Origin of the sequence: Streptomyces sp. NPDC058662, assembly GCF_042716255.1 — a bacterium.
Taxonomy (GTDB): Bacteria; Actinomycetota; Actinomycetes; order Streptomycetales; family Streptomycetaceae; genus Streptomyces.
Map to the genome: position 1 here is coordinate 1 of NZ_JBHXRU010000009.1, position 104625 is coordinate 104625.

Annotated in this window: 85 protein-coding genes, 1 tRNA gene and 1 riboswitch; of the genes, 42 read left to right on the forward strand and 44 right to left on the reverse strand. The window is 74.3% G+C overall.

The genetic code is table 11. From position 1 onward, the window contains the following. Window positions 1-257, reverse strand: a 257-nt coding sequence (locus tag ACFWUQ_RS05880; protein ID WP_384533364.1) for a DUF6158 family protein, incomplete at its 3' end; no start/stop codon positions are given. Between the two features lie 133 nt (window positions 258-390). Further along, on the reverse strand, window positions 391-822 hold the full coding sequence (locus ACFWUQ_RS05885) for a nuclear transport factor 2 family protein (RefSeq protein ID WP_384533367.1): 432 nt from the start codon (window positions 820-822) through the stop codon (window positions 391-393). 86 nt (window positions 823-908) lie between these two features. Here ACFWUQ_RS05885 and ACFWUQ_RS05890 point away from each other — a divergent pair, with 86 nt between their 5' ends. Both ACFWUQ_RS05890 and ACFWUQ_RS05895 read left to right on the forward strand, forming a co-directional pair. Beyond that, window positions 909-1478 (forward strand): PadR family transcriptional regulator, encoded by a 570-nt coding sequence (locus tag ACFWUQ_RS05890; protein WP_384533370.1) that lies wholly within the window; start codon window positions 909-911, stop codon window positions 1476-1478. Next, window positions 1465-2283: an SGNH/GDSL hydrolase family protein gene (locus ACFWUQ_RS05895; RefSeq protein WP_384533373.1), complete on the forward strand. Its 819-nt coding sequence runs from the start codon at window positions 1465-1467 to the stop codon at window positions 2281-2283. The genes ACFWUQ_RS05890 and ACFWUQ_RS05895 overlap by 14 nt, the downstream gene beginning before the upstream one ends. A 104-nt stretch (window positions 2284-2387) precedes the next feature. On the opposite strand, the gene ACFWUQ_RS05900 is transcribed toward ACFWUQ_RS05895, so the two are convergent. Beyond that, a complete protein-coding gene (locus ACFWUQ_RS05900; protein WP_384533375.1) occupies window positions 2388-5342 on the reverse strand; it encodes a TIM-barrel domain-containing protein in 2955 nt (984 codons plus the stop codon). Between the two features lie 234 nt (window positions 5343-5576). Between ACFWUQ_RS05900 and ligA the strand changes: the two genes are divergently transcribed. Then, window positions 5577-7691, forward strand: a complete 2115-nt coding sequence (gene ligA, locus ACFWUQ_RS05905) for an NAD-dependent DNA ligase LigA (protein WP_384533378.1) — start codon at window positions 5577-5579, stop codon at window positions 7689-7691. Here the strand turns inward: ligA and ACFWUQ_RS05910 are convergent. After that, window positions 7681-7914 carry a hypothetical protein gene (locus ACFWUQ_RS05910; RefSeq protein WP_384533381.1) on the reverse strand — a complete coding sequence of 78 codons (234 nt, stop codon included), beginning with the start codon at window positions 7912-7914 and terminating at the stop codon, window positions 7681-7683. The genes ligA and ACFWUQ_RS05910 overlap by 11 nt on opposite strands. 301 nt (window positions 7915-8215) lie before the next feature. On the opposite strand from ACFWUQ_RS05910, the gene ACFWUQ_RS05915 reads away from it, so the two are divergent. After that, on the forward strand, window positions 8216-8965 hold the full coding sequence (locus ACFWUQ_RS05915) for a dienelactone hydrolase family protein (RefSeq protein WP_384533384.1): 750 nt from the start codon (window positions 8216-8218) through the stop codon (window positions 8963-8965). 136 nt (window positions 8966-9101) lie between these two features. Here ACFWUQ_RS05915 and ACFWUQ_RS05920 read toward each other — a convergent pair whose 3' ends face one another. The 3 genes from ACFWUQ_RS05920 to ACFWUQ_RS05930 form a co-directional block, all read right to left on the reverse strand. Next, window positions 9102-10895, reverse strand: coding sequence for an ABC transporter permease/substrate binding protein (locus tag ACFWUQ_RS05920; RefSeq protein ID WP_384533387.1), 1794 nt, complete (start codon window positions 10893-10895; stop codon window positions 9102-9104). After that, window positions 10895-11956: a glycine betaine/L-proline ABC transporter ATP-binding protein gene (locus ACFWUQ_RS05925; RefSeq protein ID WP_384533575.1), complete on the reverse strand. Its 1062-nt coding sequence runs from the start codon at window positions 11954-11956 to the stop codon at window positions 10895-10897. The genes ACFWUQ_RS05920 and ACFWUQ_RS05925 overlap by 1 nt, the downstream gene beginning before the upstream one ends. 369 nt (window positions 11957-12325) lie before the next feature. After that, window positions 12326-13306 (reverse strand): SigB/SigF/SigG family RNA polymerase sigma factor, encoded by a 981-nt coding sequence (locus ACFWUQ_RS05930; protein WP_384533390.1) that lies wholly within the window; start codon window positions 13304-13306, stop codon window positions 12326-12328. 180 nt (window positions 13307-13486) lie between these two features. On the opposite strand from ACFWUQ_RS05930, the gene ACFWUQ_RS05935 reads away from it, so the two are divergent. Beyond that, window positions 13487-13915 carry a MarR family transcriptional regulator gene (locus tag ACFWUQ_RS05935; protein ID WP_384533393.1) on the forward strand — a complete coding sequence of 143 codons (429 nt, stop codon included), beginning with the start codon at window positions 13487-13489 and terminating at the stop codon, window positions 13913-13915. Between the two features lie 133 nt (window positions 13916-14048). Here the strand turns inward: ACFWUQ_RS05935 and ACFWUQ_RS05940 are convergent, their stop codons facing one another. Continuing rightward, window positions 14049-15527 (reverse strand): cellulose binding domain-containing protein, encoded by a 1479-nt coding sequence (locus ACFWUQ_RS05940; RefSeq protein WP_384533395.1) that lies wholly within the window; start codon window positions 15525-15527, stop codon window positions 14049-14051. Window positions 15528-15553: 26 nt separating this feature from the next. Beyond that, the gene (locus ACFWUQ_RS05945) at window positions 15554-17119 is read right to left on the reverse strand and encodes a beta-N-acetylhexosaminidase (RefSeq protein WP_384533397.1); all 1566 of its coding nucleotides are present in this window, start codon (window positions 17117-17119) and stop codon (window positions 15554-15556) included. A gap of 328 nt (window positions 17120-17447) precedes the next feature. Here ACFWUQ_RS05945 and ACFWUQ_RS05950 point away from each other — a divergent pair, with 328 nt between their 5' ends. Next, window positions 17448-18287, forward strand: coding sequence for a GntR family transcriptional regulator (locus ACFWUQ_RS05950; protein ID WP_384533400.1), 840 nt, complete (start codon window positions 17448-17450; stop codon window positions 18285-18287). A gap of 64 nt (window positions 18288-18351) precedes the next feature. Here ACFWUQ_RS05950 and ACFWUQ_RS05955 read toward each other — a convergent pair whose 3' ends face one another. Next, on the reverse strand, window positions 18352-19146 hold the full coding sequence (locus ACFWUQ_RS05955; RefSeq protein WP_384533402.1) for a GntR family transcriptional regulator: 795 nt from the start codon (window positions 19144-19146) through the stop codon (window positions 18352-18354). Window positions 19147-19318: 172 nt separating this feature from the next. Continuing rightward, entirely contained in the window at window positions 19319-20866 is a 1548-nt protein-coding gene (locus ACFWUQ_RS05960; RefSeq protein ID WP_384533405.1) for an IucA/IucC family protein, read from the reverse strand. A 143-nt stretch (window positions 20867-21009) separates the two neighbouring features. Here ACFWUQ_RS05960 and ACFWUQ_RS05965 point away from each other — a divergent pair, with 143 nt between their 5' ends. Continuing rightward, a complete protein-coding gene (locus ACFWUQ_RS05965) occupies window positions 21010-22572 on the forward strand; it encodes an IucA/IucC family protein (RefSeq protein WP_384533578.1) in 1563 nt (520 codons plus the stop codon). 90 nt (window positions 22573-22662) lie between these two features. After that, window positions 22663-23307 (forward strand): class I SAM-dependent DNA methyltransferase, encoded by a 645-nt coding sequence (locus ACFWUQ_RS05970; RefSeq protein WP_384533408.1) that lies wholly within the window; start codon window positions 22663-22665, stop codon window positions 23305-23307. Window positions 23308-23436: 129 nt separating this feature from the next. Here ACFWUQ_RS05970 and ACFWUQ_RS05975 read toward each other — a convergent pair whose 3' ends face one another. Further along, on the reverse strand, window positions 23437-24624 hold the full coding sequence (locus ACFWUQ_RS05975; protein ID WP_384533410.1) for a cytochrome P450: 1188 nt from the start codon (window positions 24622-24624) through the stop codon (window positions 23437-23439). 305 nt (window positions 24625-24929) lie between these two features. Here ACFWUQ_RS05975 and ACFWUQ_RS05980 point away from each other — a divergent pair, with 305 nt between their 5' ends. Both ACFWUQ_RS05980 and ACFWUQ_RS05985 read left to right on the forward strand, forming a co-directional pair. After that, on the forward strand, window positions 24930-26444 hold the full coding sequence (locus ACFWUQ_RS05980; protein WP_384533413.1) for an FAD-binding oxidoreductase: 1515 nt from the start codon (window positions 24930-24932) through the stop codon (window positions 26442-26444). A gap of 33 nt (window positions 26445-26477) precedes the next feature. After that, the gene (locus ACFWUQ_RS05985; protein ID WP_384533416.1) at window positions 26478-27578 is read left to right on the forward strand and encodes a trypsin-like peptidase domain-containing protein; all 1101 of its coding nucleotides are present in this window, start codon (window positions 26478-26480) and stop codon (window positions 27576-27578) included. Here ACFWUQ_RS05985 and ACFWUQ_RS05990 read toward each other — a convergent pair. Beyond that, window positions 27532-27942, reverse strand: a complete 411-nt coding sequence (locus ACFWUQ_RS05990) for a hypothetical protein (protein ID WP_384533418.1) — start codon at window positions 27940-27942, stop codon at window positions 27532-27534. The genes ACFWUQ_RS05985 and ACFWUQ_RS05990 overlap by 47 nt on opposite strands. A 124-nt stretch (window positions 27943-28066) precedes the next feature. On the opposite strand from ACFWUQ_RS05990, the gene ACFWUQ_RS05995 reads away from it, so the two are divergent. The 4 genes from ACFWUQ_RS05995 to ACFWUQ_RS06010 all read left to right on the forward strand — a co-directional run bounded on the left by ACFWUQ_RS05995 (window position 28067) and on the right by ACFWUQ_RS06010 (window position 32485). Continuing rightward, the gene (locus tag ACFWUQ_RS05995; protein ID WP_384533421.1) at window positions 28067-29419 is read left to right on the forward strand and encodes a sensor histidine kinase; all 1353 of its coding nucleotides are present in this window, start codon (window positions 28067-28069) and stop codon (window positions 29417-29419) included. Continuing rightward, complete coding sequence (locus tag ACFWUQ_RS06000) at window positions 29416-30096, forward strand: response regulator (RefSeq protein ID WP_384533424.1); 681 nt, start codon at window positions 29416-29418, stop codon at window positions 30094-30096. Before ACFWUQ_RS05995 ends, ACFWUQ_RS06000 begins: the two co-directional genes overlap by 4 nt. 137 nt (window positions 30097-30233) lie before the next feature. Further along, window positions 30234-31277, forward strand: coding sequence for an alpha/beta hydrolase (locus ACFWUQ_RS06005; RefSeq protein WP_384533427.1), 1044 nt, complete (start codon window positions 30234-30236; stop codon window positions 31275-31277). After that, on the forward strand, window positions 31274-32485 hold the full coding sequence (locus tag ACFWUQ_RS06010; RefSeq protein ID WP_384533430.1) for an acyltransferase: 1212 nt from the start codon (window positions 31274-31276) through the stop codon (window positions 32483-32485). The genes ACFWUQ_RS06005 and ACFWUQ_RS06010 overlap by 4 nt, the downstream gene beginning before the upstream one ends. A gap of 154 nt (window positions 32486-32639) precedes the next feature. On the opposite strand, the gene ACFWUQ_RS06015 is transcribed toward ACFWUQ_RS06010, so the two are convergent. Then, a complete protein-coding gene (locus ACFWUQ_RS06015) occupies window positions 32640-33062 on the reverse strand; it encodes a DUF350 domain-containing protein (RefSeq protein WP_384533433.1) in 423 nt (140 codons plus the stop codon). A gap of 187 nt (window positions 33063-33249) precedes the next feature. Between ACFWUQ_RS06015 and ACFWUQ_RS06020 the strand changes: the two genes are divergently transcribed. The 4 genes from ACFWUQ_RS06020 to ACFWUQ_RS06035 all read left to right on the forward strand — a co-directional run bounded on the left by ACFWUQ_RS06020 (window position 33250) and on the right by ACFWUQ_RS06035 (window position 36944). Then, window positions 33250-35202, forward strand: a complete 1953-nt coding sequence (locus ACFWUQ_RS06020; RefSeq protein WP_384533435.1) for an ABC transporter ATP-binding protein — start codon at window positions 33250-33252, stop codon at window positions 35200-35202. A gap of 59 nt (window positions 35203-35261) precedes the next feature. Further along, complete coding sequence (locus ACFWUQ_RS06025) at window positions 35262-35657, forward strand: VOC family protein (protein ID WP_384533438.1); 396 nt, start codon at window positions 35262-35264, stop codon at window positions 35655-35657. Window positions 35658-35792: 135 nt separating this feature from the next. Next, window positions 35793-35942, forward strand: a complete 150-nt coding sequence (locus ACFWUQ_RS06030; protein WP_384533440.1) for a hypothetical protein — start codon at window positions 35793-35795, stop codon at window positions 35940-35942. 234 nt (window positions 35943-36176) lie between these two features. Beyond that, window positions 36177-36944 (forward strand): sortase domain-bontaining protein, encoded by a 768-nt coding sequence (locus ACFWUQ_RS06035; RefSeq protein WP_384533443.1) that lies wholly within the window; start codon window positions 36177-36179, stop codon window positions 36942-36944. A 112-nt stretch (window positions 36945-37056) separates the two neighbouring features. Here ACFWUQ_RS06035 and ACFWUQ_RS06040 read toward each other — a convergent pair whose 3' ends face one another. Both ACFWUQ_RS06040 and ACFWUQ_RS06045 read right to left on the reverse strand, forming a co-directional pair. After that, window positions 37057-39876 (reverse strand): glycosyl hydrolase, encoded by a 2820-nt coding sequence (locus tag ACFWUQ_RS06040; RefSeq protein ID WP_384533445.1) that lies wholly within the window; start codon window positions 39874-39876, stop codon window positions 37057-37059. Window positions 39877-40248: 372 nt separating this feature from the next. Then, complete coding sequence (locus tag ACFWUQ_RS06045; RefSeq protein ID WP_384533447.1) at window positions 40249-40599, reverse strand: hypothetical protein; 351 nt, start codon at window positions 40597-40599, stop codon at window positions 40249-40251. Window positions 40600-40847: 248 nt separating this feature from the next. Between ACFWUQ_RS06045 and ACFWUQ_RS06050 the strand changes: the two genes are divergently transcribed. Beyond that, window positions 40848-42119, forward strand: coding sequence for a hypothetical protein (locus ACFWUQ_RS06050; protein ID WP_384533450.1), 1272 nt, complete (start codon window positions 40848-40850; stop codon window positions 42117-42119). Window positions 42120-42301: 182 nt separating this feature from the next. Here the strand turns inward: ACFWUQ_RS06050 and ACFWUQ_RS06055 are convergent, their stop codons facing one another. Next, window positions 42302-43012: a FadR/GntR family transcriptional regulator gene (locus ACFWUQ_RS06055; RefSeq protein WP_384533453.1), complete on the reverse strand. Its 711-nt coding sequence runs from the start codon at window positions 43010-43012 to the stop codon at window positions 42302-42304. A 183-nt stretch (window positions 43013-43195) separates the two neighbouring features. Here ACFWUQ_RS06055 and ACFWUQ_RS06060 point away from each other — a divergent pair, with 183 nt between their 5' ends. Further along, window positions 43196-43699 (forward strand): gluconokinase, encoded by a 504-nt coding sequence (locus tag ACFWUQ_RS06060; RefSeq protein WP_384533580.1) that lies wholly within the window; start codon window positions 43196-43198, stop codon window positions 43697-43699. A 14-nt stretch (window positions 43700-43713) separates the two neighbouring features. After that, on the forward strand, window positions 43714-45111 hold the full coding sequence (locus ACFWUQ_RS06065) for a gluconate:H+ symporter (protein WP_384533455.1): 1398 nt from the start codon (window positions 43714-43716) through the stop codon (window positions 45109-45111). A gap of 66 nt (window positions 45112-45177) precedes the next feature. Here ACFWUQ_RS06065 and ACFWUQ_RS06070 read toward each other — a convergent pair whose 3' ends face one another. The 3 genes from ACFWUQ_RS06070 to ACFWUQ_RS06080 form a co-directional block, all read right to left on the reverse strand. Next, on the reverse strand, window positions 45178-46143 hold the full coding sequence (locus tag ACFWUQ_RS06070; protein ID WP_384533458.1) for a hypothetical protein: 966 nt from the start codon (window positions 46141-46143) through the stop codon (window positions 45178-45180). A 156-nt stretch (window positions 46144-46299) separates the two neighbouring features. Then, window positions 46300-47037, reverse strand: a complete 738-nt coding sequence (locus ACFWUQ_RS06075) for a hypothetical protein (protein ID WP_384533461.1) — start codon at window positions 47035-47037, stop codon at window positions 46300-46302. Between the two features lie 138 nt (window positions 47038-47175). After that, window positions 47176-50736 (reverse strand): S8 family serine peptidase, encoded by a 3561-nt coding sequence (locus tag ACFWUQ_RS06080; protein ID WP_384533464.1) that lies wholly within the window; start codon window positions 50734-50736, stop codon window positions 47176-47178. 191 nt (window positions 50737-50927) lie between these two features. Here ACFWUQ_RS06080 and ACFWUQ_RS06085 point away from each other — a divergent pair, with 191 nt between their 5' ends. Both ACFWUQ_RS06085 and ACFWUQ_RS06090 read left to right on the forward strand, forming a co-directional pair. Beyond that, entirely contained in the window at window positions 50928-52535 is a 1608-nt protein-coding gene (locus tag ACFWUQ_RS06085; RefSeq protein WP_384533467.1) for an MFS transporter, read from the forward strand. 259 nt (window positions 52536-52794) lie between these two features. Then, a complete protein-coding gene (locus ACFWUQ_RS06090) occupies window positions 52795-54441 on the forward strand; it encodes a GMC oxidoreductase (protein WP_384533470.1) in 1647 nt (548 codons plus the stop codon). Between the two features lie 82 nt (window positions 54442-54523). Here ACFWUQ_RS06090 and ACFWUQ_RS06095 read toward each other — a convergent pair whose 3' ends face one another. The 5 genes from ACFWUQ_RS06095 to ACFWUQ_RS06115 all read right to left on the reverse strand — a co-directional run bounded on the left by ACFWUQ_RS06095 (window position 54524) and on the right by ACFWUQ_RS06115 (window position 58779). Then, window positions 54524-55003, reverse strand: coding sequence for a carboxymuconolactone decarboxylase family protein (locus ACFWUQ_RS06095; RefSeq protein ID WP_384533472.1), 480 nt, complete (start codon window positions 55001-55003; stop codon window positions 54524-54526). Next, window positions 55000-56082: a dihydrodipicolinate reductase gene (locus ACFWUQ_RS06100; RefSeq protein WP_384533474.1), complete on the reverse strand. Its 1083-nt coding sequence runs from the start codon at window positions 56080-56082 to the stop codon at window positions 55000-55002. The genes ACFWUQ_RS06095 and ACFWUQ_RS06100 overlap by 4 nt, the downstream gene beginning before the upstream one ends. A gap of 100 nt (window positions 56083-56182) precedes the next feature. After that, window positions 56183-56458, reverse strand: a complete 276-nt coding sequence (locus tag ACFWUQ_RS06105) for a DUF6126 family protein (protein WP_384533477.1) — start codon at window positions 56456-56458, stop codon at window positions 56183-56185. A 16-nt stretch (window positions 56459-56474) separates the two neighbouring features. Beyond that, complete coding sequence (locus ACFWUQ_RS06110; RefSeq protein WP_384533480.1) at window positions 56475-57161, reverse strand: helix-turn-helix domain-containing protein; 687 nt, start codon at window positions 57159-57161, stop codon at window positions 56475-56477. A gap of 58 nt (window positions 57162-57219) precedes the next feature. Then, a complete protein-coding gene (locus ACFWUQ_RS06115) occupies window positions 57220-58779 on the reverse strand; it encodes an ATP-dependent DNA ligase (RefSeq protein WP_384533482.1) in 1560 nt (519 codons plus the stop codon). Window positions 58780-58967: 188 nt separating this feature from the next. Between ACFWUQ_RS06115 and ACFWUQ_RS06120 the strand changes: the two genes are divergently transcribed. Beyond that, complete coding sequence (locus tag ACFWUQ_RS06120; RefSeq protein ID WP_384533484.1) at window positions 58968-61754, forward strand: alpha/beta fold hydrolase; 2787 nt, start codon at window positions 58968-58970, stop codon at window positions 61752-61754. Next, the gene (locus ACFWUQ_RS06125; protein ID WP_384533487.1) at window positions 61751-62617 is read left to right on the forward strand and encodes an ABC transporter permease; all 867 of its coding nucleotides are present in this window, start codon (window positions 61751-61753) and stop codon (window positions 62615-62617) included. The genes ACFWUQ_RS06120 and ACFWUQ_RS06125 overlap by 4 nt, the downstream gene beginning before the upstream one ends. A 58-nt stretch (window positions 62618-62675) precedes the next feature. Here the strand turns inward: ACFWUQ_RS06125 and ACFWUQ_RS06130 are convergent, their stop codons facing one another. Beyond that, entirely contained in the window at window positions 62676-63296 is a 621-nt protein-coding gene (locus ACFWUQ_RS06130) for a TetR/AcrR family transcriptional regulator (RefSeq protein ID WP_384533490.1), read from the reverse strand. 95 nt (window positions 63297-63391) lie between these two features. Between ACFWUQ_RS06130 and ACFWUQ_RS06135 the strand changes: the two genes are divergently transcribed. Further along, complete coding sequence (locus tag ACFWUQ_RS06135; protein WP_384533493.1) at window positions 63392-64441, forward strand: aldo/keto reductase; 1050 nt, start codon at window positions 63392-63394, stop codon at window positions 64439-64441. Window positions 64442-64509: 68 nt separating this feature from the next. Here ACFWUQ_RS06135 and galK read toward each other — a convergent pair whose 3' ends face one another. From galK to ACFWUQ_RS06150, 3 genes are read right to left on the reverse strand one after another with little or no spacing between them, the layout of a single operon-like run. Next, window positions 64510-65667: a galactokinase gene (gene galK / locus ACFWUQ_RS06140; protein ID WP_384533495.1), complete on the reverse strand. Its 1158-nt coding sequence runs from the start codon at window positions 65665-65667 to the stop codon at window positions 64510-64512. Beyond that, the gene (gene galT, locus ACFWUQ_RS06145) at window positions 65664-66701 is read right to left on the reverse strand and encodes a galactose-1-phosphate uridylyltransferase (protein WP_384533498.1); all 1038 of its coding nucleotides are present in this window, start codon (window positions 66699-66701) and stop codon (window positions 65664-65666) included. Before galT ends, galK begins: the two co-directional genes overlap by 4 nt. A 13-nt stretch (window positions 66702-66714) precedes the next feature. Beyond that, window positions 66715-68511 carry a beta-galactosidase family protein gene (locus ACFWUQ_RS06150; RefSeq protein ID WP_384533501.1) on the reverse strand — a complete coding sequence of 599 codons (1797 nt, stop codon included), beginning with the start codon at window positions 68509-68511 and terminating at the stop codon, window positions 66715-66717. A gap of 289 nt (window positions 68512-68800) precedes the next feature. Here ACFWUQ_RS06150 and ACFWUQ_RS06155 point away from each other — a divergent pair, with 289 nt between their 5' ends. After that, window positions 68801-69973 carry a substrate-binding domain-containing protein gene (locus ACFWUQ_RS06155; RefSeq protein WP_384533504.1) on the forward strand — a complete coding sequence of 391 codons (1173 nt, stop codon included), beginning with the start codon at window positions 68801-68803 and terminating at the stop codon, window positions 69971-69973. Window positions 69974-70395: 422 nt separating this feature from the next. On the opposite strand, the gene ACFWUQ_RS06160 is transcribed toward ACFWUQ_RS06155, so the two are convergent. Both ACFWUQ_RS06160 and ACFWUQ_RS06165 read right to left on the reverse strand, forming a co-directional pair. Further along, window positions 70396-71241, reverse strand: a complete 846-nt coding sequence (locus ACFWUQ_RS06160) for a sugar phosphate isomerase/epimerase family protein (protein ID WP_384533507.1) — start codon at window positions 71239-71241, stop codon at window positions 70396-70398. Continuing rightward, a complete protein-coding gene (locus tag ACFWUQ_RS06165; RefSeq protein ID WP_384533510.1) occupies window positions 71238-72314 on the reverse strand; it encodes a LacI family DNA-binding transcriptional regulator in 1077 nt (358 codons plus the stop codon). The genes ACFWUQ_RS06160 and ACFWUQ_RS06165 overlap by 4 nt, the downstream gene beginning before the upstream one ends. Window positions 72315-72535: 221 nt before the next feature. Between ACFWUQ_RS06165 and ACFWUQ_RS06170 the strand changes: the two genes are divergently transcribed. From ACFWUQ_RS06170 to ACFWUQ_RS06180, 3 genes are read left to right on the forward strand one after another with little or no spacing between them, the layout of a single operon-like run. Then, on the forward strand, window positions 72536-73660 hold the full coding sequence (locus ACFWUQ_RS06170) for a Gfo/Idh/MocA family protein (RefSeq protein ID WP_384533583.1): 1125 nt from the start codon (window positions 72536-72538) through the stop codon (window positions 73658-73660). Beyond that, a complete protein-coding gene (locus tag ACFWUQ_RS06175; protein ID WP_384533513.1) occupies window positions 73657-74814 on the forward strand; it encodes a dihydrodipicolinate synthase family protein in 1158 nt (385 codons plus the stop codon). Before ACFWUQ_RS06170 ends, ACFWUQ_RS06175 begins: the two co-directional genes overlap by 4 nt. Next, window positions 74811-75650: a sugar phosphate isomerase/epimerase family protein gene (locus ACFWUQ_RS06180; RefSeq protein WP_384533515.1), complete on the forward strand. Its 840-nt coding sequence runs from the start codon at window positions 74811-74813 to the stop codon at window positions 75648-75650. Before ACFWUQ_RS06175 ends, ACFWUQ_RS06180 begins: the two co-directional genes overlap by 4 nt. Before the next feature lie 493 nt (window positions 75651-76143). Here ACFWUQ_RS06180 and ACFWUQ_RS06185 read toward each other — a convergent pair whose 3' ends face one another. From ACFWUQ_RS06185 to ACFWUQ_RS06200, 4 genes are all read right to left on the reverse strand, one after another. Continuing rightward, window positions 76144-76941, reverse strand: a complete 798-nt coding sequence (locus ACFWUQ_RS06185) for an ABC transporter ATP-binding protein (RefSeq protein ID WP_384533518.1) — start codon at window positions 76939-76941, stop codon at window positions 76144-76146. A gap of 119 nt (window positions 76942-77060) precedes the next feature. Further along, window positions 77061-78176 carry a FecCD family ABC transporter permease gene (locus ACFWUQ_RS06190; RefSeq protein ID WP_384533521.1) on the reverse strand — a complete coding sequence of 372 codons (1116 nt, stop codon included), beginning with the start codon at window positions 78174-78176 and terminating at the stop codon, window positions 77061-77063. After that, window positions 78173-79162, reverse strand: a complete 990-nt coding sequence (locus ACFWUQ_RS06195; RefSeq protein WP_384533524.1) for an ABC transporter substrate-binding protein — start codon at window positions 79160-79162, stop codon at window positions 78173-78175. Before ACFWUQ_RS06195 ends, ACFWUQ_RS06190 begins: the two co-directional genes overlap by 4 nt. 44 nt (window positions 79163-79206) lie before the next feature. Next, window positions 79207-79346, reverse strand: a riboswitch (cobalamin riboswitch). A gap of 91 nt (window positions 79347-79437) precedes the next feature. Next, window positions 79438-79514, reverse strand: a tRNA-Trp gene (locus tag ACFWUQ_RS06200). A 258-nt stretch (window positions 79515-79772) separates the two neighbouring features. Here ACFWUQ_RS06200 and ACFWUQ_RS06205 point away from each other — a divergent pair. Beyond that, complete coding sequence (locus ACFWUQ_RS06205) at window positions 79773-81107, forward strand: glycoside hydrolase family 18 protein (RefSeq protein ID WP_384533527.1); 1335 nt, start codon at window positions 79773-79775, stop codon at window positions 81105-81107. Window positions 81108-81327: 220 nt separating this feature from the next. Continuing rightward, window positions 81328-82251 carry an aldo/keto reductase gene (locus tag ACFWUQ_RS06210; RefSeq protein ID WP_384533530.1) on the forward strand — a complete coding sequence of 308 codons (924 nt, stop codon included), beginning with the start codon at window positions 81328-81330 and terminating at the stop codon, window positions 82249-82251. Between the two features lie 9 nt (window positions 82252-82260). On the opposite strand, the gene ACFWUQ_RS06215 is transcribed toward ACFWUQ_RS06210, so the two are convergent. Both ACFWUQ_RS06215 and ACFWUQ_RS06220 read right to left on the reverse strand, forming a co-directional pair. Next, complete coding sequence (locus tag ACFWUQ_RS06215) at window positions 82261-83250, reverse strand: PfkB family carbohydrate kinase (protein WP_384533533.1); 990 nt, start codon at window positions 83248-83250, stop codon at window positions 82261-82263. Between the two features lie 35 nt (window positions 83251-83285). Then, on the reverse strand, window positions 83286-83987 hold the full coding sequence (locus tag ACFWUQ_RS06220; protein WP_384533535.1) for a bifunctional 4-hydroxy-2-oxoglutarate aldolase/2-dehydro-3-deoxy-phosphogluconate aldolase: 702 nt from the start codon (window positions 83985-83987) through the stop codon (window positions 83286-83288). Window positions 83988-84074: 87 nt separating this feature from the next. Here ACFWUQ_RS06220 and ACFWUQ_RS06225 point away from each other — a divergent pair, with 87 nt between their 5' ends. After that, complete coding sequence (locus ACFWUQ_RS06225; RefSeq protein ID WP_384533538.1) at window positions 84075-84887, forward strand: IclR family transcriptional regulator; 813 nt, start codon at window positions 84075-84077, stop codon at window positions 84885-84887. 92 nt (window positions 84888-84979) lie between these two features. Here the strand turns inward: ACFWUQ_RS06225 and ACFWUQ_RS06230 are convergent, their stop codons facing one another. Continuing rightward, window positions 84980-87181, reverse strand: coding sequence for a tetratricopeptide repeat protein (locus tag ACFWUQ_RS06230; protein ID WP_384533541.1), 2202 nt, complete (start codon window positions 87179-87181; stop codon window positions 84980-84982). Between the two features lie 435 nt (window positions 87182-87616). Between ACFWUQ_RS06230 and ACFWUQ_RS06235 the strand changes: the two genes are divergently transcribed. Further along, entirely contained in the window at window positions 87617-89368 is a 1752-nt protein-coding gene (locus ACFWUQ_RS06235) for a sigma-70 family RNA polymerase sigma factor (protein WP_384533543.1), read from the forward strand. A gap of 81 nt (window positions 89369-89449) precedes the next feature. Here ACFWUQ_RS06235 and ACFWUQ_RS06240 read toward each other — a convergent pair whose 3' ends face one another. After that, complete coding sequence (locus ACFWUQ_RS06240; RefSeq protein WP_384533546.1) at window positions 89450-90841, reverse strand: glutamate decarboxylase; 1392 nt, start codon at window positions 90839-90841, stop codon at window positions 89450-89452. Window positions 90842-91146: 305 nt separating this feature from the next. On the opposite strand from ACFWUQ_RS06240, the gene ACFWUQ_RS06245 reads away from it, so the two are divergent. Both ACFWUQ_RS06245 and ACFWUQ_RS06250 read left to right on the forward strand, forming a co-directional pair. Next, window positions 91147-91527 carry a tyrosinase cofactor gene (locus ACFWUQ_RS06245; protein ID WP_384533549.1) on the forward strand — a complete coding sequence of 127 codons (381 nt, stop codon included), beginning with the start codon at window positions 91147-91149 and terminating at the stop codon, window positions 91525-91527. Next, window positions 91524-92378 (forward strand): tyrosinase family protein, encoded by an 855-nt coding sequence (locus ACFWUQ_RS06250; RefSeq protein WP_384533551.1) that lies wholly within the window; start codon window positions 91524-91526, stop codon window positions 92376-92378. The genes ACFWUQ_RS06245 and ACFWUQ_RS06250 overlap by 4 nt, the downstream gene beginning before the upstream one ends. Here ACFWUQ_RS06250 and ACFWUQ_RS06255 read toward each other — a convergent pair. After that, entirely contained in the window at window positions 92327-93022 is a 696-nt protein-coding gene (locus tag ACFWUQ_RS06255) for a response regulator (RefSeq protein ID WP_384533585.1), read from the reverse strand. The genes ACFWUQ_RS06250 and ACFWUQ_RS06255 overlap by 52 nt on opposite strands. A 74-nt stretch (window positions 93023-93096) precedes the next feature. Then, window positions 93097-94686, reverse strand: coding sequence for an ATP-binding protein (locus tag ACFWUQ_RS06260; RefSeq protein WP_384533588.1), 1590 nt, complete (start codon window positions 94684-94686; stop codon window positions 93097-93099). A 156-nt stretch (window positions 94687-94842) separates the two neighbouring features. Here ACFWUQ_RS06260 and ACFWUQ_RS06265 point away from each other — a divergent pair, with 156 nt between their 5' ends. Together ACFWUQ_RS06265 and ACFWUQ_RS06270 are read left to right on the forward strand one after the other, a co-directional pair. Further along, window positions 94843-96219: a cation:dicarboxylate symporter family transporter gene (locus tag ACFWUQ_RS06265; protein ID WP_384533554.1), complete on the forward strand. Its 1377-nt coding sequence runs from the start codon at window positions 94843-94845 to the stop codon at window positions 96217-96219. A 296-nt stretch (window positions 96220-96515) separates the two neighbouring features. Next, the gene (locus ACFWUQ_RS06270) at window positions 96516-98273 is read left to right on the forward strand and encodes a S8 family serine peptidase (RefSeq protein ID WP_384533556.1); all 1758 of its coding nucleotides are present in this window, start codon (window positions 96516-96518) and stop codon (window positions 98271-98273) included. 134 nt (window positions 98274-98407) lie between these two features. Here the strand turns inward: ACFWUQ_RS06270 and ACFWUQ_RS06275 are convergent, their stop codons facing one another. Together ACFWUQ_RS06275 and ACFWUQ_RS06280 are read right to left on the reverse strand one after the other, a co-directional pair. Next, a complete protein-coding gene (locus ACFWUQ_RS06275) occupies window positions 98408-99124 on the reverse strand; it encodes a (2Fe-2S)-binding protein (RefSeq protein WP_384533558.1) in 717 nt (238 codons plus the stop codon). Between the two features lie 125 nt (window positions 99125-99249). Continuing rightward, entirely contained in the window at window positions 99250-100050 is an 801-nt protein-coding gene (locus tag ACFWUQ_RS06280) for an alpha/beta fold hydrolase (RefSeq protein WP_384533561.1), read from the reverse strand. Window positions 100051-100190: 140 nt separating this feature from the next. Here ACFWUQ_RS06280 and ACFWUQ_RS06285 point away from each other — a divergent pair, with 140 nt between their 5' ends. Together ACFWUQ_RS06285 and ACFWUQ_RS06290 are read left to right on the forward strand one after the other, a co-directional pair. Then, window positions 100191-100877: a GNAT family N-acetyltransferase gene (locus tag ACFWUQ_RS06285; RefSeq protein ID WP_384533563.1), complete on the forward strand. Its 687-nt coding sequence runs from the start codon at window positions 100191-100193 to the stop codon at window positions 100875-100877. A gap of 211 nt (window positions 100878-101088) precedes the next feature. Then, on the forward strand, window positions 101089-102225 hold the full coding sequence (locus tag ACFWUQ_RS06290; protein WP_384533565.1) for an alpha/beta hydrolase: 1137 nt from the start codon (window positions 101089-101091) through the stop codon (window positions 102223-102225). On the opposite strand, the gene ACFWUQ_RS06295 is transcribed toward ACFWUQ_RS06290, so the two are convergent. After that, window positions 102203-103750, reverse strand: coding sequence for a carboxylesterase/lipase family protein (locus ACFWUQ_RS06295; RefSeq protein WP_384533568.1), 1548 nt, complete (start codon window positions 103748-103750; stop codon window positions 102203-102205). The genes ACFWUQ_RS06290 and ACFWUQ_RS06295 overlap by 23 nt on opposite strands. A gap of 103 nt (window positions 103751-103853) precedes the next feature. On the opposite strand from ACFWUQ_RS06295, the gene ACFWUQ_RS06300 reads away from it, so the two are divergent. Both ACFWUQ_RS06300 and ACFWUQ_RS06305 read left to right on the forward strand, forming a co-directional pair. Next, complete coding sequence (locus tag ACFWUQ_RS06300; protein WP_384533570.1) at window positions 103854-104204, forward strand: hypothetical protein; 351 nt, start codon at window positions 103854-103856, stop codon at window positions 104202-104204. 97 nt (window positions 104205-104301) lie between these two features. Next, entirely contained in the window at window positions 104302-104583 is a 282-nt protein-coding gene (locus tag ACFWUQ_RS06305; protein WP_384533573.1) for a chaplin, read from the forward strand. The last annotated feature ends 42 nt before the right edge of the window (window positions 104584-104625 follow it).

A 104625-nucleotide genomic window follows, 5' to 3' on the forward strand; every position in this document is an offset into this window, starting at 1 on the left:
CACCCGGTCGCCTCGTCGTCGCCGCTCCGGGCGCGGGCGCCCGAGCGGGTGCGGCCCGCCGTCTGGGCGCGCTGCGGGTGACGGGTCACGTACTCGTGCTCCAGCTCGTTCATCCGCTTCGTGTGGGTGATGAGGGCGTCGTCGGACCCGTGCAGCAGGGTCTCGTGCCGGGTGCGGTGGATGGCCTCCAGCTCCTTGAGCAGCCGGCCCTCCTCCAGTTTGCGGGCCGCCGGGCCGCCTTCGTCGTGCTCCGTCATGGCGGCGCACCTCCTCCGCGTTCTCACCCCCGTCCTCGTCCCCGTCCTCATCATCCTCCGCTCCGCCCGCTTCGGCCCGGGCGGAGCGGGCGGAGCGTCCGCCCGGGCCGTGCGCGCGCGGGCGGAGGGCCGCTCAGGCGGTCGGCGGCGCCGGGACGAGGCCGTCGGCGACCAGGCCCGCCAGCACCGCCTGCCCCAGGGCCTGGACGGCGGACTGCGGGCGGACCATCACGGTGAACTCCCGGACCCGCCCCGCCTCGTCGAACTGGAGCAGGTCGATGCCGTGCACCTGTTTGCCGTCGACGGTGGCCCGGAAGGGCAGGATCGCCCCCGGCAACGGTTCCCCGTCGGTGCTGGTCTCGGCGGCACCCTCGAAGTACCCGATGTAGCGCAGGTCCCCGAAGACGCGCAGCAGGACGCCGAAGAGGCCCAGTACGGCCTGCTTGCCCTCGAAGGGGGTGAACTTGACCGGGCTGTAGAGGCGGATGTCCTCGGTGAACAGGTCGTCCAGCGCCGCGAGGTCGCGCTTCTCCACGGCGGCGCGGAAGCGTTCGGCAGTCTCCATGACCCCTCCTGATACTCATCAACATGACTAGTCGCTTTCTTGAGTATCATGCGTCTACGGACGACCGAAGGGAAGGGGCTGCCGCGATGGCTCTGCGTCACGCCGTACTGACCGCTCTGCTGGACGACGAGTACAGCGGTTACCAGCTGGCCAAGGCGTTCCACATCAGCGTCGCCAACTTCTGGCCCGCCCAGCCGCAGCAGCTGTACGCGGAGCTGGCCAAGCTGGAGAAGGAGGGGCTGGTCGCGGGCCGCGAGGTGGTCCAGGAGGGGCGGCCCAACAAACGGCTGTTCCGGGTCACCGACGCCGGTCGCGCCGAGCTGGAGGCCTTCGCGGCCGCCGCGGCGAAGCCCTCCGTCATCCGCGACGACCTGCTCGTCAAGGTGCAGGCCGGCGACCGGGTCGGTACCGCGTCCGTGATCGTGCAGCTGGAGGAGCGGGCGCGGGCCGCCGAGGCCAAGCTCGAACTCCTCCGCAAGCTCCTGCTCGGCATGCGCGGTGACGCGGACGAGGAGGAGTTCCTGCGCCGGGGCGAGCGGATCGGCGGCTATCTGACGTGCCTGCGCGGCGTGGCCTTCGAGGAGGGCCACCGGGACTGGTGCCTGCGGGCCGCCGCCGTACTCAAGGAGAGAAGTGCACCCCGTGACGAACACTGAGTACCTGCGCTACGTCGCCCTCGGCGACAGCCAGACCGAGGGCCTGGGCGACGGGGACGACACCGTCGGCCTGCGCGGTTTCGCCGACCGCCTCGCGGAACACCTCGCGGCCTCGAACCCCGGGCTCCTGTACGCCAATCTGGCCGTACGGGGGCGGGTCGCCGGGCAGGTACGGGCCGAGCAGCTGCAGCCGGCCCTGGCGCTGCGGCCGGACCTGGCGACGGTCGTCGCCGGGGTCAACGACCTGCTGCGGCCCCGGTTCGACGCGGCGGCGGTGGCCGCGGAGCTGGAGGAGATGTTCGCCGCGCTCACGGCGGCCGGGGCGCACGTCGTGACGGTTACCTTCCCCGACATCGCGAGGATCGCGCCCGTGGCCCGGCCCGTCAGCTCCCGCGTGTCCGACCTCAACGACCGGGTCAGGGCCGCGGCCGCCCGCCACGGCGTCACGGTCGCGGACGTGGGCGGCCACGAGATATCCGCCGATCCGCGCCTGTGGAGCACGGACCGGCTGCACGCGAGCCCGCTGGGCCACGAGCGGATCGCGGCGGCGCTGGCCCACACCCTGGGGCTGCCCGGGTGCGACGACGCGTGGGGCCTGCCCCTCGCGCCGCTGCCGAGGACCGGCGGTTGGCAGGCGGCCGGGGCCGAACTGCGCTGGGCTGCCGGGTTCCTGGGTCCCTGGATCGGCCGCCGCCTGCGCGGCCGATCCTCGGGGGACGGCCGCAGCGCGAAGCGTCCCGGGCTCCTGCCGCTGACCGCGGCGGACGGCCCCCGCACGGCCCCGGCGGTCGCCGACACCGTGTAGACGGCCCGGCTCCCGGCGACCGGACCGGCGGCGGCGCGCGTCACCGCCGCCCCACCCCGGTCCGGACGCGGGCGGGGCAGGGACGGGCGGCGACCCGACCCGCCTCAGGGGGCGGGGTGCGGGGGTGCCGGGAGGCCGGTGAGGGTGATCTCGGCGGCGCTGGTCCAGGGGCCCCGGCCCCCCGCCTCGGTCAGGGCTCTGAGGCGCAGATACCGGCCGGCTTTCGCGGACAGCGCCGCGGTCTTGGGCTCCGCGGTGTCGACGAAGGTGCCGCTGCCGACCGGGGCGCCCCAGTCGGCGGTGCTGTCGGAGACGTACACCTCGTAGCCGCCGATGCGGCCGTTGACCCCGCCGTCCTGCCGGGGCAGGTAGCCCATTCGGTCGACGGTGTGGCGGGCTCCGAGATCAATCCGGATCTCGTGCGGCAGCGGGGCCGGGGTCCCGGAGGACCAGGAGGTGTGCCAGAGGGTCGACGGGTTGCCGTCGAAGGCGTTGCGGGCGGCGCCGTTCTCGGCGGCGGTCTCCTGGCTGTCGGCGGAGAGCAGGGTCCACGCCGACTGCCCGATGGGCGCGGAGGACGGGAGGGCTTCGGCTGGCGGGACGGAGGTGCCGGTGGCCGTCACGCCGAACGCGCCCGCCTTCGTACCCGTTTTCACCCACAGGATGCCGGAGCGGTCGGCCGGGTCGAAGAACCAGCCGGTCGCGGCGCCGTCGTAGGCCGCCTTGGAGGTCAGGCGCGGCAGCGCCCTGCCGTCGGCGGTGAGGCCGCTCGGCGCGGAGGCCACGTGCAGGGTGAGCTCGTAGGCCCGGGAGGCGGGCTTGCCCGTGTAGGCGCCGGTGGGGGCCCCGACGGAGACGGTGACCGTACCGGGGCCCGCCGTGGGCGCGCTGACCTCGACCCGCTGGCGGGCGTAGGCGCCCGAGAGGTGGGCGCGGGTGCGTCCGTCGTCCTCGTAGAGGTCGAAGGAGGTGGTGCCGCGCGGGTGGATGTCGTAGGTGAGGGTGGAGACGGGCTTCTCGCCGGTGTGATTCATCGCGGGCCACATGGGGAGGATGCCGCCGCCCTTGGCGAAGAGCGGCAGGGTGTCGAGCGGGGCCCGGTAGCCGTTCAGCCAGCCCGGGCCCGCGTACGTCCGTCCGGTCCAGTAGTCGGTCCAGGTCCCGGCCGGGAGGTAGATGCCGTCGCGGACGGCGGTGTCGGAGACGACCGGGGCGACGAGCAGCGAGTCGCCCGCCATGAACTGTCCGCGCGTGAGGTTCCCCCGGGCCACCGGGTCGTCGGGGTACTCCAGCACCATCGCACGGGTGCTGGGGACGCCGGTCTCGCTCGCGACACGGCTCATCGTGTACAGGTACGGCATGAGGCGCATCTTGAGCTGGAGGTACTTGCGGTTGATGGAGAGGTAGGGCTCGGCGAAGCGCCACGGCTGCTTGTCCTGGTAGCCGGCCGAGGGCCCGGTCGCGCCCCAGCCGGACATGGTCATGAAGGCCGGGGTGAAGGCCTTCCACTGCAGGTCGCGGGTGTACGTCTGGGGACTGCCGCCGAAGATCCCGTCGACGTCCCCGGCCGCGTAGTTGAGGGCGGACAGTCCGGCGCCCGTGATGGCGGGCACGTGCCAGCGCATGTCGTCCCAGGTGCCGTGGGTGTCGCCGGTCCAGACGACGGCGTTGCGCTGGGTGCCGGCCCAGCCGTCGACGGTCCATACGTAGCGGCGGGCGTCGGAGTTCTTCTCGATGCCCTCGACCGCCTGGCGCACGCCGTCGAAGGCGTACTTGTACCCGCTGCCGATCCACGCCACGTCCGTCTTCACGCCCCGGCTGCCGGCCGTGGCGACCTCCTCGGCGATGGAGTCGAGTCCGGTCGAGGTCCACAGCCCGGTCTGGAAGCCCTTGGCCCGGAGGGCGTCCACCGTCGACTTCAGGGGCGCGGTGTAACCGCAGCCGTAGCCGTCGTTGGGAAGGAACCAGCCCGAGGGCATGTCGGCGGCGCGGGCGTCGGAGGCGTAGCCGACGACGTCCGGTGTGGTCTGGTGGCGGGGCCGGCCGTGGTCGCCCTGGTAGTCGGGGTTGGAGGCGTTGAAGCAGTCCGCGTTGCCCAGTTCGAAGCCCCAGTGCGGTGCGAGGAAGGGCTTGCCCGAGACGTCGGTGTAGGCGTCGAGCACACCCTTGAGGGAGTCCCCGGTGAAGTACCAGGCGTCGAAGCGGGTCTCGTCGTGGGTGAGGGCCGTGGGCGCGCGGAAGGCGTACGAGCCAGGGGCCCAGGTATTGCGCATGACGCCGTAGTTGTTGGTGGACATGTAGAAGGGGGCGGGGCTCGCGTTGTCGTTCTCCCGCCACCTGTTGTCGACGGCGACGGGGACGGTCTTGTCGCGCAGGGCCCACTCGCCGAGGCGCAGGCCGGTGCCGTAGAACTGCTCGTCCGCGCCGCGTGCCAGGTACTGGGTGGTGCGGCCGCCGCTCCAGCTGGTGGGGTGGGTCTCCCGCCAGATCGGGGTGGTGTCGTCGGCCCGGTAGACGGAGAACTGCAGCGGGGCCTTGTTGACCCGGATGGAGAGGGCGCCGGTGGTGATGCGGTAGTGCGTGCCGCGGTCGGTCCAGTCCGTGGCGACGGAGCCGAAGTCGGTGGTGGGGGCGAGGTCGGAACCGGCCGGGTCGTCGGTGAAGGCGCCGTCGGGTGAGAGCCACAGGCGGAAGATGTCGGCGCGGGCGACGACCACGCGCGCCTTGGCGCCGCTGGAGGTGCTGACGGTGAAGGTCTTACCGGTCCGGGCGAAGCCGGTCACGTTGCCCGCCGTGGCCGTCGCGTCGGCGGGGGCGGCGGCGGCCGGCGCGGCGACCGGCCCGACGGCGGCCAGGCCGACGAGGGCGAGGGCGCCGGCGAGCAGGGCGGTGAGCGGTGTCCGGTGCGGGCGCGGGGGGCGGACGCGGGCCGGGCCGGCGCCCGGGTGACGCGAATGGCTCCGCTCGCCCGCGCGGCGGCTCCCGCCGGCGGCGCGGTCCGGACCGGGAGCCGGACCCGGCTCGCGGTGCCGGCTCCTGCGGATGCTGGGCAGTCTCATGGGCAGCTCCTCGTGCGGGTCCGGATCACGGACACAGCTCTTTGGCATGCTCTCGGCAAGATAGCGCCGCATGGGCCCGTATTGAAGGAAGATGCTCGAAGTCGGCTCATAGCAAGCAGCTTTGAGCACAATTCAGTGCCCTCCGCCCCCGCCGTTTCCCGCCATCTCCCGCCCGTCCCCCTCCTCCCGCACCGCCCCCGCCCCGTTGTCAGACCCCTGCGCCATGATCACGGCATGACGACGACGACCCCCTCCGCCCTGGCCACCCGTGACGAGTACGCCGACGCCATCGGCGCCGCGCTACGGGCCTCCGCGGCCTACTACGGCTCCGGCGAATCGGCCCTGGACGACGCCTCCTTCGACCTGCTGCTCGGTCTCATACAGGCCTACGAGCAGCGGTACCCGGACCACACCGATCCCGCGTCGCCGACCGGAAAGGTGGCCGGGGGCGCCGTGCCGGCGGGGGACGTCGCGCACACCGCGTCGATGCTCTCGCTGGCCAACGTCTTCGCCCCGCGGGAACTGCTCGACTGGGAGGCCTCCCTCATGCGCCGCCTCGGCGGCCCGGTCGCCGGCGGGTACGTGGTCGAGCCGAAGCTGGACGGGGCCTCGCTGGCCGCACGGTACCGGGACGGACGCCTGGTCCAGCTGGTCACCCGGGGCAACGGAGTGACGGGCGAGGACGTCTCGCACGCGATCGGGACGATCGTCGGGCTCCCCCTGGAGCTCACCGCGGACGCCTCTTTCGAGGTGCGCGGCGAAGTGCTCCTCACCGCGGAGCAGTTCGCACGGGCCAACGCCACGCGCGCCGAGCACGGGGCGGGCCCCTTCTCCAACCCCCGCAACGGCGCAGCCGGGACGCTGCGGGCCAAGGGGCGCCCGTACACGGTGGAGATGAGCTTCTGGGCCTTCGGCGCCGTCGAGCTCGACACCGCGCCCGGTGGTGGCGGGGACGCGGACCGCGAGACGGGCGGGGCCGGCCGCGCGCGGCTGCCCCGTACCACGCACGCGGACGTCATGGCCTATGTGGCGGGGACGGGCGTCCGGACGGCCGCGTCGACCGCCGCCGGGCTCACGGTGGTGGGGACCGCCGCCGAGGCGCAGGAGCACATCGACCGCATCGCGGGCCTCCGCGCCGGCCTGCCCTTCGGGATCGACGGAGTGGTCGTCAAGCTGAACGCCCTGGCCGAGCAGGACGCGGCCGGGACCGGCTCGCGGCACCCGCACTGGGCGACGGCGTACAAGCTGGCCGCCGTGGAACGGCGGACCCGGCTGCTGGACGTGACCTGGTCGGTGGGCCGTACCGGGGTGCTCGCGCCCACCGCCGTACTGGAGCCGGTGGAGATCGACGGCTCCGTCGTACGGCACGCCACGCTGCACAATCCGGCCGACATCGAACGGCGGGGCCTGCGCATCGGTGACACCGTCACCGTCTACAAGGCGGGCGATGTCATCCCCCGGGTCGAGGCCCCCGTGGTCGAGCTGCGCACCGGTGAGGAGCGCCCGGTCGAACCGCCGGCCGTGTGCCCGGGCTGCCAGGGCGAGATCGACCGCTCGCAGGAGCGGTGGCGCTGCGCGCGGCCCGTCGACTGCGGGCGGATCGCCGCGATCCTGTACGCCGCCGGACGCGACCAGCTCGACATCGACGGCTTGGGCGAGCGGTACGTCAGGGAGCTGGTCGAGGCCGGGCGGGTCCGGGACGTGGCGGACCTGTTCACGCTGGACCGGGCGGCGCTCGCCGCGGCCGCGGGCAGCGAGAAGCGGGCGGCGAAACTGGTGGAGCAGATAGCGGCGGCGCGGGACAAGCCCTTGTCCCGGGTGTTCTGCGCGCTCGGGGTGGTCGGCACCGGGCGGGGCATGTCCCGGCGGATCGCCCGGCACTTCGGGACGATGGAGGCCGTCCGTGCCGCGGACGTCGCCGCGATGACGGAAGTGGAGCTGATCGGCGACACCAAGGCGGCGGGGATCGTCGCCCAGGTCGCCGAGCTCGGGCCGGTCATCGACCGACTGGCGGCCGCCGGGGTCAACCTGGTCGAGCCGGGGGTGGTCGCGGGAGCGGGCGGGACGGCGGGATCGGATCCGGCGCCGGCCGGTCCGCTGGCCGGTCAGACCGTGGTGGTCACGGGCCGGATGGCGGGCGCGCTCGCCGCGTACGACACCCGGGACAAGGTGCGCGAGCTCATCGAGCGGGCGGGCGGGAAGTCCGCGAGCGGGATATCCGGGCGGACGACACTCCTGGTGGCCGGCGAGAAGGCGGGCGGCAAGGTCGCCAAGGCGGAGGAGGCGGGCATCGAGATCCTCGGGGAAGCGGCGTTCGCCGAGCGGATCAGCCTCTTCCTCACCGCCTGAGGCCTCCGGGCCCGGCCGCCGGGGTGACCGCCAGGACCGGCGCCGCCGGGGAGGACCACCGGTGCCCGCAGGGGGCGAAGACCAGGAGTACGGGTTTCCCCGGGCGCTGGCGCCAGGAGATCCGCTCCGGCACGTCGTCGCACACCGGGCAGCAGGGCAGCGGGCCGGGTTCCGACGCGCACTCGGGGGCGGCCGCGAGGGATGTGCGGTGCGGGTCGCGCATGGAGACTCCCTGGTCGTGCGGTTGGGCTGAAGGCACTGTGCCATGCCGGGGGCCTGGTCCGCACGGGCGGATCGTCCAGTGTTCGCGCTGGTCAGGAGTGTGCCCCGCCGGAGTATTCCGGTCCTCTTGCGGGCACTTGGTGACCAATGGGCGACCCCGGCGGCCTCGGGAGCCCGGACCGGCGGTCGGGCGGGACGGCGGGCAGGCGCGCAGGCCGTCGAGCTGCTGGAGGGGGTACGTTCGTTCGCGCCGAAGACGTCGGCGCAGCCGACGGGCGCATGAACCCCAAGGACGGACGATCTTGCCTACCAAGTCTTTACGCATACCCACCGCGGACGGCGTGGCCGACGCCTTCGCCGCATTCCCCGACGGCGGCGGGCGCCACCCCGGGGTGCTGCTGTACCCGGACGCCTTCGGCGTCCGCCCCGAGCTGGAGGACAAGGCCCGCGAGCTGGCCGGGCACGGGTACTACGTGCTCGTCCCGAACCTCTACTACCGGCACGGCCCCGCGCCGGTGGTCGAACTTCCCGCGCACATCGGCGCGGAGGACCGGCCCGGGCTCTTCGCCCGACTGATGCCCCTGGTCGAGGCGCACACCGCCGACCGCGTCCTGAGCGACGCCGACGCCTACCTCGGCTTCCTCACGTCCCAGCCCGAGGTCGGCGCGGGACCGCTCGCCACGGTCGGCTACTGCCTGGGCGCCGCACTGGCGATGCGCACCGCGGCGGCCCACCCCGGCCGGGTGGCCGCCGTCGCCGGGTTCCACCCCGGACTCCTTGTCACCGACGCGCCCGACAGCCCCCACCGCCGGCTCTCCGAGCTCACGGCCGAGGTCCATCTCGGTCTGGCCGAAGGGGACCTGGCACCCGAGGCCCGGGAGGAGCTCGACAAGGCGTTCGACGCCGCGGGGGTCCGCCGCACCGTGGAGGTCTACCCCGGCGCCGTCCACGGTTTCACCATGTCCGACACCGACGCCTTCGACCCCTCCGCGCTGCGGCGCCACTGGGACCGGCTGCTCCCCCTGCTCGACCGCACGCTGACCCGCGGCTGACGCCCGGCGGCCGGCGCGGCCGTGCCCCGGAGGGCGGCCGCGCACCCCCGAACGCGACCGCGCCCCCGCTCAGGACCGCAGTCCTGGGCGGGGGCACGCGCCGGGGGCCGGGACGCCGCCGGCCTCGGCGGCGGGGTCAGGCCAGGCGGTCGACCTCGGGGTGCTCGGCCAGCCAGGCACGTACCGCCTGCTGCTCCTTGCCCTTGCCGGTGGCCTGGATCCTCGCCTCCAGACCGGTCAGCTGCTCCTCGGTGAGCTTGAAGGAGCGCAGCCAGCGCGCCACTTCGGGTTCGTCGGCGGCGAAGCCCTCGCGGGCCAGGGTGTGGATGCCGTCGCCCTTGCCCCAGGCGCCCTTCGGGTCCTCCAGCTTGGTCAGGTCGTACGTGGAGTACGCCCAGTGCGGCGACCACAGCACGGCCGCCACGGGCTCCTTCTTCTCGTACGCGCGCTTGAGCTCGGCGAGCATGCCCGGGGTCGAGCCGTCGACCACCTGGTACTCGCCCTCCAGGCCGTACTCCTTGAGGACCTTGTCCTTCAGGATCGACATGGCACCGGCGCTCGGCTCGATGCCGATGATCCGGCCCTTGAACTCCGCGGACCTGCCCTTGAGGTCGGCGAGGGAGCGTACGCCGTCCAGGTACGAGGGGACCGACAGCTCCAGGGAGGTCGGGCCGTACCAGGAGCCGAGGTCCTCCAGCTCGCTGCCGTACTTCTCCCAGTACTGGGCGTGGGTGACGGGCAGCCAGGCGTCGGTCTGGAAGTCGAGCTGGCCGCCGGCCAGGCCGGTGTAGAGGGCGCCCGCCTCCAGCTGGCGGGCGTCGACCTTGAAGCCGCGCCGCTCCAGGAGCTCCTTCCACAGGAAGGTCGAGGCGATGCCCTCGTCCCAGGGGATGTAGCCGACGGAGACCGTACGGCCCTTGCCGATGTCCGCCGCGCCCGTCGGGCCGTCCTCGGTGGCGGAGCCGCCGAGGACGCCCAGGCCGCCCGCCACGAGGGCGAGTACCACGACGCCGGTGAGGGCGTGGGCGGGCTGCGGGCGGTGGTTCCACACCCGTGCGGCTCCCGTCGCGGCGGCGCGCGCCTTGGCGAGGGCGCGTCGGCCCAGCGGGGAGACCTGGCGGCCGAGGGCACCGGTCATGCGGTCGAGGTACATGGCGAGGATGACGATGGAGGTGCCCGCCTCGAAACCGAGGCCGATGTCGACGTTGCCGATCGCGCGGTAGACGGCGCCGCCGAGCCCGCCGCCGCCGACCATGCCGGCGATGACGACCATGGAGAGGCCGAGCATGATGACCTGGTTGACGCCCGCCATCACGGTGGGCAGGGCCAGGGGCAGCTGGACGCGTACCAGGGTGTCGCGGGGGGTCGCGCCGAAGGCGTCGGCGGCCTCGACCAGCTCGGCGTCGACCTGCCGGATGCCGAGCTCGGTCATCCGTACGCCCGGCGGGAGCGAGAAGATGATGGTGGCGATGATGCCGGGCACCACGCCCACCCCGAAGAAGATGATGCCGGGGATGAGGTAGACCATGGCCGGCATGGTCTGCATGAAGTCCAGCACGGGCCGCAGTACGGCGCTGACCCGGTCGGAGCGGGAGGCCCAGACCCCGATCGGGATCGCGAAGAGAAGCGTCACGAGGGTCGCGACCAGGACCAGGGACAGCGTGGACATGGCCTCGGACCACAGGCCCAGGGAGTCCACGAGCGCGAAACCGGCGAAGGCGAGGACGCCGGCCAGGAGGCCGCGCAGCCACCAGGCGGCGACAGCCAGGATGCCGGCGAAGAGCAGCGGTGCCGGGGCCGAGAGCAGGGCGTCGATGCCGTCGTAGAGGCCGGTGACGAGCGCGCTGACGGCGTCGAACAGCCAGGACAGGTGGCGCTGGAGGAAGTCGACGCCGCTGTCGACCCAGTCGCCCAGGTGCAGTCGGGGCATCAGGCCGCCACCTCCGCGCAGGCCATCGGGGGCCGCTGCTCGTCGCCGATGAAGGCGATGAGGCGGTCCTGCGGCACGGAGCCCACGACGGCGCCGTCCGGGTCCGTGACGGCGACGGGGTGCGGCACCCGGGCGCTGACGGCGCACAGGTCGGCGAGCGGGGTGTCGGCGCTGACCGTGGGGCAGGCGCAGGCGTCGGCGCCGGTCGGCGCCTCGTCCATGACCGCGTCGGCCGTCAGGACCCGGGAGCGGTCCACGTCCTGGACGAAGGAGGCCACGTACGGGTCGGCGGGGCGGGTGAGGATGTCCTCGGCGGTGCCCTGCTGGACGATCCGGCCGTCGCGCATGACGGCGATGCCGTCGCCCAGGCGCATGGCCTCGTTCAGGTCGTGCGTGATGAAGACGATGGTCTTCTTCAGCCGCTTCTGGAGCTCCAGCAGCTGGTCCTGCATGTCACGGCGGATCAGCGGGTCGAGGGCGCTGAAGGACTCGTCCATGAGCAGCAGGTCGGCGTCGGTGGCCAGGGCGCGGGCGAGGCCGACGCGCTGCTGCATGCCGCCGGAGAGCTCGTCCGGCCAGGACCGCTCCCATCCCTCCAGTCCGCACAGCGCCAGCGCCTCGGCGGCCCGGCGCTCGCGTTCGGCGCGGGGGACGCCCTGGACCTCCAGCCCGTAGGCGGCGTTCTGCAGGACGTCGCGGTGCGGGAAGAGCGCGAAGTGCTGGAAGACCATGGAGATCTTGGTGGAGCGGACGTGGCGCAACTCGCGGGCGCTGAGCGCGGTGAGGTCCTCGCCGTCGAACAGGATGCGACCGGAGGTGGGCTCCAGGAGTCCGTTCAGCATGCGCAGGAGCGTGGACTTGCCGGATCCCGAGAGGCCCATGACGACGAAGATCTGGCCGGGCTCGACGCGGAAGGAGGCGTCGATGACGGCCGCCGTCGTGCCGCCGGCGCGCAGTTCCTCCCGGTCCGCACCGCCCTGCAGCGCGCGGACCGCGGCGCCGGCCTCGTCGGGGCGCCTTCCGAACACCTTGTACACGTGCTCGGCCTGGAGCGTGGACACATACACCTCGCGGGTCGTACCGGGTACGGCGCGCCGGGGGTGAGCCGGTCGGCCGTGGAGCGGGACGGGATCCGCCCGCGCGCCCCGTACTCCCCCGGCTGGCCGGAGGGCGGGGTTCCGCTCCATGGGCCCCGCTGCCCGGGTCCAATCCCCGCAAACGGGAAGGTGATCCACCTCACACGGGAGGCGCGTCGGTGTCAGCCTCCGGGCGGTGGAGCCGGTGGTGTCGGTTCCGGCACGTGGCGGTGGTGGTGTCGGTTCCGGCCGGTGGCAGTGGTGGTGTCGGTTCCGGCCGGTGGCAGTGGTGGTGTCGGTTCCGGCCGGTGGCGGTGGTGGTGTCGGTTCCGGCCGGTGGCGGTGGTGGTGGTGTCAGCTCCGGGCGGCGGCGGTCGCCGGGGCCGCGGCGCGGACCCCGTCCGGGCCCGGGTCGGCCAGCATGGAGGCGCGCAGGTGGCCGAGGAGCCGGGTCAGCAGCCGGGAGACCTGCATCTGCGAGATGCCGAGCGCGGCGCCGATCTGCGCCTGGGTCAGCTCCTCGCCGAACCGCATCTGCAGCATCCGGCGCTCGCGGTCGGTGAGCCGCTCCAGCAGCGGGGCGAGGCTCTGGATGTCCTCGACCAGCTCCATGGCCGGCTCCTCCTCGCCCATGACGTCGGCGAGGGTGTGGCCCTCGGCCGGGCCGTCGCCGTGCTCGGCGTGCGGCGCGTCGAGGGATCCGCTGGTGTGGCCGTTGGCGGCGACGAGGCCCTCGACGACCTCCTCCTCCGAGAGGCAGAGGTGGGCGGCGAGGTCGGCGACGGTGGGCGACCGGTCCAGGGTGGTGGTCAGCTCCTCCTTCGCCTTGGCAATGTCGATGCGCAGCTCCTGGAGGCGGCGCGGGACGCGGACGGCCCAGGAGGTGTCGCGGAAGTGGCGCTTGATCTCGCCCGTGATGTACGGCATGGCCAGGGTCGAGAACTCGTTCTCGCGGGCCGGGTCGAACCGGTCGATGGCCTTGATCAGACCGATGGTGCCGACCTGGACGATGTCTTCCATGTCACCCCCGTCGCCGCGGCTGCGGAAGCGGCGTACGGCGTACTGGACGAGGGAGGCGTTCATCTCGATGAGCGTGTTGCGGACGTACTGGTACTCCGGGGTGCCCTCGGTCAGCTCGCGCAGTCGCCGGAAGAAGGCCTTCGACAGCTCCCTCGCGTCCGCGGGGGCCACCTCGCGCGGCTCGTCGATCCGGGGCAGGCCCGCGATGCGGGCCGCGTCGGCGCCTCGGCGCGGCTGGGGGACGGCGGCCGAGGGGGTGCCCGGGGGGACGGCGGGGACGGTGGCGGCGAGGGAGGACGGGGCAGGGACCGGCATGGGTTCGCTCCTTGGGCTGGTCGGCTTGCGGCGCGGGACCTTGACTGCCGTAGATGGTGGCCTTCTTCTGCTCGCACGTCAAGAATTGCCGGAAATCCATTTCACGTCTTGCATCACATGAATCGCGTAACGCATCATGAACGCATGGGCAGCCCGTCTCAGCGACAAAACTGGACATTCTTGACTAATCACGCTCGCGTTCTGGTGGCCATCGCCCGGGACCCGGCTGTGCGGCTCAGGGATGTCGCCACGGTGTGCGGTCTGACCGAACGCACGGTGCAGACGATCGTCACCGACCTGGAGTCGGACGGCTACCTCCGCCGCGTCCGCGACGGCCGGCGCAACCGGTACGAGATCTCGGCGGGCGCCGTGTTCCGCCACCCCGCCGAGGCCGGAGTCCAGGTGGCCGGCCTGCTGACCCTGCTGACCGGCGCCGCCGCGGCCCCGGACGCGCCGCCCCCCACCCCAGACCTGACCCCGTCCGAGGCGAACGGCCCCATCGGCATGGCCCCTGTCCCGGACGCCGCCGGACCGGCGGGCCCCGGGACGGACGCGAAGGGGGGGTCCCCCGGTCCGGGGGCCTCCCGTTCGCGGGGACCGGCCTGGTAGCGGCACCCGTCCGGGCCGTCGCCCGGCCCCGGCGCCCACCCGGCGCCGTCCGGGCCCCTCGGACCCGTCCCGCCCTCCTGGCTCCCCGCCCCCGCGTCGCCGCGGGGGCGGGGAGCCGGCGTACGCCCCCGGGTCAGCCCGCCGGGACGGTGTCCTCGAAGGTGGTGCCGGCGGAGCGGTAGGCGTTGACCTTCGCGGCCACCTGGGCCGGCGTCAGGACCCGGTCCTTGACGTGCAGGACGTAGTCCACCTTCTGGTCGTAGGCGCGGGGCGTCGTCGCGGGCTGCCCGTTCAGGTCGATCAGCCACTGGTTGAAGTTGATCGACATGGGGCGCTCCGGCAGGTACCGGGCGTCGTGGGTGCCGAAGAGCCGGCCGTCGACGTAGTAGGTGATGGTGCTGTCGTCGATGGTGAGGACCAGGTCGTGCCAGCCCGCGTAGCTGGTGCGGACCTCGGAGTGCTGGTTGACGGCCTCCCACGGGTCGGGGCGGTAGGTCTCCCAGGACGTGGTGTAGAGGATGTTGCCCGGCTCGCCCCAGCCGCCGTTGGGGAGGTACTCGAAGTCGTACTCGGCGTAGTCGTCGGCCATCGGGGCCTTGAGGTCGTTGATGGTGAAGAAGGTCTGGACGAGGCGGTCGCCGTCGGGGCCGTACTTGGGGGCGTCCGAGAACCGCACGCGGGCCGCGTAGGTGCCGTTCTTGAACTTCGTCGCCCGGGTCAGCACCTCGGTGTGCTTCGTGCTCTCGCCGGTGCCCGCCGTGGAGGTCTCCAGGTTCATGAGGGAGTTCCCGCCCTCGACCGCGAAGGTGACGTTCTCAGGGGCCCAGGTAGCGCCGCCGACGCCCGGCCCGCCGGCGTTGGAGCGGATGCTCCAGCCGTGCGCGTTGACAGCCGGGTCGGTGTGGGACCCGTAGTTGAAGTCGTCGAACAGGGTGGCTCCGCCGGGTCCCGGATCGGTGGGCGTCGGCGTCGGGGTCGGGTCCGGGTCGGGCGAGTTGCCGCCGGGCGCGGTGCCCCACACGGTGGCGGAGCCGAGCTGGGCCGTGACCCTGTCCCAGTCCCCGTACGCGGTGCGCGAGCCGCTGAAGGAGTAGTCGTCGGCCTGGTTGAGGGTCTGCCAGTCCGCGCGGTGGAAGCGCAGCTGCATGTCGCCGGTGTCGGCGCCGGGTGCGAGCGATCCGGCGGCCGCCGTGAAGGAGATCTCCAGATAGCGGTCGGCGGTGGCGGTCGGGTTCGCCGGGGTGCCGAAGGTGCCGGTGATGTTCGAGCAGCCCTTGACCGCCCAGGAGCAGGCGAAGCGGTACTGGGCGCTCGGGCCGTCCGCCTTGAAGTAGTAGCGGAGCTTGACCTGGTCGAGCGCGACGGCGGCGGTGCCGTTGTTGACCACCTTGAACCAGGGCTCGACCTGGTCGGCGGTGGCTCCGCTCGCGCTGGTGCGGTACTGGACCTTCACGGCGGCGGCCGCGGCGCCGGCGGGCGCCTGGATCAGCGCGGCCGAGCCGAGTCCGGCGACGAGGGCCACGGCGAGGGCCAGGGCTGTACGGCGCTTGCCGGAACGGGCGGCGGATCGATGTACCGCGGAGCCTTCGGGTCGGGGTGTCTCAGTGCGCATCGTGCGTTCCTCTCGGGTGGGGGGGGTCACGAGGTGGACGTGGTGTGCGGTATCGCGCGCCCGGCCCGGCCGCCGACGCCCAGCGCGGCGAGCCGTTCGCGGTGGGGGCCGAGCCGGCGCAGGAAGTCCGGCCAGTCCCGGTGCGCGGACCAGGCGGTGTCGGCCAGGGCGCAGAGGCGCGGGAAGGCCAGGTATTCCAGCTGCGCGGGGGTCCGCGCGTACTCGGTCCACAGCTGGGCCTGGGTGCCGAGGACGCGGCGGGCGGCCTCCGGTTCCCAGTGGGCGGGCGCGGGGTCGTTGTCGTAGACGCCCCGCAGGTCGACCACGCCGTCCTGGCCGCGGGGCTCGGCCGGGTCGGCGGACTGGGGGTAGTCCAGGTAGGTGGAGCGGAACGGCGCCATGACCACGTCGTGGCCGCGGCGCGCGGCGGTGCGGCCGTGCTCCGGGTCGAGCCAGGCCATGGCGGTGAAGGAGCCGGGGAGGTCCGCCCCGGACTCGGTCCAGCCGAGGGGGCTGCGGCCGAGTGAGGCGAGGTGGTCGGCCGCGGTGCGCAGGAACCAGCCGTGGAGGGCATCCGGCCCCGCCAGGCCCTCCGCCGCGGCCCGGGCCCGGGCGGCCGGCGAGTCCCGCCACTCGGTGCCGGGGCATTCGTCGCCGCCGAGGTGCACGTACGGGGCGGGGAACACGTCCGTCACCTCGTCCAGGACCGTGCGGCAGAAGTCGAGCACCTCCTCGTGGACGCCGAGCACCGTGTCGCAGACGCCCCAGCGGGTCCACGGCTCCAGGCGCGTGCCCGGCCGGTTGCCGAGCTCCGGGTAGGCGGCGAGGGCGGCCCGCGCGTGGCCCGGCATCTCGACCTCGGGGACGACCACGACCCCGCGCCGGGCGGCGTACGCGACGAGGCCCGTCAGCTCACTCCTGCTGTACGCGCCCTCGTGGGGGACGCCGTCGCCCTCGGTCTCGGCACGCCTGCCGCCGATCTCGGTGAGGCGGGGGTAGGCGGCCACGGGCATCCGCCAGCCCTGGTCGTCGGTCAGATGCAGGTGCAGCACGTTGAGCTTGTGCAGGGCGAGCAGGTCCACGAAGCGGCGTACGTAGGAGACCGGCTGGAAGTGGCGGGCCACGTCGAGCATGGCTCCGCGCCAGGCGAACCGCGGCCGGTCGGTGATCCGTACGCAGGGCAGGAACCACCGCTCGCGTCGCTGGGCGTGCTCGCCGAGGGCCTCGGGGGGCAGCAGCTGGCGCAGGGTCTGGACCCCGCGCAGTAGGCCTTCGGGGCGCGCGGCACACAACAGGACGGCCTCGGTGGTGACGGTCAGCACATAGCCCTCGTCGCCGAGGGCGGCGCCGTGGCCGCCCGCGACGCCGGAGCCGGCGCCGGGGTCGAGGCGCAGGGACACGCGCCCGTCGGGGCCCGGCGGCAGGGCCAGTCCGGTGGGGGGAGCGAGCAGTTCGCGGAGCAGTGCGGCGGCCTCGCCGGCGCCGGGGCCGGCGTGCAGAGCGGTGTCCCGGTCGAGGGTGAACCGGCCGGGCCCGGCGACGACGGACTCGGGGCGCGGGACGAGCGCGATGTCGGCGTGGTGGGCGGGCATGCCTCGGGTTCCTCCCCGATACGGCGGCGGCGGGCGGGCGGGACGGCTGGGGCGGCGGGCGACGGGCGGGCGGTGCGGCTGGGCCGGCAGGCGACGGGCGGTCTTCCGGTGCACTGGCGGACGGAGGCCGGCGCCCGCGGACGTCCCTGCGGCGGTGCTTACCAGTTCACCAATTGGTGAGGTGACGGCTTGAAGGTGGCATGCTCCGCGCAACGCGTCAACCCCCGCTGTGGCAAGGGATGTTCACCGATCCCTGACCGATGGCCCGGGCCGAGTGCTTAGATGTGCATGACCAGTTGGACATGACCAGCGGCGAAAGGAGACGGGTATGCACACCGAGCAGGGTCCCTCCGGCTCGATGCTCAAACGGGAACGGGTCCGCGAGCACCTGCTGGGGCTGATCGACGTCCGGCGGCCCGGGGACGCGATCCCCTCCGAGCGCACGCTGTGCGCCGCCCTTGAGGTCTCCCGGCCCACCCTGCGCGCGGCCGTGGACGAGCTCGTGGCCACCGGAGCGCTGGTCCGGGAGCACGGGCGCGGCATGTTCGTCGCACCCGCCAAGATCACCCAGGAACTGGCGGCGGACGAGGCGCCCTTCGCCGTCCGCCAGGCCTCGGGGCACTGGTCGAGCCGGGTCCTGGAGCACTCCACCGTGCAGGCGGGTGCCCGCATCGGACGGCGGCTGCGGATCTCGCCGGGGGCGCAACTGCGCTACATCGCCCGCCTGCGGCTGGTGGACGGGGCTCCGATGGCCATCGAGCACCTGCACATCCCGGCCGACCTGGTGCCGGCGCTGACACCGGCGGAGCTGGAGGCGGGCGACCTCTACGAGCACCTGCGCGACCACCACGGCGTGTACGTGCACGAGGCCCGGCAGTCCATCGAGCCGACCGTGGTCAACGAGGCCGAGGCGGACCTGCTCGATGTCCCCCTGCTCTCCCCCGCCCTGCTGATCGAACGGCTCACCACCGACACCACCGGTCGGCCGGTCGAGTACGTGCACTCGGTCTACCGCGGCGACCGCTACCGGATCGTGTCCACCCTGGCCCTCGGGGTGACCCCCGGCGCGGGGATGCCCGGCCACCACCCGGGCATCCCCCCGGGCGACCTCGGCCGCCGCGGCATCATCACCTCCACCACCAGCGGAGACATCCACACGAGCGCATGACCCCCGGCCCGGCCGGCCCGGCCGGCCCGGCCGGTCCCCGCCCCCGGCCGCCCCGCGCCCGTCGCTACGTGACGCGGAAGCCGCCCGTCACGGAGTCGCGGAGGTCTCGGTGGAAGGTGAGCCGGTCCCAGGTGGGGAACGCCAGGTCGGTGACGGCCAGCAGGCGCCCGGCGGAGTCGTGGAGAGTGCGCCGGACGCTCAGGCCGCACACCGGGGCGGCGGTCGGGGCGTGGGTGGTACGGGTCATGGTGATGGTCTCGGCGATCCGGCCCTCGCGTTCCGCCCGGTCCAGCCAGCGGTGCAGGGGGGCCAGCTCCACGTCCCGGACGGCCCCCGGCCGGTCGCGGTAGGCGGCCAGGTCCGGGTGCTCCGCGACGACGGCGGAGCTGAGGTAGGTGACGGCGTCGCGGACGGTCTCGCCCGACCTGCCGCGTTCGCGCCGGTGGTGGACCAGGGTGCGCTCCCCGCCGGCCATGCCGAGCAGCGCCGCGAGCGAGGGCGCCACGGTGACATGGGTGAGCCAGCTCCGGGTGGGCGCGGGAACCGGAAAGGACGGACGGGCCCCCTCCGGCCCCGCCGGTTCGGCGGGCGTCGCGCCCGAGGCGGCGGGGGTCCCGGTCGCCGCCACCGACCGGGACCCCCGCCGCCCGGTCACCACGAGGCCGTCCTCGCGCAGGTGCTGGAGTGCGGCCCGGATGGTCTGCCGGTTGACCTGGTAGCGGGCGGCCAGGCTGCGCTCGGAGGGCAGTCGGCCGCCGGGGGTGCTCGCGGCGCGGTCGAGTTCGTCCCGCAAGGCTGCGGCGATCCGCTGGTACTTGGGCATGGCGGCCGGGCCGCCGCCCCGCGAAGTGGAGGACATGGCTTCTCCTCTGACGGGTGGTCAAGGACTGCGCGGTCTGCCCGAACAACCTAGCATTGGTCTATACCTGTGGTGGAGCGGAGGCCCGGCCGAGGGGCGCCTTTCGGCCGGTTCCCCACCCCCGCCCCGGACGCCCGCCCCCGGCTCGGACTCGCACCCGCTTCCGGCCCGGCTACCTGCCCCCCGGCGGCCCCGGCTGCACCCGCAGCGGGTTCGGCAGGGGCAGATAGCGGGCGTCCGCTCCGTCCGCCCCGGTCCAGCGCAGGAGCAGGTTGGTCTTGCCCGGCAGGCTCGGCGCGGTGAGCAGCTCCGCGATCTCGGGGAGACCGCGCGCGGCGTCGTAGCGCAGGAACTCCTCCCGCGCGGCCGGCCAGAGCAGCGGGGAGATGTCCGGATACCGCTCGGTGAGGGCGGCCGCGATCCCCATGAGGTGGTTGACCACCAGGCAGTAGACCAGCCGCTGCCACGCGGCCCCGCGCTCCGGGTCGGGCAGCAGCTTGACCCCCTCCGCGTCGCGGAACAGCGCCTGGACCGGGGTGCCCGCCGCGTCGACGGCCACCACGGTGTTCTGCAGGTGCGCCTCCAGGACGACACCGTGGCGGGCGAAGAGCTCCAGCACGGGCGGCACGACCTGGCGCAGGTACGCCCGCCACCACCCGGCCGGGTCGGCGGTGCGCTCCAGCGGGCTGCCGTCCCAGCCCTCCGCGAGAGCGGCGGCGAGCAGGGGTTCGGCCCCGGGCAGTACGTGCGCGCGCAGTCCGTCGCGGACCAGCACGGCGAGCTCTTCGAAGGCGAACCCGGCGGTACGGTAGCCCCGGTCGGCCAGCCAGGCCGCGGGGGAGCCCGTCCGGCGCAGGGCGGCGAACCCGGCCTCGACGGCCGAGTCGGTGCGCCGCAGCTTCACCAGGTCGTGCCGCCACAGCCGGCGGACGTCGTTGGTGATCCGCACGTCGAGGCTGAACTTCACGAACAGGTCGCGGTCTTCTCCCGCCACGTGCACGGTACGGATGGACGCCGTGGGCCAGGCCGGCCGCCGCCCCTCCCCCAGCAGTACCAACCGCCCGTCGGCGAAGGCCTCGCGCACGGCCGGCCGGGCGCCCACCAGGTCCAGCTGCCAGGGGTGCGCGGGCAGCAGCCGGTAGCCGGCGGGAGCGCGCGGGCCGTCGAGGAGGTCGGCGAGGGAGTCGACCGCGTCCGCGGCGGCCGCCCCGCCCTCCTCCACCGCCTGGTCCTCCCGCAGCCCCAGCATGACCAGCGGGAACCGGGCGTGCGCCTCGGGCGCGTAGGGCAGCCAGCTGCCCGCCGGCGCCCCGCCGCGCGCCTTGGGGGCGGGGTGGTACGGGTGCCCCATGAGCAGAGCCTGCTCGGAGCGGAGGTACGGGTCCGCGGGGGGCTCGGCCGACTCCCGGGCGGCCAGCAGCGCGGCGACGGCGTCGCGGCTGTCGGCGATCTCCACCGGCAGCTCGTCGTTCGCCAGGCCCGTGTACCGTCCGAGCTCGTCCGAGGTGAGCTTCACCAGCTCGCTGTGGCTGAGTCCGTGCCAGCCGCCCGCCGTACGCAGTTCGGGGCGGGCCGGCCTGCGCCCGCCGCGCACCCGCAGCAACCGCCCGCTGCCGCGCAGCCGGTGGACTCCCGCCCCCTGCGGGTCGGCCGCCTCCCGCAGGAGGCAGTTCAGGAGCGGCGCGGCGGCGTACGCGTCCGCGGCGGCGTTGAGGTCCACTGGTTCCCTTCGCTGGGGCGGGCGTGCCCGGGGTCGCACGGCGAGCGCCCGTCATGATCTTCAGTATCCGCGATGATGTCGTGATCATCCTGTGGAGCGACCTTCCGGCCGGACCCGACCCCTGTGACGTGCGGAGCAGCAGTATGCGATTTCCCGCGAGCGCGGCCGAAGAAGCCGTGGCCGCCGAGCTGGCCGACGTACGGCCGGCGCTCGGACCGGCGTACGCCGGCGCGCTGGACGGCGCGCGGGCCGCCGTACTGACCCGGCTGTGGCGGGCCCTGGCCCACGAACCGCTGCCGTGGGTGGTGGGCCGCGAGCGGGGGGCCGGCACGCTGACGGTGACGCTGGCCGGCGGCGCCCGGCTGGAGGGCCCGGCAGCCGATCCGTACGCGACGGCGCCCTACGTGGACGAGGTGCTGCTCGACGGTGTGGCATACCGGCAGGCGGCCCGGCTGATGGCGGCGCTGGAGGTGCCGCACGGGAAGGAGTTCGCCGCCGAGCTGGACGACAGTACGGCCTCCCTCGCGCTCTCGCGGGCCGGCCGGCCGCCGGCCGGGGAGGACGACACCGGGGCACGGACCACCTGGGAGTGGGAGCAGCGGATCGTCGACGGCCATCCCTACCACCCGAACTGCCGCTCCCGGCCCGGCTTCTCGGTGGCCGAGCAGCTGGCGTACGCCCCCGAGCACCGCCCGGTGGTCGAGCTCGGGCTGATCCCCGTACCGGCCGGGGAGTGCCTGGTGACCGGTGACTGGCCGGCGGAGCTGCGCGACGGGGGACGGATCCTGGTCCCGGTGCATCCCTGGCAGGCGGTGCACACGCTGGGCCATCAGCGGGTGCGGGCCGGCTTCCCGGCGCACCCGCTGATGGCCCTGCGGACGCTGGCCCCGATGCCCGGCGGGGTCGGGGACCGGGGCGCGGTCGCCGGAGCGCATGTGAAGACCGCGCTGAGCACCCGGCTGACCTCCTCCGTCCGGGACATCTCCGTCTACTCCGTCGACACCGCCGCGGCGGTGTCCGCCTTCGCCCAGACGCTGGCCGCGCGGCTCGACGGCCGGCTGCACATCACGCGCACCCTGGGCGCCGCCACGGCGCACAGCCCGGACCTGGCGGCGGTGCTGCGTGAGCCGCCGGAGGTGTACGCGGACACCGGCGCGGGCGAACGGGTCCTCCCGGTGGCGGCGCTGGCCTGCTTCCCGCCCGCGCGCTCGCCGGCCTGGCAGGCGGAGTTCGCCCGGCTCGCCCTCTCGGTGTGCCTGCGTGTCCTGGAGCTCGGTGTGGCACTGGAGGCCCACGGGCAGAACCTCCTCGTCGTCCTGTCGGCCTCCGGCGACCCCCTCCGGCTGGTCTACCGGGACCTCGCCGACATCCGGATCAGCCCGGCCCGCCTGGCGCGGCACGGGCTGGCGGTCCCGCCCCTGTCCGGCCGGCTGATCACCGATGACGACACCGTCCTGCGGCGCAAGCTGTTCGGCTCGCTCGTGACGGGAACGCTCGGTGCGACGGCCGGCTCGTCCGAGGCCCTCGCCGAGGCCCTCGGCCCGGCCCTCGCCCGTACCGGCGGACTGCCCGCCACCGCCGACCGGGCGGCCCTGCTGCGCGATCGGCTGCCCACCAAGGCCCTCACCCTGATGCGGCTCAGCCCGGACGTCCCGGGCGACCAGTGGGCGGACCTTCCCCCGCTCCCGGCGACCGGCCGGAGCTGACCGGGCCGCCGGGGTGAGGCGGGGCGCCGAGGGGTGAGGTGGGCCGCCGGGGGGTGAGCCGGGGCGCCGAGCGGGCTACTGTTCAGGGGCATGACAGACCTGCACGCCGTACGGGCGTCCTACGACGCCGTCGCCGCCGACTACGCCCGGCTGGTCGGCCCGGAGCTGGCCCGCAGACCGCTGGACCGCGCCGTGCTGGCCGCGTTCGCGGAGTACGTGCGCGCGGCGGAGGGCGGCGGCGGCCGGGCCGTGGCCGACCTGGGCTGCGGTCCGGGGCGGCTGACGGCGCACCTCGACGGACTCGGCGTACGGGCCTTCGGTGTCGACCTGTCCCCCGCGATGGTGGCGGTGGCCCGCCGGAGCTACCCGGGCCTGCGGTTCGAGGTCGGCTCGATGACATCGCTGGACGTCGCGGACGGGGTGCTCGGCGGGGTCCTGGCCTGGCACTCCCTGGTGCACACGCCGCCCGCGGAACTGGCGCCGCTGTGCGCCGAGTTCGCCCGGGTCCTGGCACCGGGCGGGCATGCTCTGATTGCTTTCGGGGCGGGCGAGGGGCGGATCCGGCTGGACCGGGCGTACGGGCATCCGGTCGACCTCGACGTGTACCGGAACCCGCCCGACCGGATCGCCGCCCTGCTGGCGGAGGCGGGACTGACGGAGGTGGCCCGCCTGGTCCGCGCCCCGGACGCCCTTGAGGAGTCCCCGCAGGGCTTCCTGCTGGTGCGCAAGACCTGACCGGCACGCCTGACCCGCACCGCCTGACCCGCGCGGCCTGAGCCGCGCCGCCCGACCCGCGCGGCCTGACCCGTACGGCTGACCGCACAGCTGATCCGCGGTATGAGACGGCCCGAGCGGCCGTCCGCGTCACCAGCGCAGGGGCAGCCGGGTCACTCCGCGCATCAGGGTGCCCGGGAGCCAGGTGCGCGGTCCCGCGTCCGGGTCCTCGGCCAGCTCGGGGAACCGCTCCAGCAGGGCGCGGACCGCGATGCTCCCCTCCATCCGGGCGAGCGGCGCGCCGAGGCAGAAGTGGATGCCGTGGCCGAAGGCGAGGTGGCCGCGGCCCGTCCGGCGGATGTCGAAGACGTCGGGCTCCGGGAACCGGGCGGGGTCGCGGTCCGCGCCGGCCAGGCACACGAGCACGGAGGTGCCGGCCCCGATGAGGGTGCCGCCGATCTCCAGGTCCTCGCGGGCGAAGCGGTACGTGGCGTGCTGCACGGGGCCGTCGTAGCGGAGCATCTCCTCCACCGCGCCGCCGATCAGGGCGTCGGGGTCGGCGCGCAGCGCGGCCAGCTGGCCGGGGTGCGCGAGCAGGGCCCGCACCCCGTTGCCGATCAGGTTCACGGTGGTCTCGTGCCCGGCGACGAGCAGCAGGAAGGCCATGCCGATCAGTTCGTCCGGGGAGAGCTGGTCGCCGTCCTCGTCGCGGGTCCGGATGAGGGCGCTCAGCAGGTCGTCGCCCGGGCGGGCGGCCTTGGCCGCGACGAGTTCGTGGAGGTAGGCGGTCATCTCCCCCAGCACCTGCGGGGACGCGCCGGCCGGGTCCGCGGGCGCGACGATCTCCCCGGACCAGGCGCGAAAGCGCCGCTGGTCCAGGTCCGGGACGCCGAGGAGTTCGCAGATGACGGTCATCGGCAGGGGCGCCGCGAAGTCCCGGACGAGGTCGGCCCTGCGGTCCGGCCGGGCCTCCATGGCGTCCAGCAGCTCCTCGGTGACCTGCTGGACGCGGGGGCGCAGGGCCTCGACGCGGCGCGCGGTGAACTCGCGGGCCACCAGGCGCCGGAGCCGTGTGTGGTGGGGCGGGTCCGTCTCCAGCATGTTGCTGGACACGGCGGTGTCCGGGGCGGCGGCGAACAGGTCGGACCCGAGCCAGTCCTTGGACAGGGCCGGGTGGGTCAGAGCCTGTCGGGCCTCCTCGTGACCCACGATCAGCCAGGAGCGGGCGGCGCCCACGACCAGCTGGTGGACGGGACCGGTGGCGCGCAGTTCCGCGTAGAAGGGGTAGGGGTCGGCGTCGAACTCCTCGGCGCACGCGGTGATGTCCAGGACCGTCATGCAGCCAGCCTACGGCGGTCGTTGGCCCGGCGCGGGACGGATATCCGGCCGAAAGCGCCCCCTGGAGCACCCTGCCGGAGCCGGACCGGGGGATCCGGGCCCGGCGGATCCCCCGGTGCGACCGCCGCGCTCCCGGGCCCTGCCCCAGGCCCTTCACCCGGCCCGGCGCCCCCGGGCACGGCCTCGTCGCCGGACTGCACATATGAACAACCGGATCGTTTCCCCTGTGCGCCGTTCGAGGGGCAGCGCGGTGTGTGTGGGCCCGCCTTCGCGCCGAACGGCCCGCGCGGTGGGAGGAAGGAGGCATGAGCCTCCACCGGCGCCGGGTACTGGCGAGCACGGCCGCCGCCGTTCTCGCCGGCGTCGGGGCTGCGGCCCCGGGCCCGGACTACGCCGCGCTCGCCCGCGGCATCGACGGGCGCCTGGTCCTCCCGGGCGACGGGGACTACGCCGAGGCCCGGCAGCTCTTCCAGCCCCGGTACGACACGGTCGCCCCGGCCGCCGTGGCCTATCCCGCGCACGCCGGCGACGTCGCCGTCTGCGTGGACTTCGCCCGCCGCTCGGCGGTGCCGGTGGTCCCGCGCGGCGGCGGGCACGGCTACGCGGGCTTCGCCACCCGCGCCGGCGGGCTGGTCGTCGACGCCGGAGCCATGGCCGCGGTGGTGGTCGAGGGGGACGGTGTCCGGGTCGGCGCGGGGGCCCGGCTGGGGGACCTGAACGCCGCCCTGGCCGGCCGCGGGCTCGGTGTCCCCACCGGGCTGTGCCCCTCCGTGGGCATCGCCGGGCTCACCCTGGGCGGCGGCCTGGGCCTGTCCTCGCGGGCTCACGGCGCCACCTGCGACCGGCTCACGGGCGCCCGGGTGGTCACCCCCGACGGGGCCGTCCGCGAAGTCGCCGCCGACCGGCATCCGGATCTGTACTGGGCCCTGCGGGGCGGCGGGGGCGGCAATTTCGGCGTGGTCACCGAGTTCCGGTTCCGCGCCCACCCGGTCGGCGACTGCGCCTTCGCCGAACTGCACTGGCCCGCCGACGCGTCGGCCGCCGTCCTGCGCGGGTGGCAGCGCTGGCTGGACGGGCTCGCGGACCCGTTCTGGAGCCAGGTCGAGTTCACCGTCCCGTCCGGCCCCGAGCCCGCGGGCCCCCCGGCGGTACGGGTGGTGTGCCTCGACGGGCGCCGCGAGCTGGAACGGCAGCTGACCCGCCTGTCCGACCTCGTCGGCGCCCCGGCGCGGGACGACTGGATCGTCGTACGGGGCTACGGGGACACCGTCCGGGCCATGTCCGGCTGCTCGGAGCAGAGCCCTGCCGAGTGCCGCCTGCCCGGTGTGCTGCCCGGCCGGGGACCCGAGGGGCGGCTGGGCCGCTCCTCCTACGCCGCCCGCTCCGACTTCTGGGCGGGCGGCGGACTGCCGGCTCCGGCGATCGGCGCGGTGCTGGACGCCGTACGCCGCTACCCGCGCGAGGCACCACCCGGCGGGCACGCGGTGGTGCAGTTCGACGGCGTCTGCGGCGGAGCCCTCAACCGGGTGCCGGCCGGCGACACCGCCTTCGCGCACCGCGACGCCGCCTTCCTCGCCCAGTACCTCGTCGGCTGGCCGGATTCCGCCCCGGCCGCCGAGGTGGACCGGCACCAGCGCTGGCTCGACGGGCTGTGGGCGGACCTGCGCCCGTGGGCGAGCGGCCGCGCCTACCAGAACTACACCGACCCGAAGCTCACCGGCTGGCGCGAGGCCTACTACGGGCCCAACCTCGCGCGGCTGGAGCGGGTCCGGCAGGCCTACGATCCCGACCGGCTCTTCCGCTTCCCCCAGGCCGTCTAGGTTTTCGCGGCCGTACAGGTACAGGAGCACCGCATGCGACGAACACTGACCACGGCCGCGGTGGCGGCCGCGCTGCTCGTGCCGGCCGGGCCGCTGCCCGGCGCCGAGGCCGGCGCCGCCGCCCCCGCGGCGGCCGGGCGGTGGTCCGCCCGCGAGGCCCAGTCCTTCTGGACCCCTGAGCGGATGGCCGCGGCCGTCCCGCTGCCCTCGGCGACCCCGGCACCGTCCGCACCCTCGGACCTGCCGGCGTCCGCGCCCTCGGACCTCCCCTCCCCCGCACCCTCGGACCTGCCGGCCCCCGCGCCCTCGGACCTCCCCTCCCCCGCACCCTCGGTCCTGCCGGCGTCCGCGCCACCTCCCGCGCCGGCGTCCGCGTCCCCCTCCCCCGTCCGCCTCGCCGCCGCCCCGGCCCCCGGCATCGGCCAGGACTTCGCCGGTATTCCCGTCGTCGGCCGGATGTTCGTCGTGAAGGGCGGCTCGGGCTACTTCTGCACCGCCAGCGTGGTCTCCTCCCCCGGCCGCGACCTGGTCCTCAGCGCCGCCCACTGCCTGCTCGGCACCGACGCCCGGCAGGTGGCCTTCGTACCGCTGTACACGCGCGCCCGGCCGCAGCCGTACGGCATGTTCCCGGTCCTGCGGGACAAGGCCGGGCGCTCCCGGGTGTGGATCGACCCCCGCTACCGCTCCCGGGGCCCCAACCGGGCCGCGACCCTCGACGTGGCCTTCGCACGCGTCGGGCCGGACGCGCGGGGCCGCCGGGTGGAGGACGTGGTCGGCGGCAACCGGCTGGTCACCGGCTCCGGTTACGCGCACGCCCGGGTCTCCCTGATCGGCTACCCGTCGTCCGCGGCCCGGCCCCGGCTCTGCGTCAACCGGACGACGAAATTCACCAGCGGGGACGCCCGCATCCCGGGGTCCTTCCTGCGCATCGACTGCACCGGCTACCCGGGCGGGACGAGCGGCGGCCCGTTCCTGACCCGCTACGACGCGCGCACCCGCACCGGCGACGTGGTCGGGATCATCGGCGGTTGGAAGTTGGGCGGGGACCGTCCCGACACCTCGTACAGCTCCTACTTCGGCGCGGACGTCAGGACGTTGTACGCGAAGGCGGCCGCCTCGGCGAAGGCGGGGTGAGCACCCGCACCCACCGCGTCCGGCGCGGATTGCCGACCGTGCGGGGCGTCGCCGGGAGACCGTCGGCGGTCAGGGCGTCGGCGGGTGCCAGACCCAGTCGGCGGCGCAGTTCGGCCAGTGCGGTGTGGACGGGCGCCAGCACCACCTCGGCGTCCGGCTCGATGCCCGCGAGGGCGTGCGCGAGGGTCTCGATGGCCTCCGCCGCGTCCTCCGCCGAGCCCCGGCTCCAACCGCCGGGCCCGCCGCCGCGGCCCGCCGCGGCCGTACCCCGGGGGGCGACGGCGTCGTAGAGGTGGCAGGCGGCGTCAGCCGCGGCGTCGGCCCGTTCCCCGACGCCCGGCGCCGCGATCGTCGGCAGTTCCATGCCCGGTCAACGAGCGGGAACCGCCGGGGGAACGAGCGCGGTGGTGCGTCATCGACCGGTGAGGCCCGCCCGCACCGGTTCCCCGAGCCGGAGCCGGGGTTGGGGCCGCATAGGCTTGCCCGTCATGAGCGACACACCCCGCACGCGGCGGTTCGGCCGGACCCGCGCCGCCTCACGCACCCCCGGCGCCGCCCGGGTGCCGGGTGCGCTGGCGCAGCTCGCCGTCCTGCTGCGGACACCGGCGCGGGAGGCGGAGCCGTTGTTCGCGCAGGCGCCCAGGGCCTGGCAGCGGGCGCTGCCGTACGTCGTGGTCGGTATCGTCGTGGTGTCGCTGCTGCCCGTGACCATCGCGGTGCTGACCAACGACTACGAGGCGGGCGGGGGCTGGTCGGGCGCGCTCGGAGTGGCACAGACCGTGCCGCTGCTCCTGGCGGTGACGCGGCCGCTGCCCGCCTGGGTGCTGGTCCTCGTCGCCGACGCGCTGGGCGCGTTCCTGCTGCTCAGCTCCGACGTGATGGCCGGGCGGGCGTGGCCGTGGACGCCGATGGCCATCGTCGGCTACTTGGTGCTGATGGCCTGCCTCGGGCTGCGCGAGTCGCCCCGGACCCTGACCGGGGTGTGGCTGGCCACCGGCGCCGTCGGGGCGGGGCTGGGCTTCTTCCAGCCCGCGGGCGCCACGAACACCGCGGCACTGCTCTTCGTACTGGCCGGGGTCGTGCTGGTGCTGTCCTGGGCGCTGCGGGGTCTGGGCGACGCGCGGCAGCGGATCGCCGAGCAGGAGAGCATCAGCGACGCGGAGCGGTCCCGGCGGACGCTGCTGGAGGAACGGGCACGGATCGCACGGGAGTTGCACGATGTGGTGGCCCACCACATGTCGGTGATCACCGTGCAGGCCGATTCGGCTCCGTACCGGCTGCCCGGCATGCCGGAGCCGGTCCGGGAGGAGTTCGAGGCGATCGCGGCCAGTGCGCGGGAGTCGCTGGGCGAGATGCGCAGGCTGCTGACCGTTCTGCGCGGCGACGGGGCGAACGGCGGCCCGGGGGCCGACGGCGAGCGGGCGCCGCAGCCCGGGATCGGCCGGCTGCAGCAGCTCGTCGAGGCGACCGTACGGGCCGGGCAGCCGGTGGAGTTGTCCCTGGCGGCGGACGCGGCGGGGGCGGCGCCGCCCGCCGTGGACCTCTCGGCGTACCGGATCGTGCAGGAGGCCCTCGCCAACGTGGTGCGGCACGCCCCGGGGGCGCGGACGCGGGTGTCGGTGACCGTCGACGCCGACGAGGTCCTCGTCCTGGTGGTCAACGGACCGGCCCGGGACGCCCGGCCGGTGCTGGAGAGCACGGGTACGGGGCACGGGCTGGTGGGGATGCGCGAGCGCGTACGGTTGACGGGCGGGACACTGGACACCGGTCCACTGCCCGACGGCGGCTTCCGCGTCGCGGCCCGCCTTCCCCTGAACGCCCCTATTGAGGACGCCAGTTGACCATCCGTGTGATCATCGTCGACGACCAGGCCATGGTGCGGGCCGGGTTCGCCGCGCTGCTGTCGGCGCAGGCCGACATCGATGTGGTGGGTGAGGCGCCCGACGGCCGCCAGGGGGTGCAGGTCTCCCGCTCCACGCACCCCGACGTGGTGCTGATGGACGTGCGGATGCCGGAGATGGACGGGCTGACGGCGGCCCGGGAGATCCTCGACCCGCCGCTCGGGGTGGTGCACCGGCCGAAGGTGCTGATGCTCACGACCTTCGACATCGACGACTACGTGTACGAGGCCCTGCGGGCCGGCGCCTCCGGGTTCCTGCTCAAGGACGCGCCGCCGGCGGACCTGATCTCGGCGGTGCGGGTGGTCGCGTCGGGCGAGGCCCTGCTGGCGCCCTCGGTGACCCGGCGGCTGATCGCCGACTTCGTGCAGCGGCGGCCGGCGCCGCGCAAGGATCCGGCGCTGCGGCTGAACGGCCTGACCCCGCGTGAGACCGAGGTACTGGAGCTGATCGCGCGGGGGCTGTCGAACCAGGAGATCGCGGGTCACCTGGTGGTGGCGGAGCAGACGGTCAAGACGCACATCGGGCGGGTCCTGGCCAAACTCGACCTGCGGGACCGGGCGCAGGCGGTGATCTTCGCGTACGAGGCGGGACTGGTCCGCCCGGGCGACAGCACCTGAGACCGGCGGTCGTCTCTCCTCCACCCCCTACCGGGGTATGACAACCGGGTTGGCTCCCTGGTGCGACGTGCCGTGCGCCACCCCGTTCTTACCTTCCTCCTCGTCAGAGGGCTCGCGACGAGGAGGGGGGAAGTGGCATGCGCCGCTTCGCAAGGACACTGGGCACGGCCGTGGCGGCGGTGGCCGTCGTCGTGGGCACCGCGGGGTGGGCTTCGGGCGACAGCCAGCGGGCGGTCACCGGGCCGCCGCCGGGCACCGCCGACTGGCGGGCCGAGACCCTGGCCGGCCGCCCCCTGCCCGATCCGGCGAGCGCCGCGCCGCTGGAGGTGGCCCGCTTCTTCGCGGAGTTGGACGACCCGGCGCGGCGCGAACTGCTGCGCCGCCACCCGCTGGTGGTGGGCAACCTGGACGGCGCGCCGCTGCCCCTGCGGTACGAGGCCAACCGGATCGCGGCCGCGGCGACGGGTGAGGCGCGGTACGCCCCGCTCGCCGCCGCGGACCGGCAGATCCTCGCCTTCGACCCGCGCGGCCGGGGCCAGGTCGCCGAGGTGTTCGGGGATGTGGAGCGCGCGGAACACGTCTCGGTGATCGTGCCGGGGTCGGACAACGACGCCACCGGCCACGACCGGCGGCGCGCGCCGAGCACGGGCCCGGCCGGTATGGCCACCGCACTGCGCGCGGCGGCCGGCGGATCGGCGGCCGTGATCGCCTGGACCGGCTACACCACGCCCGTCGGCGTCGGCCTGGACGCGGCCGGCGGGAACCTGGCGCAGGCCGGCGCGGTCCGGCTCGTACGGTTCACGCGGGGACTCGACGCGGTCGGCGCCCCCGACCCGGTGCTGTTCTGCCACAGCTACGGCTCGGTGGTCTGCGGGCTCGCGGCCCGGCACACGGACGCCGCCGACGTCGTCGTACTGGGCTCCCCCGGCATGCGCGCCGGGACCGCGGACGCTCTGGGGACCCGGGCCCGCGTCTGGGCCGCCCGGGGGCCCTCGGACTGGATCGCCGACGTGCCGAACGTGGAGCTCGCCGGGATCGGGCACGGCGCCGACCCCGCGTCCGCGGCCTTCGGCGCCCGCCGGGTGCCCGCCGGCGACGTGCGGGGCCACGCCGGCTACTTCGCCCCCGGCACCGCGTCGCTGGCGGCGTTCGCCGCCATCGCGAGGGGAGAGGCCCGATGAGCACGCTCGCCAAGGTCCGGTCGACCGCCGTGCGGATCGACCGGCGGACCCCCGCCCATCGCGACCGGGCCGTCGACGGGTTGCGGGCGCTGGCCCTGCTCGCGGTACCGACGGGCCACTGGCTGCTCGGCGGCTTCACCCTCGACCCCGAGGGCGGGCTGCACAACGCGAGCCCGCTCTCGCACTTCGGCGCTCTCGCCCCGGCCGGGTGGGTGCTCCAGATGCTCGGCATCTTCTTCCTGGTCGGCGGCTACGCCTCGGCGCTGTCCTACCGGCGCCGCGCCGGTTCGGCGGGGGCGTGGCTGAGGGGCAGGATCGTCCGGCTGGGCCGCCCCGTGGTGGGGGTCGCGGCGGTGTGGGCGCTGGCGGCGCCGGCGCTGTACGCGGCCGGTGTGCCGCAGACGACGCTGCGGACCGCGGCGACGCTGGTGGTGCAACCCCTGTGGTTCGTGGGCGTGTACGTGGTGGTCACCGCCCTGACCCCGTACTGCGTCCGGGCGGCGGGCCGGCTCGGCGGATGGGCGGCGGCGCCGCTGCTCGCCACCGTCGCGGTCGTGGACTTCCTGCGGTACGGGCCGCTCGCGGACTCCGTGCCCTCGTGGTTGTCCCTGGTGAACATCCTGCCGGGCTGGCTGTTCGCGTACCAGCTCGGGGTGTCCTGGGGCGAGCGGCGGATCGGGCCGCGCGCGGCCTGGCTGCTGCTGGCCGGCGGGGCGGTGCTGTTCGCGGCGCTGCTGGTGGTGTTCCACTACCCGGCGTCGATGGTGGGGGTTCCGGGCGCGGCGCGGACGAACTCGCATCCGCCGTCGCTCCTGGTGCCGGCGTTGGCGTCCGTGCAGTCGGGTGCGGCGATCCTGCTGCGCGACCGGCTCGCGAGGCTGCTGGAGCGGCCGGCGCTGTGGGCTCCGGTGGTGGTGGTCAACCTGTGCGCGATGACGATCCTGTGCTGGCACCAGACGGCGATGCTGGCCGCGGCTGTGCCCGGTTCCTTCCTGGGCGGGGTGGCGGGGCTGACGACGGCGCCGGACAGCGTGGGGTGGATCGTGGCGCGGTTGGCGTGGATGCCGCTCTTCGCGTTGCTCCTGGTGGGTATCGCCCGGTACGCCCGCCGGTTCGAGGAGCCGTGGCGGGGGGCGTCGGCGGTGCGGCGGACCGCGGCGGGCGTGCTGGCGGCGGGATTCGCGGTGTTCGCGCTGGGGATGGCGTAACGCGGGTACGGGATACGCCGAGAGCGCCGCTCCCCCAGGGGAGCGGCGCTCTCGCGGCGTGTGCCGTGCGGCGTGTGCCATGCGGCGTGTGGCGCGCGGCATGTGGCGTGTGCGCCTGCCGCCTGGCCCGTTCCGTTGTCCGGTGGGCGCGGCGTCAGGCGATCGAGGCCGCCACGACGGCGGCCACGGCGAGGTTGCAGGAGGCCGTGACCCAGACCGCCGGGTGGGGCTCCGGGTCGACCACGATGGCGCCGAGCTTGCCGGGGGTCACCAGGTCGAGCACCAGGAAGGCCACCGCCATCAGGACCAGACCGAGGACGCCGAAGGCGGCCGTCGACAGCAGGCCCTTGCCGAAGTCGTCGTAGGTGGTCCAGATCGAGGTGAAGACGATGCCGCCGATACCGAGCAGCGCCGAGCTCAGCAGGAGGGCGGCGTTGCGGTTGCGCTCCTCCCAGATCTGCTTCGGGAGCTTCCCGGGCGTCAGCACGTCGACGAGGACGATACCGAGGATCAGCAGCACCAGGCCGAGGGCACCGTAGGCGCTGGTTCGGCCAAGTCCGTTGATGATGTCGCTCATTGAGAAGCCTGTCTCCGCGTGGTTGGAAAAGGATGTGCCGTGGGGGCTGGCCGAATCTATCGCACGCCCTTTCACCGGACCATGGGGAGGCCCGGGATGGGCGGAGGCCAGGGCCGCGGGCGGGCTCAGCCCTGGTCCCGCCCGACGCGTTGACCTCGACCTAGGTCGAGGTCGTAGCGTTCCGGGCATGGACATGGAAGTCACCGCCTGGCACTCGCTGCACAGCGCGATCAACGCCCAGCAGGACCGGCGCCCGTTCTCCCGGGCGAGCCTGCGGCGCGTCGCCGCCTTCGCCCGCCCCCACCGTCGCGGGCTCACCCTCTTCCTTCTGCTCAGCGTGGTGACCGCCCTGCTCGCGGTGGCCACCCCGGTGCTCGCCAGCAAGGTCGTCGACGCGATCGTGAACGGCCGGGAGAGCGGCACCGTCACCCGGCTCGCCCTCCTCATCGCGCTGATCGCGGTCGTCGAGGCGGCCCTGGGGTTGCTGACCCGCCGGCTGTCCTCCACCCTCGGCGAGGGGCTGATCCTCGACCTGCGGACGGCCGTCTTCGACCACGTGCAGCGGATGCCGGTCGCCTTCTTCACCCGGACCCGGACCGGCGCTCTGGTCAGCCGCCTCAACAACGACGTGATCGGCGCCCAACGGGCCTTCAGCAACACCCTGTCCGGGGTGGTCGCCAACACGGTGACACTGCTGCTGACCCTCGCCGTGATGCTGAGCATCTCCTGGCAGATCACGCTGCTGGCGCTGGTGCTGCTGCCGGTCTTCGTGCTGCCGGCCCGCCGGATGGGCGTGCGGATGGCCGCGATGCAGCGCGAGGCCTCCGAGCTGAACGCCTCGATGGGCACCCGGATGACCGAGCGGTTCTCCGCCCCGGGCGCGACCCTGGTCAAGCTCTTCGGCCGGCCGGCGGACGAGTCGGCGGAGTTCGCGGCCCGCGCCGCGCGGGTACGGGACATCGGCATCCGCACGGCCATGGCCCAGTCCGCCTTCATCACCGCCCTCACCCTGGTCTCGGCGCTGGCCCTCGCCCTCGTCTACGGGCTCGGCGGGTACTACGCCCTGCGCGGGACCCTCGACGCGGGGTCGGTCGTCGCGCTGGCCCTGCTCCTGACCCGGCTGTACGCGCCGCTGACCGCGCTCGCCGGCGCCCGCGTCGAGGTGATGAGCGCGCTGGTGAGCTTCGAGCGGGTCTTCGAGATCCTCGATCTGGAGCCGCTGATCGCCCAGCGGCCCGGGGCCCGCGAGGTGCCGGACGGGCCGGTGGCCGTGGAGTTCGAGGGGGTCTCGTTCGGCTACCCCTCCGCCGACAAGGTCTCCCTCGCCTCCCTGGAGGAGGTCGCGGCTCTCGACCCGCGGGGCGGTGCGCGGGTCCTGCACGAGGTGTCCTTCCGGGCGGCTCCCGGCCGGATGATCGCCCTGGTCGGGTCCTCCGGCGCCGGCAAGTCCACCATCGCCCAGCTCCTGCCCCGGCTGTACGACGCGGACGCGGGCACGGTCCGGCTGGGCGGCATCGACGTACGGGACCTCACGCAGGACTCGATCCGCGACACGGTCGGCATGGTCACCCAGGACGGGCACCTCTTCCACGAGTCGGTACGCGCCAACCTGCTGCTGGCTCGGCCCGGGGCCTCGGAGTCCGAGATCTGGGAGGCCCTGCGGCGGTCCCGGCTCGACGGGCTCGTCGCCTCGCTGCCGGACGGTCTGGACACGGTCGTCGGGGAACGCGGCTACCGGCTCTCCGGCGGGGAGCGGCAGCGGCTGACCATCGCGCGGCTACTGCTGGCCCGGCAGCGGGTGGTGATCCTCGACGAGGCCACCGCCCACCTGGACTCCACGTCGGAGGCGGCGGTGCAGGAGGCGCTGGGCGAGGCCCTGGCCGGGCGGACGGCGGTGGTGATCGCGCACCGGCTGTCCACCGTGCAGGCGGCGGACCTGATCCTGGTGGTCGAGGACGGGCGCATCGTGGAGCGCGGCACGCACACCGAACTGCTGGCACGCGGCGGGCGGTACGAGGAGCTGTACCTCACGCAGTTCGCCGGCGCCGACGGCACGCCGGCCCCGGACGCGGCGGACGCCGGGCCCGACGACGCGGCGAATGCGGTGTCGGGCAGCGCGGGGCAGGCCCCGGGAGCATGATGGCCGACAGGCCCCACCCCGGGCCGCCACCGACTCGTACCCCGACTCTGGAGACCCCGATGGACATCAAACTGGAGCTGGTCGCCGTCCCCGTCACCGACGTCGACCGGGCCAAGGCCTTCTACGAGCGGATCGGGTTCCACACCGACCACGACATCACCGTCAGCGAGGACATCCGCTTCGTCCAGCTGACCCCGCCGGGATCCGCCTGCTCGATCGCCTTGGGCGAGGGCCTGACCCGGATGCCCCCGGGCTCGCTGGACAACATGCAGGTGGTGGTCGCCGACATCGAGGAGGCCTACACCGACCTCCGGGGCCGGGGCATCGAGGTGACCGAGATCCAGGACATGCCCTGGGGGTCCTTCGTCTACTTCTCCGACCCGGACGGCAACGGCTGGGCGGTCCAGCAGACCACTCCCCGTACGGCGGCGGAGCCGGAGGCCGCCGCCGGGTGACGGCTCTTCCGGGCCCTGTGCCGGACCGCGTCCGGGGCAACGGGCCCGTGGGACGGGTGCGGTGGCGTCGGTTCAAGGCGCGGCGACGGGGTATCCGACCGGGGACGCAGCGCACGATGACGCTCTGGAGGAGCCATGCCCGGACTGTTCGCGAAGATCAAGGCGTTCAGCCGCACCCCGCAGGGTCAGCGGACCATCGCCTCGGCCCGGCGGGCCGCGGCCGACCCCGGGAAGCGGGCGGCGGCCCGTCGGATGCTCACCCGGCTGCGCGGCGGCCGGCGCTGACCGGCGGGCCGGCGCAGCTCACGGACGGGTCAGCCTGCGGGCCGGCCACCCTCACGGGTGGTCGGCCCGTCGGCGTAACGGACGCGGCGGGACGGCTCGCGGGCGGGCCACCGGGGCGGGGCAGCTCACAGGCCCGGGCCCTTATGTCGCCCTTGCTCCGTATGCCACTCTGTCGGGGCGATCCGGGTCCTTCTCCTCCGCCGCGCGACCCGGCCGACCCCCACGGGATCCGCCATGCCCCAGCCGTACCCGCCCCTCGCCGCCGCCGCACTGGCCGGCGCCGCGGCCGTCCTGCTCACGGCGTGCGCTCCCGAGGCCACCGCGGGAACGCCCGCTCCCCCGCCGCGTACGACGGCCGCCCCGACCGCTCCGGCTGCGGAACGCGTGCCGACGCGGTCGGCTCCGCCCGTAACCGCGCCCGCCTCCGCACCCGCCTCCCCGGCCCCCACCACGCCCCTGCCCCGCCCCGGCGGCGTCGGCCACACCCGGGTCTCCACGCTGTCGATCGCCTCGGCGGGCGTCAGCGGACTGCGCATAGTGCCGTACGAGGGGACCACCGACGACGTCCCGGGCACCCGTATCCAGGACCGGGGCGAGGCCGCGAGCCCGTACGGCGAGGGGGGCGGGGTCGGGCCCGGCCAAATCGGCAACTTCCTGGTCACCGCGCACCGCCTGTCGGCGGGCGGCCCGCTGCGGAACCTGCCCGCGGTGGACGAGGGCGACACCGTGCTGGTCACGGTGGACGGGACGACGTACACCTACGAGATCGTCGCGACCCGCTCCACGTCCTTCCGCTCGGAGCGCTCGCTGGACGAGCAGCGTGCCGCGGTGCCCGGCGCGCCGGGCACCGCCCCCACCCGGGCCATGATCACGATCTCGACCTGTGCCACGCCCGAGGACCACGCCGCGGGCAATTTCTGGAGTGACGCCCAGGGCAACCCCGAGCACCGCATCGACAAGATAGGCGTCCTGCGCGGCCCGGCGGCCGCGACCGCCGGGTAGCGGGCGGCCGGCGGGTAGCGGGCGGCCGGCGGGCCGGACCCGGGGCTCGGCCCCGGATCCGGTGCGGGGGTCCCGGGGTGTCAGGCCCCGCGGTCCCCCGCCGTGCGCGCGGTCACCCGTACGGGATCACGAGGACGGAGCGGTCCGTCCCGGTCTGGAGCCGGGCCGTGCCGTTTCCGATGGCGTGCCACACCTCCAGCCGCACGGTGCCGTTCCGCAGGTCGCCGGGGGCGCCCGTCGCGGACCGCAGCCCGCGGGCCTGGCTGTACTCCTCCCAGCCCGCCACCGGGTCGGTGGCGAAGTAGTGGTAGGTCTCGGTCCGGTCGAAGGTGCCGTCACCGGTGAGGTCGTAGCTGATCCTGGCCTGCTGGCCCAGGCCGACCGCGGTGCCCGCGTCGAGCTGCAGCCGGAAGGCGCCGGCGGTGCCCGGCTTCAGCGTCCCGTTGACCCCCTTCGCCTCGTAGACGAGCGGCTGGTGCGGGGATCCGTCGTGGTTGGCGCCGCCCGCCGAGGCGATGGTGTCGCTGCCCGCCGTGCCGCCGGTGGCGGTGGTGAGAGTGCCCCCTGACCGCAGTTGGAAGGTGTTGCCCGTGGAGGGGCCCGGGTCCGTGGGATCGGTCGGGCCCGTCCCGGTGCCGGTCGCGGTCGAGCGGGCCGGGACCGTGAGCTTCGCGCCGTCGGAGAACGTGACGGTGCGGGAGGTGGGGCCGTGGTTGTGGGCCGCGTACGTGCGGACGGTGCCCTTGGCGAAGACGGCCGAGGTCGGCAGGTCGCCCGTCACGCTCGCGTCGGGCGCGCCGAGCGTGTCCAGGGTGGTGATCCAGTGGTAGGTGTGGGCCCGCGACTCGCCCTGCTCGGGGGTGTAGGAGGCGTTGCCCGCGTCCCACTGCGCCCTGGCGGCCGCCGGGTCGGCCAGCGACTGGAACTCCCAGAGGATGTCCCGCCATTCGACCGCGGGACCACCGTTCTCGCGCTCCAGCTCCGCGATGTTGCGCCGGATGGCCTCCTTGCGTCCGCCGAGGTGCAGTGAGCCTCCGGTCACGGGGAGGACGTTGATGCCGTGGATCTCCTCCGGGTTGGCCGTCCACCAGGTCGCGTAGGCGACGCCGCTGCCCCAGACCATGCCGGCGGTGTCGTGGCCGAAGGACGAGGGGAAGACCTGCTGGTCGGCGTCGAACCAGTACTGGGCTATGGCCTCGGACTCCGTGGTCAGCAGGAAGGTGCCGAGGTCGCGCAGCGAGGCGTCACCGGTGGCCGAGCCCCACAGCACCAGGCCGGCGCTGAGGTTGGTGGACTCGGAGGAGGACTCCTGGTTGTTGCCGGCGGCGAAGCCCTGGTGGCCGGAGGCCCAGCTGTGCCCCGCGTAGACGTCGAAGCCCCGCAGGAAGGGGAAGGCGGAGTCGGTGCGGCTCGGGTTGGCGGAGTCCCGCACGAGGGTCTTCACCATGCCGCCCCAGGCGGAGTCCGCGGCCCAGGCCGGGTCGTACTGGGCGATGATCGCGGCCGCGTAGACGTAGTACGAGTAGTGGAAGTGGTGGTCGTTCAGTTCGGTGTCGCTGCCGTAGGAGGCGGGGTAGCCGGTCAGGGTGCGCCAGTCGGCGTCGTAGGAGAACTCGCTCGGGCCGCCCGCCGTGAACCACTCCTGGAGCCGGCCCTTCATCAGGCCGAGCAGCTTGTCGCGGGTCGCGGTCTCGCCTGCCTGCTCGGCGATCGGGACCAGTTGGGCGAGGCGGCCGAGCGCCTTGCCGGTCCAGTAGGTGTCCGTGGCGCCCGAGAACGGGTCGGCGGCGTTCGCCGCCTCGTTCAGGTAACCGCGGAGCCGCGCGGTGTCGGTTCCCGGGGCCTTCGGCAGCGCGGGCAGGACCGCGGACGCCTTCTGGCTCGTGGTGAAGGAGGCGGATTCGCGGACCTTCATGGTGCCGCGCGGCGAGACGTACGTGTGCGAGGTCAGCGGATCGCTCGTGTGCAGCCACTGGTGCCGGTAGAGGGCCTGGAGGGTGCCCGTCTCCGTGCCCTCCTGCGGCTGCGTGGTGAGGCTGTACGTGGCCCGCACCGTGCCGGATACGGAGCTCCAGGAGGCGCGGGAGCCGGTGACGAAGCTGTACGCGTACTTCTGGTAGGTGGCGAGCGCGCTCGTGGAGGGCAGGACCGCCAGCGAGAAGTAGTCCTTGGAGCCGAGGTTCGCCGTGAGGGTGGAGCCGGAGACCGTCCAGTCACTGCCGGTGGGGGCGAACAGCGCGTAGTGGTGTCCGGCGACGGTGATGCCGACGACGTTGCCCTGGTCGGCGAAGACCTGGGGGGCTGTGGCGGTGGTGATGCGCGCGCTGCCGCCGGTGCCCTTGGCGTAGACGAAGGGCATGCCGTGGCCGATGGTGGTGCGCAGGGTGCGCGTGCCGTCGGACCAGTAGGGCGTGACGGTCCAGTCCGACCAGGCGTCGGCCCTGGTGTCCGGGGAGTTGAGTCCGGTGAGGCCGAGGGTCAGGTCGCGCTTGTGGGCGAACTCGTACTGGCGGCCGTCGCCGACGATCGCGGGGGTCGTGGGGTAGCCGATGTCGAGGCCCGCCGCGGTGGCCTGGTAGGTCAGCGGGTGGCCGTACATGGGGGTGGAGTACGGGTTGTCGCCGTAGCGCTGGAAGGCCAGGGAGGACCACCAGTCGTTGGTCGGGACCGGCTTGCCCTGGGCCGCGGGGGTCACCTTCGGGGTGACCGGGGCGCCGGTGTTGGTCGTGGGACCGGAGGTTCCGGCGGGCCGGGTGTCCGAGTAGCTGCCGGCGCCGACGGGGACGGCGGCCGCGGCGGTCGCCGCCGCCGCGGAGGCGGCGGAGCCGGTCAGGCCGACGGCTGTGAGCAGGGTGGCCAGGGCGGCGGTCCCGGACATCGCGGCGAGGGATCGCAATCGGGAGGGCGGGCGGTCCGTGCGGGGGGCTGACATGGGCGCACCTCGTGGGGATGGCGGCGGAGAGAACGCGCGAATGAGAGCGCTCTCAAGTGCCTGGAACGTAAAACTCTTGAAACGTTCCTGTCAATACACCCGGCGGGTACGGGAGTTGGGAGCCGCGTCGCGCCCCTGTGCGTTCGAGTTCTGACGGCAACAGTCCGACCCGGCCGGGCGACACCCCGGCCCGACGCGCGAACGCGCCGCGGGGCGGGCCCGGTCGGCCTCGCCCCGCGGCGCGTTCGAAGGGAGGCGTCGGTACGCGGCGTCCGTACGCGGCGTCCGCGCGCGGTCCGGCGAGGGGCGGCCGCTACGGCCGGCGCATCCGCCGGGGCCGGTCCGCCTTCCGGCGGGTACCGGTGCGGGACATCAGGACGACGCGCCGGCCGTGGCGGCGCCGTCGAGCTCCCACGCGTGGCGCTTGAACTCCCGCCGGAAGTCGGCGTGGTCCTCCCACTGGCGGGCGATGCCGCGCAGCACGTCCCAGTTGTGCTCCACGGACTGGTCGATGACGCGGCGCGTCGCCGGCTCGGCCGACTCCCGCTTCTCGATGAGGCCCTTGACGGCCGAGGCCTCCAGGACGGAGTTGCGCAGCGCGCGCAGGGCGCGGGAGGTGTCGTCCATCCCGAAGCCGTTCTCGCTGCCCGTCCCGGCGTCGAACAGCGGGGTGAGCCGCGCTTCGATGAACGCGGTGATCCGCTCGAAGTGCTGCACGTCCATCGGGTGCTCCATTCTCTCGCCGGCCACCGGGTGGTTCCGGCGCCCTGGCCCTTCGACCGACTCGACCGAGTCGGTTCCTCCATCTGCCGGTGCGCCGTCATTATCCCGCAGCCGGGCCGCCTCGGGTCGTGTCGCGGGCCCGGGCGACTCAACTCCCGTCCCAGCCGCCCGGGACGGGAAACGGCCGTAGCGATTCCGTACCGTTGCCGCCCTTCTGGGCGTCTGCGTCCCGCTCGCATACTGGCGCCGTGACCGACTATGTCAAGCACGTGCCCGCCGCCGCGGTACCGGCCGGCGGAGTCGCAGTCTGGAAGGTCGTCGACGCGGAGCGCTGGCTCCGGGCCCGCACCCCGGGGGTCTTCGCCCCGGTGGCCGGGAGCCGGTTGCTCGCCGCGCCCGTCCTCTGCTCCCTGGTGCTCCTGGCCCTGAGCGCAGGGGGCGAAGCCGGGCGCGGCACCCTCTGGTGGGCCTTCGTCCCGTTCGCGCTCCTGGCCGCGCTGCCGCTGTGGTTCCGCTTCCTGCCGCTGGCGACCCTGGTGGCGACGCCCGCGGTCGCGGTGGCGGCCGCGGCCCTGTTCCCGTCGCTCGACCCCGGTGACACCCCGGGCCGGACCGGCTGCCTGCTGGCCGTCGCGCTGGGCCTGTGGGCGTTCGCGGGAGCGTCCCTGCGCCTGCGCTCCCGCGCCCGCCGGCGCGCGCTCGCCCTGGAGGCGGCCGGGGGCGCCCGCTTCCCCGTTCCCGACGGACTCGCCCGCGCCCACCACCGCCGGGGGCTGCGGCCGATGGCGCTCGGCGCCGGTCTCTGCCTCGTCGGCGCCGCCTTCCTGGTGGGCGGCCTGGCCCTGGACCTGCGCGGCAGGGACGCCGCGGTCCCGTACGACGCCGTGGGACAGCAGGGGGCGGCCGTGCTGCTCCTGGTCCCCGGGACCACGCTCCTCGGCCGGGGCGTCGCCGCGCGCCGGGCTGTCCGGCTCCTGCACGCCGGCCCCCAGCCCGCGCTCGTCGTCGGCGTCCGCAACGCCCGGATCACCGCCCGCCATTGGCTGTACCCCGGCGCCGACTCCCCGCACGCCCCGCCGCTGATCGCCTACGCCACCTCGTACCGCGACGTCGTCGTGGGGCAGCGGCTCCTCGTGGCCGGCTCGCAGGAGACCCTGCGCGGGCGCCACCACGACATCGACTCCTCCTCGGAGCCCTACGAGGCGGTCCTGTACGGAGTCCCGGTCGAGGGCTCCGAGGTGGTGCTGGAGTGCGCGGTCTACGGAGGCGACACCCGCATCGTCTCCCACGTCACGGCTGTCCCACTGCTCCCGCACCGGCGCCACGGGCTCACGCGGTGGCGGGCGGCCGGCGCCTCCCACCGCGAGGAGGCGCGGAGGGCGGAGGCCCGGCGCAAGGAGGAACGGGAGCGGCGTGAGCAGGAGCGCCGCGCGGCGCGGAGCGACCGCTCGGAGTCGGGCGCGGCCGGCGGGTGCGGGGGCGGGTGCGGCAGCGGGTGCGGGGGCTGCGGGTGCGGCTGACCCGCCCGGAGGGCGGCGCGGGCTGACGGCGCGGGAGGACCGGGGACGGGCTGGGGGAGGACTCGGGGCGGACTCGCGGCGGGCCCCGAAAGGCTCACGGAGGGCCCCGGGAGGACTCGGGCGGGCTCCGGAGGACTTGGGGGCAGGCTCCGGGAGGACTCGGGCGGGCTCCGGAGGAGGGTCTACGGCGCGAGCACGTCCAGTTCCTCCAGGGCGCCGACCGCGATCTGCCGGGTCAGCGCTTCGGCGCGGGCCGCGTCCCCTTCCCGTACGGCCTCCGCCACCTGGACGTGCAGGGTGACGGCGGCCGGGTCGGGGTCGTGGAACATCACGGCGTGCTCGGTACGGCCGGTCAGCACCTCGGCGACGACATCGCCCAGCCGGGCGAACATCTCGTTGCCGGAGGCGTTGAGCACCACGCGGTGGAAGGCGATGTCGTGGCGCAGGTAGCCGTCGAGCTGGTGGCCGCGCGAGGTGCGGACCATGCCGAGGGCCGCCTCGGTGAGCTCGGCGCACTGCTCGGGGGTGGCCAGGGTCGCAGCGAGTCCGGCCGCGACCGGCTCGACGGCGGACCGGAGCACGGTCAGCGAGCGCAGCTGACGGGGGCGGTCGGCCCCGGCCAGGCGCCACCGGATGACGCGCGGGTCGTACACGTTCCACTGGTCGGTGGGGCGGACGGTGACTCCGACCCGGCGCCGGGACTCGACCAGGTGCATCGACTCCAGGACGCGGACGACCTCCCGGACGACCGTGCGGGAGGCGTCGAAGCGCTCGGCGATCCGGTCCGTCCGCAGGACGCTGCCCGGGGGGTACTCCCCCGCCGTGATCGCGAGGCCGAGGGTGTCCAGCACGTGGGAGTGGAGCCCCGGTCCGGGACTGCCGTCGGTCGTCATGGCGTAAGCGTACGGTGGCGCCCGCGCGGACCATAGATGTGATTTTTACGGCAGGGGTCTTGAATACGTACTACTTAATGCGCTTCAGTGTGGCTGTCGACACCGATGTCGACGGGCCGGCGAGGACAGCGAGGTACGGCGTTGAGTAAGCAGCAGTGGACCACCCACCGCGTGATCGTGGTGATGGGCGTGGCCGGCACGGGCAAGACGACCGTGGGCCGGCTGCTCGCCGACGCACTCTCACTGCCCTACGCGGAGGGCGACGCCTTCCACCCGCCGGCCAACGTCGCCAAGATGTCGGCCGGCACCCCCCTGGACGACGAGGACCGCCGGCCGTGGCTCGACGCCATCGGCGAATGGATCCGCAACAGCGCCGGCCGCAGCGGCGGCGTGGTCGCCGCTTCGTCCCTCAAGCGCGCCTACCGCGACCGCCTGCGCGCCGCGGCGCCCCGGACGGTCTTCGTCCACCTCACGGGCGAACGTGCGCTGATCGAGGAGCGGATGGCGGCACGCAAGGGCCACTACATGCCCACCACCCTGCTCGATTCGCAGTTCGCCACGCTGGAGCAACTCCAGCCCGACGAGCCCGGAGTCGTCGTCGACGTGTCCGGATCGCCGCAGGACATCACGCAGCGGGCGCTGGCCGCCCTGCGCCGTCTCCCCGTCCCCGACCACCACGAGAACTGAAGGACATCGTCACCGTGACCAGTCTCAGCGTCGAGACTCTGGCGGCGGCCGGCTCCGGGCCGATCACCTCGGCCGGGAACACCCAGCTGGGCATCGCCGTGCTGGCGGGCATAGCCGTCATCGTCCTGCTCATCACGCGCCTCAGAATGCACGCCTTCCTGGCCCTGACGCTCGGCACGCTCGCCCTCGGCACCTTCGCGGGCGCGCCCGCGGCCAAGACCATCGCCAGCTTCACCGCCGGGCTGGGCTCCACGGTCGCGGGAGTGGGCGTACTGATCGCCCTCGGCGCGATCCTCGGCAAACTCCTGGCGGACTCGGGCGGCGCGGACGAGATCGTGGACACGATCCTCGCCCGCGCCGAGGGCCGGGCGATGCCCTGGGCCATGGTGCTGATCGCATCGGTGATCGGACTGCCGCTCTTCTTCGAGGTCGGCATCGTGCTGCTGATCCCGGTGGTGCTGCTGGTGGCCAAGCGGGGGAACTACTCCCTGATGCGGATCGGCATCCCGGCGCTGGCCGGGCTGTCCGTGATGCACGGGCTCGTTCCGCCGCACCCCGGCCCCCTCGTCGCGATCGACGCGCTCCACGCGAACCTCGGGGTCACCCTCGCGCTCGGTGTGCTCGTCGCCGTCCCGACCGTGGTTATCGCCGGGCCGCTGTTCTCCCGGTACGCGGCCCGGTGGGTGGACATCCCGGCCCCGGAGCACATGATCGCGCCGCGCCCCGCGGTGGAGCCGGAGCACCGGCCGAGGTTCGGGGCGACGGTCTTCACGATCCTCCTGCCCGTGGTGCTGATGCTGGTCAAGGCCTTGGTCGACATCGTGGTCAACGACCCCGCGAACGCGGTGCAACGGGTCACCGACGTCGCCGGGTCCCCGATGATCGCACTGCTCGCGGCGGTCCTGGTGGGCATGTTCACGCTGGGACGGGCGGCCGGGTTCACCCGGGCGCGGCTGTCGGTCACCGTGGAGAAGTCCCTCGGTCCGATCGCGGGCATCCTGCTGATCGTGGGCGCGGGCGGCGGCTTCAAGCAGACCCTGATCGACGCGGGTGTCGGCCGGATGATCCTGGACCTGTCGCAGAGCTGGGCGATCCCGACCCTGCTGCTGGCCTGGCTGATCGCCGTGGCGATCCGGCTCGCCACCGGTTCGGCCACGGTCGCCACGATCTCGGCGGCCGGGCTGGTGGCCCCGCTCGCGGCGGGCATGTCCACCAGCGGGACCGCTCTGCTCGTCCTTGCCATCGGCGCTGGCTCGCTGTTCTTCAGCCATGTCAACGACGCCGGGTTCTGGCTGGTCAAGGAGTACTTCGGGATGACCGTCGGACAGACCGTCAAGACCTGGTCGCTGATGGAGACCATCATCTCGGTGGTCGGCCTGGGCTTCGTCCTGCTGCTGTCCCTGGTCCTGTGACCGCGGCGGTGCGCCGACCGCGGTCCGGGCCGCGCGGGGCGCGGGACTCCGCCGACGCGTCCGCGCTCAGCGCGGACGCACGGACTCCCCGTCGAGTTGTACGGCGGCCAGCGCGAAGCCGTTCGCGGCCGTAGCGCAGCGCTCGGCGAGGACGGTGACCTCGGAGTGGAGGGCGGCGCCCCGCGGGCTCCGGCCGGCCATCCCCGGCGTGGACCCGGCCACGGCCCGGCGCAGCCGCCGGGCATGGGAGCGCAGCGCGGCGGCGTGCGCGCGCAGGTCGCCCACGGGCGGGCGGTGCGGCGGGAGCGGGCGCGGCTGCGGAAGGGCCCGCAGGGTCCGCGGGGACGGGCGGGGTCCCGGCCCGGGCGGAGCGGAGGCCGGGGCGGCGGCGGGTCCGCGGTCGCAGAAGGCCAGCACGGCGGCGCCCAGCCCGAGGAGCGGATCGGCGGTGGCGGGGCGACCGGTGGCGACCTGCCATCCCGCGTGGTCGTTGAACGGGTTCGTGTCGGTCAGCGCGTGCCAGGCCAGGACGTCGGCGAACGCCGGGGCCAGGAGGGGGAACGCGTGCTGGGCCCCGCGGTCCCGCACGATGCGCCGGAACAGCCGGACGGCATCGGCCTGCCGGTCCTCGCCCACCGCTCGGAGTACGGCGGCCGCGCCCGGGTCGTCGAGGAGTTCGGGGTGGTGCGCCGCCGCGGCGCCGATCCTGGCCCGGAGACCGCAGACGGCCATGCTGACGGCGAGGCTCTCGCGGCCGGTCAGGATCCCGGCGAGCCGGCCGGCCCGGGCCACGCCCCGGCCGCGCGGGGCCCAGCCGAGGCCCGCCGGGTCGGTGAGGGTCCGCAGCAAGGTGCGCCAGCCGAGTCTGCGCCGGCCTCCCCGGGCGAGGGCGGCCGCCGGCAGGCGGGCACCGAGGGCCAGGCCCGAGGCGTGGCGGGCGGCTTCGCCGACCGCGTCGGCGGCCTCGGCCAGTTCGCGGCACAGCGCGTCGAGGCGGTCGCCGTCGGGGGCGGCCTCAGGGAGCGTGCGCATCGGTGTACCTCCGCGGCCGGAAATCGACGATCGGTGAGTTCGGCATCACCGTACGTCGCCCGCCGGGGGCGCGCGCTCCGAGCACCGGGCCGCCGTCGCGGATCGTGCCGGGGAGGCCGCGCTGTCCCGTGCCGTGCCTGGGACGAGGACTCCTCGTCAGCGGGCGGGCAGCGGTGTGAAGGCGGCTTCGCGGAAGGCTGCCGGGAGCGGGTCCCGGCCGCGGTCCGGCACCAGGACCGCCCAGCGGCCGAGCCGCGGTGCGAGCCACAGGCCCGGGCCGCCCGCCCGGCCCTGGCAACCCCACACCCCGTGCGGGGCGGGGTGCCAGAGGAGGCCGCGGGCGGGGGTGAGCTCGCCGGTACGGATGCGCAGGGACTCGGCGGTCCAGGAACGGGTGATGCCCGGCGGATCCGCGTCCGCGGGGGCGAGGAGGCGGCACGGGAAGCGCGTGAGGTCGGCGAGGCGCGTACGCAGGGTGCCGTCGTCGAACCGGGTGCGGGTCATGCCGAGCGGGTGCCAGACGCGGGTGGCGGCGAGCTCCGCGAGGGGTCGGCCGCCGAGGTGCTCGGCGAGGCGGGTGAGGGCGGTGACGGCGGGGTCCTGCGCGTGCGTCAGGAGGTGGTGGGCGGTGGTGGGGGCGGGGAGCCCGTCGGCGGCCTCGGGCCCGTAGGCGGCGAGTGGGGTGTGGAGGCGCAGCGCGCCCTCGTCGACGAGTGAGCCGATGACGGGCCACACCGCGAGGACGGCGGTGAGCCCGCCGACGTCGAGGTCGCGGTCCGCCGCGCCGGACCCTCCGTCGGCCCCCTCCGGTCCGCCGACGGCCCAGACCGCCCCGGGGTCGGCTGCTTCCAGGAGGGTGCGGATGTCATCGGCCCGGCCGCTCAGGAGCGTCATGGTCGGCCACGCTAACGACCCCTGCGCCCGGCCCCGGCGCGTCGCGGCGAAGTCCCCGCACCCGCCACCCGAATGCCGACCCGCGGCCGCCGGTGGGGCGGGGCGCCCGGGAGCGCCCCGCCCCACCGGTGCGAGCGGTCAGGCCTTGTCGGGCCGGTCCGTCACCCGCAGTGTGTTCAGCAGCGGCTTGCCGAATCCGCTGTGCGTGACGAAGCGGACGTTGAGGACGCCGTCCGTGACCGTCACCGTGTACGTCCGGGTCAGCGCCGTGTAGGTGCCCGCCTCCAGCGAGATGTCGAGGGAGGGCAGGACCTGCGTGCCCTCGGCCAGGACGTCGAAGACGCGCTTGTTCGGCTTGGTGGAGGACAGCTCGGCGAACCCGAGCTCCACGGTGTAGGTGCCGTTCGGGACGTTGTCGAAGCGGTACTCGTACATGCCCTCACGGGCGTTGCGGAAGAGTCGCTGGTCGTCCGTACCGGCGATGGTGCGGCCGGTGGCCTGCGCCGAGGCGTTCCCCTGGTAGCCGTAGGAGCCGGCGGTGTACTTGCGGTCCGGGGACCAGCTGTCGCCGAGCGCGTCGGTGCCCGCGTAGGCGGAGCCCGCGTCCAGGGCCACCTGGTAGCGCGGGACGACGAGCTTGACCGGGACGGTCAGGACCGGGGTGCGGCCGCTGGCCGAGGTGATCCTCAGGTCCGCGGTCAGGACCGACCCCGGGGCCAGCCCGGCCGTGTCGACCTCCAGGCCGATCACGGCCCTGCCGCCGGTCGGAAGGTTCCCGGCGCCCGGGGCGGCCGTGAGCCAAGCGGCGTCCTCGGCGACCGTGAACTGCGTGCCGAGGCCCGGATTGGTCAGGTCGAGCGTGCGGGTCCGCTTCTGGCCCGGCCCCAGCACGACCTCCACGGCCGGCTGCGACGCCGTCACCCTGCCGGTGCGCAGCGACTGCGTGAGCGTCGTGACGTCGGCGGCCTGGACCTCCACGGTCGTCCGGGCGGGTTCGTACTGCGCCGCGGCGAGGGAGACCGTCCGCGTGCCGGACGGGCTCTGGACGACGTAGCCGCCGTCCGCGGCCGTGGTCGCGGACACGGCCGTGTCGCCCGTGCCGACGGTGACGGTGGCTCCGGCGACGCCGTTGCCGTCGTTCGCGTCGAGGACCCGGCCGGCCACCACGCCGCTCCTGGTGGTGCGGAAGGCGAGGGAGAGGCCGTCCGAGACGACCGCGGTGTTGAAGGAGTACGTGAAGGCGTCGGTGCCGGTCGCGTTCTCCACGCCGATCGTGGCCGTCGAGCCGCCCTTGACGCCGGTGCCGCCGGTGCCCTTGTAGGAGTAGGCGACGGTGCCGTCCTCGCCGATGGAGGCCGAGAAGGAGAAGGTGTCGGACTGCGCCGACCAGTGGGAGACCTCGCGCCACTCGATCACGTAACTGCGGTGCGGAGCGGTGCCGGTGACGGCGGTGAAGACGCCGGAGCCGGTGCCGGGGGCGCCGACGACCAGGTCGTCCCAGAACGGGTACAGGGCCGCGTTGGGCGTGGCAGCGGTCGGGATGTCCCCGTTGATGTCGCCGGTGTTGTTCCCGCCGAAGCTGACCGTGCCGTTCGTCCCGATCCACGCCTGGCCGTACGTCTTCCCGTACAGCGGGAGCGGGAAGGGGAGCTCGACCCGCTCGGTGGTGTTGTCGCCGGTCAGCGCGAGCCGGCTGCCGCCGGGCGCGTACGGGCGGTCGTTCGCGGCGGTGCAGGCGTAGCCGTAGCCGTCGGTGCGCTCGGGCAGGTTGACGGCGACGCTGGTGTCGCCGGCGACGGTGACCTTCGCCGTGCCGCCGGTGAGGCAGCGGCCGGGGTGGACCGCGTTCACGTCGTACGTGCCGTGGGGCAGGGTGAACTCGAAGCGGCCCTGCGCGTCGGTGGTCGCGGTCAGCGGGGTGTCCGCGATGGTGACGGCCGCGCCCGGGGCGGGGCCGGCGGAGGAGGAGACCGTGCCGGTGAGCTTGCCGGAGGCGGCCTGGGTGAGCGTGAAGTCGCCGGTGGCGGTGCCGTTCTCGGTCACCGTCGCCGTCGCGCTCTGCGGGCCGTAGCCGAACTTGGCCGCGGTCAGCGCGTACTCGCCCACCGAGAGGGCGGCGAAGGTGTAGGTGCCGTCGGCCGCCGTGGTCGTCGTGCGGTCGATCGGGCCGTCGGCGGTGACCTTCACGCCCGCGAGCGGTTCGCCGCCGGAGCGGACGGTGCCGCCGAGCGCGCCGATCGCACCGCGCGGGGCGGCGTTCACGGCGGCGAGCGCGTCGAGCCTGCCCTCGCCGAAGACGTTGTTGTCGGCGGGGGCCCCGCCGCACTGGGCGCTGTCGGTGTCCTGCGCGGTGCCGTCGAGCAGCGACTCGGTCTGCGCGACGTCGCCTTCGAGGGACGGCGCGGCGGACCAGAGCAGGGCCACCGTGGCGGCGGTGTGCGGGGAGGCCATCGAGGTGCCCGAGAAGGCGTCGTAGCCGCCGCCGGGGACGGAGGAGCGCACGTTCACGCCGGGGGCGGCGATGTTCGGCTTGATGATGCCGCCGGGGCCCGCGCCGCGCGAGGAGAACGAGGCGATCGTGTTGTTGATGTCGAAGGCGCCGGAGCTGTAGGAGTTCGCGTAGTCGCCGGGCGAGCCGCTGGTGGTGCAGCCGGGCCCGGCGTTCCCGTTGGAGAAGGCCGGGAAGATGCCGGCGGCGCGCCAGGTGTTGACGATCTCCTGGTACCAGGTGTCGCCGCCCGATCCGCCCCACGAGTTGTTGACCACGTGCGGGGCCAGGTCTGCGCGCGGGTTCTGGCCGTTCGCGTCGGTCGGGGCGACGATCCACTGGCCGGAGGCGAGCAGGGAGGCCTCGGAGCAGGAGCTGCTCTCGCAGCCCTTGGCGGCGATCCAGGTGGCGCCGGGAGCGACACCGATCTTGTTGGCGCCGCCGTCGTCGCCGACCATGGTGCCCATCGTGTGGGTGCCGTGGTCGTTGTTGTCGCAGGGGGCCGCCGAGTCGCAGACGCCGGCCGGGTCGAACCAGTTGTACGCGTGGCTGTAGGTGCCGTCCGCGTTCCGGCCCCGGTACTGGCTGTTGACGGCCGGGTGGGTGTAGTCCACCCCGCTGTCGATGTTGGCGACGACGATGCCCTCGCCGCGCACACCGATCTGGTCCCACACCTGCGGGGCCTTGATCCGGTCGATGTTCCACTCGACGGCGTCGGCGGCGGCCTTCTCGCGCGTGCCGTCGGCCGGCTTCGGGAGGTCGACCTTGTCGTCGGCGGCGATGCGCGAGACCTCGGGCCGCTGGGCCAGGGCGCCGGCGAGCTTGTCGCCGCCGACGACACGGACCGCGTTGACGATCCAGTACGAGGTGTACTCGGCGTTGGCGCCCCGCAGGGCCTTGACGACCTCCGCCTGGCTGCGCGCGGCGTGGTCCTTCTTCGTCCTGAGGACCGTTTCGGCCTTGGCGGCCCGGGTGGGCTGCTTCGCCGCGGCCGTGAGGTCGGCGGCGCTGTCGAGGTAGACCCAGAAGACGGCCTTGGACGAGCCGTCGAACTGGGCGCGGAGCTCGCGCTCGATCTTGCGCTCGGCCGCGCCGGGGGTGGGACCGGGGTCCGGTGCGGCGGCGGCGACCCCGGCGCCGACCGGGAGGAGCAGGACCGAGGTCAGGGCGGCGAGCGCCGCGCGTAAGGGTCGTCTGTTGCGTTGGGCCACGTGTTGTCTCCTCGGACGCCGTGTGCAGGTTGTGCGGAAAGGGCGTGCGTGATGTGCGCGGGTCATGCTGATGGAGAGGTCATGCTCATTACAAGAGGGCCTATTGAGCCGTGTCACCACGCCCGGCGGCGCGGACGGGGCCGACCGGACTCCGGGTGGCCCGCGGCCGCTCGGGAGGCCAGCCTGGGACCATGACCGCCACCCCGGGCGACCCTGCGCCCACCCCGGGCGACCCGCAGCCCGCACCCGGCGTACCGCCGACGCCGGGCCCCGCGCCGGTACCGCCGACCGGACCCCCCTCCGGACCGCCGTCCGGTTCCCGTGCGGCGCCCGACGCGGGGCCGGACGTCGCGCTGGGCACCGCGCGGGGACGGTGGATCGTGTTCACGACGGTCCTCGGGTCGAGCATGGCGCTGCTGGACTCGACGGTCGTCAATGTGGCCCTGCCGCGCATCGGCCGGGACCTCGGCGCCGACCTGGCGGTGCTCCAGTGGACGGTCAACGCCTACCTGCTGACGATGGCCGGTCTGATCCTGGTCGGCGGCGCGCTGGGCGACCGCTTCGGACGGCGCCGGATCTTCGTGCTGGGCGTGGTGTGGTTCGCCGTGGGCTCGCTGCTGTGCGGCATCGCGCCGAACGCCGGCGTACTCATCGCCGCGCGAGCCCTGCAGGGCGTCGGCGGCGCGCTGCTGACGCCCGGCTCCCTCGCGCTGATTCAGGGGTCGATCCGGTCCGGGGACCGGGCCCGCGCGGTGGGCCTGTGGTCGGGCCTGGGCGGGGTGGGCGCCGCCGTGGGGCCGTTTCTCGGCGGCTGGCTGGTGGACGGGCCGGGCTGGCGCTGGGTGTTCCTGCTGAACGTGCCGCTGGCGGCGCTGTGCGTCCCCGTGGCCCTGAGGCACGTACCGGAGTCACGGGACCCCGAGGCGCACGGGCGGTTCGACGTGGCCGGGGCGGCGCTGGGCGCGGGCGCGCTGGCGCTCATGACGTACGCGCTGATCGAGGCCCGGACCGGCTCCGTCGCGGTCGTCGTGGCGGCGGTGGGCTCGGTGGTGCTGGCGGTGGCGTTCGTGTACGTCGAGCGCAAACGGGCCCACCCGATGGTGCCGCCCTCGATCTTCGCGTCCCGGCAGTTCACCGCCGTCAATCTGGTCACGCTGTGCGTGTACGCCGCCTTCGGCGGGTTCTTCTTCCTCGTGGTGCTCCAGCTCCAGGTGGTGGCCGGGTACTCGGCGCTGGCCGCCGGGGCCGCCCTGCTGCCCACGACCGCGCTGATGCTGCTCCTGTCGGCCCGGTCGGGGGAGCTCGGCGAGCGGATCGGCCCCCGCCTCCCGCTCACGGTGGGTCCGCTGCTGTGCGCGGCCGGGATGATGCTCATGCTCCGGGTGGGACCGCAGGCCTCGTACGCCCGGGACGTACTGCCCGCGCTCCTGGTGATGGGCATGGGCATGGTGGCCCTGGTGGCCCCGCTGACGGCTACCGTCCTGGCCTCGGTGGACCCGGGCAAGGCGGGGCTGGCCAGCGGCATCAACAACGCGGCGGCCCGGGTGGCCGGACTGCTCGCGGTGGCGGCGCTGCCGCTGCTGTCCGGGATGGGTCCGGAGGCGTACCTCTCCGCCGAGCAGTTCGACGCCTCGTTCCGCCGGGCCATGCCGTGGTGCGCGGGTGCGCTCGTCCTGGGCGCCGCCGTGGCCTGGGGAACCGTACGGGCCCCGGCGGCCGGCGCGCCGCACCCGCAGTGCCGCACCCAGTGCGGGCTCAGCGCTCCGCCGCTCGAACCCCCGGCACCGGCGGAGCGCTGAGGGCCACCGGGGGCCGGGCGTCCCGCCGCCGGCGGCGGCCTGACGCCGTGCACCGAGGCCGGAATTCGCCTCCCGCGAGCGGCAGGCCCTCGCCGCGCCGACGTCCTTGCTGGTCCCGGGCCGGGCCGGCCGCCGGGAACCGGCCGAACCTGTGACGTGATCGGCTTGAAGTTGCGAAGTTACCAATAGGTATGTAGTGACTTCACAAGCCCCTAGCAGTAGAACTCGTTCTCATTCAGCCGAGAGTGAGGAACGTCACATGAGTGACAATGGCGTGCCCGAAACCGGTTCCAACGGCTTTTCGCGACGCGGTTTCATCGCTAGAACAGGTTCTATTCTAGGGGCTGTGGCTCTCTCCGCGCAGGTGACTCCGGCCCACGCGGCGCGCGCCGCCGCTACCACCGCCTCCATCGACAACGGCGCCCGCGTCCCCGCCCTGGTGATCGGCACCGGGTACGGCGGCTCCGTGGCCGCCCTGCGCCTCGCCCAGGCCGGCGTCGACGTGCACATGATCGAGATGGGCATGGCCTGGGACACCCCGGGCACCGACGGCAAGATCTTCGCCCACACCACCAAGCCGGACTACCGCTCGTACTGGCTGCGGACCAGGACCAAGGCGCCGCTCAGCAACTTCCTCGGCTTCCCGATCGACAAGGACGTGCCGAAGTACACCGGCATCCTGGACGCCGAGGAGATGGGCGGCATCATCGTCTACCAGGGGCGCGGTGTGGGCGGCGGCTCGCTGGTCAACGGCGGTATGGCCGTCACCCCCAGGCGGCAGAACTTCAGCGCCGTCCTGCCCTCGGTGAACGCGGACGAGATGTACGACACCTACTACCCTCGCGCCAACGCCGGACTCGGCGTCGGCCTCATCGACCCGGCCTGGTTCGACACCGTCGACTGCTACCAGTACGCGCGTGTCGGCCGCAAGCACGCCCAGCGCTCGGGCTTCCCCTTCGTCTTCGTCCCCGATGTGTACGACTGGGACTACATGAAGAAGGAGGCGGCCGGCACCGCGCCGAAGTCGGCCGTGAGCGGGGAGATCCTCTACGGCAACAACCACGGGAAGAAGTCGCTCCAGCAGACCTACATCGCGGCCGCCAGGGCCACCGGCAAGGTGACCATCTCGCCCCTGCACAAGGTCACCTCGGTCGCCCCCGCCGCCGGCGGCGGCTACACGGTCACCATCGAGCAGCTCTCGACCAGCGGCGGCGTCACGGCGACCAAGACCGTCACGAGCGACCGGGTGTTCTTCGCCGCCGGCAGCGTCGGTACGAGCAAGCTGCTCGTCAAACTGAAGGCCACCGGCGTCCTGCCGCTCCTGAACGACGCGGTCGGCAAGGAGTGGGGCGAGAACGGCAACGTCATGTGCGGTCGTGCGAACCACATGTGGGACCCGACCGGGAAGGTCCAGTCCGCCATCCCCTGCGCGGGCATCGACAACTGGGACGCGGGCGGCGCCTTCGCCGAGGTGGCGCCGCTCCCGACCGGGATCGAGACGTACGCCTCGTTCTACCTGTCCATCACCAAGAACCCCCACCGCGCCCAGTTCACCTGGAACGCGGCCGCCGGCAGGGTCGACCTCGACTGGCAGACGGCGTGGAAGCAGCCGTCCATCGACATGGCCAAGAGCATCTTCGACAAGATCAACAGGAAGGAGGGGACGATCTACCGCACCGACCTCTTCGGCACCAACAAGGTCTGGGGCGACCACCTCACCTACCACCCCCTCGGCGGCGCGGTCCTGAACAAGGCCACCGACAACTACGGCCGCCTCCACGGGTACTCCGGCCTGTACGTCATCGACGGCGCGCTCATCCCCGGCAATGTGAGCGTCAATCCGTTCGTCACCATCACGGCGCTCGCCGAACGGAACATCGAGAAGATCATCGCCACCGACCTCTGACCTGTACCACCCGACCTCCGGCCCCGCTCCCGGGGGCGGAACCGGGGCCGGCCGACCTCCGTCGACCGGCCCCCGACCCGTGTCAGCGCCCAGGCAGGACGCAGACACTGTCCAGGCCGAGCACGTGGTTGAGGCGGCCGAAGGCCAGCCAGGACCCGATGCTCATCGTCAGCTCGACGATCTCCAGTTGGCTGTAGTGCGCGTTCATCCGGTCCCAGAACGCGTCGTCCAGACCGTGGTGGTCGAGGGTGTAGCGCTCGGCGTACTCCGCCGCCAGCCGGGTCCGGTCGTCGAACGCCTCGGTCGTGCGCCATGCGGTGACCGCCTCGGAGAACGCCTCCTCGACCTTCTCCCCCTCCCGCTCCGTACGCCAGTCGAGGCAGAAGACGCACCCGTTGATCTGCGCGACGCGCAGCCGGGCCGCCTCGAACTCGCGCAGGCCCAGGGTGGTGTGGGCGTACACCGACAGGGAGAAGTTCGCGGCCGCCATGCCGATGCCGGGAACCATGTCGCCCCATACGTACTCGATGGGGTGCTGGCCTTCAGGGATGTCGATCCTCATGCCTGTTTCCTTCCGAGTCTGCCGACGGCGGGGCGCAGGGGGATGTCGAGGGCGTCGTAGAGTCCGGGTTCCGCCTCGGTGAGCCAGTCGATGGCACCCACGAGGCGGCCCACGGCGGTGGCGTTGCCGCCGGCGGAGCGGTTCTCGCCCTCGTCGGTGGCCTCGATGGTGACCTCGATGCGCGGGCGGCCCTCGATCACCACCCGGTGGGCGCCGTCACCGCCGTCGGGCGGGGACGGCCAGTCCGGTGCGCAGGAGGCGTGGATGCGGGTGACGTGCTCGATGACGATGCGGGGCTCGCCCTCGACGATGCCCTGCACCTCGAAGCGGACGGCGCCCTGGGTCCCGGCCTCGAACTCCCCCATCGTGCGCGTGCTCACGGTGGCGTCGAGGGCCCTTCGCTCCAGGGTCTCGCGTATCTCGTCGAGTTCGACCCCCAGCGCCCGGGCCATCATCCGTATCTGTCCGCCCCAGACCATGGTCGGGACGGAGGGCAGCAGCATCATCGGCTCGTAGTCCATGGGCTGCCCCATGCCGACGAGGTAGCGGACGGAGTCGGGCTGGTCGTAGGTGGAGTAGTCGAAGATCTCCTGGCAGCGGATGGCGTCGAGGGTGGTGCCCAGCCCGCTGAGCAGCAGCGGGAGCACGTCATTGCCCCACCCCGGGTCCACGCCCGAGGCGAAGAACGAACCGCCGCCCTCCGCGACGGCCGCCGCCACCGGGTCGCGGAACTCGGGCGGGGCGTTGCGGTGGTCGTAGAGCGGGTACAGCGCGGGGCTGACGACGACCGCGCCGGAGCGCAGCGCCCGGGTGATGTCGGCGAGCGCGTCGTCGGGCCGGACGTCCCCGGAGGCCGCGTAGACCACCGCGCGGGGAAGGGTGCCGAGTACGGCTTCGACGTCGTCGGTGGCCGCCACCCCCAACAGGCGGTCGAGTCCGCCGAGTTCGCCGGCGTCGCGGCCGACCTTGGCGGGATCGTGGACGATGACCGCGGCGAGCCGCAGTGCTGGATGGGCCGCGACGGCACGGATGGCCAAACGGCCGACGTTGCCGGTACCCCAGACAACCGTGGAAATCATGCGCGGAGGGTAGCGACAGGACCTGCAGGTTTCCAGAGAGGCGGGCCCCGGATGTCGAGGGGCGGGGAGGCGGGCACAGGGCCGGGGCCGGGCCCCGCCGTCACTGGTTCTCGGCGCCCAGGACGAAGAGGAGATAGACGAAGAAGGCGAAGAGGTGGCCGACGAACAGATAGGCGATCAGCCGGATCACCAGACCGCGCGGGAACTTCGACTCGATGCGGGCGCGGATGGTCGCCCCCTGCGCCTCGGCGGCCTCGTCCGCCGCGGCGGTCCCGACGGCCGCGGCGGTCCCGCCAGCCACCCTGGTCCCGACGGCCGCGGCCGTCGCGGACGGTGCTGCGGGTGCGTGCTGCGCCTGATGTTCGGTCTGGGACATGGGTACGTCTCCTCGGCTAGCGGTGGTGCGTGGTGGCGCCGCCGAGGCAGAGCCCGGCGAGACTGCTCTGCAGCAGCGTGTGGACGAAGAGCAGGTCGGCCCCGCCGGCGTCGGCGGACCCGATCCGGTGCGGGGTCAGCGAGTCGAAGTGGGCGCTGTCCCCCGGTTCCAGCAGGTGCTCGGCCTCACCCAGGTGCAGCCGCAGCCGCCCCTTGAGCACGTGGAGCCACTCCTCGCCGGGGTGGACGCGGACCAGTTCGCCCTGGCTGCGGCCGTGGGGGACGTGCACGCGCAGGGCCTGCATGCCGCGCCCGGAGCCTCCCGCCCGCCAGTACGTCCACCCGTCGGCCTCCAGAGCGCCGGGCCCGCCGGCCCGTACGATCGGGTCGGCGGCGGCCGGGGTCTCGCCGAGCAGCTCGGAGACCGTCGTACCGTAGGTACGGGCGAGCCCGAGCAGGAGCGGCAGCGAGGGCTGGCGTCGGCCGGTCTCCAGGCGGGACAGGTGGGCGGGCGACAGCCGGGCCCGGGCGGCGGCGGCCTCCAGGGTGAGTCCGGCGCGGCGGCGCAGGTCACGCAGTTGCGGCGCGACGGCGGGGAGCTCGCCGGTACCGCTGCCGTCGGCGGTGGCGGTGTCGTTGCCGCCGTTGTCATCGCCGTTCGCGAACGGGTCGGGAGCGGGACCTGGAGCGGGACCGGGGTTCATGCTCCGATTGAGCCAGATTCTTACCTGCCTGGCAATCGAGCTTGCCTCTGAGGCAAAATCAGTCGGCCGTATCCTCGCTCGGCCCGCCCCGCTCGGCCTGGCCCAGGACGGTCTCCACCGTATCCGCCTCGGCCGCGCTCTTGTCCGGGCGGTGCCTCAGCACGCGGGCGAAGCGCAGAGCGACCCCGGCCGGGTAGCGCGTGGAGCGCTGCAACCCGTCGTAGGCGATCTCCACGACCAGTTCGGGGCGCACCCGTACGGTGAACCCGTCGTCGGAGGTGGCCAGCGCCCGCAGCGCCTCAGTCTGCCAGCGCAGCATCTCGTCGGTGAGCCCCTTGAAGGTCTTGCCGAGCATGGCGTGGCCCCCGTCGGCGGCCCGCGCGCCCAGGTGCAGGTTCGACAGCAGGCCGGTCCGGCGCCCGTGGCCCCACTCGGCGGCGAGCACCACCAGGTCCAGGGTGTGGACCGGCTTCACCTTGAGCCAGTGCTTGCCGCGCCGCCCCGCCGCGTAGAGCGAGTCGAGGGATTTGACCATGACCCCCTCGTGGCCCCGGCGCAGGGTCTCGGCCCAGAACTCCTCGGCCTCGGCCGCCTGCGCGCCGGCGTCCTCGACGACCAGCCGGCGGACCCGGGCGCTCTGCGGCACGAGGGCGGCGAGCGCCGCGTACCTCTCCTGGACGGGCCGGTCGAGCAGGACCTCCTCCCCCACCGCGAGGACGTCGAAGAAGTAGGGGGCCACGGGCAGCACCCGCCGGGCGGCCTCGACGTCGGTACGGGAGCCGACGCGGCTCGCGACCTCCTGGAAGGGGACGGGGCGTCCGTCCGGCGTCGTACCGACGACCTCGCCGTCCAGGATGAAGCGCTCGCCCGGGAAGGAGCGGACCAGCTCGGCCACCTCCGGCAGGCGGCCGGTGATCTCGTCCAGGGAGCGGGTGTACACCCTCACGTCGTCCCCCTCGCGGTGGACCTGCACCCGGATCCCGTCGAGTTTCTCCTCCACGACGCAGGACCCGAGCGCGGTCAGGGCCTCGCCCACGGACTTCGCGCTGTTGGCCAGCATGGGGTGCACGGGCCGCCCCACGCGGAGCGTGAAGGCGCCGAGCGCCTCCGCCCCGGAAGCCAGGACCGCCGTCGCCACGCGGGGCAGCGAACCGTCGAGCATCACGGCCCGGCGCAGGTCCGCGGCCGGCACGGCGGCGGCGGCCGCCACGCCGTCCAGGGCGATCGCGTCGAGCGCTCCCTGGCGCACCTCGCCGGACAGCAGACTGCGCAGGAAGACCTGCTCGGGGCCGGTGGCCGCGCCCAGCAGAGCCCCGACGATCCGGCTCCGCTCGGCCTGCGCTCCGGCGCCCGCCACCGAGGCGAGCTCGGTCACCGCCGCGTCGACGGCGCGGACGGTCAGCGTGGGTCCGGGAGCCGGTTCGCTCTCCTGGGCGAGGGTGCGCCAGCCGATGCCCGGGCGGCCCTGGGGCAGGCGCCCGGCGAGATAGGAGATCACCAGCCCGGCCTCCTCGGGCGGCGCCGCCGCGAACAGCTCCGCGAGCAGGGCCGTCTTCCTCGACCGGGCGGAGGTGTCGGCGACCTCCCGGGACACGCGCGCGACCTCTGCCAGCAGCATGCGCCCATCCTCCCGCCCGACGTCGCGTCCCGCATTCCGCGCTCTCCGCGCCGTTACCCCGATCCGGCGGCCGCATCCCGTGTACCGCAGGCGCGGTATGCCCCGCGGCGCGGGTAGTCCTCACGGAGGTGGGCACATCCCCCCGCGGGCGCTCGGGCACGGAGCACGGGGCGTCTAGGGTTTCCCCTATGAAGCTCCGACTGCCCCGGCGCCGCCGAGACCGCCTGCTCGCGGGCGCCGCCGCGCTCGCCGTCGTCGCGGGAGGCGGTACGTGGACGGCCGCCGCCGTCGCCGCCGACGCACCGGCCGTACACCGCCGGGACCAGGTGGTGACCATGCCCGGCCCCGACGGCGCCGGTACCGGCATCGACACCTCGTACTACACCGCGGACCGCGGGAGCGGCGACGCGTCGAAGCGGCCGGCCGTGCTCCTGGGCCACGGCTTCGGCGGCAGCAAGGACGACGTCCGCGCCCAGGCCGAACAGCTGGCCCGTGACGGCTACGCGGTCCTGACCTGGTCGGCGCGCGGCTTCGGCCGTTCCGGGGGCCGGATCGGTCTGAACGACCCCGCGTACGAGGTCAAGGACGTGTCCCGGCTCATCGACTGGCTGGCGGCCCGGCCGGAGGTACGGCTGGACGCGGACGGCGACCCCCGCGTCGGGGTGTCCGGCGCCTCCTACGGCGGGGCGGTCTCCCTGCTCGCCGCCGGACACGACCGGCGCGTCGACGCGATCGCGCCGCAGATCACCTACTGGAACCTCGCCGACTCCCTCTTCCCCGACGGGGTCTTCAAGAAGCTGTGGGCGGGCGTCTTCTTCACGACCGGTTCGTCCGGCGGTATGCAGTCCGGGGGTATGCAGCCCAACGGCATGCAGTCCGGCGGTACGCAGCCCTCCGCCCCGGCCGGACCGGAGGCGGCCGCTCCCGGCGCCGCCGTCCCGGACGCCGCGGCGCCCGGCTGCGGCCGCTTCCAGCCCGAGCTGTGCGCCATGTACGAGCGCGTCGCGGTGGCCGGCAAGCCCGACGCCGAGGCGCGCGCCCTGCTGGAGCAGCGCAGCCCCTCGGCGGTCGCCGCCTCGATCAAGGTGCCGACCCTCGTGGTCCAGGGCCAGGACGACTCCCTCTTCCCGCTCGGACAGGCGGACGCGATGGCCCGGGCCATCACCGCGAACGGCGCCCCCGTGGCCGTCGACTGGGCGGCGGGCGGGCACGACGGCGGGATGCGGGAGAGCGCCCGGGTCCAGGGCCGGGTGACGTCCTGGTTCGACCGCTACCTCAAGAACGACGAGAGCGCGGACACCGGGCCGGCCTTCCGCGTCTCGCGGTCCGGCGGCATCGACTCCACCGACGGGGCGGTGCAGCTGCGCGGAGCCCGCGGCGAGCACTACCCGGGGCTCACGTCGGACCCGCGCGCGTTCGCCCTGACCGGCCGCGAGCAGACCTTCGCCAATCCGGCGGGCGGCGCTCCGCCCGCCCTGTCGTCCCTGCCCGGGATCGGCGGTCAGCTCGCCGCGTTCGGAGCGGGGTTCTCCCTGGACTTCCCCGGGCAGCACGCCCGCTTCGAGTCGGCTCCGCTGGCCGAGGACGTACGGATCACCGGGACGCCGACCGTCACCCTCGATGTGAGGTCGACGGCGGCGGACGGCTCGGCCGTACTGTTCGGGAAGGTCTACGACGTGGGCCCCGACGGCCGCCAGCAAGTGCTGCCGAGCCAGCTGGTCGCCCCTGTGCGGGTGGAGAACGCGGCCCAGGGCGCGCGCGTGCGGCTCACCCTCCCGGCGATCGACCACTCCGTCGAGGCCGGGCACCGGCTGCGGCTGGTGGTCGCCGCGACCGACCTCGGCTACGCGACCCCGGCCGCCCCCGCCACCTACACCGTGTCGGCGCAGGGCCCCCTCGCCGTCCCCGTCGCGGCGGGGGTGCGGACGGCCACGGCCGGCCTGCCCGCCTGGACCTGGGGGCTGCCGCTGGGCGCGGCGGCGCTGGCCGCCGCCCTGCTCGGGCTCCGCCGCCCGCGCTCGCGCGGCGCCGGGGCGCCGGCGCCGGAGGCGGACCTGGCCGACGTACCGCTGGAGATCACGGGACTGACGAAGCGGTATGCGAAGGCGCAGGACCGGTACGCGGTGCGGGACCTGTCGTTCCGTGTGGAGAAGGGCCAGGTCCTGGGCCTGCTCGGGCCCAACGGCGCCGGGAAGACCACCACGCTGCGCATGCTGATGGGGCTGATCTCGCCGGACGCCGGGGAGATCCGGGTGTTCGGGCACGCGGTGCGCGCCGGGTCGCCCGTCCTCTCGCGGGTCGGGGCCTTCGTCGAGGGGGCGGGCTTCCTGCCGCACCTGACGGGGCGCGCCAACCTGGAGCTGTACTGGCAGGCCACCGGCCGCCCCGCCGAGGACTCGCACATGGCGGAGGCGCTGGCGATCGCGGGTCTCGGGGACGCGCTGGAGCGCGCGGTGCGCACGTACTCGCAGGGCATGCGCCAGCGGCTCGCGATCGCGCAGGCCATGCTGGGGATGCCGGACCTGCTGATCCTCGACGAGCCGACGAACGGTCTGGACCCGCCGCAAATCCGCGAGATGCGGGACGTGATGATCCGCTACGCGGCGGGAGGGCGGACGGTCATCGTCTCCAGCCACCTGCTGTCGGAGGTGGAGCAGTCCTGCACGCACCTGGTCGTCATGGACCGGGGCCGGCTGGTGCAGGCGGGCGAGGTCGCCGAGATCACGGGCGGGGGCGACACCCTGCTGGTGACCCTGGCCGGGCCGGTGGACGAGGTGAGCGTCGAGAAGGTGGCGGCGCTGGAAGGAGTGGGTTCCGTGGTGGCCGCCGACGACGGGCTGCTCGTACGCCTCGAAGGCGCGACGGCCTCGTGCCTGATCGCCGAACTCGTACGGCTGGAGGTGCCGGTGACCGGAGTGGGGCCGCACCGCCGGCTGGAGGACGCGTTCCTCACCCTGATCGGAGGTTCGGCATGAGTGCCGTGCAGGAGGTGGCCCCGGGCTACCGGGCGAGCCGTACGCTGCCGCTGCGTGTGGAAGCGCTGCGCCAGTGGCGCCGGCGGCGGACGCTGGTGATGGGCGGGGTGCTGGCCGCGCTGCCGTTCGTCATGATCATCGCGTTCGCGGTGGGCGGCGGTCCGGACGGCGGTCCGGACGGCGGGAGCGGCCGGATCACGCTGATCGACACGGCCACGGCCTCCGCCGCGAACTTCGCCGCCACCTGCCTCTTCGTGTCGGCCGGGTTCCTGCTGGTGGTGCCCGTGGCGTTGTTCTGCGGGGACACGGTCGCATCGGAGGCCAGCTGGTCCTCGCTGCGCTACCTGTTGGCCTCGCCCGTCCCCCGGGCCCGCCTGCTGTGGAGCAAGCTCGTGGTGGCGCTGGGGTTCAGCCTGGCCGCGATGGTGCTGCTGCCGGTGGTGGCACTGGCGGCGGGCACGGCCGCGTACGGGTGGGGTCCGCTGAAACTCCCGGCGGGCGGAGCCCTCGCCGCCGGGGACACGCCGGCGAGGCTGGCCCTCGCGGTCGCCTTCATCTTCGTGTCGCAGCTGGTCACGGCGGGTCTGGCGTTCTGGCTGTCCACGCGGACGGACGCGCCGTTGGGCGCGGTGGGCGGGGCCGTCGGCCTGACGATCGTCGGCAACGTGCTGGACGCGGTGACGGCCCTCGGGTCGTGGCGGGAGTTCCTGCCGGCGCACTGGCAGTTCGCGTGGGCGGACGCCTTGCAGCCGCACCTGGAGTGGGGCGGGATGGTCAAGGGCGCCGCGGTCTCGGTGTCCTACGCCGTGGTGCTCTTCGCCCTCGCCTTCCGGGGCTTCTCCCGCAAGGACATCGTGTCCTGACGGGGGGAGCGGCCCGCTCTCCCCGTCGCGTCCTGAGAGGAAGGAGCCCGCTCCCCCGTCAGGCGAAGACGCCCGCGCGCGCGGCGGCCGCGGCGGCCTTCGCCGCCCGCTCGGCCGCCGCGTCGTCCAGGGCCTCCGGTGTGGTCAGGAGCCGGTAGTAGAGGGGCGCGGACACCGCGCGGATCACCTCGTCCGCGTCCGTGCCCGCCGGGATCTCCCCCCGGTCCGCGGCCTGCCGGACGCAGGGCGCCCACTCGGCGACGCGGACCTCGTAGAAGCGGTGCAGGGCCTCGGCGGCCGCGGGGTCGGTCGTGGCCGCGGCCAGCACCGCTTTGAACAGGGCCCCCTGGCGCGGGTCCGCGAGCGTACGGCACACGAGGTCCGCGTTGGCGCGCAGGTCCGCGTCGAACGACCCCGTCTCGGTGCGCGGCAGCGACTGCTCGGCCATGTCCGCGAGCAGGTCGGCGACCAGGGCCGCTGCCGTTCCCCAGCGCCGGTAGACCGTCGTCCGGCCCACGTCGGCGCGCCGGGCCACATCCGCGAGGTCCAGCCGGTCGAAGCCGTGCTCGGCCAGGAGGTCCCCCGCCGCCAGCAGGACCGCCGCGCGCACGCGTGCTGTGCGGCCTCCGGGCCTGACGCTTCCGGGCCCGACCTCGACGGGTACCTCGGCGGATTCCATAACGGGACTCCAGTTCCATTAACGCGCGGCGGCTGTTACGTTGGGAACAGCTTAAGGGGGCAGCAGTCCCGTTAATACTCTCTGGAGGGGTCGTCATGGAGTACAGGCAGCTCGGTGCGTCCGGTCTCAAGGTTCCCGCGCTGAGTTTCGGCGCCGGCACGTTCGGCGGCCAGGGCCCGCTCTTCGGCGCGTGGGGCGACACGGACGCCCGTCAGGCACGCCGACTGGTCGACATCTGCCTGGACGCGGGCATCACCCTCTTCGACACCGCGGACGTGTACTCGGCGGGGGCCTCGGAGAGCGTGCTGGGGCAGGCGGTCAAGGGCCGACGCGACCGGGTACTGCTCTCCACCAAGGCCGGGCTGCCCATGGGGGACGGCCCCGACGAGGCCGGCACCTCCCGCTCCCGACTGATCCGGGCCACGGAGGACGCCCTGCGCCGGCTCGGCACCGACCACATCGACCTGTTCCAGCTCCACGCCTTCGATGCCGCCACCCCGGTCGAGGAGGTGCTGTCCGCCCTCGACCAGTTGGTGCGCTCCGGCAAGATCCGGTACGTGGGCGCGTCCAACTTCGCCGGCTGGCAGCTGATGAAGTCCCTCGCGGCCGCCGACCGCCATGGGTACCCCCGCTACGTGGCCCACCAGGTGTACTACTCGCTCGTGGGACGCGATTACGAGTGGGAGCTGCTGCCGCTCGGCCACGACCAGGGTGTCGGCGCGCTGGTCTGGAGCCCCCTGGGGTGGGGGCGGCTGACGGGCAAGGTGCGCCGCGGCCGGCCGCTGCCGCCCGGGAGCCGGCTGCACCGGACCGCCGACTACGGGCCGCCGATGGAGGACGGGCACCTGTACGACGTGGTCGACGCGCTCGACGAGATCGCCGGGGAGACGGGGCGGACGGTCCCGCAGGTCGCCCTCAACTGGCTGCTGCGGCGCCCCACGGTGTCCTCCGTCATCATCGGCGCGCGCGACGAGGAGCAGCTGCGCCAGAACATCGGCGCCGTCGGCTGGGCGCTGACGCCCGAGCAGGTGGCCCGCCTCGACGCGGCGAGCCACCGTCCCGCGCCGTACCCGTACTTCCCGTACGAGCGCCAGGAGGGCTTCGCGCGCCTCAACCCGTCCCTGACGGCCGCACCCCGGCCCTGACGGCCGCACCCCCGGCTTGACCGCGGCGGCCGGCCCCGACCGCGGCGCTCGTGCCGCGACCGTCCGGTTCAGTGCAGGCGGGCGGCTCCGGCCGACGGCGCCGCCGCCGTGACCCGGGGCGGCGCGTACCCCTCCCGTACGAACGCTTCGGTCACCGCCCGCGTCACCGCCGGTTCGGCGTCCGCGTCGATCAGGGACAGCGCGGAGCCGCCGAAGCCGCCGCCGGTCATCCGGGAGCCGTGGGCCCCCGCCGCGCCGGCGGCCGACACGGCCAGGTCCAGTTCGGGGCAGGAGACCTCGTAGTCGTCGCGCAGCGAGAGGTGTCCCTCCGTCAGCAGCGGGCCCGCCTCCCGCAGCCGACCGGCGCGCAGCAGTTCCCCGGTCCGCCGGACGCGTTCGTTCTCCGTGACGACGTGCCGCACCCGTTTGCGGCCGACGGGGTCGTCGAGGCGCGCCAGCGCGCGTTCCAGGTCCCCGTACGGAACGTCGCGCAGGGAGGGCACGCCGAGCGCTGCTGCCGCCCGGTGGCAGGCGGCCCGGCGTTCGGCGTAGGCCCCGTCGGCCAGGGAGTGCTTGACGCGGGTGTCGATGACGAGCAGGCGCAGGCCCGCCGAGGCGCAGTCGAAGGGGATGTGCCGCTGTGCGAGGGTGCGGGTGTCCAGGTGGAGGGCGTGGCCCTCGACCGCGCACGCCGAGACCATCTGGTCCATGACCCCGCACGGCACGCCGACGTACGCGTTCTCGGCGCGGCGGGCGAGGGCGGCCAGTTCGGTACGGGTGAGCCCGAGTGCGTACAGGTCGTCGAGGGCCAGTGCGGTGGCGACCTCCAGGGCGGCGGAGGAGGACAGGCCGGCGCCGGCCGGCACGTCGGACCGGATGTACAGGTCGGCGCCCCCGATCGGGACGTCGGCCTCCAGCAGGGCCCACGCGACACCCGCGGGGTAGGCGGCCCAGCTGTCGGGGCCCTGGGGCGGATGGACGGGGTCGAGCTCGGCGAGGTCGCGGCTCACCGTGCCGGAAGCGGTTCCGACGGAGTGGACCCTGAGGATCCGGTCGGTGCGCCGGGCGGCGGCCACCTCGGTGCGCTGCGGGAGCGCGAAGGGCAGGACGAAGCCGTCGTTGTAGTCGGTGTGCTCGCCGATCAGGTTGACCCGGCCCGGCGCCGCCCAGACGCCTTCCGGCGGATGTCCGTACAGCACTCGGAAGCCCTGCGCCGTACGGTTCACCGGCTCGCCACCGCGCGCAGCCGGGCGGCCGCGTCCTCGGGCCGGACGTCGTTCATGTAGGCCTCCATGCCGGATTCGGTGCCGGCGAGGTACTTCAGCTTGTCGGCGGTGCGGCGGACCGTGAACAGTTCGAGGTGGAGCGCGAAGTCCGCGCGGCCCTCGCCGAGCGGGGCCTGGTGCCAGGCGGAGATGTACGGGGTCGGATCCGGCCGGTCGAAGAGCCGGTCGAAGCGCCGCAGCAGCTCCAGGTACAGGCGGGGGAACTCCTCGCGCGCGCCGTCGCCCAGTGCGGGCAGGTCGGGGACGCGCCGGTTCGGGTAGAGGTGGACCTCGTACGGCCAGCGCGCCGCGTAGGGCACGAAGGCGGTCCAGTGCGCGCCTTCGAGGACGACCCGGCCGCCGTCGGCACGCTCGCCTTCCAGGACCTCGTCGAAGAGGTTGCTGCCGGTCCTCTCGCGGTGGGCGGCGACGGTGGCGAGCATCCGCGTGGTGCGCGGGGTGATGAAGGGGAAGGCGTAGATCTGGCCGTGCGGGTGCCCGAGGGTGACGCCGATGTCGGCGCCCCGGTTCTCGAAGCAGTAGACCTGGCGCACTCCGTCGCGGCGGGAGAGTTCGGCGGTGCGGTCGGTCCAGGCGGCCAGGACCAGCGCGGCGCGTTCCTCGTCGAGGTCGGCGAAGGAGGCCCCGTGGTCGGGCGTGAAGCAGATGACCTCGCAGCGGCCGGTGTCGCCCGCCAGGGACGGGAAGCGGTTCTCGAACACCGCGACCTCGTACGCGGGGGCCGGGACCTCGCTCGCCCGCCCGTCGGTGGACGGGCACAGCGGGCAGGCGTCGGCGGGCGGGTGGTAGGTGCGGGCCTGGCGGTGCGAGGCGATCACGACCGCGTCGCCCAGCAGCGGGTCGCGGCGCACCTCGGAGGCGGTGGCGGAGGCGTCGAGGGGGCGGGTGTCGGGGAAGGCGCGGGCCGCGCCGTCACCGGAGTCGTAGTAGAGGATCTCGCGGCCGTCCGCGAGACGGCTGCTCGTGCGTTTCACCTGCGTGCTTCTCTCACTGGAGGGTGACGACCGCGGGGCGGCCGAGGTCGGGCCGGTCGCACAGCGGCAGTTCGGTGCCGGGGCGGTCCAGTTCCAGGACGATGATCTCGTTCCCCGCGGTCCGCCACAGGGGCCCGGGCGCGTAGAGGGTCCGCTGCGGGCCGCGCGGTGTGTCGTAGTGGCCGAGCAGGAAGCCGTTCAGCCAGATCAGGCCGGTACCCCAGCCGGACATGTCGAGGAAGGCGTCCGCCGGGCCGTCCGGGAGCTGGTGGGTGAAGCGGTGGAAGGCCGGGCGGCCCGGCGGGAGGGCGCCGGCGCCCGGCGCGGACCAGTCCAGGCCGGTGAGGTCGGCGAGCGGCAGCGGGCGGATCTCCCACTCGAAGAGCTGCTGGTGGCCGTGGCGGACGCCGCGCCAGATGCCCTTGCGGTCGTCGAGCAGCGGCCCGTAGTTGACGCGTCCCTGGGCCCTGACGAGAAGGTCGAGGACCACGCCGGACGCGCCGACCGGCAGGTCGAGCCCCTCGTCCGGGGCGTTGCGGTCGAGGACGCCGAGCGGGACACCGTCGGCGAAGGCGTACGCGCGGTCGCCCAGGCCGTCGATCCTGACCGGCATGGCGGGGCGGGGGCCGGTGATGGTGGTGCGGTAGTGGATCAGGCCGTGGCTCTGGCCGAGCCGCTCCATGGACTCGGGGGCGGGGCGGTGCACGGCCGGGCCGCCGAGGAGGTCGAGGGCGGTGAGCAGCTCGGCGGTTCCGGCGGGTTCGGCGAGGGCGGGGGCGATCCGGGGCAGCGGCGCGGGGGCCGGCTCGTCGGGCAGCGCCACGTACTTGCTCATGACCTCGCGGAAGGCGTGGAACTTGGGGGTGAGCTCGCCTGCCTCGCCGATGGGCGCGTCGTAGTCGTAGCTGGTGACGGTGGGCTGGTAGCCCGGTTCTCCCGGGCGCGAGCCGGTGTGGTTGGCGCCTGCCCAGAAACCGAAGTTGGTGCCTCCGTGGGCCATGTACAGGTTGACGGAGGCGCCGGTGGCGAGGAGTTCGTCGAGGGAGGCGGCCGCGTCGTCGACGGCGCGTATGTGGTGGTCCTCGCCCCAGTGGTCGAACCAGCCGATCCAGAACTCCATGGCGGCGAGCGGGCCGGTCCGCTGGTAGCCGCGCAGCGCGGCCAGGCGTTCCGCGGGCCGGGCGCCGAAGGTGGCGGTGGCGAGCCGGCCGGGGACCATGCCGCCCTGGAGCATGGCGTCCTCGGGGCCGTCCGCGGTGAACAGCAGGCAGTCCACGCCGCGTTCGACGAGGCCGCGCTCCACGTGCGCCCGGTAGCGGGTGTCGTTGCCGTACGAGCCGTACTCGTTCTCGATCTGCACGGCGACCACGGGCCCGCCGCGGCTCGCGAGCAGCGGCAGCAGTTCCGGGACGACGAGGTCGAACCAGCCGTCCACCTCCGCCTGGAAGCGCGGGTCGGAGCAGCGCAGGTGGAGGCCGTCGACGGCGAGGAGGCGGGCGGGCAGGCCGCCGAAGTCCCATTCGGCGCAGATGTACGGACCGGGGCGGACGATGGCGTCGAGCCCGAGTTCCTCGGCGGTGCGCAGGAAGCGGGCGAGGTCGCGCCAGCCGGTGAAGTCGGCCTTGCCGGGGGCTGTCTCGTGGAAGTTCCAGGGGACGTAGGTGTCTACGGTGTTCACGCCCAGGGCGCGCAGCCGCCGGAGGCGGTCCTCCCACAGCTCCGGGTGGACCCGGAAGTAGTGCAGCGCTCCCGAGACGATGCGGTGGGGGCGGCCTGAGCGTCGGAATCCGTCCTGGTCGTGCGTGAGCATGCGCTGACTCCCCACGAGAGGTCGAGCTGCCTGGGGTACGGGACGCGCCGAATATATGAACGCGCCGCCCGCCCCGTCAATGAGGAGTTGATCGCTATCAATCGAATCGATCGGTTCGGGTCCCTATGATGGCGGTGACGACATGGGTGGTGAAGGCGGCGCCGGGCGGCGGTACGGTCCATGGGCGCGGCCGGGCGGTCCGCACCGACTGGCACCGACCGGTCACCGACCGGCACCGCCGAGCGCGGACCGGAGCGCGGACGCAGAACGCAGAACGCAGGGGGACATCGTGAGACCACACGTAGACCAGCGCCAGGCGCGGGTACTCGCCCTGGTCCGGGCCCGGGGCACGGTGCGCGTGGCGGAGCTGGCCCAGGAGCTGGGCATCTCTGCGGTGACCATGCGCCGGGACGTCGAGGCGATGGCCGCGCGGGGCGAGATCCACCGGATGCACGGGGTGATCAGCAGGGCGGAGCCGGGGTCCGGCGCGGGTACGGGTGCGGGTACGGGTACGGGTGCGGGTGCCGCCGGTGCGGGGACGGCGGCGGGGGCCTGGTCGCCCGGCAGGTCGGGCCGGACGGCGGGCGGGCCGGGCGGTGCGGCCGAGGGCCTGGTGATCGGGATGGTGGTCCCGACCACCGAGTACTACTACGCGGACGTCGTACGCGGGGCCCGCGAGGCGGTTGAGGCGAGGGGCGCGCGCCTGACCGTGGGTCTGACGCGCTACCTGACGGGTGAGGACCGGACGCAGGCGGACCGGCTGCTGTCCACCGGGGCGCACGGGCTGCTGCTCACGCCGAACTGGGAGGCCGGGTCGCCGTCCGGGCCCGGCGAGGGGTCCTGGACGGCGGATCTGCCGGTTCCGACGGTCCTGGTGGAGCGGTGGGCGCCGCCGGGGCATCCCGCCGCGGCACTGGACCGGGTCGCGTCCGACCACGCGCACGGTGCGGCCGCGGCCGTGCAGCACCTCGCCGCATCCGGGCACCGGCGCATCGCGCTCGCGAGCCGTACGACCCCGACCTCGGCGCGGCTGCGGACGGGTTACGAGGCCGCCGTCGCCGGGCTGGGGTTGGAGCCCGCGCCACCCTGGCCGCCGGCCGGGCCGGGCCCGCTCTCGGACGCCGACGCGTTCGCGCGGACCCTGGACTACCTGTACGAGGCGGTGACGAAGGGCGGGGTGACGGCCGCGCTCATCCACAGCGACACCGACGCGATCATGCTGATCCCGCGGCTGCAGGCACGGGGCGTACGGGTGCCCGAGGACCTGGCGGTCATCACCTACGACGACGAGGTGGCGGGCATGGCCGACGTACCGCTGTCAGCGGTGGCGCCGGCCAAGCACGAGGTGGGTGCGCGGGCCGCCGGACTCCTGCTGGACCGCCTGACGAATACCGGCGGAGCCGGGGAGGCGGGCCCGCGGCAGCACGTGAAGCTCCTGCCGCAACTGACAATCCGCACCTGACCCGGGGCCGCCCGCGAGCGTCTGAACTGAACCTTTCGATCGACTTGCGCGTCCGGGGCGATTGGCACGGCGCGACGGGGCGCGGTACCGGGGTCCGGGGCGTGACACGGCTGAGCCGGGAGCGCGCGGCACGGCACATCTGGGCCGGGGTCCGGGGCGCGGCACGGCTGGGCCGGGGGCGCGCGGCACGGCACAGCTGGGCCGGGAGCCCCGGCGCGGCAGAGCCCGGAGGGCGGCACGACTGGGCCTGAGGGGCGTCCGGCACGACGGAAGCGGGGGCGCCCGACACGGCTGAGTCCGGGGCACGTGGCTCGGTGGGGACGGGGTACCCGGCACGACGCAGGCGGAGGCGGCCGGCACGGCGGGGCCGGGGGCGTTCGCGGGTTGCCGGTGGCAGGGTCGGGGGCGGGCCGCTGGGTCTCCTACTCGGCCTCGTCGCGGGAGCCGCTGCGGCGGTGCGTCCGTTCGGCCTGACCGGTGGCGGTCGTGCTCGACGCCAGTTCCTCCAGGTACGCCCGGCCCCGCGCGAGCTGCCCAGGCAGGTCGGCGGCCCCGGGGTACCAGCGTTTCTCGTACTCCCAGCAGAGCCAGCCGTCCCGGGGTGCGGCGGTCACCGCTGCGGCGAGGGGCAGCACTCCGGCACCGAGTCCGAGCGGCGTGAGGTCCCGCGCCGACGCCACGTCCTTGACCTGGATGTAGCCCAGGTGCCCGGCCAGGGCGCGCCGCGACTCCGCCGGGGACTCGCCGCCGAGCCAGGTGTGCAGGACGTCCCACAGGGCGCCGGCGCCCGGATGCCCGACGCGGTCAAGCACCCGGGCGGCGGCGGTCGCGGTGCGGTGCGAGTCGTGGGTCTCCAGCAGGATCCGCACCCCGTGGCGCGCGGCGAACGGGGCCCCGGCCCGCAGGCGGCGTACGGCCAGGGCGTCCGCGTCCGCCTCGGGCAGGTTTCCGCCGCCGGGGAAGACCCGCACGTAGGGGGCGCGGAGGTCGTGGGCGAGCCGGACCAGCGCGCGCACCGCGGCGAGAACCGGTTCGTCCGGGCCCGCGGCGGCCACCTGGACGTAGCCGGCGACCCCGAGCACGGTGACGCCCGCGGTGGTGAGCGTGCGCAGGCCCGCCGCCCGGTCGGCGGAGGTGCTGTCGGGGTGCAGCGGTTCCTCGGGATGGGCCCGCAGTTCGATGGCGCCGAACCCGTGCTCGGCCGCGAGGGCCGCGCCGCGCGCGAGCGGTGTACCGGGCAGGCCGAGGGTGGAGAAGGCGTATTTCATGAGCGGTTCCCCCCGGCAGGGGGTGGTGCGGTGGAGCCGCGCACCATCAGCTCCGTGGGCAGCGTGGTGATGCCGCCCGGGGGCAGGGGGCGGCGGCCGGTGACCAGCTGGGCCGCGAGGTGGCCCGCCTCGCGCAGCGGCACCCGGACGGTGGTGAGTGCCGGCGCGGTGTCGACGCAGAAGGGCAGGTCGTCGAAGCCGGCGACGGAGACGTCCTCGGGAATCCGTATGCCGGCCTCCCGCAGCGCGGCGGCGGCGCCGACGGCCACGGTGTCGTTCGCGGCGGCGACGGCGGTGAAGGACTCCCCGCGGCGCAGCAGTTCGCGGGTCGCGTCGTAGCCGGCGGAACGCTCGAATCCGGCGTGCACGACGACGTCGGTGCCTGCGGCGGCCGGTCCGGGATGGTGCCGGAGCAGGGCGGCGCGGTGCCCGGCGAGACGCTCCCGGGTGGTGCTCAGTCCCGGTGGCCCGGCGATGTAGGCGATACGGCGGTGGCCGAGAGTCAGCAGGTGCTCGGCGAGCCGGAAGGCGCCGCCGTGGTCGTCGAACATGACGGCGGCGACGGGCAGTCCGGCGGGCACGGGCAGGGGCGGGCGGCCGCACAGGACGACGGGGGCTCCGGTGGCGGCTATCCGGGCGGCGCGTCCGGCGAGCGCGGCGGTGTGCCCGGGGTCCTCGACGGCTCCACCGGTGAGGACGATCCCGCCGGCCCGTTGGCCTTCGAGAAGGGTGAGGTAGGCGAGTTCGGTCTCGGGAGCACCCTGGGTGTTGCAGACGACGGCCAGTCTGCGCGGAGCCCCCTGGCCGGTAGGGGCAAGGGCGCTCTGCAGGGAGCCGGCGAGGATGCCGAAGAAGCTGTCCGCCACGTCGTGCACGAGGACGCCGACCAGGTCGGAGGTGGCCGCGGCCAGCGCGCGGGCCGGGCCGTTCGCGACGTACCCGAGCGCCTCGACAGCCCGCTCCACCCGGGTGCGGGTGCCGTCCGCGACCGGATAGCCGCCGTTCAGTACGCGCGAGACCGTCGCCGACGAGACTCCCGCCCGCGCCGCGACCTCGGCCAGGGTCACTGCCATGGTGCATCCCTCCCTCTCATGATCCCGGCACATCGTCGCGTCCGGTGGACTGGTCTCCATGATGCCTGATGAAGCAAGCGCTTTCTATCACTCGTTCGAGTCTTGCGGCCAATGGATTTGGGGTTCTAGCCTGGCACGAGTGAAAGCGCTTTCTACGGCGGCTTTCCATCGGTGACGAGACGAGGAGGGGAACCGTGGAGCGCAGGACGATCAAGATCGCGATGAACGGGGCGACCGGACGGATGGGGTACCGGCAGCACCTGGTGCGGTCCCTGCTCGCCCTGCGCGAGCAGGGCGGCCTGGACCTCGGTGACGGCACGGTGCTCTGGCCCGAGCCGGTCCTGGTGGGGCGCCGGGAGGCGGCGCTGCGGGCCATCGCCTACCGGCACGGGTTGGAACACGTCAGCACGGACCTGACCGCCGTGCTGGCCGACCCGGAGGTCGAGGTCTATTTCGACGCACAGGTCACCAGTGCCCGCGAGGCGGCGGTCCGGCAGGCGATAGCGGCGGGCAAGCACGTGTACTGCGAGAAACCGACAGCCCTGACCTTCGAGTCCTCGCTGGAACTGGCCCGGCTGGCGGAGGCGGCCGGGGTCAAGCACGGCGTGGTCCAGGACAAGCTCTTCCTGCCGGGGCTACTCAAGCTGCGGCGGCTCGTCGAGGGCGGCTTCTTCGGCGAGATCCTCTCCGTGCGCGGGGAGTTCGGGTACTGGGTCTTCGAGGGCGACTGGCAGGCCGCCCAGCGGCCGTCGTGGAACTACCGCGCGCGGGACGGCGGAGGCATCGTCGCCGACATGTTCCCGCACTGGGAGTACCTGCTGCACGAGCTGTTCGGCCGGGTCCGCACGGTGCAGGCCCTGGCGCGTACGCACATCGGGCGCCGGTGGGACGAGGCGGGCAAGCCCTACGACGCGACCGCCGATGACGCGGCGTACGGCATCTTCGAGCTGGAGGGCGGCGTGGTCGCGCAGATCAACTCGTCCTGGGCGGTTCGGGTCCACCGTGACGAGCTGGTGGAGTTCCAGGTGGACGGGACGCAGGGGTCCGCCGTCGCGGGGCTGCGCGGCTGCCGCGTCCAGCACCGCGGTACGACGCCGAAGCCCTTATGGAATCCGGACCTGCCGCTGACCGAGTCCTTCCGCGACCAGTGGCAGGAGGTTCCGGACAACGACCCGGCCGACAACGGCTTCAAAGCCCAGTGGGAGCTCTTCCTGCGGCATGTCGTGCTCGACGAACCCTGGCGGTGGGACCTGCTCGCCGGGGCCCGGGGAGTGCAACTCGCCGATCTCGGCCTGCGCTCCTCCGCCGAGGGCCGGCGGCTTCCGGTACCGGAGGTGCTGCTGTGAGCATCCGGCTACCCTCGGCGGACGGCACGTTCCGCACCCACCGGTCGAATCCCCTTCGGTCCAGTCCCCTTGCCTGCGGCCCGGTCCGCAGCCGTAGGTTCTACGCGGCGGCGCATGTGGTCGCCGATCCGCTGGCCGCGTCGGCCGAGAGCGGGGCAGCAGTCGACTGGGATTCCACGCTGGCCTTCCGGCACCGGCTGTGGGCTCTGGGTCTCGGGGTCGCCGAGGCCATGGACACCGCGCAGCGGGGCATGGGGCTGGACTGGCCCGCAGCGGCCGAGCTGATCAGGCGCTCTGCGGCCGAGGCCCGGGCGGTGGGCGGCCGTATCGTCTGCGGCGCGGGCACGGACCAGCTCCCGGCCGGGGGCGGCCACACGCGGACCGCGATCACCGCCGCGTACGAGGAGCAGCTCGCGCACGCGGAGGAGTGCGGGTCGGGGGCCGTACTGATGGCCTCGCGGGCTCTGGCCGCCACCGCGCGCGGCCCGGAGGACTACATGGAGGTGTACGGCGGTCTGCTCCGGCAGAGCGCGCGGCCGGTCGTACTGCACTGGTTGGGCCCGATGTTCGACCCTGAACTGGCCGGGTACTGGGGCCACGAGGACCTCGACCGCGCCACCGAGGTGTTTTTGAAGGTCGTCGCGGAGCATCCGGCGAAGGTGGACGGCGTCAAGGTCTCGCTGTTGGACGCCGAGCGGGAGAAAGACATCCGCCGGCGGCTGCCGTCCGGCGTCCGCTGCTACACCGGCGACGACTACCACTACCCGGAACTGATCGCCGGGGACGGGGAGCTGGCCAGCGACGCACTGCTGGGGGTCTTCGACCCCATCGCGCCGATCGCGGCCCGGGCGGGCCTGGCCCTCGACCGCGGTGATCCGGCCGGGTTCAGGGGGCTGCTGGATTCCACGGTCTCCCTGTCGCGGCACCTCTTCGCCCCGCCGACCCGCTACTACAAGACCGGTGTGGTCCTCTTGGCCTGGCTGGCGGGGTACCAGGAGCATTTCGCGATGGTGGGCGGCCTCCAGTCGGCCCGGCCCCTCCCCCATCTGGCCACCGCGTACGAACTGGCCGACGGGCTGGGGCTCTTCCCCGACCCCGAACTAGCCGAGCGGCGGATGCGGCAGCTGCTCGCGGTGTACGGGGTGGCCTCGTGAAGGCGGCGCCGGCTCCGGCGCGGCTGAGCCTCAATCAGGAGACGGTCCGCCAGTGGTCGCTGCCCGAGCTGGTCGCCGGGTGCGTGGCGGCCGGCGTCGGCGCGGTCGGGTTGTGGCGGGACCCCGTCCGGGCGTTCGGCGCGCGGGAGACAGCGAAGCTCGTCGCCGGGGCCGGGCTGCGGGTCAGCTCGCTGTGCCGCGGCGGCTTCTTCACCGCGGCGGACCCGGGCGGCCGGGCGGCCGCGCTCGACGACAACCGCCGCGCGGTGGAGGAGGCGGCGGAGCTGGGGGCCGACACACTGGTGCTGGTGTCGGGCGGGTTGCCCGCGGGTGACCGGGACCTGCCGGGTGCGCGCGGGCGGATCGCCGGGATCCTGGGGGAGCTGGCGCCCTGGGCCGGCTCGCACGGGGTGCGGTTGGGGATCGAGCCGCTGCATCCGATGTTCGCCTCGGACCGCTGCGTCGTGTCCACGCTCGGCCAGGCCCTCGACCTCGCCGAGCAGTTCCCAGCGGAGCAGGTGGGGGTGGTGGCCGACTCCTACCACCTGTGGTGGGACGAGCGGCTGCCCGCCGAACTGCGGCGGGCCGGTGCGGGAGGGCGCATCGCCTGCGTCCAGGTGGCCGACTGGATCACCCCGCTTCCGCAGGGCGTTCTGCTCGGGCGCGGGCAGCTCGGCGACGGCTCCGTCGACCTGCGCGGCTTCCGGGCATTGGCCGACGCCGCGGGCTACCGGGGGCACATCGAGGTGGAGATCTTCAACCCGCACCTGTGGGCGAGGGACGGCACGGAGGTCCTGAGGGAGGTGGTCGACCGCTACCGCGAACACGTCGCCTGACCCGGACACGTCTCCCGGCCAGGCCCCGACGCCAAGCTGCTGAACCCGGCGCGGTGCCACACGGCCGGCAGCCGCGCCGCCGGCGGGCGAAGCCGCGTCACGGGCGGGCGAAGCCGCGCCACCCGCAGGCGGAACCGCGTCACAGGCGGGCGAAGCCGCGCCACCCGCAGGCGAAGCCGCATCACGGGGGCGAAGCCGCGCCATCAGCAGGCGAAGCTGCGTCACAGGCAGGCGAAGCCGCGCCATCAGCAGGCGGAACCGCGCGACCTGCAGGCGAAGCCGCGTCGCGGGCAGGCGGGGGCGTGCCAGGAGGGCGGGCCCGCCGCCCCGTTGGGCGCGGTGCCCCCGATTGGGCGCGGTGCACCCGGTTGGCGCGGTGTCGGGGAGGTTCGCCGGAGGCGTCGGCGGGCGGGGGTGGCACGGGGCCGTGCGGTTGTCGGGGCGGCGGAGCCGCCGCGGGGGGCCCGGTTGCTCCGCCTCCGCCAGGGGCGCGTCAGGGCCGTGCTGTGTGCTGCGGGGGTACGGCGAGGTAGACGATGTTCGGCACACCCGTCGCTGGGTGGACCTCGATACGGGTGTCAACGCCGTAGACCTCGGTCAGCAGCTCTTCCGTGAGCACCTCGGCCGGTCGGCCCGACGCCGCCACCTGTCCGTCCGCGAGGACGTACAGCCGGTCGCAGAAGGCCGCCGCCAGGTTGAGGTCGTGCAGGACGAGGAGGCCGGTGGCGGGCAGGGCGCGGACCAGGCGCAGGATCTCCAGCTGGTAGCGGATGTCCAGGTGGTTGGTGGGCTCGTCGAGGGCGAGCAGGCCGGGGTCCTGGACCAGGGCCCGTGCCACGAGGGCGCGTTGGCGTTCGCCGCCGGACAGGCCGTCGAAGCGGCGCTCCGCGAAGGCCCCGGCGCCGACCGTCTCCAGGGCCTCGTCCACCCGCCGCACGTCGCCCGCGCCGTCCTGCTCCCAGAACCGCTTGTGCGGGCTGCGCCCCATGGCCACGACCTCGCGGACGGTCAGCCCGAAGACGCCGCTCGCGTCCTGCGGGACGACCGCCACCCGCCGCGCGCGCTCCTTGACCCCGAGCGCGCCCGCGTCACCGCCGTCGAGCAGCACCCGGCCGGCGGTGGGCCGCAGGGCGCCGTAGACGCAGCGCAGGAGTGTGGTCTTGCCGCTGCCGTTGGGGCCCACCACGCCGACCGTCTCACCGGGCCGGGCCATGAGGTCGACGCCCCGGAGCAACGCGTGCCCGTCGACCTCGTACCGCAGGCCCTCGACGGCGAGTTCCGCCGGGAGCACCCCGCCAGCCGCGCGTTCGCCGCGATCACTGCGCCCCGTACGCCCCGCGTGCCCCGCGTGCCCCGCACTCCCCGTGTGTCCTCCACGCCCCGCACGCCCCGCGTTCGGCCCGTGCCCCGTCATCCGGTGATCCCCTCGGTGCGCGTGGAGCGACGCAGCATCCACAAGAAGAACGGCCCCCCGACGAGCGCGGTCACCACGCCGACGGGGATCTCCTCGGGTGCCGCGGCAGTACGGGCGAGCAGGTCGGCCAGCGTCAGGAACACCGCCCCGCCCAGTGCGGACACCGGCAGCAGTGCGCGGTGTCCGGCTCCGACGACCATCCGGGCGGCATGCGGAACCATCAGGCCCACGAAGCCGATGGCCCCGCTGTACGCGACGAGCACGCCGATGACGAGGGAGGTGAGGACGAAGACGGCCGCCCGGAAGCGCGCGGTGTCCAGCCCCAGCGTCTGCGCACCTTCCTCCCCGGCGAGGAGCAGGTCGAGCGGCCGGGCGAGGGCGACCAGCAGACCGGTGCCGAGGAGCAGCGCGGCGGCGGGCAGCGCCAGTTCGTCCCAGCGTGCTCCGCCGAGGCCCCCGAGGGTCCAGAAGAGCACGGTCCGCAGCTGGTCCGGTTGGGCGGCGAGGACGAGCACCAGGCTGGTCAGCGCGGACAGGACGTACTGCACCGCGACCCCGGCGAGGATCAGCCGGCCGGTGGTCAGGGATCCGCCGCGGCGGGCCAGCGCGTAGACGGCGACGAGCGCGGCCAGGGAGCCGGCGAAGGCGGCGAGCGGTACGCCCAGCTGTCCGACGACGGCGAGGGCGCCCGTTCCCGCCCCGAGGACGATCACGAGGACGGCTCCCGCCGAGGCCCCGGAGGAGGCGCCGAGCAGGAAGGGGTCCGCCAGCGGGTTGCGCACCAGCGCCTGCAGCACGGCGCCCGCGACGGCGAGCCCCGCGCCGACGACGGCGCCCAGGATGACGCGCGGCATCCGTACGTCCCACACGATGGAGGCGAACGCTCCGGTGGGCCGTCGGCCCGACAGGCCGCCGAGGACGATGTCGACGACCTGTCCGGGCGCGATCCGTACGGGCCCCAGCGCCAGGCCCGCGACCGCGGACCCGACGAGCGCGGCGGTGAGCAGGAGGAGCACCGGGACCGGTGTGAGCCCGCCGCCGCCCGCCGGGGCGCCGGGCGCGGCGGGCGCGGCGGTGGATTCGCGGGCGGCGACGGACGGACCGGGCCTCACGCGGCGTCGGGGTGCAGCTGACCGCCCAGTGACTCGACGGCGTCGGCGACCCGGACTCCGAGCACGGCAGAGGAGAGCGGCAGGACGACGAACCGCTTGTTCTTGACGGCGGGAACCTCCGCCAGGGCCGGGTCGTTCATCAGGCGCTGCTTCTTGGCCTCGACGGTGGTGCCGCCGTAGTCGTAGATGAGGACGACCTCGGGCTTGCGCTCGATGACCTTTTCCCAGGCCACGTCGCCGAAGGTGTCGTCGAGGTCGGCGAACACGTTGGCGCCTCCCGCGAGGGAGATGATCTCGGTGCCGATGCCCTTGCCGCCCGAGGTGAAGGCGGATCCCTCGCCGGAGTCGTAGACGAAGACCGCCGGGCGGGCCCGGTCCTTGACCCGGGCGGTGACGGCGTCGATGCGGCGCTGCTCCTCCTCGATGAGCCGCGCGCCCCGCTCGGGCACGCCGAAGGTCCGGGCGACCTCGGTGATCTCGGTCTTGAGCTCGTCGAGGCCGACGGGGCCCGGGGTGCAGTACTCGATGTTGAGGCGGGTGTTGATCCCCGTCCTGCCGAGCCCTTCGCGGTCGCGGCCCTGCGCCTTGTCGAAGGCGCTGGAGTAGCCGCCGTACACGAAGTCCGGGTCGGCGCCCAGCAGCACCTCCTTGGAGGGGTACTCCTCGGCCAGCACCTTGATCTTGTCGTAGGCCGGCCGGTAGGCGGGCAGCACGGCGTCGTCGAGGTAGGCGGAGCCGGTGATCCGGTCCTCCAGTCCGAGGGCCAGCAGCACCTCGGTGGCGTGCTGATTCATGGTCACGGCGCGTTGCGGCGGAGCCTGATAAGTGGTGCTCACACCGCAGTTGACAACCGTGTACGGGAATCCGGGCGCGGCGGCCGCGTCGGCGGCCGGCTTCCCCGGCCCCGGCGAGGTGCCGCAGGCGGCCAGGGGCAGCAGGAGCGCGAAGGGTACAAGTGCGCGCAGAGCGGCGCGGGAACGCGACATGGCGAAGCCTCTCCGGGGGATCCGCGTCCCCTGGTCGACGTGAAGAGCGTGAAGAGGCGGTGCGTCAGTGTCTGACTCCCGGTCTCCCGCACGGGGAGAGCCGGTCACAGTGGCGGGACCGCACCGGATTCGCACCGGTTTCCTGTCCTGCACCGCCAGGGCAATGCGCCCCAGCTTGCCATACGTTCGGGGCCTGCGGCCCGGCCGGCCCCGGGAACGGCGAAGGCCCCCGTCGGCGGGACTTCCCGCGGACGTGGGCCTTCGGCTGTCCTGTGTGGCAGGGGCGGCAGGATTCGAACCTGCGGCCTTCGGTTTTGGAGACCGGCGCTCTGACCAGCTGAGCTACACCCCTTCGGCGAGACCAACCATGACACGGCGCGGCCCGAAGATCCACTCAATTCGCCGATCAACCGGGTGGAAAACGCCGATCCGGTGCGGACGCGGATTCTTTCGGTCGACCGGTCAACCCGACCTCGGCGCGGGCCGAGGGCGTGCCGTCCGACCTGGCACTTTCGACCGCCCCCTTGACCACTCTGGTCCAGACCAATAGTTTCCGGCGTGCACCGCGCACGCGCTCACGCCCCACTCCCCGCATCCGCAAAGGAAGTCCATGCGCCGCAGCATGCTCGGCAGGCTGGTCATCGCCGCCTGCTCCCTCTCCCTGCTGACCGCCTTCGCACCCGCCGCGGGCGCCTCGCACGGCAAGGCGCCGGGCGGTCACGACCGCTCGTACAAGAAGGTCGGATACTTCACCCAATGGGGTGTGTACGGGCGGGACTTCCAGGTCCAGGACCTCGACGCGAACGGCTCCGCCGGCAAGCTCACGCACATCAACTACGCCTTCGGCAACGTCAGTCCGGAGGGCAAGTGCTTCACCGGCAGCATTCCCGGTGAGGCCGACGCGTGGGCCGACTACGGCCGCCCCCTCGACGCCGAGAACTCCGTGGACGGGGTCGCGGACACCTGGGACCAGCCCCTGGCGGGCAACTTCAACCAGCTGCGTGAGCTCAAGGCCAAGCACCCCGGCCTGAAAGTGCTCATCTCGCTCGGCGGTTGGAGCTGGTCCACCCACTTCTCGGACGCCGCGCTGACCCCCGCCTCCCGCAAGGCGTTCGTGGAGTCCTGCATCGACCTCTACATCAAGGGCAACCTGCCCCAGGACGGCACCCGCGGCGGCGCGGGCGCGGCCGCGGGGGTGTTCGACGGGATCGACCTCGACTGGGAGTGGCCCGGTTCCGCCGGTGACGCCGACACGAAGTTCCGCCCGGAGGACAGGCGCAACTTCACCGCGCTCGTCAAGGAGTTCCGCACCCAGCTCGACGCGTACGCGAAGACCCGGCCGAAGAAGACCGCGTACGAGCTGACGGCCTTCGTGCCGACCGCTCCCGCCAAGATCGACGCGGGCTTCGACGTCCGCCGGATCATGCGCGACCTCGACTTCGTGACCCTGCAGGGCTACGACTTCCACGTCTCCGGCGAGCCGGTCACCGCCCAGCAGTCCGCGCTCCGCGCCCGCGACGACTTCAGCGTCCAGGGCACCGTCGAGGCCTGGCAGCGGCGCGGCGCGCCCGCGCACAAGCTGGTGGTCGGCCTGCCGTTCTACGGGCAGGGCTGGACCGGTGTCAGCGGCGGCGGCGACGGGATGGGGCAGCCCGCCACGGGCCCCGCACCGGCCACCTGGTCCGCGGGGTACGAGGACTACAAGGCCCTGAAGCAGCTGGCCGAATCGGGGACCTACGAGCTCCACCGGGATGTGCGGGGCGGCCATGCCTGGCTCTTCGACGGCACCACCCTGTGGACGTACGACGACCCCCAGGTGTTGCGCTCCAAGACGCGCTACATCCGCGAAGAGGGCCTGGGCGGCGCCATGTTCTGGTCCCTGGACGCGGACACCGCCGACGGCGAGCTGATGACGGCCGTCGACCGGGGCCTGCGCGGCCGCTGACCGGCGCGGTCACCGACCGCGCCGCGCGCACCAGCCTGAACCGCCCCACCCGCACCACCCGCGCCACTTGCCCCACCCGCACCACCCCCGACCGGCGCCGCCGGGCCGCGACGCACACCGATCCGGCCGCCCCGCGCCGAACCCCCACCCGATCCGGCCCGGCGGCGCCTCTCCACGTACCGGCCGACCTGTCGGGACGACGGGCGGATACGGTCGCGTCATGCCTACCGACAAGATCAACGCCGCGGCCTCGGGAACGTGGCGGCTCGGCGACCTGACCGTCAACCGGCTCGGATTCGGCGCGATGCGACTGCCGCAGAGCGGGCGGGCCTTCGCCGCCGACGCCGTACCGCGCGACCGGAACCGCGCCATCGGCGTGCTGCGCCGTGCCGTGGAGCTCGGTGTCGACCACATCGACACGGCCTCCTTCTACTTCTCCCGGTTGCGCTCCGCCAACGAACTGATCAACCGCGCGCTCGGCCCGTACCCGGAGGGGCTGGTCATCAGCACCAAGGTCGGGCCCGGCCGCCATCCCGACGGGAGCTGGTGGTGGGCCGACCCGGGACAGCTGCGCGGGCAGGTGGAGGAGAATCTGCGCCAACTGGGCCGGGACCACCTGGACCTGGTCAACCTCCGCATCCGGCCCGGCCGGGCGGACGGGCCGATCGCCGAGCACTTCGGGGCGCTGGCCGAGCTCCGCACGGCCGGCCTGATCCGGCACCTGGGCCTCTCGTACGCCCTCCCCCACCACCTCGCCGAGGCCCGGTCCATCGCGCCGGTGGTGTGTGTGCAGAACCCGTACGGGATCGGCTCGCCCGCCGAGGACCACGCGTTCGTGGACGCGTGCGGGGAACAGGGCGTCGCTTTCGTCCCCTTCTTCGCCATCGCAGGCACGGGCAAGGAGTCCGGAGCGGTCGCGGACGACGAGGACCGGGTGCGCGCGGCGGCGCGGGCCCGCGGCGTCTCGCCGGCGCAGCTGCGCCTCTCGTGGACGCTGAGCCGCGGGCCGCACGTGCTGGCGATCCCGGGCACGGGCGATCCCGACCACCTGGCCGAGAACGTCGCGGCCGGGGCGCTGCGGCTGTCGGCACACGAGGTGGAACGGCTGACCCCGCCGGACAGTGCGGACACCTCGCTACCCTAGGACGGGGCGTCAGACCTGGTTTGCCAGGCCTCCGGCCCGCTCGGCGCTACCGGGCGCGCCGCTCCGGTGCGCGGCGGCCAGTGCCGCCGTCTCCGCGAAGGCGGGGACGCGGCCGGTGCCGCCGAGGCCGGAGACCGAGAGCGAGGCTGCGGCCGCTGCGTGCTCCACGGCCTCGGTGAGGGAGTCCCCCAGGACCAGCCGCGCGGTGGCGGTGCCGGTGAAGCAGTCGCCCGCGCCCGTCGCGTCGAGGGGCGCCGGGTTGGCGGGCACGGAGTGGTAGGTGGCCTCACCCCCGCGGTCGAGGAGCAGTCGGTCGGGCCCCGACGTGACGGCGACCGTACGGGCCCCGAGCCCGCGGAGCCGGGCGGCGGCGGTGCGCGGGTCGCCGGTGCCCACCAGCGCCCGCGCGTCGGCGGGGCAGGAGGTCTTGAGCAGCCCGGTGAGCGGAGCGATCCGGGCGAGCAGCGCCCTGGCCTCGGCGCGGCCGGTCAGCCGGGGACGGAAGTTGGGGTCGTACGAGAGGTGCCCGCCCGAGGCGTGCACGGCCCGGGCGGCCGCCAGTACGGCGGCGCGGCTGCTGAGCGAGAGGGCTCCGGTGACGCCGCTGGTGATCAGCGCGCCCGAGCCGGTCAGCAGCTCGCGCCAGGAGTCGACGTGGCGGGGTGAGAGCGTGGAACCCGCGCTGTGGGCGCGCCAGTAGACGAACTCGCGGTCGCCCCCGGTGTCGGCGGACAGCAGGTAGGCGCCGTTGGGCCGCGGGGCCCGGCGGACGTGGGAGGCGTCCACGCCCAGCTCCTCCACCCTGCGCAGCAGCGGCACGCTCAGCTCGTCGTCGCCCACGACGGCGAGCAGGGCGGTACGCGCCCCGGCGGCCGCCGCGGCGGCCGCGGCGTTAAGGGCGTCGCCGGAGTAGGAGAGCCGGGCCGGTGTGCCGTCGGTGGCGTCGCGCAGCGCGGTACCGGCGTGGATCTCGACGAGGACCTCACCGAGAACGAGCACGTCGTAGCGTCCGGACCCGGCCCGCCCGCCGCCTCTCAGCACGCGGGGCCCCGGGTCCGGACGGGGTCGGCGGCGGCCCGGACGGGGTCGGCGGCGCCGCGGTCGGCGCCGTCGGCGGGGCAGGGCCGGGCCGGCTCGGCGAACAGGGCTAACAGGGCGGCCAGTTCGCCCGGTTCGGTCGGCAGGCCGTCGCCGATGCCGACGGCGTCCGCACCGGCGGAGAGCCAGTCCCGGACCTCCGCGGGGCGGATCCCGCCGGTCGGCACGAGCAGCGCTCCGGGCAGGACCGCCCTGAGGGAGCGGATGAACCGCGGGCCTGCGACGTGCGCCGGGAACACCTTGGCGGCGCCCGAGGCCCGGACGGCGGCGGCGATCTCCCCGGGGGTGAACCCGCCCTCGACGAAGGCTGCTCCGCGGTGCTCGGCGACGGCCCGGACCTCGGCGGCCGGGTAGGGGGAGACCAGGAAGGCGGCGCCCGCGTCCAGGGCGGTGACGGCCTGCTCGGCGGTGGTGACGGTGCCGACGCCGATCAGGGCGGGGCGGCCGAGTGCGTCGGCGAGTCCGGCGGCGCGGGTAACGGCTCCGGCCCAACCGGGGGTGGAGGTGGTCAGTTCGACGGCCCGGCAACCCGCCGCGAGCAGGGCGGCCGTCCGCCGGACGGCCTCGTCCGCGTCGGCTTCGCGCAGCACCGGGAGCAGCCGCTGAGCGGCTATCACCGCGTACGGGTGGCAGGACAAGGGACCCTCCTGTTGTTCCACGTAATGGAACGGGGTATCGTGTGCCGGAACCAACTGGTCTAGACCCTACACATCTGGGGAGTCTCCGTGTCAACGGACGGGTCCGACGGGTCCGACAGGGCCGAGCGGGCGGAGGGTGGCGGCGCACGCGCCGGACGGACCTCGGCGGCCGGTTCCGCCCTGGAGAAGTCCCTGCGCGTACTGGAGGCGGTGGCCGCCCCGGGCGGGCCCCACCGGCTGGCCGACGTGACGGCGGCCGCCGCGGTGCCGAAGTCCAGCGCCTACCGGATCCTCGCCTCGCTCGTCCAGCAGGGCTTCGTCCGCCAGGAGAGCGGGAGCCGGTACGGGGTGGGTCCCCGATTGCGCGGGCTGTCCGCGCTGGTCAGCGGCGGGGAGCCGGCCAGCATCGAACGGATCCTCGGCGACCTGCGGCAGGCGACCGGCCAGACGGTGCACCTCGCCCTGCACAGCGGGGAGACGATCACCTACATCCGCAAGCTGGAGAGCGACCAGCCGTTCCGCACGGCCTCGCGGACCGGTATGCGCATGCCGCTGCACACGACCGCGATCGGCAAGAGCATCCTGGCGCACCTGCCGGACGAGGAGGCGGAAGCACTCCTCGCGGCCACCGGGCTGCCCCGCCGCACGCCGCGGACGCTCACCAGCATGCGGGAACTGCGCGCCCAGTGGGAGGAGATCCGCACCCGGGGGTTCGCGCTGGACGACGAGGAGAACGAGCCGACGATCCGCTGTATCGGCGCGGCGGTCCTCGCCCCGGACGGCAGGCCGATCGGCGGGGTCAGCGTCACCACCGTCACCTTCCTCGTCTCACGCGAGGAGATCGAGGCGTACGCCCCGGCCCTGCGCGCCGCCACCGAGGCCCTGCCCCCGCTGCTCTGAGGGGCGGCGTACGGCACCCCTCCGCTGCACCCCCGCCGCCGCCCGATGGCCCCCCCCGGTGGCACCGCCCGGTGGCGCCGCCCGGTCCGCGGTCAGCCCGTCCCGGCCAGGAGTTCGCGCGCGCGGCGCAGGTGGCGGTGGCCGGGCTCCAGGAACCGGGCGGATTCCGTGAGGACCCGGTGCAGCAGGTCCTCGGCTTCGTCCCGGCGGCCGACGGCCAGCAGGGCGCGGGACAGTTCCAGGCGGGTGTGCACCGCGTGCGGATGTTCGGCGCCCAGGACCCGGTCGCGGGCGGCGCTTGCCTCCGCCCAGGCCCGCCGCGCCTCGTCGAGCCGGCCCGCCCGGCCCGCGAGCGCGGCGAGGGTGGCGAGGGCGGCCAGGGTGTGGGGGTGGTCGGGGCCGAGCTCCTCGCGCGTGTCCGCGAGCAGAATGGCCGACTCCCGTCGGGCCGCGGCCGGTTCCGCGGCTCCGTACCAGATGAGGCCGCGGCGCAGGGCGAGCACGGCGGCGCCGTCCGCGACCTGGTCGACGGCCTCCCCGGGGCCGGTTGGCCGGGCGTCCGCCGGTCGGAGCCGCGTACGGTCGGCCAGCAGCGCCGCCAACTGGTCCGCGGCCGAGGCCCGGTCGCCCGCCTCACCGGTGGAGTACGCCAACTGGTGACGGGCGGCGAGGGTGTCGGGGTGGCCGGGACCGAGTGCCGCCGCCGCGTCGGCGGCGAGACCGGCGAACCGCGCGGCGGCGGCGCGGGGATGGCCCGCCTCACCGGTGAAGAAGGCCAGCTGGTGCCTGGCGGCGAGGGTGTCGGGGTGCCGGGTGCCGAACCGGAGCTCCCACCGGCGGGTGAGGGCGGCGAGGTCCGCGGCCGCCCGGCGCGGCCGGCCCGCGTCACCGGTGGCGACGGCCAGGGGCAGCGCGGCGGCGCCCACCCCGCCGGACAGCGCCCGGGAGAGGGCCTCGACCGCGCGGTCCGGCCGGCCGTCGAGGCGCGCGCGCAGGCCGAGGTCGTACGCGTCCTCGGGCTCGGCGCGGGCCAGCAGTCCCCGCCAGAGGTGCTCCGGGACCGGCCCGGGTCCCGGTAACCACCCGAGCAGGTGGTCGGGGGCGGTCGCGCCGCGGCCGGCGCCGTCCGGCAGCAGGCAGCCCGCCGGGGGCGCGGCCCCGGCCCCCGCCCCGGATCCGGCTCCGACCGCCCATTCCCATGCCTCGGCGAAGGGTTCGGGGCGCAGGTCCGTGCCGCCGCGGTCGGCCAGGTAGGGCGCGTGCAGTTCGCGCAGCCACGCGCGCGGTACGGGGCGGCGGAGCCCCGCCCGGCGGCAGTCCACGGCCGCCGCGACCACGGCGGCCCCGCGGGGGCGGGCGCCCGGGGCCCAGCCGCTCTCCCACCGCGACAGCGAGCGCGGACCGCCCGCGAGGGCTTCGGCCACCCCTACGTGCTCCCCGGCCCGCAACGCGGCGTCGATCCGCGGGTCCCCACGGTGCTCCCCGGCCCGCCGGCGCTCCTCGGGGGACCAGAGCCGGGCCAGTTCGACCACGGCGGAGGTACAGCGGAGCAGCTCGTGCGGGATCCGCCAGGAGTCCCGGTCGGAGCCCGTGAGGCGGGTGTCGTCACGGCCGCGGTAGCGCCGGTAGGCGTCGGGCCGCATCGTGGCGACCACCACGACCGCGCGCAGCTCGGCCAGATGGGCGGGGGTGAGGCCGCGGGCGCCGAGGTGGTCCTCCAGGCCGTCCAGCCACAGCACGGCGCGCCGCCGGCCGGCGGCGGCCCGAACCGCCTCGGGCAGGGCCGCGCGCGACAGCGGGCGCACGAAGGCGTGGCCCGGGAAGCACGAGCGCGTCACCTCGTACGCGAGCCGGGTGGTGCCCGCCAGGGGTTCGCCCAACAGCAGCACGAAGTGCGGGCCGCGCCCCGACAGGGCGGCGCGCAGGGCCGGTTCGGCGTCGCGCGCGACGAGGGCGGGGGGCCCGCCCGGGGAGTCGGCCGGATGGACTCCGGCCTGCTCGGGGCGGTCCAGCCGGCGCAGCCGGGGAATCCGTCCGGACGGGGTGCGCAGGAGCCGCCCCCGCGGCCGGTCGGCGGCCCCGGGCCCGCTCGCCGTTCGCCCGGTCGGCGGACAGCTCCGCCCGGTCGGCGGTGTCGGGGCGACCGGAGTCGACGGCGCCGCCGGCGCGGGGCGGGCCGCACCGGGCCGCACGGCCCCCGGCCCGGCGGCCCCCCGTCCGGCGGCCCCCCGTCCGGCGGCCCCCAGGGCGGCGGCGCCCAACGCTGCCGTCCACAGGGCGGCGGCCCAGAGCATCGCCGTCCAACTCCCGGACCCCGGGGTGCCCGCGGCGCACGCGCCCGCCGCGGCCAGGCTGAGAGCCGCCGCGCCCAACGCGACGGCGGCCGGTTGCCCCGTCCGGACGCGCCGGCGGCCGGAGCCCCGTAGGAAGCCCGGCGGGAACCCTCGTGAGAACTGGACCGACATGTCGCCCCCAACACGCCCTTGTCGCTCTATTGTCCCCCGCGAGCGCGTTCGGGAACCGTGCCGTACGCCGGGCTCGCGGGCCGGGTGCGGGGGGGGTGGGCGGGGATGTGCCCCGGGCCGGGGGATGCGATGCTGGCGCCCGGGGCGACGGCGCACCGCGAGAGGTTTCGGAGACGTCCCGCGGAAAAGTGTTATCGAGGCTCCTCACGTCGGTCTCCCAGGTATCGGGCATCACCGACCGCCGGTACGGACAGGGAACATCACATGACTACTCAGCACACGGCAGCGCTGGTGGCAGCGGCCCGCGCGGGCGATCCCCGCGCGCAGGACGAACTCGTCAGCGCCTTCCTGCCGCTCGTCTACAACATCGTCGGGCGGGCCCTGAACGGCTCCTGCGACGTGGACGACGTCGTGCAGGACACGATGCTGCGGGCGCTCGACGGGCTGGGCGGCCTGCGCGCGGACGAGAGCTTCCGCTCCTGGCTGGTGGCGATTGCGATGAACCGCGTACGGGCGTACTGGCAGGCCCGCCGGAGCGGTTCCGGCGAGAGCGGGCTGGAGGCGGCCGAGGACGTCGCCGACCCGGGCGCCGACTTCGCCGACCTGACGGTGGTCCGGCTGAACCTGTCGGGCCAGCGCCGCGAAACGGCTCGGGCCACCCGCTGGCTGGAGCCCGACGACCGGGCCCTGCTGTCGCTGTGGTGGCTGGAGTGCGCCGGCGAGCTGAGCCGGGCGGAGGTGGCCTCGGCCCTGGAGCTGTCCGCGCAGCACACGGCGGTACGCGTACAGCGGATGAAGGCGCAACTGGAGTCGGCCCGGGTCGTGGAGCGGGCGCTGGAGGCGCAGCCGCCGTGCGAGGGGCTGCGGAGCCTGGTGGCGGGCTGGGACGGCGGGCCCTCCACCCTGTGGCGCAAGCGAATAGCCCGGCACGCCCGCGAGTGCGTGCGCTGCTCCGGCCTGTGGAACGGACTGGTTCCGGCGGAGGGGCTGCTCGCGGGCCTGGCCCTGGTCCCGGTCGCGGCGGCCCTGCTCGCCGGCGTCCGGACGGCCGCCGCGGGCGGTCTCGTACCCGCGGGGTCCGCCCGGGGGTACACCGATGCCGCCTTCACGGACGCGGCTGCCCCGGACGCCACCTCCACGGACGCCGCCACCCCGGACGCCGCCTTCGCGGACGCGGCGACGCAGCTCGTCCCCACCGTGTCCGGACCGAGCCGGGCGGCCCGCCGCCGCGCGGGCGACCTGGGCGCGGGCGCCGAGGCGGGCCCGGGCGGCCGCGGCGCGGTACGCAAGCGGCGGCGGAACCGCCGCCGGGTGATCGGGGGCGCGGTGATCGCGGCGTGTGTGGCGGGCGGCGGCCTCACGTACCTCGGCACGCTGCCCGGAGCGGGCGACGCGGAGGCGGGAGGTACGGCTCCGGCCGCGCCCGTGGCCGCCCTGTCCGCCACCGAGTCCGCCGGGCTGCCGTCCGCTTCGGCCTCCCCGTCCGCCTCCCCCTCCCCCGAGGCCTCGCCCTCTCCCTCCGCCCCGCCGAGCCCGACCGCGGCGAGCCCCACTCCGACTCCCTCCCCGACCCGTACCCCCGCCGCCTCGCCGGCCCCGCGGACCTCCGCGCCCGCGCCGGCGCCCGCGCCGCAGGGAACGGCCGGCCAGGTCGTGGCCCTGGTCAACGCCGAGCGGGCGGCCGCCGGGTGCGGGCCGCTGAAGGAGGACGCCCAGCTGCGCGCGGCCGCCCAGGGGCACTCCGACGACATGGCGCGGCGGGACTTCTTCTCGCACACCAGCCCCGACGGCTCGGATCCGGGCGGGCGTACGACGGCCGCCGGGTACCGGTGGTCGACGTACGGGGAGAACATCGCCAAAGGCCAGCAGACCCCGAAATCGGTGATGGACGCGTGGATGAACAGCGAGGGGCACCGCAAGAACATCCTCAACTGCGCGTTCAAGGACATCGGGGTGGGGATCCACCAGGGGCCGGGAGGCCCCTGGTGGACGCAGAACTTCGGCGCCCGGCAGTAGCGGCGGCCACGGGGGGCGCGGCGGCGGGAGGCGTGGCGGGAGGGCCCGACCGCCTCACCGCGCGGCCCCGGCCGGCCTCCGTCAGTGGTGGAAGCCGGAGCGGGGCGGTGCGGCCGGAACGGGCGGGGGCGTCGCCGTGAGGTGGTCCACCGCCTGCCTCAGGTCGTCCGCGAGCAGGGCGATCTGGTCGCGGGTGACTCCGTGCCGGACCAGGACGCGCTGGATCACCGTCTCCTCGCGGTCGGCGGGCAGCGGGTACGAGGGCACCTGCCAGCCGCGCATCCGCAACCGGTCGGAGAGGTCGTAGAGGCTGAAGCCGGCTCCGGCGGGGTCGGTGAGCGTGTAGGAGACGGCGGGAAGGGCTCCCTGGCCGTCGTACAGGAGGGTGAAGGGGCCCATCTCCTCGATCCGGCCCGCCAGGTAGCGGGCGGTGTCGGCACAGGCCTGCTGGACCCTCCGGTAGCCGCTGCGGCCGAGTCGCAGGAAGAGGTAGTACTGGGCGATGACCTCGCCGCCCGGGCGGGAGAAGTTGAGGGCGAAGGTCGGCATGTCGCCGCCCAGGTAGTCCACGGTGAAGACGAGGTCCGCCGGCAGCAGGTCCGCGGTGCGCCAGACGATCCAGCCGACGCCCAGGGGCGCGAGCCCGTACTTGTGGCCGGAGGTGTTGATGGAGGCGACGCGCGGGAGCCGGAAGTCCCACACGACGTCGGGGTGGAGGAAGGGCGCGACGAAGGCGCCGCTGGCCCCGTCCACGTGGATGGGGACGTCCCACCCCCGCTCGGCCTGGATCCGGTCGAGCTCGGCGGCGATCTCGGTGACGGGCTCGTAGTCGCAGGTGTAGGTCACGCCGAGGATGGCCACGACCCCGATGGTGTTCTCGTCGACGTGGTCGGCGAGCTGGTGGGCGCGCAGTCCGGTGGCTCCGGGCTCCAGCGGTACCTGGCGCAGCTCGACGTCGAAGTACCGGGCGAACTTCTCCCAGCAGACCTGGACGGGCCCGCAGACCAGGTTGGGCCGGTCGGTGGCGAGGCCCTCGGCGCGGCGGCGTGCGCGCCAGCGCCACTTGAGGGCCAGGCCGCCGAGCATGGCGGCCTCGCTGGAGCCGGTGGTGGAGCAGCCGGCGGCGGGCGTCCCACCGGGGGCGTTCCACAGGTCCGCGAGGATGCTGACGCAGCGGGACTCGATCTCGGCCGTCTGCGGGTACTCGTCCTTGTCGATCATGTTCTTGTCGAGGCACTCGTTCATCAGGCGGTGCACGCCGTCGTCCGACCATGTGGTGCAGAAGGTGGCCAGGTTCTGGGCGGCGTTGCCGTCGAGGAGGAGCTCGTTGTGCAGCAGCTCGTAGACGACCTCGGTGGACGAGTGGTCCTCGGGCATCCGGTACTTGGGCAGGATCTGGCCGCTCAGGGTGGACGCGAACACGTCCGTGTCGGCGTCGGGAGCCTGGTTGTCCTTCGTCGCATGAAGAGCCATATCCGGACTATAGGTGCCGATTCCGCAGATATGCCGTAGACCGTACGGAAGCGGCGGCACACCCCACCCCGCACTCCATCGACACGCACGGCTTCCGGCCGTCTCCGGACTGTGACCCCTCCCATAGCGGTCCATGGTCAACAACAAAAACTACTGTCGGGTAAGGTTCTTCTTGGAGATCTTCCCGTCACGACCACTGGAGCCGGTACGGACGGGAAGATCATCCATCTGGTTCTACGCGCAACTTATCCGCTGATGTCCGGATAGATGTCAACTGCGCCCGGGGCCCTGGTAGTTCTTCCGCCATGAACACGATCACCCGTCGGCAGGCCTTGAGCACCACTGCCGGCGCCCTCAGCGTCCTCGGCCTCGCCGGCGCCACCGCGCACGCGGCCGTCACCGACTCCCGCGCCGCCACACCCGCCGGCACGGTCGACGAGGTCTACCAGGGCCGCCGCATCCGCATCACGCCCGGCGGAGGCGGCCACCACGGGGGCCACCACTCCCCCGGCCTGCCCACCGTCCGAATAGACGGCCGAGAACTGCACGTCATGCGCAACGCCGACGGCAGTTGGATCAGCGTCGTCAACCACTACGAGACGTACCCCGACCCCGCCTCGTTGGCCCGCGCCGCGGTCCGCGAGCTCCAGGGCGCCGTCCTCGCCCCCTTCGGCGGTGCGGCATGACCGTCCGCAAGAACCAGGCCGCGCTCAGCCCCGAGGAGAAGCGGGCCTTCACCGCCGCCCTGCTGGAGCTCAAGCGCACCGGCGCCTACGACCGCTTCGTCACCACCCACAACGGCTTCATCATGGCTGACACCGACTCCGGCGACCGGGTGGGCCACCGCTCACCCTCCTTCCTGCCCTGGCACCGGCGCTTCCTGCTGGAGTTCGAGGCGGCGCTGCAGAAAGTGGATCCGGCCGTCGCGCTCCCGTACTGGGACTGGACCGCGGACCGCACCGCGGGTTCCTCCCTGTGGGCCCCCGACTTCCTCGGCGGCACCGGGCGGGCCCGCGACGGGCAGGTCCTCGACGGACCCTTCGCCCACGCGACGGGCAAGTGGAACGTGAACGTGCGCGTGGACGGCCGCGCGTACCTGCGCCGCGCGCTCGGCGTCGGCGTGGCCCAGCTCCCCACGAAGGCGGAGGTGGACTCGGTGCTCGCCATGCCGGTCTACGACATGGCCCCGTGGAACAGCGCCTCGGACGGCTTCCGCAACCACCTGGAGGGCTGGCGGGGCGCCAACCTGCACAACCGGGTGCACGTCTGGGTCGGCGGGCAGATGGCGACGGGGGTCTCGCCCAACGACCCGGTGTTCTGGATGCACCACGCCTTCATCGACAAGCTGTGGGCCGACTGGCAGGCCCGGCATCCGCAGTCCGCCTACCTGCCGGCCGCGGGGACGGCCAACGTCGTGGACCTGCACGACACGATGCGGCCGTGGAACGACGTGACTCCCGCGGACATGCTGGACCACCGGAAGTTCTACACCTTCGACACCGAACCGGCCGCTCCCGCGCCGGCCAGCCAGCGGTAGTGCAGTTCGGGGCGGCCGACCTGGCCGTACCGGGGCGTCCGGTCCGCGCGGCCGGTGTCCACCAGGTGCTCCAGGTAGCGGCGGGCGGTGATCCGGGACATCCCGGCCGCCCCGGCCGCCCCCGCCGCCGTCAGCCCTTCGGGGGCAGCCCGCAGCAGGGCGGCGACCCGGTCCAGGGTGGGCGCGCTGAGCCCCTTGGGGAGTTCGGCGGGCCGGGGCGCGCGCAGGGCGGCCACCGCCCGGTCCACGTCGTCCTGGCCGGCCGCCTCGCCGGCGGTCGCGCGGAACTCGGCGTAGCGCAGCAGGCGTTCGCGCAGGGTCGGGAAGGCGAAGGGCTTCAGTACGTACTGGACCACGCCGAGCGAGACGCTCTCGCGGACCACGGCGAGGTCGCGCGCCGAGGTCACCACGATCACGTCGACGGGGTGCCCGGCGGCCCGCAGCCCGCGGGCGAAGCGCAGCCCGTGGCCGTCGGGCAGCCCGAGGTCGAGGAGCAGCAGGTCGACCCGGGTCCGCTCCAGGACCCGGGTGGCCTCGGCGAGCGAGTGCACGGCCCCGACGGCCGTGAAGCCGGGCACCCGCGCGACGTACAGCGCGTGCGCGTCGGCGGCGACCGGGTCGTCCTCGACGACCAGGACCCGCACGCCGGGGTCGCCCGCACCGGTGCCGCCCGCGCCGCGCCCGCCCCCGCCCCCGCCCGCGCCGCGCCCGCCCCCGCTCACGCCGGGCCGCCCGCGGCGTGCGGATCCGAGGCCGCGGGCGCGGGGCCCGGCGGCGGCGGTGCCGGCAGCCGGACGGTGAACTCGGCGCCGCCTCCGGGGCCGTCGATGGCGACGGCGGTTCCGCCGTAGCGCTGGGCGACCTGGCGGACCAGGGCGAGGCCCAGGCCCCGGCCCTCGCCCTTGCCGGACCAGCCCCGGCGGAAGACGTCCACCCCCGGCGGCAGCCCCGGACCGTTGTCGGCGACCCGCAGCAGGAGCTGGTCGCGGTCGGGCCGCAGGGTCACCGCGATGCGCGCCCCCGGCACGGCCGTGACGGCGTCCACCGCGTTGTCGATGAGGTTTCCCAGGACGGTGACCAGGTCGCGGGCCGGCGGCAGCCCGCCGCCGTCGGCGAGGCTGCGGCTGTCCGAGGTGACGACCAGCTCCACCCCGCGCTCGTGGGCCTGCGCCGCCTTGCCCAGCAGCAGGGCCACCAGCACCGGCTCCCCGACCGCGCTGACCACCTCGTCGGTGAGGGCCTGGGCGAGCTCCAGCTCGGCGGTGGCGAAGTCCACCGCCTCGTCCGCCCGACCGAGTTCGATGAGCGAGACCACGGTGTGCAGGCGGTTGGCCGCCTCGTGGGCCTGGGAGCGCAGGGCCTGGGTGAAGCCGCGCTCGTGGTCCAACTCGCCGGTCAGGGCCTGGAGTTCCGTGTGGTCCCGGAGGGTCACCACGGTGCCCCTGCGGCCGCCGCCCGCGACGGGTGAACTGTTGACGACGAGCACCCGGTCCGCGGTGAGGTGCACCTCGTCCACCCGGGGCCGGTCGGCGAGCAGCGCCCCGGTGAGCGGTGCGGGCAGTCCGAGGTCGGCGACGCCGGCGCCGGTCATCTCACCGCCGAGGCCCAGCAGTTCCCGCCCCGCGTCGTTGATCAGGGTGATCCTGCGCTGCCCGTCGAGCATCAGCAGCCCCTCCCGGACCCCGTGCAGAGCCGCCTGATGGTAGTCGTACATCCGGCTCAGCTCGTCCGCGTTCATGCCGTGGGTATGGCGGCGCAGTCGGGCGTTGACGACGTACGTGCCCGCTCCGCCGAGGGCGAGCGCCCCGGCCGCGACCCAGGCGAGCGACGAGAGCTGTGCTCCCAGCCGGTCGCTGATCGCGCGCACGGTGATGCCCGCGCTGACCATGCCGACGACGCGGTCGCCGTCGGTGAGCGGGGTGACCACCCGGATCGAGGGGCCCAGGGTGCCGGTGTAGGTCTCGCTGAAGGTCTCGCCGCGCAGCGCAGGAGCGGTGTTGCCGAGGAACGGCTCGCCGATGCGGCGGGGGTCCGGGTGGGTCCAGCGCCGCCCGTCGGGGGCCATGATCGTCACGAAGTCCACGCCGGAGTCCGTGCGGACCCGCTCCGCGTACGGCTGGAGCGCGAGCGAGGGGTCCTCCCCGGCCGCCGAGCCCCGTACAGCCTCCCGCACGGACGGGGAGTCCGCGACCGCGCGGGCCACCGCCCCCGCCTGACGCCGGGCGGCCTCCTCGGCCTGGCCGCGCGCGGTGGCGTACGCGAAGACCGCGCACCCCGCCACGACGACGGCGACCAGCAGGACCTGCATCGCGAAGAGCTGGCCGGCGAGGCTGCGCGGCGGGCGGGGAATGCGGAACATGGCGTTCAGTGTGCACCGGGCCGTGAACTCAATGAACGCAAGGGTGACCGGGGTCACAGCGTCGGGTGATGGTCTCCCGGGACGTATTCACCACCAGGAGGCATCGTGGCCGCCAGGCGCGACAGAACGCACTATCTCTACATCGCGGTGATCGCCGCGGTGCTCCTCGGCATCGCCGTCGGCTTCGCCGCACCCGGCGTGGCCGTGGAGCTGAAGCCGCTCGGCACGGGCTTCGTGAACCTCATCAAGATGATGATCTCGCCCGTGATCTTCTGCACGATCGTGCTGGGGATCGGGTCGGTCCGCAAGGCCGCCAAGGTCGGCGCGGTGGGCGGGCTCGCCCTCGGCTACTTCATGGTGATGTCGACGGTGGCCCTCGCCATCGGCCTGCTGGTCGGCAACCTGCTGGAGCCGGGCAGCGGACTGCACCTCACCGAGGCGGCCCGCAGCGCGGGCGAGGCCCAGGCCGAGGCCGGCGGGGCGGAGGGCACCGCGGAGTTCCTGCTCGGGATCATCCCGACCACGATGGTGTCCGCCTTCACCGGGGGCGAGGTGCTCCAGACCCTGCTGGTGGCCCTGCTGTGCGGGTTCGCCCTGCAGGCCATGGGCGCGGCGGGCGAGCCGGTGCTGCGCGGGATCGGGCATGTGCAGAAGCTGGTCTTCCGCATCCTGGCCATGATCATGTGGGCCGCGCCGGTCGGCGCCTTCGGGGCGATCGCGGCGGTGGTCGGCGCGACCGGCATCGACGCGCTCAAGTCCCTCGCCGTCATCATGATCGGCTTCTACACCACCTGCCTGCTGTTCGTCTTCGTCGTCCTCGGGACGCTGCTGCGGGTGTGCACGGGGGTCAGCGTCTTCGCCCTGCTGCGCTACCTGGGCCGGGAGTTCCTGCTGATCCTCTCCACCTCCTCGTCGGAGTCGGCGCTGCCGAGGCTGATCGCGAAGATGGAGCACCTGGGCGTGTCCCGCCCGGTCACCGGGATCACGGTGCCCACCGGGTACTCCTTCAACCTGGACGGGACCGCGATCTACCTGACGATGGCCTCGCTGTTCGTCGCCGAGGCGATGGGCCGGCCGCTCGCGCTCGGCGAGCAGATCTCGCTGCTCCTGTTCATGATCATCGCGTCGAAGGGCGCGGCGGGGGTGACGGGCGCGGGGCTGGCCACGCTCGCCGGCGGGCTGCAGTCGCACCGGCCGGAACTCGTGGACGGCGTCGGCCTGATCGTGGGCATCGACCGGTTCATGAGCGAGGCCCGGGCGCTGACCAACTTCGCGGGCAACGCCGTCGCGACCGTGCTGATCGGCACCTGGACGAAGGAGTTCGACCGCGCCCGCGCCGGCGAGGTCCTCGCGGGCCGGCTGCCGTTCGACGAGTCCACGCTGGTCGACGACGGGCACGGCGCGCCGTCACCCGGTAAGGGACCGGCCCCCACCGCCGTTCCGGTCCAGCCGGACAGCGACAAGGACGGCGTACCGGTATAGGCCGCCTCTCCCGGATCCCGCCGGTGCGCCCGCGCGGTCCGGCCGGTCAGGGCTCGCCCCCACGGTGCCCAGACGGGTCGGCCCGGCGCATTCTCCGCAGTTGTCACCCATAGTCGGTTTTCCACCACCGATCAACGAACCCCCATGCTGCAAAAGGTACTTCCGTAACAGGCTGTGTGCATGACATCTTGCGTCCACCACTTGTTTCGTACGACCCGGCGGGTGCCGCGTGCACCACCGGGTCTTCGGAGGACGCATTGATACCCCACATATCCAGCCGACCTCGACGTACCCTCGTGCTGGCCGCCACGCTCGGCGCAGCACTCGTCCTCGGGGCTCCGGCGGCGCTCGCCGGGACCGCTCCGGTCTCTCCCTCCGCGCCCGCCAAGGCCTTCGCCGCGGCGCCGACTTCCCAGAGTGCGACCTGGGCTGCCGGCACCCGCGCCTACCTGGTGATCACCGCTCCCGGTGACAGCACCGCGGTGCGCAGCGCCGTGACCGCCAACGGCGGCTCGGTGTTCGCCCACTACGACGCCATCGGCGTGGTAGTCGCCCACTCCACCTCGGGCACGTTCGCCGCCACGATGCGCGGCGTCAGCGGCGTGCAGAAGGTGGGCGCGACCCGCACCTCGGACGTGCCGGCGGACGCCTACAACCCTGCTCTCCCCGCGAACCCGGCGCAGTCCGCCACCGGTTCGGGCGAGCCGGTCCGCGCCGACATGAGCCAGATCAAGGCGGACCAGGCCTGGGCCGTCACCACCGGCTCCGCCACCGTCAAGGTGGGCATCCTCGACACCGGTGTGGACGACCAGCACCAGGACCTCGCGCCGAACTTCAACGCGGCGGACTCCGCCTCCTGCGCCTACGGCAAGGCGGACACCCGCGCCGGGGCGTGGCGCGACGTCGGCACCCACGGCACGCACGTGGCCGGTACGGTCGCGGCGGCCAAGAACGGCAAGGGCGTCATCGGCGTCGCCCCGGGTGTGAAGATCTCCTCGGTGCGCATCGCCGAGCCCGGCTCCTCGCTCTTCTTCGCCGAGAACACCATCTGCGGGTTCATGTGGGCGGGTGACCACGGCTTCAAGGTCACCAACAACAGCTACTACACGGACCCGTGGCAGTTCAACTGCCCGGACAACCTCGACCAGGCCGCCATCATCGAGGGCACCCGGCGCGCGCAGGAGTACGCGGAGGGCAAGGGCTCGCTCCAGGTCGCCGCGGCGGGCAACTCCAACTACGACCTCGCCAACAAGACGACGGACTCCGAGAGCCCGAACGACTCGACGCCGGTCACCCGCACCATCACCAACGCGTGCATCGACATCCCGACCGAGCTCCCGGGCGTCGTGACGGTCTCCTCGATGGGCAGCGCCACCGCCAAGGCCTCGTACTCCAACTTCGGCCGCGACGTGATCGACGTGGCGGCCCCGGGCGGCGACGCCGTGGGCATCTACAGCACGCTGCCCGGCGGCAAGTACGGCAGCATGAGCGGCACCTCGATGGCCTCCCCGCACGTCGCGGGCGTCGCGGCGCTCCTGGCCAGCACCAACCCGGGCATCACGCCGGCGCAGATCCGCGAGAAGCTGGCCACCCAGGCCACCGACATCGCCTGCCCGTCGGACGGCCGCTGCACCGGCACCACCGCGAAGAACGCGTTCTTCGGCGAGGGCCAGGTCGACGCCCTCAAGGCGGTCGGCGCCACGCCGCCGCCCGGCAAGTTCTTCCAGAACCCCGGTGACTTCGCCATCGGCGACAACAGCACCGTGGAGAGCCCGATCACCGTCACCGGGGTGACCGGCAACGCCCCGGCCACCCTCAAGGTCGGCGTGACCGTCGTGCACACCTACATCGGTGACCTGAAGGTCGACCTGGTCGCCCCGGACGGCTCCGTGTACACGGTGCACAACCGGTCCGGCGGCAGCACGGACAACATCAACCAGACGTACACGGTCAACGCCTCCTCGGAGGTCGCGAACGGCACGTGGAAGCTCCGCGTGAACGACAACGCCGGTGGCGACACCGGCCGGATCGACGCCTGGAACCTCACCTTCTAGCGTGGGGGACGCCGCCGTGCCCGGGCCGAACGCCGGGGCGCGGCGGCGTCGTCATGTCCGCGCGCCGCCATCGCCGCGCCCGCACCTCATCCCGCCGTCCCGCCGTCACGCCATCGCGTCAGCGGGCCGTCGCGTCAGCGGGCCGTCGCGCCGTCGCGCTGTCGGGTGCGCAGTACGCAGTCCCCGCAGTAGCCGCCGCCGGGCACCCGGTAATAGAGGCAGCAGCTGTTGCGCACGAAGGCCACTCCGAGTCCCTCCTCGTGGACGAAGGTGCCGGCGCCGGCCAGAGCGCCCCCGTCGGCCAGCAGGTCCGCGGTCAACGCCACCGCGGCGCCCGCAGGCACCCGGTCGATCAGCACCCGCAACGCCCCGACCAGTCCCGACGCGGCATTGCCGCGCAGCACCCGCGGCGAGACCCCGAACCGCCCGCGCAGGGCGGTGTCGAGCACGGCCAGGTTCCCGAGGACGTTCTCCCCCAGCGCCCCGGCCGGCAGCCAGACCGGCTCGGGCAGCCAGAGCTCCAGCGACCCGGCGTCCGGCAGCCGCCACCACACCCGGTCGGCGCCCAGGTCCGGCACCCGCCCGGCCAGCGCGGCGCAGCCCAGCCCCAGCGACCACAGCCGCGAGGCGATGCCGAGCTGCGCCGTCGAGGCGGCCACCCGCCCCGGCCCGCTGCGGGTGCGCCGGCCCACCTCGGCCACGTACGGGTCGAGCCGCTCCCCGTACAGCGCGGCCAGCGGTCGAAAGCCCGGGCCGGGCGGCTCCTTCCCGTACGGCACGGCGAAGAAGGGGCCGACGGAGGCGAGGCGGCGCAGCACGTCGTCCGTGGCGCTCTCTTGGGCGAAGTCCATGCCGGAGATGGTCTCAGGCCGGTCGCGCGGCCGGCCGGCCGGTGGGGTGCGGTCGGCCACTCGGGTGGAGCCGGGCACCGCACATGTGTCGCAGGCGCCGTCCGCGACCCCTCCGCGCCCACTCCTCACAGTCCGGCGAGGAACTCCAGGAGCGCCGCGTTGAAGGCCTCCGGCTGCTCCACTCCCGGCAGGTGGCCGGCCCGCTCGATCACCGCGAGCACCGAGTGCGGCATCAGCGCGTGCAAGGCCTCGGCCTCGGCGACGGGGGTGTAGACGTCGTCGGCGCCCACCACGACCAGGCAGGGCTCGGTCGTGGCCGCGAGCACGGGGCGGTAGTCGGGGCGCTCGGCGCGCCCCCTCAGGGCGGCGGCCGCGCCCTGGGGGTCGGTCGCGCACATCATGGCGCTGATCCGTGCCGCGGCCTCCGGCATACCGGTGACGTTGTAGGGGGCCAGCATCTTGCCGATCACCTCTTCGGCGTAGGGCCGCATGCCTTCCGCGAGCAGCCGGTCGGCGAGCTCGCGCCGCCGCTTCCTGCCGTCCTCGGTCTCCGGCAGCGGCGAGGTGTCGGAGAGCACCAGGGCCCGTACCAGACCCGGGTGGCGCAACCGCATCTCCATGGCGATCTGGCCCCCCATGGACACGCCGCCGAACACCGCCCGACCGATGCCCAGCCGGCCGAGCAGAGCGGCGGTGTCGTCCGCGAGGGCGGCGAGCGGGACCGTGCCCGGCTCCGCCGGGTTCTGCCCGTATCCGCGCAGGTCAGGCGCGATAACGCGGTAGCCCGCGGCGGTCAGCGCGGCCGTCTGGGGAGCCCACATGGTGCGATTGAACGGATGTCCGTGGATCAGGATGACGGGTGCTCCGTCACGGGGGCCGGAGTCGTCGAAAAACTCTGTCGCGCCGTTGCCTGCGAGGGGGTTCATGGGACCACGGTAAGGGGCTACATTGAGCCACCCGCGTTCACCTGACCGCCTGTTGCCTTTCACTCGTGTTTTGCACGGGGGGCGACGTCAGAAACGCAGACTGTGCAACCACCCCACCGCCCAGAAGGACCGAAGGCTCCGTGCCCGTACCCGTACTCCTCGCCGGCCGCAGCGTGCGGCTTGAGCCCCTCGCCCCCCACCACACCGAGGCCCTTGCCCTTGCTGGGGCCGAGGACCGTACGACGTACGCCTTCACTCCCGTGCCCCACGGCGTGCAGGCGTCCCACGAGTACATCGACCGCGCCCTCGCCGATCAGGCGGCCGGGCGATCGCTTCCGTTCGCGGTGGTCAGAGCCGCGGACGGGCGGGTCGTGGGCTCGACCCGGTTCCTGGAACTCGACTACTGGCAGGGGCCCCTGGTGTGGCCCGCCGTGCCCGGCGTCCCGTTCGGTGACCCGGCGACCGCGGTCCCCGACGCCGCCGAGATCGGCAACACCTGGCTGTCCCCGGGCGCCCAGGGCACCGGGATCAACACCGAGGCGAAGCTGCTCATGCTGCGGCACGCCTTCGAGACCTGGGGAGTGCGGCGCGTCTCCCTGCGAGCGGACGCCCGCAACGGCCGCTCGCGGGCCGCGCTGGAACGTCTCGGCTTCACCTCCGAAGGGGTGCGCCGGGCCCATTCCCGGGGGCTCGACGGCGCGGTGCGCAGTACGGCCTTCTACTCGGTCCTCGACGAGGAGTGGCCGGCCGTGCGGTCGGTCATCGAACTGCGGCTGTCCGCCGCGGCGCAGCGCAAACGGCGCCGCAAGACCCTGGTCCCCGCCTGAACGACGCGACGGTCCCGCTGCGGCCCCCGCCCCGGCCCTCCCCAGGAGCCCGGGGCGGGGCCGCGGTCGCGGCGGGCGTCGGGCGACCGGCTGGGCAATCAGCTCCCCCGGACCGTCCCAAGAGTTGTAAAAACGCGGAACCCGGACATCCGTGCGCTCATCCTCGGGACCGTAAGACGCAGAAGACGCGAAGACGGAGAGCCACCCGCACATGTCGTACGCACCCGACGGGCAGCAGTACCAGCCGTACCGGCCGGAAGGACAGCGGCCGCCAGAACCCCGGGCGCGACGCGGGTCGCGGGTCCGGCGGTGGGTGATCGCGGGCGCCTCCGTCCTCGCGCTCGCCGGTACGGCCGCCCTCGTGCTGGACCACTTCGAGATACCCCCCTTCACCGACAAGGGCGCCGCCGTGTCGTTCGGGCCGGCCGCCGGGGGCACCGGCGAGCCCGGTTCCGGGGACGGGCAGCGGGCGGGCTCCAGGATGCTGATGCCGACGGGCCCGGCAGCCGAGTTCAAGAACTCGATGACCCTGCCCGACGGGACGCACGTCGCCGTCACCACACTGGACGGCAGGAAGTCCGGCTTCAAGGGCAAGGTGTGGGTCTGGGCGCCCAAGGAGTACAACGACCCGAAGTTCGCCAGGAGCGGCTTCCCCGTCATGATCGCCCTGCCGGGCGGCGCCGGCTTCCCGAACAACTACTGGATGGGCACCGACCTCGGCCTCCAGACGAGCATCAGCACGTGGTACGCCCAGGGCAGGAGCAAACCCTTCATCCTGGCCATGCCGGTACTCAACCCGGGCCCCGACGACAAGGGCGTCTACTGGGACGGCTCCGACATACCCGGCCAGCCCAAGATGGGGACCTGGCTCACCGAGGACGTGCCCGACCTGGTGAAGGCGAACTTCCGCACCGTGAAGTCGCGTGACGGATGGGCGTTCATGGGCTCCTCCACCGGTGGGTTCGCCGGCCTGAAGGCCGTGCTGAAGCACCCCGACCGGTTCAAGGCGGTGATCGCCTCCGGTCCGGACATCGTCCCGGACTCGCCGCTGTGGAAGGGGCACGACAAGGAGAAGGCCGAGAACAACCCCGAGCTGCTGGCACAGCAGCTCATCGACCGCAAGGGCCCCGACGTGTACCTCGCCTTCCAGGTCGGCGACAGCGAGAACAACAAGAAGACCCTGCCGGACGTGGAGAGGTTCATCGCCGCCTTCGGCGGCAAGGGCCCGGTCCACACCGACCTCAAGATCATCAAGGGTGGCCGGCACAACGCGAAGACCTACGTCCCCGCCATGGGTGAGGGGCCGATCCAGTTCATCAGCGACGTCATGGAAGGACCTGTCGAGTAGCGTCCGGCGCGCCTACCGGCGAGTCCCCCACGACCGTGTCCCCCACCGCCGGGTCCCGCATCACCGGGTCCCCGCCCCGGCTCCCCGGTGGCGGTCCCCCGAACGCCTTCGGCCGGTCCCCGGGCCGCCAGGGCTCCCACCCCGGGTCACCGCCGGCCGCGAAAGCCACCCACGCCCCGTGCATCTCCCGGGCGAGCGCCTTCGGGGCGTCCGGGCCCGCCAGCCAGGTGGCCTCGGGCACGTCGAGAGTGTCGAACACGAAGCCCAGCTCCAGCGCGTGGCAGGCGCCGAGCCCGGGGACGCCGGAGGGCCAGCCGAACTCGTACAGGTGGCTCGGCGCCGACCGGCGCGCCCCGGCCAGCCGCCGCAGCGGGTCGCGCAGCAGCCGGTCGGTGAGCAACTGCCCCGCGAGATCGGCCGGTCCGGCCCCGGGCAGGGCCGCGCGCAGCGCCCGTACGTCGGCCCGGTCCTTGCCGCCGCGACGCCGGGCCAGCGCCACCGCCATCGGGCCCAGCCGCTCCAGCAGCCGCATCCCGCCGGTGGGCGCGAGCCAGAGCCGGTACTCCTGGGCGGTCCATCCCATCAGCAGCGGTACGTCCCCGGAGGCGGGGTCGGGGCCGGCCAGGGCGTCGAGCGGGTCGACGGGGAGCGTGTCGGGGTCGGTGACCAGCCCGAAGGCCGGCCCGCCGAGGAGCGGGCCCGAGCGGCGCAGCACGGCGCCCTGGGCGGCGAGCAGGTCCGGCAGGGGTGTGGCGGTGAAGGCCTCGGCGGTGGCCCGTGTCCGCAGCAGCGAGGCCATCCGCCGGACCACGGCCCGGACCCGGTCGCGGGGCAGCGCCTCCGGGGCGCCGCTCTGCAGGACGGCCCGGGCGAAGAGCCCCTCGGCGCGGGGTGCGGCGAGCAGCGCGCCGACGCTGATGGCGCCGGCCGACTCGCCGAAGACGGTGACGCGGCCGGGATCTCCGCCGAAGGCCTCGATGTTGTCGCGGACCCATTCCAGCGCGGCGATCTGGTCCAGGAGGCCGCGGTTGGCGGGGGCGTCGGGGAAGAGTCCGTAGCCCAGGACGCCGAGGCGGTAGTTGAAGGAGACGAGCACGACGCCGTCGCGGGCGAAGGCCGAGCCGTCGTAGACCGGCACCGCGGCCGAGCCCCGGGTGAGCGCCCCGCCGTGGATCCACACCATGACGGGCAGTCCGGCGCCGCGGGCGGGGCTCGGCGTCCAGACGTTGACGTTCAGGCAGTCGTCCCCGGGGATCTCCGGGTCGGGCAGCAGCGCCGCGAACGCGTCCGGGTAGGGCACCTTCGGCGCGGTGGGGCCGTACGCCCCGGCATCCCGTACGCCGTCCCAGGCCGCCGGGGGCGCGGGCGCGGCGAAGCGCAGGGCGCCGACGGGCGGGGCGGCGTACGGGATGCCCCGGAAGGAGGCCGTTCCCGCGCCGTCGGTCCGGCCCTCGACCACGCCGTACCGGGTCCCGACCCGGGGCCCGCCGCCGCTGTACTCGCCGTGGCCGCCCGCCGCGCTCATCGCATGTCCTCCCGAGTCCCGTGTGCTGTGCCGGCACCGTCGCACAGCCGTCCAACGGGTGACAAGGCGTGACCGTGCCCCGGCGCGGCCCGGTTGGACCGGCATGCGAACCCTGCGTATCCACCACACCGTGCGAACCGTCCTGCGGGCCGGGTCGGTGCCCGCCGTGCTCCTGGCCGCCGCCGCACTCGCCGCCGGCCCGGCCGGGGCGGCCCCGGGACCGGACTTCCAGTACGTCGGCCAGGACGACCGGGTACACGGCCTCGTCGCCCCGCGCGGCTGCGTCGAGGCGGAGGGCGGCGGCCTCCGGGCGGTCACCAACGCGACGCGCGGCACCGCGACCCTCTACCGGGACCCGGGCTGCGCCGGCCCGGTGGTCGAGGTGCTGCGGCCCGGCGCGGTCACCCAGGTGCGGCCCTACTTCGCGTCGATCCGGTTTCCCGTCACCAGGTAGGCGCAGCGGCCGTGACCCTTGGGCCATCGCTGCGTTGTATGCCATGTCAAATGCCGCAGATTCTGTGGCGCCCCCCATATCTCACGAGGAGATCTTGATGTCGCGTATCGCGAAGGCATTCGCCATCACCGCTGTCGCCGGTAGCGCCGTGGCCGCCGGCGCGGGTCTGGCCGTCGCCGATGCCGGAGCGCACGGTGCGGCGGTCGGCTCCCCCGGTGTCCTGTCGGGCAACCTGCTCCAGGTCCCGGTGCACGTCCCGGTCAACGTCTGCGGTAACACCGTCAACGTGATCGCCCTGCTGAACCCGGCGTTCGGCAACACCTGCGTCAACGCCTCCGGTGGCGGCGCCGAGCACCACACCGAGGGCTACGGCGGCTGATCCGCCGTACGAGTGAAGGGCCCCCGCCGTACGGCGGGGGCC

Coding starts and splice junctions, on each gene's coding strand:
- ACFWUQ_RS06015 (WP_384533433.1), bottom strand. CDS start 33,062: ATGAGCGACATCATCAACGGACTTGGCCGAACCAGCGCCTACGGTGCC.
- ACFWUQ_RS06240 (WP_384533546.1), bottom strand. CDS start 90,841: ATGGCTCTTCATGCGACGAAGGACAACCAGGCTCCCGACGCCGACACG.
- ACFWUQ_RS06150 (WP_384533501.1), bottom strand. CDS start 68,511: ATGCTCACGCACGACCAGGACGGATTCCGACGCTCAGGCCGCCCCCAC.
- ACFWUQ_RS06130 (WP_384533490.1), bottom strand. CDS start 63,296: ATGGAATCCGCCGAGGTACCCGTCGAGGTCGGGCCCGGAAGCGTCAGG.
- ACFWUQ_RS06250 (WP_384533551.1), top strand. CDS start 91,524: ATGACCGTCCGCAAGAACCAGGCCGCGCTCAGCCCCGAGGAGAAGCGG.
- ACFWUQ_RS06280 (WP_384533561.1), bottom strand. CDS start 100,050: ATGAACCCCCTCGCAGGCAACGGCGCGACAGAGTTTTTCGACGACTCC.
- ACFWUQ_RS06090 (WP_384533470.1), top strand. CDS start 52,795: ATGAGTGACAATGGCGTGCCCGAAACCGGTTCCAACGGCTTTTCGCGA.
- ACFWUQ_RS05945 (WP_384533397.1), bottom strand. CDS start 17,119: ATGCCCGCCCACCACGCCGACATCGCGCTCGTCCCGCGCCCCGAGTCC.
- ACFWUQ_RS05900 (WP_384533375.1), bottom strand. CDS start 5,342: ATGAGACTGCCCAGCATCCGCAGGAGCCGGCACCGCGAGCCGGGTCCG.
- ACFWUQ_RS05965 (WP_384533578.1), top strand. CDS start 21,010: ATGCGATTTCCCGCGAGCGCGGCCGAAGAAGCCGTGGCCGCCGAGCTG.
- ACFWUQ_RS05940 (WP_384533395.1), bottom strand. CDS start 15,527: ATGCGCACTGAGACACCCCGACCCGAAGGCTCCGCGGTACATCGATCC.
- ACFWUQ_RS06210 (WP_384533530.1), top strand. CDS start 81,328: ATGCCTACCGACAAGATCAACGCCGCGGCCTCGGGAACGTGGCGGCTC.
- ACFWUQ_RS06260 (WP_384533588.1), bottom strand. CDS start 94,686: ATGCAGGTCCTGCTGGTCGCCGTCGTCGTGGCGGGGTGCGCGGTCTTC.
- ACFWUQ_RS05980 (WP_384533413.1), top strand. CDS start 24,930: ATGAGCCTCCACCGGCGCCGGGTACTGGCGAGCACGGCCGCCGCCGTT.
- ligA (WP_384533378.1), top strand. CDS start 5,577: ATGACGACGACGACCCCCTCCGCCCTGGCCACCCGTGACGAGTACGCC.
- ACFWUQ_RS06030 (WP_384533440.1), top strand. CDS start 35,793: ATGCCCGGACTGTTCGCGAAGATCAAGGCGTTCAGCCGCACCCCGCAG.
- ACFWUQ_RS06060 (WP_384533580.1), top strand. CDS start 43,196: ATGGGCGTGGCCGGCACGGGCAAGACGACCGTGGGCCGGCTGCTCGCC.
- ACFWUQ_RS06025 (WP_384533438.1), top strand. CDS start 35,262: ATGGACATCAAACTGGAGCTGGTCGCCGTCCCCGTCACCGACGTCGAC.
- ACFWUQ_RS06230 (WP_384533541.1), bottom strand. CDS start 87,181: ATGCTCTGGGCCGCCGCCCTGTGGACGGCAGCGTTGGGCGCCGCCGCC.
- ACFWUQ_RS06085 (WP_384533467.1), top strand. CDS start 50,928: ATGACCGCCACCCCGGGCGACCCTGCGCCCACCCCGGGCGACCCGCAG.
- ACFWUQ_RS05950 (WP_384533400.1), top strand. CDS start 17,448: ATGCACACCGAGCAGGGTCCCTCCGGCTCGATGCTCAAACGGGAACGG.
- ACFWUQ_RS05910 (WP_384533381.1), bottom strand. CDS start 7,914: ATGCGCGACCCGCACCGCACATCCCTCGCGGCCGCCCCCGAGTGCGCG.
- ACFWUQ_RS06075 (WP_384533461.1), bottom strand. CDS start 47,037: ATGACGCTCCTGAGCGGCCGGGCCGATGACATCCGCACCCTCCTGGAA.
- ACFWUQ_RS06020 (WP_384533435.1), top strand. CDS start 33,250: ATGGACATGGAAGTCACCGCCTGGCACTCGCTGCACAGCGCGATCAAC.
- ACFWUQ_RS06095 (WP_384533472.1), bottom strand. CDS start 55,003: ATGAGGATCGACATCCCTGAAGGCCAGCACCCCATCGAGTACGTATGG.
- ACFWUQ_RS06275 (WP_384533558.1), bottom strand. CDS start 99,124: ATGGACTTCGCCCAAGAGAGCGCCACGGACGACGTGCTGCGCCGCCTC.
- ACFWUQ_RS06235 (WP_384533543.1), top strand. CDS start 87,617: ATGACTACTCAGCACACGGCAGCGCTGGTGGCAGCGGCCCGCGCGGGC.
- ACFWUQ_RS06035 (WP_384533443.1), top strand. CDS start 36,177: ATGCCCCAGCCGTACCCGCCCCTCGCCGCCGCCGCACTGGCCGGCGCC.
- ACFWUQ_RS06135 (WP_384533493.1), top strand. CDS start 63,392: ATGGAGTACAGGCAGCTCGGTGCGTCCGGTCTCAAGGTTCCCGCGCTG.
- ACFWUQ_RS06245 (WP_384533549.1), top strand. CDS start 91,147: ATGAACACGATCACCCGTCGGCAGGCCTTGAGCACCACTGCCGGCGCC.
- ACFWUQ_RS05975 (WP_384533410.1), bottom strand. CDS start 24,624: ATGACGGTCCTGGACATCACCGCGTGCGCCGAGGAGTTCGACGCCGAC.
- ACFWUQ_RS06125 (WP_384533487.1), top strand. CDS start 61,751: ATGAGTGCCGTGCAGGAGGTGGCCCCGGGCTACCGGGCGAGCCGTACG.
- ACFWUQ_RS06110 (WP_384533480.1), bottom strand. CDS start 57,161: ATGAACCCCGGTCCCGCTCCAGGTCCCGCTCCCGACCCGTTCGCGAAC.
- ACFWUQ_RS05920 (WP_384533387.1), bottom strand. CDS start 10,895: ATGCCCCGACTGCACCTGGGCGACTGGGTCGACAGCGGCGTCGACTTC.
- ACFWUQ_RS06290 (WP_384533565.1), top strand. CDS start 101,089: ATGTCGTACGCACCCGACGGGCAGCAGTACCAGCCGTACCGGCCGGAA.
- ACFWUQ_RS06170 (WP_384533583.1), top strand. CDS start 72,536: ATGAACGGGGCGACCGGACGGATGGGGTACCGGCAGCACCTGGTGCGG.
- ACFWUQ_RS05930 (WP_384533390.1), bottom strand. CDS start 13,306: ATGCCGGTCCCTGCCCCGTCCTCCCTCGCCGCCACCGTCCCCGCCGTC.
- ACFWUQ_RS05985 (WP_384533416.1), top strand. CDS start 26,478: ATGCGACGAACACTGACCACGGCCGCGGTGGCGGCCGCGCTGCTCGTG.
- ACFWUQ_RS05970 (WP_384533408.1), top strand. CDS start 22,663: ATGACAGACCTGCACGCCGTACGGGCGTCCTACGACGCCGTCGCCGCC.
- ACFWUQ_RS06305 (WP_384533573.1), top strand. CDS start 104,302: ATGTCGCGTATCGCGAAGGCATTCGCCATCACCGCTGTCGCCGGTAGC.
- ACFWUQ_RS05995 (WP_384533421.1), top strand. CDS start 28,067: ATGAGCGACACACCCCGCACGCGGCGGTTCGGCCGGACCCGCGCCGCC.
- ACFWUQ_RS06120 (WP_384533484.1), top strand. CDS start 58,968: ATGAAGCTCCGACTGCCCCGGCGCCGCCGAGACCGCCTGCTCGCGGGC.
- ACFWUQ_RS06115 (WP_384533482.1), bottom strand. CDS start 58,779: ATGCTGCTGGCAGAGGTCGCGCGCGTGTCCCGGGAGGTCGCCGACACC.
- ACFWUQ_RS06005 (WP_384533427.1), top strand. CDS start 30,234: ATGCGCCGCTTCGCAAGGACACTGGGCACGGCCGTGGCGGCGGTGGCC.
- ACFWUQ_RS06205 (WP_384533527.1), top strand. CDS start 79,773: ATGCGCCGCAGCATGCTCGGCAGGCTGGTCATCGCCGCCTGCTCCCTC.
- ACFWUQ_RS05990 (WP_384533418.1), bottom strand. CDS start 27,942: ATGGAACTGCCGACGATCGCGGCGCCGGGCGTCGGGGAACGGGCCGAC.
- ACFWUQ_RS06105 (WP_384533477.1), bottom strand. CDS start 56,458: ATGTCCCAGACCGAACATCAGGCGCAGCACGCACCCGCAGCACCGTCC.
- ACFWUQ_RS06160 (WP_384533507.1), bottom strand. CDS start 71,241: ATGAAATACGCCTTCTCCACCCTCGGCCTGCCCGGTACACCGCTCGCG.
- ACFWUQ_RS06055 (WP_384533453.1), bottom strand. CDS start 43,012: ATGACGACCGACGGCAGTCCCGGACCGGGGCTCCACTCCCACGTGCTG.
- ACFWUQ_RS06295 (WP_384533568.1), bottom strand. CDS start 103,750: ATGAGCGCGGCGGGCGGCCACGGCGAGTACAGCGGCGGCGGGCCCCGG.
- ACFWUQ_RS06195 (WP_384533524.1), bottom strand. CDS start 79,162: ATGTCGCGTTCCCGCGCCGCTCTGCGCGCACTTGTACCCTTCGCGCTC.
- ACFWUQ_RS06010 (WP_384533430.1), top strand. CDS start 31,274: ATGAGCACGCTCGCCAAGGTCCGGTCGACCGCCGTGCGGATCGACCGG.
- ACFWUQ_RS05955 (WP_384533402.1), bottom strand. CDS start 19,146: ATGTCCTCCACTTCGCGGGGCGGCGGCCCGGCCGCCATGCCCAAGTAC.
- ACFWUQ_RS06070 (WP_384533458.1), bottom strand. CDS start 46,143: ATGCGCACGCTCCCTGAGGCCGCCCCCGACGGCGACCGCCTCGACGCG.
- ACFWUQ_RS06300 (WP_384533570.1), top strand. CDS start 103,854: ATGCGAACCCTGCGTATCCACCACACCGTGCGAACCGTCCTGCGGGCC.
- ACFWUQ_RS05890 (WP_384533370.1), top strand. CDS start 909: ATGGCTCTGCGTCACGCCGTACTGACCGCTCTGCTGGACGACGAGTAC.
- ACFWUQ_RS06040 (WP_384533445.1), bottom strand. CDS start 39,876: ATGTCAGCCCCCCGCACGGACCGCCCGCCCTCCCGATTGCGATCCCTC.
- ACFWUQ_RS05885 (WP_384533367.1), bottom strand. CDS start 822: ATGGAGACTGCCGAACGCTTCCGCGCCGCCGTGGAGAAGCGCGACCTC.
- ACFWUQ_RS06165 (WP_384533510.1), bottom strand. CDS start 72,314: ATGGCAGTGACCCTGGCCGAGGTCGCGGCGCGGGCGGGAGTCTCGTCG.
- ACFWUQ_RS06045 (WP_384533447.1), bottom strand. CDS start 40,599: ATGGACGTGCAGCACTTCGAGCGGATCACCGCGTTCATCGAAGCGCGG.
- ACFWUQ_RS06100 (WP_384533474.1), bottom strand. CDS start 56,082: ATGATTTCCACGGTTGTCTGGGGTACCGGCAACGTCGGCCGTTTGGCC.